This is a genomic window from Mesorhizobium sp. M1409 (genome assembly GCF_040317535.1).
Lineage (GTDB): Bacteria > Pseudomonadota > Alphaproteobacteria > Rhizobiales > Rhizobiaceae > Mesorhizobium.
Genome location: NZ_JAMYKV010000024.1, coordinates 1 through 96,680, shown reverse-complemented (window position 1 = coordinate 96,680; position 96,680 = coordinate 1). Strand labels below are relative to the sequence as shown.

Sequence of the window (96,680 nt, the reverse complement as noted above, 5' to 3'; positions counted from 1 at the left end):
CCCCCCCCCCCCCCCCCCCCCCCCCCCCTCCACCACGACCACCACACCCCCACCCCCGCCCCCCCCCCCCCCCCCCACCTCGCCCGCCCCACATCCCGCCCCGGCCCCGCCCGCGCCCGCCCCCCGCCCCCCCCCGGCTGCTCGTGAACCGCGCCCGGTCTTCTTCGGCAGGCTTCAGCGATCTTGCCCCGTTCGGCTTCGCGTCCCTGGCGCGGGGCAGCCTGTCGGCTGCTACTGGCAAGTACCCGGTCGGGTGCAGGCGGGGACCCCCACTCTTAACAACGGCTTCTTCAAGTATCCCCGACAATCGGCTGCTATGCGTTGGATGGTCATCGCATAAAGTTGATCAGAACGTGCCTCCGATTCGGAACCCCCCGCCCAAGGGTTACAAGGGCCCCCACCCCTCTAATGATCCGGGTCGACTCGCCCGTGCAGCGCCGGCGTGGAAAGGGCGCCCGAGGCGCCCTTCATCTCAGATCGGCTGTCAGCAGGCCGCCTTCGCGTTGCGTATCAGAAGCGGTAGGTGACACCTGCGCCTATCAACCACGGATCGAGCGCAGCCTTCCCCGTCAGCTTCGCGCCGTCGACCGTGACGTCGAAGTCTGGCTTGAGGAAAAGCTTCTTCACGTCGAAGTTGACGCCCCAGTGCTGATCCACCATGTAGTCGAACCCGACCTGCAGCGCGGTGCCGAACGTGTTCTTAACCTTGAGAGCGTCGGCGCTGCCGACATCCTGGTTATAGAATATCGTGTAGTTCACGCCGGCGCCGACATAGGGCTTGAAAGCGTCGAAGTTGGTAAAATGATACTGCAATGTGAGCGTAGGCGGCAGCAGCCAAACCTTGCCGATATTGCCCAGCCCGCCGATCGTTCCTTGGCCCTCGATGTTTGCATAGGTGGTGCCGAGTATGAGCTCGGCGGCGATGTTGTCCGTGAAGAAATAAGAGATATCGAGTTCCGGCGTCACCGTGTTCGAATAGGAAAGATCGGAGCCGGGCACTGCATTGACGTAGCCCGAATCCTCAGTGACGACCCCCAACGCACGCAGGCGGATCTGCCAAGGGCTCGGCGCTTCCGTGACCGAGGCTCCTGCCTGCGGGACGCTCGCGGCTTGCGCAAGCTCCGCCGCGACGGCCTGCTGTCCCACCACCATGAGCATGACGGCCGCTGTTACTCCCCGCGCCACGCCCATTCGCTTTCTCGCCATGATATTCTCTCCTTGCTCTTCAGAAATGATGTATTGAACTACGAAAAGTCTTGCTCGAATTGCGTGAGATTGACGGAGCGCTCATGCGCAGTTTGCGTGGGACCGCGCACATTCTTTGCGGCGTGCTCGCAATCATCGACCTGTACTCACTTAGAAGTAAGCGGGATAACCAAAGGCCTGCAGCTTTGCGGCCGTCTTACGCGCGTGGCCCGGGTGGACGCGGTCGTCCCGCTTCGTGGTGGCGAGCAGGATCGGCGGATAGGCGGCAAGGGTGGTCTCGGCGCCACAGTGCGCGCGGATTTCCGGCATCTTGCCAAAAATTGTAGAGGTACTGACCGCGGCGCGTGATCACGGGAACCTTGTCAGGACGGTCGAAGATCGCTGTCAGGGCGTCGTGGTCGCGATCGAACTGTGTTCCACCGAAGTGCCCCAGGGTCCTGGCCGACTGGCTGGCGGCCCAGGCAAGTGTCCGTTCTCCTTCTACATCTTCGAGCCAAAGATAGGGATCATCGTCCGGGACATTCAGCGTTGGGCGGAAATGGAATACGGTCATGTCCGGATAACGTGAAGAATGATGTCGACTGGAAAACAGCCGCAACGTCCTGTCGGCTCGGAAAGGCCGAGTTTTGGCGGCTGCGACCGCATGTTCGGCGAGCTTGATCATGGCATGATTTCTCCTCAGTCCTTGCCGCAGCGCGTTTGCGGATAGCCTTGCACGTGTCGTGCCAAACGAGAAAATCGTTTCACAACAATGATATGGCTCTGATTGCGGTGTGTCTCATGTCCGACTTTGTCGGAGACCCGACAACGAGTGCAGCCGTGACCGCCTGATAGAACCTCCTGTGCGAGCTCGGTGGGCACTGCAGAATAAGCAGCGAAGCTGACCGCGAAACTGGCCGAGCTTCGGATCGACATCGGCGACGGGGCGATCGACGACCACTACGTCGCCGGTGTCGGGCGCGGCACAGCCTGACGACTCCGCGGCGGCGATCATCGAATAACTGCGTTTACGATGGCTCCAGGCCCACCGGTGGGCGCGCAAAAGACTGCTTTGCGGCCTCACCCCTCCGCCTGGATTGAGTCGCAGGAACCGAATGGCGCACGTGCTTTTGGAACCGGCAGAGTGGTCATAACGCAATTGTCTTCCGGCTATCTTTACAGAGATTCGACAATCCAGTTGGTGAAGGTCCCATATCGCGCAATCATTGATGCGGTTAGGTCTGGGCATGCGCCCATCACGTCTCATCAAGAGCATCGATCCGACACCGACATAGAGAATTGCTTCCCCCTGAGAGAGGCCTCGCGCCGGACATGAGATTGCGTCACTCTTCATGATCGCGGCCTCCGAGGATGTCGGGATCGAGCCAATGCAAGGGCACGATAGGGCGAAGAATCTGGCAGCTCTTGCAACTGCCGACCTCGATGGGTGAGGCATATCGCGATCCGTCCGGCAGAGACACACGGTTCTGCACTGTCCGTTCTTGAAGACTTCGTGCCGGTCTCCATAAGAGAAGTATTTTTGGTGCAGAAGGTGCCCGATTAGCTATTCGGAAAAAGGCGACATCGACGTGCAAATCGAGCGCCGCCGTGAGGCGTCCCCCTCAATGTCGGATTTCATACAGGATCGCAAATCCGCCAAGCCATTGTTTAATAAAATTTTCCTTCTCTGGCACGGCCCATGCATGGGGTTCTGCGAACGCATCAGCGAGACGTCCTCCATGATCATGCGCACCGAAAATGCCGTCGCCGCGTCGAAAACCGCGCTCTCGCCTGCCATCAGGCCGCCGAAAGGCCGGCGCGTCATGGCCGAGGCGGGCGATTGCGCCGGCTTCAAACACCTTAATGGGCCTGGAAAGCGTCTCGCGTAACGGCGACGCCGGGCATCCAGACTGGGCGGAAAGGACATACGTCGTTGCCCCACGTAGCCGGTATGACCCGTCGATTGTCACCGCGCTGGAATGCTCGGGTCTACATTCGACGACCCGAACGCGCTGGACAAATTCTCGCAAACCCGGTCGGCACCGGGGCTCGAGTCGCCGCGAACAAGCCGCCTAGTGGGAAGACTCTATAGGAGGAAACAGTGGAGTTATCTTGCGTTGGGGTCGGTGCTGGGCCGTCTAATTTGAGCCTTGCGTGTCAGATACACGAGCAAGTTGGGCAAGGGGCACTGTTCCTGGATAGGCAGGCCGACTTCCGCTGGCATCCAGGCATCGCGTTCGATTCCTCGGAGCTCCAGGTCAGCCACTTCAAGGATCTGGTCACACTGGTGAATCCGAGATCAGCTTACACTTTTGTAAACTTCCTGCACGAGAACGGGCGTTTGTACCACTTCCTGAACGCACAGTTCGAGGCTGTGTTCAGAGCTGAGTTTGAGCAATACCTGAACTGGGCCTTCCACAGGAACCCACTTGTCCATGGCGGCGAGACCGTGCACGAAATCCGCTTTGAGGGCGAGTTTCGGGTGCGGACGGACAAGGCGGTGCTCGGCGCGCGAAACGTCGTGGTCGGCATTGGCAAGCAGGCGAAAATTCCGTCTCAGTTTCAGGGCTGGACTGGACGCAACCTTTTCCACTCATCTGTTTTACTGTACATCCATCCCGAGGTGCGGAGAAAGCATGTCTGCGTCGTTGGCGGAGGCCAGTCGGGAGCCGAGGTGATGTTGCACCTTGTCGGCCTGCCGAAAGAACGGCGGCCTGCCTCGATCACTTGGGTCTCGCAGCGTGAGAACTACCTGCCTCTCGACGACAGCCCGTTCACTAACGAGTTGTTCATGCCCTGCTTTTCGGATCGCTTCGCCGCGATGAGCGAGTCGCAGCGTAAGCTGCTCCTGCGGCGTTTCGTGCTTGCCTCGGACGGCATTTCGGAAAGCACGTTGCGCGCGATCTATCAGGCGCTGTACCGCCACGCATTTTTCGAGCCAAACCGATCCGACATCACACTGCGGCCGGGGTGCACCGTCTCGCATTGCATCAACGCCGGACCGGGTCACAGGCTGACCCTGCAGCACGGCATGGACGAGGTCGAAGAAGTCACGGCTGACATCGTCATCCTGGCCACCGGTTACGAGAACGCGGTGCCAGACTTCTTGGAACCCATCGCGCACCGGCTGGAGCAGATCGACAATGAATTAGCTATTCGCGAGGATTTTTCGGTGAGCTGGGACGGACCGGGTGACAGACGCATCTTCGTACAAAACGCGAGCCTCGGGCAGCGCGGCCTGGCCGATCCGAACCTAAGCCTGCTGGCCTGGCGCGCGCGCCGCATCCTCGATAGCCTTCTTGGGCGCGCGCCATGCGCGAACCCCGAGCATCCTGGCTTCATCAGCCATACCTCGATCGAGAGCTGGCCCGCCCCCGCAGCCGAAGAAATGGGCAGCGGGATATGACTCGTAGACTTTTGATCATCGGCGGTGGCATCCTAGGAATGATGTCCGCCTCCGCTGCGGCGGAGGCCGGAGGCTTCTCCGAAATCATCGTGACCGAACAAGCCCTTGGACCAAGCGGCGCATCGCATTATTCTGGGGGCGTGCATTTCCCCTACGGTTGTCAAGACCGTATCAGGTCGCTCACTCGAAAGAGCGCCGTGGTCTTGGCGGCCATGGCTGGGTCGGCGGTCAGCGGATGGTGCCGGCCTTTGGCGATGCGTGTCGTGGCTGGACCGGGTGAAGCGATTGATCCGGCCCAGTTTACGGAACCCCTGGACCCAGCTGAGCCTGACATAGGCAGTCTCGCGCCGAGCTTCTGCGGACAATATCCGCCGGAGCGGAACGCACTTAGCATTGCCGTCCCACATGACGTGAGTCCGTCTCCGTGGACCCGCAACTTGACCAGCGCCCGACTGCCCTAATTGGATGTCCGACCAACCAGTCTTTCCAACAGGAGGCTTTTCGCATGTTGACTGATGCACAAAGAGAAAAGTGGCAGAAAGACGGATACGTCAGGCTCGAAAGGTTCTTCGCTCCAGCGGCTCAGGAAGATATCTCTACTTTTGTCGAAGATATGTCACGCTGGGATGTCAGCGATGATAAATGGCTCATGTGGTTCGAGAAGACGACGGACAATCGAAAGATCATCTCCAAGATCGAGAATTTTCTCGACTTCCATGATCCATTGCGTCGTTTGCTCTTAGAAGATCAGCGCATAAAGTCAGCGGTCGAGGATTTGCTTGGCGAAGATTCGCGCAGGCTCAAGGAGTTGCTGATTTTCCACTATCCCGACAGCGGCGGCTATCTCCCGCATCAGGACATTTATCACATTCCACACAAACTCCCCGACCGGATGGTCCATGCGGTGGTTGCCATAGGCATCGACGACTCCGACCCGGAAAACGGCGGGCTTTTCTTCAGCCCCGGCAACCACAAGAAGGGGGTGTTTCCCATGGATGCCGGTGGGGTGATCGATCCTCAAGTCGCCGAAATGTTCTCCTGGGAACCCGTAGTATGGAAGGCTGGCGACATCTTCATCTTCGACGATTACGCACCGCACTACTCACGACCGAACAAAAGCAATCGTTCGCGGCGGACACTCTACTTGGTGTTCCAGCGTGCTTCAACCGGTGGACCGACCCGCGCTGAATATAACGTGCTTAAGCGCGCCCTTAACCCGCCCGAGGGCAAAGTGGCCGATCTCGACAAACTCAAGCCCCCAAATGGCATTTTCTATCGCGATTGAGCTCACGCAGCCAGGCGGAGGCATGCACACGAAACTGATCGACCGCTCAAAAATGCGCGGAGAGTATGGCGTTCTGATTTGCGGGCTCGCGGAGCATCGACCGCAGCCCGTTACGACGCTTCGGCACGTGGATTGTGGAGGTGGTCGCAGGGCGGTCGTCTATGACGCCTACAGCCCGACTGGCGCCCCCCTCGTCGCCCGCCTGGCGGCCCAGAGCCGCATTATTCTGGCCGGGGCCGCCAACGGGTTGGGCTGCCGCTTCTCTGCGCAACTTGCACAAGAGGCTGTTGCGTTGGCAGCCGAAGGTCCCACTGCTTGAACAGCTTAGGTTCATTGTCATGCGCAAATACACGTTTTCTCGAACGGAGCTGTCGCGGGCGTTCGGTATCGACACGGCCACGCTTGGAACGGGCAGCGCTCGCACGGGGTTTTCATTCGGAAAGGTTGGACCCGGCGTCACATCCGAGCCCCATCGGCACGACGAAATCGAGGCCTTCGTGGTCCTGTCTGGCGCGGGCAAGGTCAGGACCGACCTTGGGGAAATCTCGGTCGAGGCGGGCGATGTCGTTCTGTTCCACCCTTTTGAAGCGCATGTGCTGCGCAACGATGGGGACGAAGACCTAGATTTCGTCGATGTCTACTGGCGAGACGGCGAGGCCGCCCTTGATGCCGCTGCAAAGACCACGGCTCCACGCGGGCCGATCTTCGTCTTCTCCACGCCGCCAACGCCAAATGGCGATCTGCATCTGGGGCATCTTTCTGGCCCCTATTTCGGCGCCGACGTCTATACTCGTTTCCTGCGCATGAAAGGAGTCGAAGCATATCACCTCACTGGAAGCGATGACAACCAGAGCTACGTCACGATACGCGCCGATGCCGATCAATCGACGCCTGCAAACGTGGCGCGCTACTACGCCGACGAAATTCGCGCCACGCTTGCACTTCTCGATTGCGACGTCCACAGCTTCCAACCCACAATGGGCGATGACGGTTACGGCGAGTTTCAAGCCGCGTGTTTCCGGAGTCTTCTGAGCAGCACGGCGGTAGATCTGCGCCAGAGTCCTGCGCTTTTCGATGCTGTGACAGGCCACTATCTTTACGAGCCGGATGTTAGCGGCCTCTGCCCCGATTGCGGGGGCTCCGCCGCTGGCAACATCTGCGAGGAATGCGGCGCCCCAAACCTTTGCCACGACTTGGGTGCAGCCCGGTCACGGCAGTCTGCCGAGGCGCCGCTGGTCGGCTCCGTCCGCCGCCCGGAACTTGCCTTGGACCGATGCTACGACAATATCGACCGGCATCTAAGGGCGTCGGGCGTCCCGCTACGGATCTTAGATCTCTTCGCGCGCCTACGCCGACGCGGCAACTTTTCAGTGCCCATTACCCACCCCTCGGACTGGGGCCTGCCGGCCGAAGGGTTCCCGGGGCAAGTGATCTGGGTCTGGCCGGAAATGGCCTTCGGTTTTCTTTACAACATCCAGGCGCTCGGCCGCTTGCTGGGTCGCGACTGGAAGGCAGAGATGCCCAGCAACGACTGGCAGATTGTCCATTTCTTCGGCTTCGACAATTCGTTCTACCACGCGCTACTCTACCCCGCTCTTTACGCCGAGGTCTTCTCCCATTGGACGCCACGCATCCACTATCACGTCAACGAGTTCTACCTGCTCGACGGCAAGAAGTTCTCAACCAGCTGCCGCCATGCGGTCTGGGGCAAGGAGGTTCTGAGCCCAAAGACAGTCGACGTCGTGCGCCTCCATTTGGGCGTGACACGCCCGGAAGGTGAGCGGACGGATTTCACGCTGGACGCGCTGCGCCGCACCGAGAACGAGGTGTTCCAAGGGATTTGGCTGAACTGGCTTGATGCGTTGGACCAGGAAATCAAGCAGGATTTTGCCGGCCGTGTACCCGATGCAGGCGACTGGAGCCCGGTCGACCGCGCCTTCTTTGCTCGCATAGAGATCTATCGCGCGGCGATGGAGCGCGCCTATTCGGACGAAGGCTTCTCGGTCCGGCGCGCGGCCGCTCAGGTCTGCGATTTCGTGCGCGATTGCGTGATCTACCGTGGGGCGCGAGACTATGAGGCGGCGCGACGTTTCTATCCCGCCCGCAATCGGACTTCGCTAGCCCTTCAGACGACGGCCGCTGCGATCCTGGCACCGACACTCGCTCCGCTGATGCCCCGCTTCGCCAGAACGTTGGCGCGAGGCATCGATGGCGTCTCAACCGAAACATGGCCCCGGTCCGTCCAGCGCCTTGCGCCCGGGACGCGCTTTGATCTCGGACCCGTGTTGGTGTTCTACGCCAAATCCGGCAATCCTCATCTCGATGAGGAGGAAGCACTATGAGCCCAAAGGTGCACCAGTGAGCTATCCCAATCTCGACCAGATCTGCGCGGCAATCGAAGCCGATGATGCCAAATATCTTTACTCGCTGTCACTGGCGACCGAAGCCGCTATCAGACGGTAGAGACCAGATTGGCGGACCTGAACCAACGCATCGTCGACACCCTGGCCGCGCCTTCGAGGACCGCTCGGCCGATCGCTTCCCAGCCCTTGCTGTTTCGTGCCGCAAATGCCGTGTGGGCTCGACTGCGCTGACCAACCTCTTCGGCATCGCGGGATTTCCGTCCTCCAGCCGGTCAAGACTGACATGCGGTTCGAGGCGCTTGGTCAACCTGGCGCGCCCTGGATCGTGCGCCGATCACCGGAAATGTCGAATGCGAATGCCTGCCTGATGGTATCTTCGATTCTGTCCGAGCCTGTACTGGCGCGGCAGTCGGCCGAAGAACAACTGAGCTACTGACAATCGGAAGGTAGCAGGTTCAAAATTCTGCCCCAGAAACCGGATATTGCGCACAACCAGCGTTCACGATCGCGATGGTGCACAAGCTTCCAGCCAGACCCGCGCAACGACAGCCCGTCGCCTGAAGATGTCGGCGAGGGCCTCCAAATCCCTCGCAAGCGTATCCTCCGTTACATGCACGCCCTCTTCGCCGACAATGCAGACGCTTGTCTCGTCGAGAGATAAGTCCAGCCAGGGTGCTCCTTCAGGATTGCGTGTTTGCTCGGTACGGAGCCGCCCCTCAGTTCCCAATCGAGGAGCGATCCTACAATTCACATATTTGGAAATCGCTCGCTAGGTTACCCGGTCTGTGAACCCTGCAAGCCGAAAAGTCAGATGCCGCCCATGCAGAGATATTTCATTTCGAGGTAGTCCTCGAGGCCATGGCGGGATCCCTCCCGCCCGATGCCGGACTGTTTTATCCCACCGAACGGCGCCGCTTCTGAAGACATCCGGCCGGTATTTACCCCGACCATTCCATATTCCAAGGCCTCGGCCACACGCCAGACACGCTTCAGGTTGGAGGCATAAAAGTAGGCCGCGAGGCCGTAGATCGTGTCGTTGGCCTCACGCACGACCTGATCCGCATCTTTGAAGCGAATAATCGGTGCCAGCGGCCCGAATGTCTCTTCTTGCGCGACGGTCATCTCGCTGGAGACACCGGTCAGGACTGTCGGTTGGAAAAACGTGCCATTCGTGCCGATGCGTTTGCCCCCGCAGCTAATTGCGCCGCCTTTGGCGACGGCATCGGCAATATGGGATTCGATCTTGGCCAATGCGTGCTTGTCGATGAGCGGTCCGATGTCCACTCCGGGAGCGAAACCATCACCAACTTGAAGTTGGCGAGCCCGTTCCACGAATTTCTCGACGAACTCGTCGTGAACGCCCGACTGGACGTAAAGGCGGTTCGCTGAAACGCAGGTCTGGCCGGCATTGCGGTACTTCGCCTGGATCGCACCGTCAACTGCGGCATCGACATCCGCATCATCGAACACGATGAAAGGTGCATTGCCGCCGAGCTCTAGGCTGACTTTTTTGATCTGGTCCGAGCACTGGCGCATGAGTAGGCGCCCGATCTCCGTAGACCCGGTGAAGCTGATCTTGCGGACCTTGGGATTTGTGCAAAGTTCGCGGCCGACCGCGTCACCTTCGGACGCATAGATCAGGTTGACGACGCCTTCGGGGAAGCCTGCCTGATGGGCGAGGGCGAACATTGCTCCAGCCACGAGCGGCGTCTGTTCAGCGGGCTTGAGGACGATCGTGCAGCCCGCCGCCAAGGCTGGCGAGATTTTGCGCGCCACCATCGAGGCCGGGAAATTCCATGGGGTTATCGTGCCGACCACCCCGATGGGCTGCTTGATCACCAGCATTCGGCGGTCCGCCGATGGTGCGGAGATCGTCTCGCCATAGACGCGATTTGCCTCCTCGGCGTACCATTGCAGATACGCCGCAGCATGCGATAGCTCCGATTTGGCCTCTGCAAGCGGCTTGCCCATCTCCGCGGTGAGAATTGCAGCGAGATCGTCGGCGTGGTCGATGATCAACTGATACCATCGCCATAGAACGTCGCTGCGCTCACGGGCGGTAAACCCTGCCCATCCAGGCTGCGCGACATAGGCCTTGTCGATCGCAGCGCATGTCTCTTCGACACCCATGTCGGGTAGTTCTGCCAGCACTTCGCCGGTCGACGGGTTGAGAACCTCGAATGTCCGCTCGCTAATCCGCGTGCCAAGTGTCGGCAGGCGATCAATGGATCGAAACAGGTCAGGGGATCTCAGGTGACGGGTCATCGGCAGGCACAGGGGCAATACCGGATTCCTCCTCAAACGCAGCAGGGGTATATGGCAAGTGCGGTGTCTATTCCGGATGCCAAGTTCCTTATAGGGCCTCGGCCAGACAGCTAGCAGACCACGGTACCCAAGTGGAAAGGAGAATACCCTGAAATCGCTAGAAGATGCCTCGCGGTTCTACTAGTCGGGCTCGGCCGGTCAGGTGCGCGGGGGCAGGACCGGCCCGCGCGCAACCTTGCCATAGGTCTTCGCGGCCAGCGCCTTCACCGTCTCAGGCTCTGCGTCGCCGGCCACCACCAGCACGGCGTTGTTCGGGTCGGCAGCATTTGTTGTAGATCGTGAATGCGTCGGTGCCGTTCAGCTTGTCCATCTCCTGCATCCAGCCGTTGACCGGAATGCGGTAGGGCTGATCGGCCGCAACGTCGCGTTGACCTCCTCGTCCAGCAGACCTGCGGGTTCGTCTCTCTGCGCCAACGGCGCTCCTCCAGAATCACGTTTCGCTCGGTCTTGATATCGTCGTTGAGGATGAGGTTGAACATGCGATCGGCCTCGAAGCCAATCATGTCGCCCAAAGCTAGTCATAGCGTTGGGGGCGTTATTGTAGCCGCCGCTGACTGAGACGGCTCGGTCGAACTCGCTGCCGGCGCGGTTGGTGTCGCCTTGAAGATCAGACGCTCAAGGAAAGGGGCAAGTCCGGATTTGCCGGGTGGCTCGTCGGCGCTGCTGACCTTGTACCATGTGAGTGACGACTGGCGCGCGGTGATCGCGGATGTCGATCCTTCCATGCCATAGTCGAGCAGGAAATCCGCGATCTTGCCGCCGTCGGTGGCGGCCAGAGCCGGAGCGGTCGTCACCAGGGCTAGGGCGGTGGCAGTGAACGCCGTGCGCAGCCAGGGGGAGCGATCGATGGCTCCGGTTGAAAAGGCAAGGTTCGAGGCAAAGTGATTTGTTCCTCATTTTGATGAACGCGTTGCGTCTTCGCCTCCCCGTGGGGAGGATCGGCGGGCAGCGCCGAGCCAGACCAACATGCGGCCAGGCCTCACTCGAGCCTCATCTTCGGATGGACCCAGGAGACCTGCGGCGGTGTTCTTGGCGAGGTGGTCATTGGACGGATTTTCCTTGGTCCGCGACGTCTGCGGACGACCATGCATGCACCGTGCCAGATCAGAAAACCATTCGAGGCATGAAGACAAGTCGGGGCTGACATGTTGCGCATCCGACATTATGGGCCATCGAACAGGGCTGAAGGCGACGCGAGCATGGCTGAGAGTATCGTCTTCCTTCGGAAGACGATGAGGCGCGCTGCCGGGGAGGGGTACACGATGCGCTTCGAAGGCCGCTGCACTGACGGACAGAATTGAGATGTTGTCGCTCCAGCGCTCGCCGTGGGGGCATGCAGGCAACATTTGCCGCTGCAGGACAGCAGCACGGAAGCTGTCCGCGCTTGCCGTCGTCCCTGAGAACCAAACAGCAGAATTTAGCGGTCGCGATTGATTTCATGTGCGTAAAATACCGCCTGGTGCGCTCGGCTGCAAATGCATGCCTGGCGGAGTGGTCGCTTTAGGTCAAGGGCATCGGGTGAGTAACAGCCTGACCTTGCTCAATCTGATGCGCGCTAACCGCCTCGCCGGATTGTGGAACTGCTCGCGGGTGGCTTCTACCACAAACAGCAAGGTCATGAAATCAAGCAGGAAGTCGTCAATCGCTTGGGCGATTGTTTCTGACTTGCCCTTGAACTGGTCCAGCAAAACGCGCGCGCTATCGATCGCTTCCACGCTGGTCGCATCGATCAACCCCTCGACCCTCTTGAAACAATCCAAATCGAAACTCCTTCATGCGCTTGCCAAGCCGTTATGCTCGAAGGCAGTTCCGTGAACTACCCGGCCTTTGACCTGCGGCACGAGCAGCGGTCGGCCTTGCGTCCCGTGCCTCCAAACACGAGCCATCGACGTGGCGCTGAGGAGCGTTGGAAGAAATTGGGCGCTTCCGGCCACGCTCGAGCGGTAGTGCAGGACAGTGCTTGCTGGCGCTACGCCCACAATGGAGTGCGCCAGCTGATCGGGGCTTAACAATTTTTCGCTTTTTGCTGCGCCCAACTCTCGGCTATGACTCGGACAGGCCTAATGGCCTGCCCACGTTGCGTTGTAAAAGAAGGAACAAGTATATGCCGACTGGAACGGTAAAGTGGTTCAACAGCACCAAGGGGTTTGGATTTATCCAGCCCGACAATGGCGGTCCGGATGTTTTCGTCCACATTTCCGCTGTCGAACGCGCGGGCCTCTCGACCCTCGCTGACGGCCAGAAGATCAACTATGAGATCGAGCAGGATCGCCGCACTGGCAAGTCCTCCGCTGGCAGCCTCAGCAAAGCTGGTTGAAATTTTCTCCTGCGTCCTGGCAAGAGTAGGCACGTAGGTCCTCACGGCCGCTCGATGGGACCGAGCAAAAACTGAGGGCAGCAGATTGCTGCAGGCGTCGCGAATTCCTCATGAAACAAAGTTGTTTGAAAGGAAGGCGGGGTTGGCCCCGCCTTTTTATATGACGCGCAGATTAAGCCGATGGCTGCAACGCTCCAGAACGAATCTCGATTGCCGAAATCAAGCCGCGACCTTCTTGCGGGTTCGCTTCGTTGGCGCAGGCTCCGGCGCTTCCGGCGCCTTCGGTTTGCGGCCGAGCCCCATCGTCTTGGCCAATGTCGAGCGCGCCGCGGCGTAGTTCGGCGCGACCATGGGATAATCTGCCGGCAGGCCCCATTTGGCCCGATATCCATCCGGCGTCAGCCCATAGTGGGTCGACAGATGGCGCTTTAGCGATTTGAATTTCTTCCCGTCCTCAAGGGAGATGATGTAGTCCGGTGTCACCGATTTCCTGATCGGGACTGCAGGCGTAAGGGCAACCGGCTCTTGCGCAGAGACACCTCCGGCCGTCGCTCTCAGAGCCGCATGCACTTGGCCGATGAGGGCAGGGAGATCCCCCACCGGGATCGGATTGTTGGAGACATAGGCCGACACGACATCGGCGGCAAGCTCAATGAGGGTGTCGACGTTTTTTCCGGCTTCTTCTGTCATGAAACTCTCCAGGCGGTGAAACATAGTCAGCGAAGCGTCGCTTCATAGGGCCGGTTGCCGCCGAAAGCAATAATGTCTCGACAGCGCTATTGCCAATGCTCGTCCAGAAAGCGACATCGATGCGCCATATTTCCCGTGGTGACGCTGAGCCACTCGTTGTTGGCGACGCTGCCGAGGTGCGTGACGCGTCCCGGCTGTAACTTTGCGTCGAATTTGCGAGTAGTCTCGGGCCTAAGCGCGGTATTTTTGTCTCGGTATTACTTCTTTGGACTGTGAATCGAGGGATCGTGATCGCTTGCTGGTGGGCGTCAGGGACGATGGACGTTGGCAATGGCCAAATGTAAGTTCATCGCCCGGTGAGCCGCTCTTCCAAGGGGCTGGGAAGCGCCGCTGGTAACCAAGGACATCAATGTATTTCGAGGCGTTTCTTAGCCGGTCCTCGCTGCGGACGACACCTGTTCCACGATATCGAACAGCGCGGCGACACAGGCAGCTTCTCGAATCTGGAGCGGCTTCTCGCAAGTTGGCGCCGCGCCGAGAGGCCGGGCAAGGACAGTGCGTCGCCTGCTTCAATCATACGCGTCAACCAGCCAGCGACGCTGTCCCATACGAATCCCGCGACCGGCCGTGTGATCTCGCCGGTAGTCGCCCCGGCCCTCTGCACGAAGCCTCGGGATGTGCTGATGATCAACCAGGCCACAAAGGTCGACGTCCTGAAGCAGGGATCACATGAGTTTGCCACTATGCGCAGGCTTGCCATGCGCTTCCGCGGCATTTTGCGGGGCCTGTGAATTGGGCGAGCTCGACACTTCGATCGACGTGGCGTCAACTCCGGGTCCGTCGCCATCACGCGTTTCGGTCGGGTCCTACGCCGTGACGCTGACGCCGTTCGCGATGCCATTGAACTACCGTGGAGCAACGGCCAGGCGGAAGGGCTGATCAACCGCCTGAAGACGATTAAACGTACCATTGGGCAGAGCGGGCTGCGAACTCATTAGGGCACGCATGCTGCCACTCAGCCGGCCTGATCACCACACAAAGCGAGGAAGAACCTGGTCAAGTGCAAAGCGACAATTGCCTCGACAGCGGGTCCCGGAAGGTTTATGCTGCCCAATGTTACCGCAATCCGGAATGGCGATTGAGTACCTTCACGAGTGAAGGGAGTGAAACTTCTTTGTCGGCCAAATTGTTGACGGAACGCCCGGCGCCCATTGTTGCTACATGTCTAGATTCTTGGGGCGTTTTGGATGATGCAATCCACCATCTCACTCCAAAGGGCAGTGGAATCTGGAACAATGTCGCTTTTGTTCGCACGACATCCTTCGTGCCCGATTGGCATATCGTCTTTAACTCTGCTTCTCTTTTCGGGCTCCCTGTTGATATCGAGGCGAGCCCAAACAGGACAATTTTTGCAATCGGCGAACCGCCGACGAAAGCTCATCGCGCGTTTCATGAAGGGCAGGGGAAAAATACTATCGTCCTGACGTGTGACGCAGAGCTGGCTGCTCGGCAGAATGCAGCGCGCCGATTCGTTTTGTCTCCACCTATCACTCGGTCTTGGTCTGTAAACAAGACATATGACCAACTTCTGGTCAGCGAAGTCGTGGATAAGCCGCTTCGGCTCTCATGGATTACCAGTGACATCGCCCTGCTTAAAGGACATCGATATCGGCTGGCGTTTCTGGAACGGCTGAGAAAGGAGCTCGATTTTGACCTGTTCGGCCGAGGTTTTCGGCTGATTGGAGATAAATGGAACGCACTCGCACCTTACCGTTACAGTATAGCGTTCGAGAATACTCGTGCTGATTACTATTTTACAGAGAAGCTTATGGACTGCTTCGTTGCTGAAACAATGCCGATCTATTACGGCAGCCCTGCAATCACGAGGTTCTTCCCTTCGGACTCTATGGTTCTGATTGACCCAGAGGACAAGAACGTAATCCCAAAAATTCAAGAAATCATCAACTCGGACCTCTGGAAGGAACGTCGCGGCGCAATAAGAGAGGCGAAGCGGTTGGTCCTCGAGAAATACAATACGTTTGCTTATCTCGCGGGCTTCATCGAAAGCGTTCAGGATAAACCTTTACCGCCGGAAATTATACACATCGATTCGCCTGAGGTCGATTTTGCAATAGACGAATGAAGTACTCCAACGCTCGCTTCGCGTGCCCGGCGGTCGGTGGTCTGGCGAGATCGGTACGGAACGCTCGGCGGAGAATGCCTGCTGCGCAGACGGGCCGGCACGGGCGCACGAGGTCATGCGCCCCCGGCTGCCGCTGATCAGACGAACTGCGGAAGGCCAGGAACGGAATTGAGGACCTCGTCCACGAGTTCGTCGCCGGCATGTTCCTTGGCGCAGGCGATCGTCTCGTTGGCGAGGCCGGCGATATTTGCCATGCTGAGACCCTCACTCATTAATTGCTGGCCGAGCCCCATAAGGCCGCCACCCTCTGGGTCGTCGCCATGATATTTCGCTACTAATTCCGAAGCTCCCGGAATGGCCTCGATCATGCGCGCAACGGGACCGTCGGCCGCGTGGCTTTGCAGGAAACCCAGCATTAACCCAACGCCCTTCTCTGCGAGAGCCGGGCCAATGCCGGCACCAGTGGCGATGCGCGGTAAGAATTCTTCCATGCAGGGTCTCTCTCTCTCTCTCTCTCTCTCTTTAATGAGGTTTACACGGGGCCGGTCCGGCGCCCAGCGCCCTTGGCCGAACCACAATTGAACTCCACAAAAATAGGCCGGCGGAAGTGCTATTGCGCGTAAAACCGCCTCTGTCAACGCAAGCTGCGTCGGATGTGCGTGTTTCGCAAACCGAAGATCATTCCAATTCACTTCATTACGCATTGGCAACCGCACAGTTTGCGGTGGCTCGCTTATGGGCCACTGCCCCGCGTCCGTCAAATGACGACGACAACGTGGTCATCGCCTAGGATCTGTGGATCGAGGTGTGAGGCAGTTACAGCCGGTGGACCTGCTCAAGCGCCGCGCCGGCACAAGGGCTAGATTGGCGATACTGCGCGTATTGGCCATGTCTTTCCTCGCGTGATGGGATGTTCGTAGAAGCGGAACTATATGCCGGTGTGACGATCGACAAGGCGGACCGGCTATTCCGATAGGACATCCATACTGTCGCATAGACCGTCGCTGCTTAGGTATTGAAACCGCCATCGCTGGTGACATCACAATGTGCAGTCGGCGGGTGTCGATAAGGTCGATTCACGCAATCAGCCGGTCAGGAGGAACGAATGAACCCTGAGGTTTCAGAAGCTCACTTTTCGCAAGGCGTGCAGCGCACATCGTGCAAGAGATTGCCATTCTTGCGGATGCTATCGACTTTCTCAACGATGGCGGGAAGATCGCAGTGACCGAATCTACGAAGCCGCCCTCAGGGCGTGCTTTGATGCATACAAACGGTTGCCGAGCAGGGATACTCCTCCTCCCTGAAGTCCAATCGAGAAGAGCGATCACTTCCAAGAGGGTCCCAGCTCAGCCGCGAAAACAGGTGCCAGACCCCGATCCTCTCCCTCAACTGATCTAGCTCAGGGCGTTCATGAGCCGCAGATCGCATAGTGGCTGCGTGCACGACGCAGGAAGACCATTTATGAAAATCCTATTCAGAACGATGGCTGTCACCTTGCTGGCACCCACCGCCTTTGCTGCGGATTCGATCCCCACCGACCTCAGAGATACGGCATTGGCCACCTTCAGGGCTTTGCCATCCACCACGCCGACAGTCGCCAACAACCCGATCACCCCGGAAAAGATCGCTCTCGGCAAGGCACTGTTCTTCGATCCACGCGTCTCGGCGTCAGGCGTCTTGTCGTGCAACTCGTGCCACAACCTGGCCACCGGCGGCGACGACAATCACGAAACCTCGATCGGCCATGGTTGGCAGAAGGGACAGCGCAACGCGCCGACTGTACTGAACGCTGTCTTCAACATCGCTCAGTTCTGGGATGGTCGTGCCGCAGACCTGAAGGCTCAGGCGAAGGGACCGGTCCAAGCCGGCATCGAAATGGCCAATACACCGGACCAAGTCATCGCCACGCTCAAGTCCATGCCGCAATATGTCGAGTGGTTCGATGCAGCTTTTCCGGCTGAAGCCGATCGGGTCACCTTCGACAACTTCGCCAAGGCGATCGAAGCCTTCGAGGCGACACTGGTCACACCGGCCCCGTTCGACAGCTTCCTGAATGGTGATGAGCTTGCCATGACTTCCGAACAGAAACAGGGCCTGGCGCTTTTCATGGACAAAGGCTGCTCGTCCTGCCATGCCGGCATCAACGTTGGTGGGCAAGCCTATTTCCCATTCGGCCTCGTGGAACAGCCCAGCGCCGAGGTCCTGCCGGACAAAGACAAGGGCCGATTTGCGGTCACCAATGCAGCCGATGACCACTATGTTTTCCGCGTGGCGCCGCTGCGCAACGTTGCACTCACCGCGCCATACTTTCATTCGGGCAAGGTTTGGGATCTGAAACAGGCCGTCGCCATCATGGGGACCACCCAGCTTGGCGTAGTACTGGCGGACGAAGAAGTTGACCTGCTTGTTGCCTTCCTCAACTCGCTGACCGGAGAGGCACCCGAGGTCGCCTATCCCATCTTACCCTCCGAAACGGCGACAACGCCCCGGCCTGTAACGCAGATCTCAGGAAAATAAAGGGCCAACTGGCTGCGGACGTCGCAATCGAAAATGATTGCGGCTTTTACTTGGGCCACACAAATTGCCACATCCATCTCCGAATTGGCGGGAGGCTAGCAATACCCGAAACCTGCCACCGCGCCCGTAGTCTGCGCGAATCAGCTGGGGAAGCGGACAGACGCGCAGCACCATATATTGTCGCCGCCTGAGCGAACATGCCAAGCAGTCTACTTTGAGAAACGACGTGTGTACGATTTGTTCGAGGCGCGGGGCCTGTATGTTCCCAAGGACCAATACTATAGCGTAGTGTCACATTTATATTTCTGCGCGATGAGGACACGTGCCGAAGGAAAATTGCACATTTTCGCCGAGTGGCTTATTCCAAGAGTGTGATCGGGTTGGCATATTCCCGGCCGACGTCCGCCAGCCGGCAACTCCCCACACGGTGAGGAAGAGAAGCCTCACGCCTGCACTTTCTGCCGGAGCGCGCGCGCCGCAGCGACCATGTTCATGAGGGCAGGGCGGACCTCCTCCCATTTGCGTGTTTTGAGGCCACAGTCCGGGTTTATCCACAGTTGGCCGTCGGACAGTCGCTCGCGGGCAAGCATGACTAAGTCCGAAATCTCGCCGGCTTCCGGGACGCGTGGTGAGTGAATATCATAAACGCCGGGACCGATTTCGTTCGGATATTTGGAGCTCGTGAAGGCGTCCAACAGTTCCATCTTCGAGCGCGACGTCTCAATCGAAATGACATCCGCATCCATTTCAGCGATCGCGTGAATGATCTCGTTGAACTCCGAATAGCACATGTGGGTATGAATTTGAGTCGCGTCCTTTACACCCGTTGAAGCGATCCGGAAGCATTCGACAGCCCAGTCGAGATAGACTTTCCAGTCAGATTGGCGCAGTGGCAATCCTTCGCGAAACGCGGCCTCATCGATCTGGACCATCCTTGCGCCGGACCTTTCGAGATCCCTCACTTCGTCGCGGATGGCGAGCGCGATCTGGCGGCAGGCTTCGGAGCGGGGTACGTCGTCGCGAACAAAAGACCAATTGAGAATGGTGACTGGGCCTGTGAGCATTCCCTTCACGGGCTTTTCCGTAAGCGACTGGGCGAATTGCCACCAGCGCACTGTCATCGGATTGCGCCTCGATACGTCGCCGAAAATGATGGGGGGACGCACGTAGCGCGACCCATAGCTTTGTACCCAGGCATGCTGGGTGAGCGCGAAGCCGGACAACTGCTCGCCGAAATGCTGTACCATGTCGTTTCGCTCGAACTCACCGTGCACCAGCACGTCCAGCCCGATCTCTTCCTGCCAGCGAATTGCAGCCTCGATCTCCTTCTTCAGGAACGTCTCATAGTCGACATAGCTCAGCTGGCCCTTCGCATGAGCGGCCCGCGCCTTGCGTACCTGCGGCGTCTGCGGGAAGGACCCGATGGTCGTCGTCGGGAACGGCGGCAGCCCGAGTGAGCCGGCTTGGACTCTGGAGCGCTCGCCAAAAGCGCTCTCTCGTCGCTTCGCGCTGTCCTCAATGCTAGCGATCCGCCCCTGAACAAGCGGGTCATGGATCCTCGTGGATGTCACGCGCGTGGCGGCAGCCTCGGCAGACGCTTTCAACGCGCCTGCCACCGCATCCCTGCCTTGGGACAGGGCCCGGGCCAGCAAGACCAGCTCGTCGGTCTTCTGGGCCGCGAGGGCGAGCCACGACCTGATGTCGGCGTCGAGTTCCGTCTCCATGCGCAGATCAATCGGCACATGCAGCATCGAGCAAGAAGGCGCGATCTCGACGCGGTCCAAGGGCCAGCCGGCGACGATCGGTTTGATGCGGTCGAGAATGGCGGGCAGGTTCGCACGCCAGACGTTGCGGCCATCGATCAAGCCAAGCGAGAGCACCAGATCCTTCGGAGCGAGCCGACCCACCGTTTCCAGCTGCTCGGGAGCGCGCACGAGATCAATATGCAGCCCGGCCAGGGGCAGAGAAACCGCGGTTTCGAGATTGTCTCCCAGCGACCCGAAATACGTAGCCAGCATGATCTTCAGCTCGGGCGCGGCTTTCGACAGCTGGCCATAGGCGAATTCGAACGCAGCTCGTTCGTTCGGGTTCAGATCGAGGACAAGCGCTGGCTCATCGATCTGCACCCAGTCGGCTCCCGACAGCTTCAGCTTCTGCAGGACTTGCTCGTAAACGGGCAGCAGCCGCGGTAGGAGCGCGATGGGACCGAACCCCTCGGCAGGCGATTTCGCCAGCTTGAGGAAGGTGATGGGTCCAAGGATGACTGGGCGTGTGTGAATGCCGAGAGCTTTAGCCTCGAGGAAGTAATCGACCGGCTTCGATGACGAGAGGGCGAACGTCTGATCATCATCGAGTTCCGGCACAATGTAGTGGTAGTTGGTGTCAAACCACTTGGTCATTTCCATCGCGGTTACACCAGGTCCATGAGCCTCCTCCTGGTGACCAGCGTGTCCACAATCCTCCGTCTGACCCTGGTTGCCGCGCGCCATTGCGAAGTAGATGTCAAGTGGGACCTCGCCGCTATTCCAGCCGTAACGGGATGGAACGGCCCCGACCATGGCTGCGGTGTCGAGCACATGGTCGTAAAGCGAGAAGTCGTTCGACGGGATTTTCGACACGCCGCGATCGCGCTGCTCTTCCCAGCTAGCGGCACGGAGCGCCTTCGACGTCGTGAGAAGGTCGCCAGCGGACGATGTTCCGGACCAGTAGCTTTCAAGCGCGAATTTCAGTTCTCGCCGACGACCGAAGCGCGGCACGCCGAGCGTTGCTACAGGAATTTCCTGAGAGTCAGTCATGTCATACCCCGATGGTTGGGGCGCCGATGACAAGGAAGGCGCTAGCAGACCGGCACGAACGCCGGCTTGCAGCGGCCACCGAGACACCCCGCCCATGGACGTAATCCGCCGTGGCAGGTCTCCTGGCTCGCGGGGTCATAGCCTCTACCCGTCTTCCTGAGGGTATTCGCCTCAGTGACATGAGTGGGGTTGGCTCGCCGCTAACAGTTGCGGGGGCAGCGCCGGCATTGCACCGGCTTCCCTCTTAGCTCCGCTGCGGCAGCGCCGCACGCGAGAACCACGACACGCAGACAATCACAGCAGTCCGCTCTTTTGTCAATGACGCATAACGAAATGTTTATGTCGTTATGTGATTTCGCTTTTACGCTTGTCTAACATTGTGAAATATTCAGTCGCCCATTGGCGGCGCTGCTCCGCTGCCACCATAGTCCAACTAATGGATCCCTGTCGGGCTGCGACATCCCTCGCAGGTCGCCGATGAAGGATTTCGGACAAGACTTCAAGCGCGTGACAACGTCATTAGAATGCAGAAGATCGCATTGGTGGCGATGTTTAACGATGCGGCCGCAAGCCGTGCGTGCGTGGTAGAAGCGGTTTTCTCGGAGTGAGCGCCAAACCGTGGTCCGAGGGGAATTGGCACGCCAGTCGTCATCACGGGTGACTAGGCAATCGTGATGACTCCGCTCGGCGGCAAGAGACCACACTGACGGAGCCTGGCTCAAGGGTCTGATGCAAAGCCCGACTGTGGTCCCGATAAGCCGCTTAAGCCGCATTCAGGCGGTCAGGATAAGTATCTCTCTCTCCAAGCGCTCGGCATTGAGGGATGCGCAAATGCAGGCAAAGCTCGCGTGCTTCATATTCTGCATCATACGATCGGCAGGACCCAGTTTTTATCCAGTGCACGCGTCAGCGCGGTGTGCAATTCTGGCTCGGTCCGATACGAAGGCATTTGGGCCTCGCTGATCCAGCCCAAGCCAACATAGTGGAAGTGATCCGCAGGGACCGTAACCCGGCTGCTGTCCAGTTGCCGAACGAAGTCCGCTGACCAATGGTGGATCGTATACGCTTCAAGTTTGTCCATCATCCTCCGCCAGCGTTGGATGCGTTCTTCGCGCGGCATGCTGGCCGCTCTTGAGATCGCGGTAGCTATCTCGTCGGAGAGCCTCGGATTTACCAGCAGGGCGTCCTCGCCGAAGTCTTCGGCCGCGCCGGCAAACTTCGATAACACCAGAACGCCAGGGTCCATCGGATCTTGTGCAGCAATGTATTCTTTCGCCACAAGATTCATGCCATCGCGCAACGGCGTCACAACGCAAACACGCGCGGCTCTGTAAAGACCCGCTATCTCAGCTTGGGTGAACGACCTGTTCTCATAGATAATCGGCATCCACTCGTCCGTGCCATGCCGGTTGTTGACTTGATTGACGAGTCTTTCGACGTCGCGCCGATATTCGCTGTACGCTTGGATGTCGCCACGTGAGGGAGTTGCGATTTGCAAGAGCGAGACACGTTGCGGCTCGACTGCCAGCAGATCGAAAGCTTTAATCCGATTGTCGATGCCCTTGGTGTAGTCGAGCCGATCGACGCCGATAACTAGCTTTGCTCCGCCAAGTTTCAACTGCGAAATGTAGGCTTTCTGCGCCTCAAGCGAATCTGCGGCACACTGTTCGAATTGCTTCGGATCGATACCTATAGGAAAATTTTGGCATTGCGTCTGGCCATGGTCCGAGAAAACGACCCCGTTCTTGCTCTCCAGCCCCAAATGAGATTGGACACAGGCGAGGAAATTGCTCACATCACGGTCGGTCTGGAAACCGAGCAGATCATACTCGAGCATACATTTCATTAGCTCGCCAGAATTGGGCACGCGCTCCATCATGTCAGACTCGGGCCATGGCGTATGCAGGAAATGGCCGATCGGCCGGTCAATGCCGAGTCTGTGCAAATCAGCGCCGAGCGGCAGGAAATGGTAGTCATGAACCCAGTAGACTGCGTTATCTCCCAATTCGGACACCGCGCGCGCCATGAAGGCATTGACGTCGCGATAACTTTTATAATCCTCTTCCGAGCCTGAGATCCGGTCCGGCAGCGAGTGGAGCGCCGGCCACAATATTGAATTTGCAAAACCTTGATAGAGAATAGTCCGCTGCCGGCCCATCGAGCCACCCGATTTGACCTTTGCCACGCTGCACGAGGGGCACCTGTTGCTTATCCCCGTCGCCCAGATGCTCGGAAAAACCTACCCAGACCGCGCCGGAACGCTCCACGACGCACTCCAGGGCCGCCGAAAGCCCGCCTGTCTTGGGCTGATCAGAATTGACAGTCGCACCGCGGTTGGAAATTGCGATAAGACTCCTATGTGGCTGCTGGGCCGCCGTGTTGAAGCGCTGGTCTGCGGCTGAGACAACAGGACGGGACGGGCCAACTTCGGCTTGTTGTTCTCGCTCCTGTGGCAAGTCTCTCAGGGGTTGTTCAAAAGCGATTAGTTCGTGAACAGCCCCAGTTTGCCATGTGAGGTTCCGGCGCGGCGAGTTGGCGTTGTTCAATGCGTCCATTTCATGCCTCCGTTGAATATTCCCCATGATGGGAGCAACTGGCATTCCCAGATTGGCACACCCCCTGCTGACGAGAATCTGACGAGCGTCAGAGCAAATGGCGACCGATTGTCGCGTTTCGGCTTCGGCGCCCTCAAGAACCGGCTTATCGCGAAAATAGCTGGCGACCCGATCGAGCGGACCGTGCTTGCCGCATTGTTGGATTGTTCGGATAAGAGATACACCCAGTAGATGCCAGCACCTGTTGAAATGGACTGAAACTATGTCGCTGCCGCCAAGGCTGCCGGGCCCCGTGATGCGATCCTGCGTCTGCCGAAGAGTTTTGACACGGAGATCGGAGAGGGCGGGATAGTCCCTTTCCGCCCGTCAGGGTCCGTTTTTATCGCAATCCCTTCCTCGTTGCCCTCGACGATCCCAAAATCGTGGAAGCCAGACCGCGATGCCTAGGTTCGGATGTGTGAAATACCAGCTAGGCGAGCACTTCCTAATATCCGCGGAATGCCGGGCTTCATATCCGGCGCCTCGTCGAGATGACGAAGATGAAGCCTTGCTGCCAATTCCGCTGGTCCCAGACCAATGGCTAACCAGTCTGCCCGCATTCGGCATCGTGGGACGTGATCGCAAGTCAAGTGCTCCGACGGACGCCGCGAGTTCTCCGTTACCTCAGGAACCTTACTGGCCTTCCCCAAGCTGAGCTTCTGGAAAATGCCGGTGGCGATCTCGATGACGGTGAATGCCGTCAAGGCATGCCCGCCTTGCACCCCCTTCCAGCGAGCTTCACGGCAGCAGCATCGGTCAGTTCTCCGAAGCGAATGGCTGTCGTTATCAGCGAGCTTTGACACAGTTCCGCCACTGCGATGATCGCGTCGGTTGGGCAGCTGGTTAGTTGCCCGCGCATCTACAGCAACCCAGCCCGTTCCGCCTCGCGGCGCAAATTCTGCCTTGGCCTGGGGCCGATCTGCTGGATCACCAATCCGGCCGCCAGTGAGCCAAGGTCGCCGCAGGTCTGCAGGTCGCGGCCTTGCGTGTAGCCATGCAGGAACCCGGCGGCATAGAGATCGCCGGCACCTGTCGTGTCGACCAGTTCCTTGATCGCGGTCGCCTTGATGACCACGGTCTCGTCGCCGCGCACGATGACCGAGCCCTTTTCCGAGCGGGTGACGGCGGCGATCCGGCAATCCTTGCGGATCTGCGCCAGCGCTTCGTCGAACGACGATGTCTGGTAGAGCGACTTGATCTCGTGGCTGTTGGCAAAGACGATATCGACCGTGCCCGAACGCATCAGGTCGAGGAACTCGTCTCGGTAGCGGTCGACGCAGAACGAATCCGACAGTGTCATGGAGACTTCGCGGCCCGCCGCGTGCGCCAGCTTGGCCGTCTGCCGGATCGCTTCCTTGGCGCGCGGCGGATCCCACAGATAGCCTTCGAAATAGGTGACCTTGGCACCGGACGCCTTGTCGGCCTCGACATCCTCAGGGCCAAGCTCGACGCAGGCGCCGAGATAGGTGTTCATCGAGCGCTCGCCGTCGGGGGTGACGAAGATCATCGAGCGCGCTGTCGGCGGCTCGCCCTTGAGCGGCCTGGTGTCGAAGGCGACACCCTGCGCATGGATGTCGTGGGCGTAGATTTCGCCGAGCGCATCGCTGGAGACCTTGCCGAAGAAGGCGGCGCGGCCGCCGAAGCTGGCGACGCCGGCCGCCGTGTTGCCGGCGCTGCCGCCGGAGGCTTCGATCGCCGGGCCCATGCGGCTGTAGAGCAGTTCGGCGCGCTCTGTATCGATGAGGTTCATCGCGCCCTTGATGATGCCGTTGGTGTCGAGGAATTCCTCGTCGCACTGGGCGATGATGTCGACAATGGCATTGCCGATGCAAAGCACGTCATAATCCGGCATCAAAATCTCCGCCAAAAAACCCGAGCCGGCTTCTCGCCACCTGCCAGGCGCGGGTCCGCCCGGTGGGAATGGGCTTTCCGCTTGCCAATCCGTTCGCCGGCGGCTCTCACGGGGCGGCGAGTCCTGCCTCGCGACGCAATTCGTCCGCCCTGTCTGTCTTCTCCCAGGTGAAATCAGGCTCTTCACGGCCGAAATGGCCATAGGTGGCTGTATTGCGGTATATAGGGCGCAAGAGATCAAGCATCTTGATAATGCCTTTCGGTCTGAGATCGAACAACTCAAGAATGAGGCGCTCGATCCTGCTTTCCTCAACCCTGGCTGTCCCGAACGTGTTGACCATGACGGAAACCGGACTGGCCACGCCGATTGCGTAAGCAAGCTGCACCTCGCACACGTCCGCAAGTCCGCTGGCGACGATGTTCTTTGCGACATAGCGGGCCGCATAGGCAGCCGAGCGGTCAACCTTGGACGGGTCCTTGCCCGAGAAGGCGCCGCCGCCATGACGACCCATCCCGCCATAGGAATCGACGATGATCTTGCGTCCAGTGAGACCGCAGTCGCCGCGCGGCCCGCCGACTACGAACCGCCCCGTCGGGTTGACCAGAATTCTGATGCCTTCCGTCTCCAGGTGGGTCGGCAGGACAGGCTTTATGATTTCCTCAATGACGCCCTCGCGGACAGTCTCTTGCGAGACCTGCTCGTCATGTTGCGTCGACACGACGATCGTATCCAGGGCGACCGGGCGCAACCGCTCATAGCGCACTGAGACTTGGGACTTCATGTCAGGACGCAACCAGCCAAGCTGTGCCTTCCGGACATACGCCTGCCGTTTCGTCAAGCGATGAGCGAGCTGGATCGGCAAAGGCATCAGGGTATCGGTTTCGCGGCATGCGTAGCCGAACATGAGGCCCTGATCTCCCGCTCCCTGCTGGAGGTCTTGCCCTCTTCCCTCGTCAACGCCTTGGCTGATGTCGGGCGACTGCTCGGTGAGGGCATGGACGACGGAGCAACGCCGGCCGTCGAAGCCGACGGCCTCGTCGTCGTACCCAATGTCGAGAATCGTATCGCGCGCAACTTGGCTGTAATCCACCTGGGCATCGCTGGTAATCTCGCCAGCCAGAACGACTATCCCTGATTTTACCAACGCTTCACAGGCGACGCGCGCCTTGGGATCTGTGCGGAGGATGGCGTCGAGGATGGCATCCGAGATGTTGTCGGCCAACTTATCCGGGTGCCCCGCGCCAACCGATTCGGAAGAGAACACGAACTGCCTAGCCATGAATACCTCGCTTCGGGTGTTGGATGTGGTATGGGCATTTTGCTTGGCCCACCTTACTTGTCGGAGATGCCCGGGACCTCGAACGCAGCGCACAAGTCGGCAACGTCTCTTCGCACGCAGGCATGGAGATCTTCGTCGTCTGGCCGCTGGAGGACGGAGTCAATGAAGCCAGCAATTTGCTCCATTTCCACATCGCGCATGCCCATTGACGTCACTGCTGGTGCCCCCAGGCGAATTCCGCTTGTGACCGCCGGATCCCGCGGGTCGCCAGGCACCATATTGAAGTTTGTGATGATTCCTGCCTTTGCTAGTCGCTCGGCATAGGCCTTGCCCGATAGTGGCCGATTGCGAAGATCAAGGATCAGCATGTGATTGTCCGTCCCCCCGGTCACCAGGTCATGACCTCGCTCAAGCAGTGCATGTGCCAGAGCCTTGGCGTTCTTGACCGTCTGTTGGCCGTAGCTTCGGAAGGACGGGTTCGCGGCTTCGTGCAAGGCAACCGCTAGCGCAGCGATGGCATTCATGTGAGGCCCGCCTTGCAGGTGAGGGAAGACCGCCCGGTCTATTCGTCTGGCGAGATTGTATTTGCTCTTTGTATGATACAGGGCCTGATAGCGATCTTCGTTCCTTGACAAAATGAAGCCACCGCGGGGACCGCGGATCGACTTGTGGGACGTGCTGCTGACCACGTCGCAATGGCCCACGGGATTCGGGTGCGCTCCCGCGGCAATCAGGCCGCTGATGTGCGCAATGTCGGCTACGAGATAGGAGTTCGCTTCCAGGGCAATTTCTGCCATTGCCGCGTAGTCAAAGACACGCGGGTAAGCAGTTCCGCCGACCCAAATGAGCCGCGGCCGTTCCCGCTTGGCTGTCTCGCGCAAGCGGTCATAGTCAATCTGCTGTGTCGTTTCATCCAACCCATAGGGCACGCGTTGATAGTCAGTACCGGAAAAGTTGATGGCCCAACCATGAGTCAGATGGCCCCCTTCCGGAAGGGGCAAGCCCATGACTATGTCACCGGGACTCAAAAGCGCACGATAGACAGCCTGGTTGGCCGGCGAGCCGGAATAAGGCTGGACGTTGGCATGCTCGCTGCCAAATAGTGTTTTCAGGCGCTCAATGGCTAGATTCTCAAGCTCATCAACGATCTCGTTTCCAGCGTAGTAGCGCGCACCGGGGTACCCCTCGGCGTACTTGTTCGTGAAAATCGAGCCGTTCGCTTCCAGCACGGCCGAGGACGCAAAGTTCTCTGAGGCGATGAGCTTGAGGGTCGTCCGCTCCTGCCGCTCCTGTCTCAGAAGCAGCTCGTGAACGCGGCAATCAACCGCGGCCAAGGAAGACCGCCCGTGGGTGTCGGGCTGTGCGATCGCACCGTCTGCGGAGTTGTCCATGGTAGCTTCGCGCTCCAATTGGATTGACCTATTTCACGATCAAGCACGCGGTCCCCTTCGGCCGCGTGTCTCGTACCGCTTCGAGCCGCTGCAGGTCCTGTTTATGATAGCCGTCGCGATGGGGCAGGAGATCCACCAATAATTGAACCAGCCCGCCGTCGTTGGATCCTGCGTTGAGATGGTACGAGCGCCACGGAGGCTGTTCGTTGCAGCAAAGAAAGTCGGCTCTGGCGAGCAGCCGGACGTGTCGCGCAACCCGCTCTCGACACACGCCCAGAATCTCCGCTAGCTCGCAGACAGTTAGGTCCGCATGCGCACAAAGGCCCAGGATTCGAAGGCGGTCTGGATGCGCTGCCATGCGTAGGCGACTAACCAGTGTCATCATGGCTCAGGACCAAGTCCTGCCGAATTTCTCATTTCGCGTTCTCCACAGAAGCTGCAGATTTCGAAGGTTGTCCAACGACCGGACAAATCTCGGTGGCCGTGACGACCGTCGATATCCTGTGTCGAACAGACAAATGGGCGCTCTTCTTGCCTTTAGCCGAAATTGCAAGCAGTTCGGCGAGTCGAAGATAAGCGGGGCCACGGTTTGGAACCACTGACCTCAGACGTTGCAATAAGCCTACCATTCACAGCGAGCCGGAGTTGCTAAGAGTCTATGAATTTCCTTGAAGGATCTGTTGCAACGTTTGCCCAGCCTGGCCTGCTCCCGGTTTGCAGCGGTCATGGTCAGGCGATCCATCGCCTCTGCGAGCACGATCAGGAATTTGCCCTGCATCGCATCGATGATCAGCTCCTGAAGGCCGGGACGCAACAGCGACGCGCCGCAGATCGCGCGGTGGGTATTGCTGTCGACGACTGTCCAGCCTTGCTTTTCAGCACGCAAGCAGCAGAGCTGCAACTGATCCTCGATCGAGGCGTCTCGGTGATTGTCAGTTGAGTAGCGAGCGCCAAGCGCGACCTTCATGAGGCGGCCCCTTACTCCGGGACGCGGTCTCGCGTTTGGCTATCCGTTTCGGCCTGAACGAAATCCCGTGCGGCCTGTCGCGCCAGCAGCCGGACCAGATTGACGAAGCGTCGATCGGGCTTCGGCGACGCAGGCACAGCCGATTCGTGGGCCGCTCCGGCGACCACACGAGCTTTTCGGCTGTTGCACGTTTCGGTCGCGCTATGATCGCGTTCCTGTCCTGACGCGAAATACTCCGTTTCGCGACAATGATGCCAAGTCACAGTGCTTCGACAAGATGGAAATTCTTGTGATCAATAACGCGCGTCGCGCAGGAGCCAGTGCTGGCCGATGACGGGGCACCTTGTGCTCCGAAGAAGCCATGGCTATATATCCGGATAGAGAACGGAGGCACGCGATGGGCAACACTGCACAGAAGAGAGCGATCGAGAATTATCGCTCTCGCCTGGCTGAGCGCGGCATCGCGCGGTTCGAGATCCAGGCGTTCGACGCAGACCGCGATCTACTGCGAACTCTTGCCCGAAAATTAACGGAGAGCGGGCCGGATGCCCGACAGCTTCGTCGGACCATACAGCAAGCGGTGGCGGGTGAGCCACCGAAAGCGGGCAGCATTCTCGCCGCGTTGCGTCGCTCGCCTCTGGTTGGCTCCAGTCTCGACCTCAGCCGGCCGCGCGAAGAGGGGCGCAAGATCGACCTGTGACGCGCTACCTTCTTCATACCAATATCATCAGCAACGTCATAAAGCCGGAGCCTTCGGGCTCGTTGCTGGCCTGGATGGGCGCGCAGAAGGACGAAGACCTCTTCATTGCTTCGCTTACTGTCGCCGAAATTCGCCGAGGCATCCTAGAGAAGCCGAAGGGGAAAAAGCGCAGCAGCCTTGAAACTTGGTTCGAGGGCTCCGAAGGCCCGCCAGCGCTGTTCGCTGGCCGCGTGCTATCGTTCGACGAGAAAGCTGGCCTCGTGTGGGCGCGGCTGATGGCCAACGGCAAAGCCAGAGGCCGTTCGCGGAGCGCCCTAGACACAATCATTGCCGCTATAGCTGAAGCCAACGAGTGTGTCGTAGTGACTGACAATGAAAAGGACTTCGAGGACGTTCAGATAATCAACCCGCTCCGTAGCTCTGGAAGCCAAGCGGGTGATGATAGCTCCAACGGTCCGGCCGATTTAATTTGAGGATTTCAGCGGCACGGAGTCCGAACGTCTCGTGTTCGCCTACCTCTAGCGATGGCTGGATTGATCTTGCTTAGTTCGGCCAGGGACGTCTCTTCCAGTTCCGCTTTAATGCCATCCCGGTTCATCTAGTCAGCTCGATCTACCAACAGTTCGCACGCACGAGCGCCGCGGACAAGGCGCGATCGCAGGGACTGCGCGATACGCGTGTCGAGCTCGTCCATCTTACACTCGATCTTGTCTTCGAAGGCCTCTCGCCAAACGCCACTGTAGTCGATCCCGCGTGCGGCTCGGGGGCCTTCTCATCGAGGCTTTCTCGCGACTGGTCTGGCGCGCTACCAATAGCAAGTTCGCCCGCCGGGTACTCGTCGGTCTGTACTCTCTGGGCGTCCACATCAACTGCGGAGCTCTTGGCATCGCCGTGTTCTGCCTTTGGCTGGCAGCTCTCGAGCTCGACGAGCAGCCGATCAGCGACACCCGCGACCTCAAGTTCGACCCGGTTGACTCGATAACTCTATTGGCAGATTCAGTCGGGGAGGATCTGCCCACTCCGATCACAAGCCGATCTGTCGACCCCGTGGTCGGGAATTCTCCATGGACCTTCGTGAAGAAGGAATGCAGCGCCGAAAGCCGAAGCGCTTCCGATACATCGACGCCCCTTCCGAGACGGAGCCCCGATTAGGCATTCCTGCCACTCTATCTAGCCGACCCCCGTGGCCGCGTTGCCGATCGGTGCGCACTGGTCGCCTACATCGCCCCGGCACGTGAAGATCGTCTCTGCTGACGCTCGTTGAGCAATTCAGGCCGCCTCCGGCTGGCGTTTGATCAGCGTCAGCGTCAACCAGCGCGCGGTCAGCGCCGGCTTTTTCGAGCCCTCGATCTCAATCGTCACGCCCAGCGCCGTCTGCACCCAGCCCGACGGCCTGACCTTGATGTCGGCCAGTACGAAACGGGTGCGGATGCGCGATCCGGTTTTCACCGGCGCCAGGAAGCGCAGCGATTCGAAGCCATAGTTGACACCCATCTTGCAGTTTTCGAGCGGCCGCATGGTCTCGAAAGTCATCGCCGACAAAAGCGAAAGCGACAGGAAGCCATGTGCGATGGTGCCGCCGAACGGCGTCTCGCGCTTGGCGCGCTCCGGATCGCAGTGGATGAACTGGTGGTCATCGGTGGACTCGTCGAACTGGTCGATCATCCGCTGCGAGACCACCCGCCACGGCGACAGGCCGACTTCCTTGCCGACGCTGGCCAGAAGCTCGTCGAGACTGATCGGTTCCAAGCTAATGTCCTCCATTTCGAACGTCCGAAGCGCGAGCGGCTTCATTCCGTGAACAGTGTCAGCCCATGCTGCACCGACTGCCGGCCATCCATCGGCAGGATGGCCCCGGTGAGATGACTGCCGTCACAGCTGCACGAATAGAGCGTTCCGCCGGCAATCCCGCACCGATGCGGGCCGATCCGAACATGGCTGCAGACGAGCTGGCTTGTACCTCGGTCGCGGTGCGCGTCCTGCAGGCCACTGAAAACAGCTCGTCTTGCTACCGGTGATCATTCCGCCGGCGCCGCTATGCGGTATTGTCGCAGATTGATAAAATCAATTGTCTGGATAGGAACCATCCGTGTCTCGAATGGTGGAGGAGTAGTCCAGCAGACGGGATGGCTTGTGGTCCTTCTTGAAGCGCGCCGACCTCATTGGCCGCTAGCTGTGAGCCGGCAAGCAGCGCCAGTTCAATGACATTGGGTGTCGACACGGCAAGCGGCATCAGATGCTACTTCATGATGCGGGATGGCGCTTGCTTCAAGAAGCGCTCGCCTGACGTGGAAGCCAGCACCGGATCTGGACTGTCGATATGCGCCCGATATTCGCGCAGCACAGCGGCAACCGCAGCGACGATGATCTCAGCTGTTGCGAGCATGCCAACCTTGGTGCCGGCCACTCTGTTAGCCTGAAGCGCAGCGCGCATCTGATCCGCCACCAGACCGGGTTGCGTAACTTGGATTTCCAAGGCGTCTTCCTGGGTTTGCACCGTCAGCGCGCTGACAGCAAGGCAGGTGCGCACGTCAAGGCAAGCGATCGTCTCGATCTCGCGGGCAATTCCAGCCCCACCGCGGGAATCAGACCCTACAACAACGAGCACATGCGGTTCTCGCCCCAGCGCTATTGTTCTGTCTTTTGATCCATTCTCGCGTGCGCGCTTCTGGGGCGTCGTTCAGCGCAAGGTCGGTGACCACGGCTGCGCTTTCGGCGCCAGCCTCGAAAAACGCCTTCGAGCCGGTCAGGTTGAGGCCGCCGATGGAGACCAATGGGATCGGCGCGACCTGGTGCTTCCACTCGCTGATCCGCTCGAGCCCTTGCGACGCCCATTCATCTTCTTGAGGCTAGTTGGATAGACTGGGCCGAGCGCCACATACTCCGGCTCGGCCACTGGCGCAGTTCGGTGTGATCGTGGATCGAAAGGCCGAGCTTCAATCCGGCGTATTTCATCGTCAGCATCGGCGGCAGCCAAATCCTTTTGACCAAGATGGACGAGTCGCAGCCTTCCTCGATTGCCGTGCGCCAATAGTCGTTGACGCTCACTTGGCAACCATGGACCGCGCAGGCGTCGTTCGCGCAGCGGATTTCCGTCTGCAGTCCTTTCTCGTCCATATCCTTTATCCGGAGCTGCACCAGACTCACGCCGAGCGGCACCAGCCGGTCAATCCCGCCGGCACGTCCACGACTTCATGAGAAGACGGCCCTGCCGATCGTCGGTGGGTAGCGCGGTTCGAGCATTCCCGAGCTGAAAGCTTCACGACCGGCATCGACCGCTTTGCCGAACGCACGCGCCATGCCGACCGGATCGGCCGCCCTCGGGACCGCCGTGTTCAGGAGCACGGCGTCAAACCTGAGCTCCATGACGGTCGCCGCGTACGACGGCCGTCCGAGCCGTGGATCCACAATCAACGGAATGTAGGGGAAATGTCCGCGCATCAACTGGACCTCGGAGCTCAACGCTTCATCGCATTAGAATGAGCGTTCGAAACGCAGGATACCGCCGACACTGCTCTTCTTGTTGGCATTGGTCCAGTTCACTTCGGAAGCTTTCACCTTTCCGACGGCGGAGCCTCCGTAGCGGTCATAGTCGAGTTCAGCCGTAACTGTGAAATCTGGAAGAAGCGCGTAGGCGACGTTCGCAGCGACACCATAGTTCTTGAGCTGATCACCTGAGAGCTGAAGGTTCAACGAAGTTGTCTCGTTGAGCTCGTAAGCGGCGCCAGCCCAGATAGCCCAGTTCCCGCCCCAAATCTTATAGAAGCCGCGACCATGAGCGTCGATCGCGTTCATGGGGTCGTCGTTGAGCTTGCCATTGGAACCGTAGCCGAACATTCCGAACAGCAACAGTTCGTTGGTGACATTGATGTCGACACGGACCTTGGCGGCCACCGATTCGTAGTTGCTATCATAACCAGCAACGCCGGTGATCGCTCCCCAGCCATGTGTGTATTTCAAGCCGCCGACTATGTGCGGAGCGTAGTTGTCGATTGTGCCGACCACGCCTGAGCCTTCTTCGAGCGAAACCACGGCCGAAAAGCCGTTCCCGGCGTCGAAGTAGTACTGGACCACATTGGTATCCAAAGCGCCGTACGGAACCGGCGTCTGGTTGAGTACGTCACCCGCGCCGCCAATAAACATGTCGAAGGCCGACCAGTCCTTACCAACTCGGAGGCCACCAAGCTGAATCCAGGCGAAAGTCAAGATGCTGTCTCCGTTGAAGGCATAGGACCGAGAACTGTCCGAAACCGAAGTGTGGCGGTTACCGAAATTCACGCGGGTTTCGGTGTAGGTCTTCAACGTGCCGAGTTCGGTCTCCTGGCCGGTCCAAGCTTTCAGTGTGAAGCGCGTGTTGTTTTGCCATGTACCCTGATCCTCACCAGTCCTCACATCTGAGGTTCTTGCGTGGTAAAACAATCCGACATCGCCCAAGCCCACGTAGTAGCTAAGATAGCCGCCGATGCGCAGGCAGGTCTCGGTGCCTGAAATATAGACGTAGCTGGAGCCGTAGACGTCGCAGATCTTGAGGTACTCAGTGGGATCAGGCTCGGGGACGATGATCACGGCGCGAGCGTCGGAAGCGGCGATCAGTGCCGCAGTTGAGCCGAGGAGGAGGCTCCCAATGGTCATTGTTGATCTCCGTCTAAATAGTAAAAGGAATCGAGACCGGTAAATGATTTTTGCTAAGCAAACGATTGATAGCGCATCAAGCTGAATTCTAGGAGTGTTGCTGCACCTGTCGTGCTAATACTCAGGAGCTTAGAATGTGACTGAGACTTGTTGTCACATATATTAAGCAGTTATCACTCCCGGACGGTCATACAACATTTTTATACAATCACCCCTTTTCACCTCCGCGGTGGGCCTTACAAAGGGTACTACTGCAAATAACGTACCATCCTGACGACCCAGCTGCGGCTTGAAGCTCAAATGTGCGGGCGGACCTTGGTTCCCGCTTCCGTTCTTTTTGCCTTGCGGATCCACCCAAGCAGGAACGGCAAATCTTTCGGCTACGGCTCGTCTGTTCGCTTCGCGACAGTTTGGCTTAATGGCGACGGCATTGTTTGCTGTGAGCCCCGCCGTTGAGGCATCATGCGGCGGCCACCGCCCGGTACGACGCCGTCACTTTGGCGAGCTGATGGTCGATAACCACGCGCCGCAGCCTTGCACCACTGAATCAGTAGGCGCTAGCCTTGGCAGTGCGGCGGACCTGACGGTCGCGTCGAGCAGGTTCTCGTCCTGAAAGCGGCGCGCCACAGCTAATGCTTCTTGCCAGCAATTCACACAACGAGCTCATCGAGATGGCAGAGATCACTATGGGGCGGCGCTAGCTGGCGAGCAAAGTCTGGTCCCAACACCGTATTGTCTCGTCGGATGCGGCATCTGCGCTCAGAAGAATCTCCCACGCGCAGATGAAGGGAAGGTACGGTGGAACAAAACGGTGCGCGTGAGGGTTGCGGCGGGAACACCACGCTGACCGAGTGCGCTCAGACCATCGCTGTCCAGCCAAGACTGAACGGCGCCCATTGCTAAAAAATTTCGAGCCCAAAGCGGAACGGACTGACATAGCGCAAAGACGCAGGCGAGCGCAGCGGTAAGGTTGGATGTTATCAGCATGGGACGGTGACCGTTGCAGACCACGAAATTTCGAGAGGCCCGGCTGCCTTGGTACACTATCTATCCGGCTGTGTCGGAGTTCTCTGGGGCGGTCGGCGCCGAGGCTTATGAGGAATGGCTCAGGAACCTGCCGGCTGATGATCCGGTGTCACTCTATCTGCACGTTCCGTTCTGCCGATCAGCCTGCTGGTATTGCGGCTTCCCAACCACCATCACCCGCCGTGATGCGCCCATCCTCAACTATCTGGCGGCGCTGCGTGACGAGATCCGTCTGGTTTCGGTGCGAGTGCCGAAGACGTTGCCCGTGAGCGACATACATTTCGGCGGCGGAACGCCGTCTCTCATCGGACCAGCCGAGTTCCTCGCTCTGATGGAGTTCCTGCGATGCCGCTTCGCCATCTCGAAAACAGCTACGGTCGCCATCGAGATCGATCCACGCACGCTCACGCCCGAGATGGCGGAAGGCTTGGGAGCGGCCGGCGTGAACCGCGCGAGCCTGGGCGTACAGAGCTTCGATCCCATTGTTCAAAAAGCGATCAACCGGATCCAGAGCGAGGCCCAGACGTCGGCTGCCGTGGAAATGCTGCGCCGGCATGGAGTAAGCCGCATCAACTTCGACCTCATCTACGGCCTGCCGCGTCAAACGGTGGAGTCGTGCGTCGAAACAGTGAGGGCGGCGGTCGCCATGCGCCCCGACCGGCTTGCCTTGTTCGGCTACTCGCACATCCCATCCCAAATAAAGAATCAGCGCCTCATCGAGGCGGAATTTCTTCCCGACAGCGCTGCCCGCGCTGAACAGTATGCGGCTGTCACCGTGACGCTGATTGCCGCCGGCTACCGACAGATCGGGCTCGACCATTTCGCCTTGCCGGACGACGAGCTCGCGCTGGCACAGGAAACAGGTCGCCTGCGACGTAACTCGTTGGGCTACTCGGCCGATACCTGCAGAACCCTGATCGGTTTCGGCGCGTCGGCTATCGGCCGCATCGGCCAAGGATACGTTCAAAACGAAGTTACACGGGATTCCTACATCCGGCACATCGCAGCTGGCCGACTGGCGACATCGAAGGGCCATCGCCTCACAGACGACGACCGCGTGCGAGCCGCAATTATCGAGCGATTAATGTGCGATTTCGAGGCTGACGTGCCGGCAATCTGTGTCGCCCACGGATCTGATCCGATCCATCTTCGCGATTCGGCTGAGCGCTTGGCCATGCTGGCCAAGGACGGGATAGTGGACTTCGAAAACGGCTTTGTCCGCGTACGGCGGGAGCATCGCTTTGGGATTCGCGCTGTCGCTGCCGCATTCGATGTGTTTAGGGATGGCGTTACGTATATCCCGCAGCAGCTTAATGCGATGCAAAGCACAACATAGTCCGGCATCAATGTCTCCGCTTGGAACCGCCGGCCTACTTGCCACGCCGGCCGGGCGCTGGTCTGGCAAGTGGGCTTTCCGTTTGCCAATGCGTTCGTTCCCGGCCCTCACGGGGCGGCGAGTCCCTGCCGTGAGCGCCTCACCCGCGAGGCTACATGGCGGCCGTGGAGACTACCTCAGCAGCGGCGCCCGATCGGAAACCTTAGCACCTCAGCGCTTTGGCGTGGCTGCTTGAACTCTTCGACGGCAACCGCCTCAATTAGCAGGTCCAAGGCTTCGCGGCCCCTTTGACTCATCGGGTCATCCCCACAAAGGTAGTCATACGCTCGATCTAAATGCACTCGGGCGGCGGAAAAATCGCTTGTCATATCATAGAACCCTCTCTACCCGCCCGCATTGCCGTCTACGAGGTGAAGGTAGTGCAATCGTCAATATATACAGATAAATTTGAATTAAATCGGAGATGATCATGGAGGCCGAGTTCCCTGACCTGATGCCGCCATCGAGCCCGCCGACGACCACTCGCTGGCGCTCGGTCGCTTCATAAATGCCGAGCACCCCGTCCCGCGACCACCTCTGACCTCCCTCCTTCGATGCTAGACGCGTGGAAGACATGGCTGCGCCGCCGCTGCGAGAAAGGCGTGTCCCGTTGCGCGGCGGCTGCATAGTGGGCAGCCAGCGCCGGGAGCTAATCGGCAAAGCCGCGTGTGGTGATTTTGCATAGCGGGCGCAGGCGAATCGCCACGCCCGTCCAGCATGTCCGATGCCGCGTAGGCCGCCAGGATCCCTGAGCGGAGTGCATGCACGATCCCGCGTGATGACAGTGGATCGGCACAGAACAGGCAGTCGCCCGCCGCGACCCAGCGGTCACCGGCGGCGGGATCGATCGTTGCGGTTCCCGCCGCCTTGATCATGCTGGCGGTCTCGATTGCGTTGGGCGGCACGAGCGGCGCGATGGACTGCGTTGCGGCTAAAGCGCGGTACCAATGTCCGGCTTTGCGCAGTTCGCTGCCCAGATCCGGATCGGTGAGGCACGCGCAAGTCGGCGCTGTACCACCAGCCTTCGGGACGCGCCTCGACGACCATGCTGCAATCGCCCGGTGCGCGGTCGAAAAAGCGTGTGTAGGCGGCAAGATGTCCGTGCATGGTGAGCTTGGCGCCGAAACATCGCGCCGGCCTCCAACTGCGACCGGTCGCCCAAACCACGTGCGCGGGCAACGATAGCTTCATCGGCCAGCTTGAGCAGCCAGCCTTGATCGTCGCGCACTGCCGAACCCACGGCCGAGCCAAACCGCGTGTCCACACCTGCCGCCTTGGCCGCCTGCACCATCAGCCGGTCGAATCGCGTCCGGTCGAGCTGCCAGCCGGCACCTTGAGCGGAAAACATGCCGTGCCGCTCGCTGGGAACTTCATTGGCCCACACCGAAACAAGCGCACGATTTTCAACGAAGCCGGCCTCGGCGAACGGCGTCCAGACACCAAGCTGACGCAGCAGCCCATTCGCTACTGCCGGCAGCACCTCTCCCGGCTTTGGCCGATCATGCCTTCCTGCTTCCAGCAACAGCACGCTCCGCGCGGGTGCATCGTTGCCAACGCCAGTCCGGATGTGGTCGCCGCCGAACGTGATCGTCTCAGCGAGCTGGCGGGACAAAATGCCAACCTCAAGATAGCGTTGGCCCGGATCAGCGAGGCGGACTGAGGAAGACTTTAAATTCAAAAGGTGACACGCGGCAATAGTCGCGTGCCGCTGTAGCCCCAGGCTCCGCTTCACCGTCGGGACCGATCGGTCGCACTCTCAGCCTGGGGTTCTTCTCTGCCACCCATCATCGAATTTTGGTGGATTGTCCGTCTCCCGCACCGGTTTGAGCGCGATAGACAAGAATCGCGTTTTCTGTGCCGGCCGGGCTTCAATGACGGGGATGGCGAAAAGCTGAGTGCTCGGGCTTGCGGGCCGAGCTTGTCGGCCGCTCGATGGAAAGGGTCATTTGAGGTGGGGTCTCGGCCGCGTGCAGCTGAAAGACACGCTCGTCCAGTTCCTTGTCCACTTCCGTCAGACGATGATTGAGGCGAAGGTAGTCCGTCCAGGTCGGCGTGCGGAACGTTTCTGTCCAATGCATAGGCTTCTGCAGGTTCCGCTGGAGCGTCCAGTTCCGAGCACCGACGCGGCTGTGTACATGGCGCCGCTGCCGCATGAGGTCGAGGAAGGCCTCGAGATTTCTCTCGGCTATCAGATATTCGATCTTGACCACGATCGGGCCGCTCCTCGGCTTCAAGTTGAGAGAGACAGCTGGGGCATCGAATTCCTCCAAGGGATCGGGCTCGGAGTCGCGGTGCTCTCGAAGAGGAAAGAGAACGCCGGCTGCAGCGACGATCAACAGGGCTCCAGCGGAGCCCTCCAGCGCCCAGGTCAACGAATGGTTTTCGGCCACCGTGCCCCACACCCAGCTGCCGAGCGCGATGCCGCCGTCTATCAAAGCATAGTAGATCGAGATGGTGCGCCCCACGACCCAGCGCGGGCTCGCCAGCTGCACGCTCACACCAACCCCGGACCAGGCGGTCACCCAGCCCGCGCCGCCCAAGGCGAGTGCAATTGCCGCAACGGCAATCGAAGATGTCAGTGCCAGGGAGAGAGAACACGCCGCACAGGCGACGCAGGAGAGCCTCATCAGCCTTTCTTGCGACAAGCTCCGTCTGAACAGGCTGTTGGAGAGGCCGGCGAAAACGGCACCGGTCCCGAAGCCAGCCATGAGCGCGCCATAGGCAAGCGGGCCTCCTCCCAGCTGGTCGCGGACAACCACCGGCAGCAGCGCGAGTATGGCGATGCTCGCCAGGCCAAAGAGGGTTCCGCGCGCGATCGCGGCCTTGATTTCCGATGACATCGCCGTGAAGCGCAGCCCGTCATAGATCGCCGTCCTCATCGACTCGCGTGGAAGAGGGGAAGAACGAACCTTCCACTTGCAGCGCCAAATAGTGGCCAAGGGTACGAAATAGGTGAGCGTGGTCACCGCGAATGCCGCCATAAGGCCAAACGAGGCAACTACAATGCCGCCGAGCGCCGGGCCCACAGTCCGGACGGTATTGAATCCAACAGAAAGCAGGGTGACGGCAGCGGGAACATCTCGTCGATCCACAATATCGCCAACCGACGCTTGCCAGGCCGGATCATTGAGAGCACCGCCGCTTGCGATCAAGAAGCTGAAGCCGAGGATCATCCACGGACTGACAAAGCCCAGCGCCAGCGATGCGGTCAGCATCGCGGAGGCAGTCACCATAAGGCACCGACCGGCGAACATGACCCGGCGCCGGCTGAAATTGTCAGCGAGAGCCCCGGCGAAGACAGACAAGACGAAGGCGGGCAGGTTCGATGAAGCCTGAACCAACGCAACCATCAGATCGGAAGTCGAGATCGTTGCCATCAGCCAGCTGATGGCGACAGTCTGCATCAACCAGCCGAGGCTTGAAACCTGCGTGGCGAGCCAGATCGAGCGAAAGGTGGGCTGCAGAAGTGGCCCAAAGGTCGTTGGTGCAGCCAAATCTTCGTTTGATCCAGCCACCCTACTCATTTTGCGAACCTTTTCTTTCCGTTATTGTCGCTTCCCATGTAATCTAGGCTGAACCGTGGCGGCTTAAGAATAGATGGCCCATTTGCCTACGACGAATGTGGCCACAGTTCCTCCTGACCAGTTGTCAGGCGGCCGGGACGCAGACATGGGCCGGCTCACTCGCCTTCAACGACATCTTGGTGAGCCGGGATTCACATGTCATTTGAGGCATCATGCTCGATCGACGCGCGGCCGAGCGATTTTTCGCGAAACGTTACCCTGTTCTTTTGTTGGAAACTCACTCATCAGCGGCGTTCGATGCTGAGTGTGGCTTCCGAAAAGTGAGGACGCTTGCAGATCTTTGACAGGATCAGTTCCCTGATAGATGCAGACGATTGCCAGGCCGCGATCGAAGACGCGCGCGCCCTGCTCCTTCAGTTCGGACAAAAGTCTGATGCGCTCACACATGCGATCGACGAGTTTCTGCTCGACCTGATGACATTGGCTTTCATCGTCGAATGTTACGGACGCGGCTTTGAACTTTTGGCGCGAACGCTTGCCCGTAGAAGGCTGGCGAAGGTCAGACTGTTGTCGGGAGGGGTCGGCCGGGCAGAACGGGTTCCAAAGCCTGATGGCTGAACCGGCGATCGAGCCGCGTTCCATTAACGACGTGGCGACCGCCAAAAAAAGGGCATCGGAAAACCGAGGCCCTTTAGGTGTAAAGTCAAAACCTTCAGAGGGGAACAGCTGATACCATGGAATGGGAGGAAACCATCGCGTGCATCAGCTGTAAGCTTAATGGCTAAAAGTTGTGCAATGCGCAAACACATTTTGTGCAATGCAGCTATGCAGTAACGCAAAGCCTCAAGTTGCAAGATCGATTTTGGAAATGTTTGCTGCTCGTACGGTGATGGGCGAGATCCTTAAGCGTATGTACGGCGGCATGATGGACGCTTGCAAGCAGCCAGACAAGATTATCGCGAAGCTAAAATAAGAGGTTCGATCCAATCGGCGATGCTCAATACCCGCGCCATTCTGGTTCAGCCGGGCGTTACATCGCCTCGCCAAGTTGAGGATGTATTGGTCGCGAGCAGCCGTGCGCCAATTTGGAACCCACGACCATATGCAACGATTGGGGACTGTCCGAAGAAGGCCGAGAACGGTTGAAAGTGCGCTAGATGGAGATATTCTGAATTGGAACGGGGGCCTGGTTCATCGCCAAAGCGAGACATGGATGAAAAGCAGATCGCGCCCAACGCCTGATCCAACCATTGCAACGGAAGTCCCCTGGTCGGAAAGCCTAACCGCATATGATGACAAGCATTTCGAGCTCTATTTGAAGCTCATGGACGCTTGCGCCGACAGTGCCAGCGAAGAGGAGATGGCGCTGGATGTACTGGGTATCGATCCGGTCAAAGAGCCAATCCGCGCCCGTAAGGCCCTTCGCAGTCACCTCAAACGGGTGCTCTGGTTTATGCATGAGGGCCATAAGGAACTGCTTCCAAGCCGGCCGCCTCAATAACTGCGGCGCCGAACAAGGTTGCCCGAGAGATCAGGTGGCGCCCTCGGGGGATGCGAGGACACTTGAAAGCCGCAATCGGGTTATCATCTCCATACTGCGTGATCTCTCGGTGTACTACGGTCCCGACTTTACGGATGTCACCCCCGTCGGCCTGGGGCACCCCTTCAAGGTGACATTCACGTCGGCCCCGGATTTGTCTGGCACCTACGAGAACGTTGCAGGGAGCGGCTCGGTAAGCGGCTTTGAACGACCCGGTCAACTCGTAATGACCTACTCCGGAGCAGATGGGATGTCCCATGGAGTTGCCATTCTCCAAGACATTCAGACCCACCTTTCTTCCAACAACGTCGAGCATGATTACGTGGGAGCCGTTTTGGTCCACGCTTGCTATAAGGCGGACACCCAGCAGTGCGATGCCGCCAAATCACGCAATATAAATTCTGCAGGGCGATTTTGTCGAAAAACAGGGAACCCGACAAGGATCCTTCCCTCAAGGGTTACTCGACGAACCATGTTCGGCTTTTCAGAACGATCTGAAGCTGAAACTTAGCCCGACGGCACAGCTTTAGGCACGAAGGCGCTCACCAGGGTCGCAGCTCAAAGAGAACGGCGCCCTTCGCCGGGGGGCCGTCCGTTCCGCATCCCGCCTGACGGCGGCGCGTTGCTGATGCTCCTACGGCCGCCCTGTTGAGCCGGTCTCAGGGCCACGGTCTTTCTCCTGCACCGATCTGACTTGGTCCCGCTGGCGGGCATTTAGGTGCTTCCGTTTTGTACGCTCTTCTTTCTTGGGCCGCTTCGCGGCACGGCTGCGCCGACATGGATGTGCCTAGCGGCACCTCTCCTATGTAGCGGGAAGAGAGGCGCGCGGCCCTCTCTCCCCAGCAAGCCGCCGCGGGCGGGTTCCCCCATCTTCCTCCGCTTCGCTAGGTGCAGACCGGGGAGACCCCTCCGCCCCCGGGACTTGCCCCCCCCCTAGCTCCCCGCTACTCGCCGCGAGGCAGGGGTTCAGGGGACCTGAACCCATCAGGTCAATCCCTGAAATCAACACGAGCAAGTCCATGAATACCGCAGTTATCACTATCCCGCCCGCAGGTAGGGCCGAACTGGCCGCCAGCATCGAGGCCCATGGCCTCATCCATAACCTTTTGACCCGCAAGGCCCCGAAGGGAGCCAAGTTCGAAGTCGTCGCCGGAGGGCGGCGACTGGGGGCGTTGCGGTTGCTGCTGGACGAGGGCCGCACCTACAGGGCGTGGCTGTGACCAAGGATTATCCGGTCAACCGCTGGCTTGAAGACATTACGGCAGTTGCCGGCCATTATGCGTTTCTCCCTGAAGTCGACCTGCCAGATTTACTCAACGGCTTAGGCTACCGAAGCCTGGGGATGAGGATCTGGAGGGCATTGCCCAAACAGCGCGAGAGCACTGGGGAATCGGATTGCGACCGACCCCAACGTAGTTGCTCTGCTGGAGCAGATCGGCGTCGTCGTGGCGAGCGAACCAATGGAAACCACACAGTTGGATGGGCTAAGCAGGTGGGGATCTGATCGTCGCCCACACGTACTTCTAGCGCAGTCATTCGCGCGAAGACAATTTGATGCCGCGCACGAGTTGGCCCACCTCTTGCTGCACCGTGCAGTGTCCGAGGATGAGCTTGTCGAGAACTTCAAGCTGATCCAAGACCAAGCTCATCGGTTCGCTTCAGCGTTGCTTCTGCCGGCGAGTCAGTTCTCGGCTGAGGTCACTAGTGCCTCGCTTTGGGAGCTGAGAAGGTTCGCTGGCGCGTGTCCATCAAGGCTCAGATCATGCGCCTCCAACGCCTCTGCATTGTCGATGCCGAGGGAGCGACCCGCCTTTATCGTAGCTACAGCGCCAAGGGCTACTCAGGATCCGAGCCCTACGATGACGTTTGGCCGCTGCAGCAACCTACGTTACTGGCTGATGTATTTCGGACCGTGGTGGATGACGGGGGCTGTCCAAGGAAGAGCTTCGGCACGATCTGCCGTTGTTCGCTCATGATGTTGAGAGCTTGGCTGCACTTCCTCCGGGCTGGCTCTCGCAAGAGCCTGCTCGCGTCGTGAAGCTGAAGCTCGTGGCGCCGACCCGCGGTGAGGGGCCGTCCGGCCAGCTCGGCGAGGTCATACCAATGTCGCGCCGACAATAAGCGACGTCCGCCAAGAAATATGCCGCAAGCGAAACAGCGGTGGTGTGCTTACATATGGGCAAGCTGCCGTTGAGATAACCGTCTGCCTGTGCCTAGGCTGCCCTATAGCCGACAGGGAAAATGCGCTGGTGTTTCTTCTTGTAGATGCAGTAAGTGAGCAGATCGTAGGTGTTTGAGAAGCTGTGCAACCAGAATACATGGGGTTCGCCGTTCGCATCATAAAAGATGCTTTCGCCTTCGCCTACTGGACCCCGTTTGCGGTTCGTTGCGTGATCGCAGATCGCGGAATAGGCAACTGTGGTGGTGATTCCGGGAAAGTGCTCAGCTAAAGCTATCGATCTTGGAAAATATGCCACATTGTCATTCCCCGCCTTCTCGCAAATATCTCTGTGATACGGATGCCGACTGACAACGCCGAAGGCAGGAAACTCCGGGTCGCGTTCACAAACCATTTGCCAAAGTGTTGTTGTAAGTGTGTTCCCATAGCGCTTGCGAAGCTGCTCGATACTCTTCCATTCCAATGAGCAGTCCAGCGCTTCCGGTCGAAACCTTCCTCCGAGAAACAAGAGATGGCGTCCGCCATAGTTAGCTTCTGCTTCCATTGCCTGATGGAATGTTGGGTTCAGCGTGGACTCGTTGTCGCCCAGAAGCAGGGAGCGATGCCACGGTAGAAGGTCATGTGTAATTTCATGTGCGATGAGGAAGCGTCGCTTTAGCTCGGCTACCTCGTCATCGATGAAGATTCTTTTGTCGCCTTCCTTCAACATTAGGATACCACGAAGGCCATATTGCTGGACTACATCGACCATGCGCTTAGCCGTGCTGGTGATCTCGTTCCCAGCCATTCGCGCCCTGTGGGCGATCTCATCTAATAGGCTCAAGTTCGCCTTGCTATAATAGGTAAGGTCAAGCTTTTGCAGCGCGCGCACCTGCTCGAGCCTTAATGGGGGCTCTGGATTGCCGAGATCACGTAGCAAACGTGATATGTGCTCATGGATATCTCGGCGCTCAAAGTTCCCGATTATCGGCTCAATCGCAGACATGGTCATCCATTCTTCTTATCGATTGACGCCAGTACCTTAACGAAATCGTTGAGGTCGCGCCTTTCAGCCTGGCTTAGTTTCGATAGGTCGTCTGAACTCGCAGCAAAACGATGCACCGCTTCGGTGAGATTGTCATTCTGCGCGGACGCCGCCGCAGTCAGCAGTCCTACAGCACGTGCTGAAACCCCAATAAACTCGGCTAGCTGATGAACGGTACGCGGGCCTGGAACATAGTTGGGATCCTTCTCCACCTGCTCCAATTCCGCCGCATCAACACGAATTTTGGCAGCCAACTGCGCAATGCTTAAACCGTCCTTGCGTCGAAGCTGATGCACCAACTTAAACAACACAGCAGATTTCTGTTCGGGGGCAGCCGAATTAGGCTGCCCCGCAGTTGCTTGATGACGAGACTTCTCCTGCATAAGACGCTCAAGCGGAGCTGCGTCGCGGAGCGGGAGCCCCACGTCGCAATCGACATCCGGATCATGTTCGATATGGCTGCGCAGCCAATCGGCAGTGAAATGTAATTTCATGGTCGACTCCTCTTGTTAGTGTTGCACGGATAGGAAAGTCGCAGCATCCCTGCTGGAAAGCTCGAAGTATCTAAGTCCTTTATGTACTCCTTCGCTATCCGTTCCGAAATCCGTCATTCCGATCGCATCCCGGTAGAAAACTTCTGCGCCACGAAGTGAATGCAGACCAATTCGGCCACCAAATTCCTCTTCTAGGCTCAAGCTGACGGCCGTACCGATGAGCACACGGCCCGCGCCCTTGTAAGTCGGGTCAGCAACCAACTTTGGTCGGTTCCATGGAGCCGTCGCCAAAAACTCCACGTAGATCAGCGGCGCTCGCTGATGCTCGGGGTGGCGACTGAAGCAATCCTGACCGCCTTTGCGCGTCATCATGATGGCTTGGGTACTGCCACCACATTCAAGCACGAAGAAATCGAACAGGAAGGGGTCGTTCAGCGCAACCAGCGCCTTCTTGCCCCATTCCCAATGGGCGTCTTCAGCATTGACCTCTGCTAACGTCTGAAGGGAAGCCTTAGCCTCCCTCCGACGCAACTCAAAAAGAGGTCGCCAGCGTCCTTCGATATGCGCGAGATTCGTGCTGTCCAAGCCATGATACAGGTGTGCATCTTCGTACAGGCCTGTGGCACGATTTTTGAGAAAGACTCGATCGATCAGCCCTTTCATAGAACCATAAGCTCTACTTTTTCTGATTTATCCGCGCTTTCGACGAACACCTTTTCGCCCCGCGCCAGTCGATCATCGACTGATTTGTAGAGCCGCAGCGCTTGGCGAACGAGTGCGGTTTTAGACAACCCTTTTTCTTCACACATGGTTTCAAGGACGCTCATTTCTGCGTCCGACAAATTAAGCGTCATCGTACGCTTCACAGGCGCTTCTCCCTAACCAGCACTCTCCATGTAGCTATAAAGTCCATACCTGTCAATCAAAAAACAATCATTAATTAGCCAATCAATAGCTAGACATTGGCTAAAAACTCCATATATGATTTGTGCAGAATGAGAAACAAGGAGGGTTCAATGCCTGACGTAACGCACTTTACATATAAGCTGGATGGTCGCGTGATCGCCACCAATGACGCCATAATCTCAGGTCGCGAGGTCCGCACCATCGGCGGGCTCAATCCAGCTAGCGGTTATATTCTCATCCAGATTGCGGACGGGTCGACGCGTTCGATCGGGCTTGAGGAGCCGACCGACCTGCGACAGATGCCGCAGCCTGAGTTCCTTTCATTCGAAGGTGATCGGACCTTCTCCCTCACCGTCAACGAGCGCGGCTGGGAATGGGGGGCGGCCAAACTCTCCGCAGCTGACATCTACCGTTACGCCAGCATCGATGAGGAACTCGAGCTAATCCTGGACAGCGCCGGCGACGCGGTCATTCCCGCTGATGGCGAGGTGACTCTGGGCGGACAGGGAGTCGAGCGCATCCGCAGCCGCGAAGCGAAGACGGTGGTCATCAAAGTCAACGGGCGACCGCGTACGGTGCCCAAGAAAAAGCTCAGCTATCGTGAGGTTGCACTTCTCGCCTACCCTGACGCCGACTTCGAGAAATTCAAGTACACGATAACTTACCTGAAAGGTGTACACGGCGCGGAAGGTGATCTGGTGGAGGGCGAAAAGATCGAAGTCAAGAATGGGATGGTCTTCAATGTCCGCCGATCTGATAAGTCGTGATCCACATCTGAAGCAACTGCTGGACGAGGGGTTTGAGCTTGAGATGCGCGACCTCGTCCTCCTCGTTCACAGCGTGCCCTATGTGAAGCGGGACATGTCGCTTGGTCGAGGCACACTTGTCTGCACTCTGTCGCTGGATACGGAAGGCCTGACCTCGACTCCACTGACGGACCACACCATGTGGTTCGCCGGCGAGACGCCTTGCCATCGCGATGGCACGCCAATGACAAATATCATCCATAATAGTCAGGAAGCGACTGTGGGGTCGGACATCAAGGTCCACCATTATTTCTCGTCGAAGCCAGAAGGCACCGGCCAGTATGCCAACATTTACGACAAGGTTGTCACCTATGAGTCTCACCTCGGTGCTGCTGCGCGGTCTCACGACAAGACCGCCAACGCGCGTACAGGCGTCACGTTGGCCAGTGCGGAGGACGATAGTCCCTTCGCGATTCCCGATTCTGCGTCAGTCCGCTACGGAATCCTCGCCGCCAACCGCAAACTCAGGGGCAGCATCGCGATCATCGGCCTCGGCGGAACCGGTGCCTATCTGCTCGACCTCGCCGCCAAGACCCGTGTTGCCGAGATCCACATCTACGATGACGACCAGCTTCTCAACCACAATCTTTTCCGTTCGCCTGGTGCTCCTGAACTGGTGCTAGCGAAGAATTTCCCCCGCAAGGTAGATTATTACGCTGCGCTCTACGCGCGCATGCACAAGGGCGTGAAGCCGCACACCACTCGAGTGACGGCTGACAACATTGACGAATTTTCAGCCTATGACTTCGTATTTGTCTGCGTTGATAAGGGATCGTCGCGGCGCGTGATTGCCGAAGGGCTGGTTCGCCTGGGCATTGCATTCGTCGACACTGGCATAGGTATAGGGCTGGACGACAACACGCTCGACGGTTGCGCAAGGGCAACGTTTATTGCCCCTGGCATGCCGTGGGCGGAAGTGGCTACCCATCTGTCGTTCGGTGACGACGACGAAGAGGCCGATGTGTACGGAACCGAAATCCAGATCGCCGAACTCAATTCTTTGAACGCGATTATGGCGGTCATGCGCTGGAAACGCTGGCTGACCTTCTATCGTGATGAGCGCAACGAAAGGAACGCGACATACATGATCGAGGGCAACAATATCACAAACCGGGTGACATGATGGCTCGGGTGGATTGTCTTACAACGGTCTTCGTCGAAGACATTCCGGAACAACTGGAAGACGGTGTCCTTTACGTGTCGCGCGAATGCCACGTCGCGCTGCATAATTGCGCGTGTGGGTGCGGCGAGGAGGTTTCAACACCGCTCGTTCCGACTGAATATGACCTCATTATGGAAGACGAGGGAGCCTCGATATGGCCGTCGATCGGCAATCACGACTTCCCTTGTGGCTCGCACTACATCATTAAAAGCGGCCGCATCCAATGGGCCGGCAAGATGTCTCGCGCGCAGATCGAAGCGGGCCGCGTCCATGACCGTCTGCTCAAGCGCGGCGCCCAGCCGAAGGGGCTCAGGGCCATCGTCGCATGGTTCAAGCGCCTGTGGATCAAGTTCATTGGCTAATCAACGTTTGCCATGGGGTCGGCCGCAATTTGCGGTCGGGCTGGCGCCGACACGGCTGTCCTCCGATTGGCTCCAAGTAGGTCTAGGAAGCCGGTAGTCGTTGATGTTGCAAATCTGAATGAAGGGCAGGTTTCAGGGAAACGGTTACCTGGCGGCGTTGTCCAAATGAGGCGCGAAGCCCGATCTTTCATCCAGGAGCACCCGGACAACGCCGAAACTCGCTCGTCAGGGCCGGAGATCGCTTCGTTTTCTGTGAAGTCGGTCGATTAGGGATTCATTTTGGTCGGTACCCATCCAATTCTGAATGAACCGAATTTGGCGGTCTGACCGGCCGAACAGATAGGTGTCTGCTGACCCAACGACGTGTTCGTTTATTGGCCTAATGCCAAACCCAGACGCTGCCGCGCGCGGGATCATGTCTGTACCGCAATGCGGGCAAGAGCCCCCGAAACCCGCTTGCGGGCGGAATCTTCGCCCATCGACCAATGCGTTACGCATGGCACCTTTCCCGGCAATGCAGATATGTGGCAGAATTTATGGCCGGGAGCGGGAGCGAAGATATATGCGAGGGTAAAACCTTGGCATGCTTATCGTTGGGCGCGATCACTGAGAATGGCCTTTCAAACCAATCAGGAACCTGTTGCTGCCACCTACGGCATTGCCGGGACGTCGCGCCAGAACGCGACAATCGCGTCTGAGAACGTCTGGAACTGGTCATCGCTCACCTTGAGGTGCGTGTGGTTCAGCAGTTTCTCTGACCACGGCGGCCGAGTGCCTTTGAGCGGATCGTCTAGATACTCGGAGCAGGTTTTCTTCAGGTCATCCAGCGATTTTCCGGCGCCGTGCTTGTAGACGTTGACCACCAACCGGCACGCATCGAGCGTCTTGAAGTAGTCCGTGCTTCGGACTTTCCAGCCGAAACTTTCCAGGAGGTCTGCAATCTTGGCGAAATCCGCTGACCAGACCTTCGCAGCTGCCGTATCCCCTCGATGCCAGTTTCGTAATTCGCGGACCAGCCAGTCCCGCAGCTGTTTGTCCCACTCGTGGAACATCCCTGCGGTGACACTCAACCGGGTTTGGTCGCGTATGCCGCTCAGGAGCTGGTAGAACTCAATGCCGGCGTCGCGAGCAGCCTCGTAGAAATCCCCGGAATCGTCTCAAACCGGCCTTTGCTTTGCTCCAGCACTGCGGGGCCAGATCCGGCGTTCCCCGCCGCGCTGAAATGCCTCACTCCTGCGGCCTCACACTCGCCAGGAGGCACAAGTGCATCCCCATGCCTGACTGGCAGTGCGCTTCGCCGCAGGAAGAGTCCCGTTACTTTCCCGGCCTGGCAGGGCAGCTTGTCTCGGCGCCGCTGAATTCCGATCTGCAAAGCGGCCTCATTCCGTCACGCGCTGTGAAAAAAGGGCAGGAGGGCTACGGCTTCCATTTCAGCGTCAGCCGCTGAACGCTTGAGCCGTCTCTACGGCTATTCGGCTGGGGTTTTCCGAAGCTTTTCTAACACAAAGAGCTTGCCCTGGCGCACGGCGTACTCGATTGATTGCGCCTTCGCCAGATGTGCCGCAATCGAGCTGGCCAGCATGCAGCCCGTCCCGCGCATCGATGCGGCAAGACGCGGCGTGTCAAAGCGGACTGGTTCGTGATCGGGGCGCAACAGAATATCGGTTGATTGCGGTCCCGATGCATGGCCGCCCTTGATCAGCAGAGCCCGCGCGCCGGCTGCCAGCAATTCTTGGCCTTGCCACACTACGCCGTCCTCATCCACTGCCCGCTCCGAGCCAACAAGGAGTGCCAGCTCGAAGAGATTGGGGGTGACCAGACGGCAAAATGGCATCAGATCGCATTTCAGGGCGGCGATGGCGCCGGCTTCCAGGAGCGCCCGGCCTGACGTCGAGGCCAGCACCGGGTCGAGCACTGCCGGCACCTGCGGATTTTCGCGCAGCACTCCGGCAACCGCAATGACGATCTCCACCGTGGCGAGCATCCCGATCTTGATGGCCGCCACTTTGTTGGCCTGCAACCCCGCACGCATCTGACCGGCCACCAGACCGGGTTGCATAGAGTGGATTTCCATGACCGCATGGTGCGTCTGCACCGTCAGCGCGGTGACAGCAAGGCAGGTGCGCACGCCAATGGAAGAGATCGTCTCGATATCGCGTGCGATTCCAGCCCCACCGCTGGAGTCAGATCCGCCGACCACGAGCACATGCGGTTCTCGCCTCAGCGCCATGGCTTTGTCTTTTCGATCCATTCTCGCGTGCGCGCTTCGGGATTGGCATTCAACGTGATGTCGGTGACCACCGCCGCGGTGTCCGAACCAGCCGCGAAAACACCGTCGAGCCGATCGGGGTTGAGGCCGCCAATGGCGACCAATGGGATCGGCGCCACCCGATGCTTCCACTCGCTGATCCGCTCGAGCCCTTGCGGCGCCCATTTCATATGCTTCAGGACGGTGGGATAGATGGGGCCGAGCGCGATATAGTCGGGCTCGGCAGCGATGGCCGTTTCCAGTTCTAGATGATCGTGCGTGGAAAGCCCGAGCTTCAATCCGGCGTACTTAATCGCCAGCAGGTCGGCCGCAGCCAAATCCTCCTGGCCGAGATGGACGAAGTCGCAGCCTTCCTCAATTGCCGTGCGCCAATAGTCGTTGACGATCAGTTGGCAACCATGGACCGCGCAGACGCCGTTCGCGCGGCGGATTTCCGACCGCAGCGTGGTCTCGTCCCTATCCTTGATGCGCAACTGAACCAGCTTGACGCCGAGCGGGACCAGCCGCTCGACCCAGTCAGCGCTGTCGACGATCAGGTAGAAGGGATCGAGCTTCATGAAAAAACGGCCCTGCCGATGGTCGGCGTCGACGGCACGGCGACGTCGCGCGGTTCAAGCATACCCGAGCTGAAAGCTTCACGACCGGCCTCGACCGCCTTGCCGAACGCACGCGCCATGCCGACCGGATCGGCCGCCTTGGCGACCGCGGTGTTCAGGAGTACGGCGTCAAAGCCGAGCTCCATAACGGTTGCCGCGTGCGACGGCCGTCCGAGCCCCGCATCCACGATCAGCGGAACATCTGGGAAATGTCCGCGCATCGAGCGCAGCGCCGTGATGTTGATCGGTCCGAGAGCGGAACCGATCGGCGCGCACCACGGCATCAAGACCTTGCAGCCCGCCGCAAGCAGCCGCTCGGCAACGATAAGGTCGTCGGTGGTATAGGGGAATACAGCAAAACCGTCCTCGCACAGGATGCGGGCGGCTTCGACCAGACCGAAAACATCCGGCTGCAGGGTGTCATGGTTGCCGATCACTTCGAGCTTGACCCAGTTCGTACCGAAGACTTCGCGCGCCATTTGTGCGGTCGTGACCGCTTCCTTGACGGAGTGGCAGCCAGCAGTGTTGGGCAGGATTCTGACACCAAGCGAGCGGATCAACGACCAGAATTCTTCGCCAGCCCTGCCGCCTGCCATTTCACGGCGCAACGAGACGGTCACCACCGCCGTGCCCGAAGCCCTGACTGCATAGGCAAGGATGGCCGGCGAAGGATATTGAGCCGTGCCAAGAAGCAGGCGCGACGGAAGCTCGGCTTCATAAAGCTCGATCATGGCCTAGCCGCCCTGCATGGGCGAGAGGATTTCAATCCGGTCGCCGTCGTTCAACTGGAATTCCGCCCGGTTGGCTTTGTGCACGAGGTCATTGTTGACGGCGGTCGCGAGCCAATCGCCCTCATAGTCGAGCGCGGCAAGCAGCTCGGCCAGCGTGGTGGCGGCAACCTCATGCGCTTCGCCGTTGACCATCAGTTTCATGAGCAAGCTCCTTGGTTCTGTCTTGAGTGAAAACCAGGTCGGCAGCCTGGCGCGCCATGGCGGGAGCCAGGAGAAAACCGTGACGATAGAGCCCGTTGATCGCGATGATTTCACCCTTGGTTTCGACGCGCGGCAAGTTGTCGGCAAAGGCTGGGCGGACGCCGACACCGGTTTCAACGATCTCGGCCTCGCCAAAGGCCGGGTGGAGGGCATAGGCGGTACCCAGCAGCTCCATTATGGAACGCGCCGTCACCGGTCCGGCACTCTGGCTTTCAATCATCGTCGCTCCGATCATGAAACGGTGATCGGTGCGCGGCACGGCATAAAGCGGAAAGCGTGGATGAAGCAAACGGACCGGCCGCGACAGCGAGACATCAGGCGTGCGAAGAATCAGCATTTCGCCGCGAACACCGCGCAGCCTGTCATCGGCCGCTGCCATTCCCATACAGTCTATCTGACGGGCGAAACCCGAAACAGGCCGGGCGTCGCAGCCGAAGTGGAATTTGACACCCATGGTCGCAAGCTTGTCATGAAGTGCCGCCATCGCCGGGCGTGGGTCGAGGTGAGCCTCATCGGCGAACAGCAATCCGCGGCGGAAGCGGCCGGCTAAGTCGGGCTCCAGCAAGGCAATTTCATCTTCCTCGACGCGCCGATAGCCCGTCGTGCGGCTGGCGAACCGGTCGAGCTCGCCCGCATCGCGCGGCGCGGCCAAGACCAGCGTTCCCCGTCGTGCTACCAAGCCTGGCGTTGCGGCGTCCCACCAGTCGGCGGCGTCGCTTCCGAGATCCAGCACCGGCTGCTCGGCGCTTTCACGCTCGCACCACGGCGCCAACATGCCACCGGCGAACCACGACGCATTGCCCCCAAGGGCAGGCCTTGTCTCGGCAACGGTAACCGCCGCGCCGCGTGCGGCGAACTCGAAGGCGGCGGTGAGGCCAGCAACGCCCGCTCCTTTGACCAAGACCTTCATGATGGCTCACGTGGCTGAGGTATGAGCGGTGCCCCGGTCTCGTCCGCCGGCAGGTAGAGATCACCGCCCTCGCGGTATTTCGCCGCCATCGCCGCCATGCCCTCTTTCTGCGCCTCGGCACGGATGTCGTGAGAGATACGCATCGAGCAGAATTTCGGTCCGCACATCGAGCAGAAATGCGCCACCTTGTGCGCTTCCTTGGGCAAAGTCTGGTCGTGGAAGGACCGCGCCGTTTCCGGATCGAGCGACAGGTTGAACTGGTCCTCCCAGCGGAACTCGAAGCGCGCGCGGGAAAGCGCATCATCCCTGACTTTCGCTGCCGGATGGCCCTTCGCCAGGTCGGCGGCGTGGGCGGCGATCTTGTAGGTGATCACGCCGATCTTGACGTCGTTGCGATCGGGAAGGCCGAGATGCTCCTTGGGCGTGACGTAGCAGAGCATGGCGGTGCCGAACCAGCCGATCATCGCGGCGCCAATGCCTGAGGTGATGTGGTCATAGCCCGGCGCGATGTCGGTCGTCAGCGGTCCAAGCGTATAGAACGGCGCCTCGCCGCAGACGGCGAGTTGCTTGTCCATGTTCGCCTTGATTTTGTGCATCGGCACGTGGCCAGGCCCCTCGATCATCACCTGGCAATCCTTCGCCCAGGCGATCTGCGTCAGCTCGCCGAGCGTTTCCAACTCGGCGAACTGCGCCGCGTCGTTGGCATCGGCGATCGAGCCCGGACGAAGGCCGTCGCCGAGCGAGAAGGAGACGTCGTAGGCTCTGGCGATGTCGCAGATCTCCGCGAAGTGCTCGTAGAGGAAGCTCTCCCGGTGATGGTGCAGGCACCATTTGGCCATGATCGAGCCGCCGCGCGAGACGATACCCGTCACCCGGTCGACGGTCAGCGGGATGTAATGCAGCCGCACGCCGGCGTGGATGGTGAAATAGTCGACGCCTTGCTCGGCCTGTTCGATCAGCGTGTCGCGGTAGACCTCCCAGGTCAGATCCTCGGCAATGCCGCCGACCTTTTCGAGCGCCTGGTAGAGCGGCACCGTGCCGATCGGCACCGGCGCGTTGCGCACGATCCAGTCGCGGATGTTGTGGATGTTGCGGCCGGTCGACAGGTCCATCACCGTATCGGCGCCCCAGCGGATCGCCCACACCATCTTTTCGACCTCTTCCGCCATCGACGATGTGACGGCGGAGTTGCCGATATTGGCGTTGATCTTGACCAGGAAATTGCGGCCGATGATCATTGGCTCGCTTTCGGGATGGTTGATGTTGGCGGGGATGATCGCCCGTCCGCGCGCCACCTCGTCACGCACGAATTCGGGCGTGACGAAATCGGGCAGCGTCGCGCCGAAAGCCTCGCCGTCGCGCTCAAGCTTGCCGCGCAGGATCTCGCGACCAAGGTTCTCGCGGATGGCGACGAACTCCATTTCGGGTGTGATGATGCCGGCGCGCGCGTAGGCAAGCTGCGTCACCGCCTTGCCTGCTTTGGCCCTGAGCGGTCGGTGGCGGATGGGAAATTCTGGCGTCAGGCGTTCGCCCGTCGCGAATCCGTTGTCCTCCGGCCGGACATGGCGGCCGTCGCAGACCTCGACATCGCCGCGCGCCAAGATCCATTCGTGGCGAAGCCGGGCCAGGCCTTTTTCGATGCTGGTTTCGACAGCCGGATCGGTATAGGGGCCCGACGGATCGTAGACGGTGACGGGCGGTTCGCCGGCTGTCGGATGGACGGAGATTTCGCGCATCGGCACCCTGATCTGCGGGTGGATGGCACCGGGCTTGTGGATCTTACGCGAAGCAGGCAGCGGCCCCGTTGAGACGGCTGGGGTGAGGGCATTCATCTTGAGGCTCCTTTGCTCATGCATTGGAGACCCAGTTCTGTGCCGGAAGGATGAAAAGACGCTTCTGTCGACCTGCCGAAACAGGACCTCGGGCGTGAACTCCCGCAGAGCGCTTGCACCGTCCCTACGCCAGTATGAACTGGATCAGGTTCAACGGGTCACTGCGCCGCGAAAGCCAGCAGTATCTCAGCCCCTTGCCGGGACTCCCCTGGTGAATGCCTCAAGTTGAACGGGCCGGCGTTGTCTTGTCAAGCGCATGTTCGTCCTGCGGCGGCGGTGGGCGGCATTCAAATTGGGCCCAAATTGGGCCGACGGCCTCGCCATGGGTCGCGGAGAAGTTCCGCGGGAGACAAGGCAGGTGTGGCCAAAGCTGCATTTGCCTCGTCAAACTTGATGTGACATTGACGTAGACGGAACTGCTGCGTTTCAAGGATCTTAAGCCGTCAATGCCTGATCGGAACAGAACTGGTGGGCCGCCCGAACGCCCCACAAACATCGTGCTCTCGATCACCTCTTATTGTCGCCGGAAAAGGGGTGATCGACCATTCGATCAAGTCGACCGCTCGCTGAAGGGCGCCCTCGGTTTCAGCACGGCTGGGCGAAGTGGCAATGACATGTCCAATCCAGTCTCGGAAATCCCCCTTCCTGACGATCGGTGTCTTGGGTTCAACATTCAATTTGACCTCGGCCACACCTGATATAGCAGCTGCCTGAGTGTCGCCACCAATCCAGTCGAGGGTGCCATCTTGATCAGGAAGCAGGAATCGCGCGGCCGCAGTATGCGAATGCTTTTTGCGCAGATCCCATTCCTCGCCAATGACAAGCTTGATGTGCTCGGTGACGAGGTCGACACCGTAAGCTAACTGGACCAGTTGAGGGTCGGGCGCGCCACTAAGACGCGGATTGACTTCAATGACAACTGGACCGCGTTTCGTGCACCGGAGTTCAATGTTAGTTGGCCCCCAGCCAAGGCCGAGAGCCCGCAAACAGCTCAGCGAAACATCGGCGATGCGCTCACGCTCCTGATCGGTTAGCAGGGCCGGATACGTCACCTCACGTATGACGAAATGGGGGAGGGGACCAAAGTCATTGGCGCAAATCGCAACGACCTCATTCCCCATAACATTAATGCTATAGAACGGGCCCTGTGCGAATTCTTCGACGAGTATTTTCGGTGTAGACCGCCATATGTGCTTTCCGCCCAATAGATGGGTCGTATGTTCGGCTACGTCTTCGAGGCTGCGGCACAATCGGACACCCATGCTGCCGCTGCCTACTGCCGGCTTAAGAATCACGGGCAGGCCGATCTCTGCAGCCGAGCTTTCTACCGCCGCCGCATTCGCTGCCAACCGATAGGCCGGTATTGGAACGCCGGCCTGCGCGAGGAGTTGGCGTTGCTTGAATTTGTCGCAGCTTCGTTCAATCGATTCAGGGTTCGGTCCCGGTAGATCGAAATGCCGGCAAAGCTTGCCAACTGTCGCATAGATCGATTCATGGTCCCCGGCAAAGCCAGTAATGCCAGCAATGTCGTGGGTAGCACGCAGCCGCGAACTTTCGCGGACCAACGCTTCGAGATTGCCAGTGTCGACACGGATTGCCTCAACGTTTTCCGCCGAAAGATAGTCGTACCGAGGTGGATCAGCCGTCAGAGTAATTGGATGAAGACCAAGACACTGAGCCGCTTGGACGTATAGCTGACCAGTACCCCTATGGCCTTCGACCAATATGAGCGCTCTTCTTCTTACCATTGCTGTTAATCCCGATGTTGCGTGCTGGCGGCGGTCCGAGGGTACCGGTGTCACTTTTGTGGCCGTGCCGGACCTCAGACTCGGGGTGCCGTACCATTGTCAACGACTGACGGTTGTAAAAATCTTGTAAATTGATTTGAAGGATCTGTTGCAGCGTTTTTGATTAGGGCGGCGTCGGAGGCTTGCTCCGTTCAAACCAGGTTAGCTGGGGTTGGTGTGTGATCCCGTGGGCCTGGGCGTGACCTACCCCTCGGGTAGGGCACGCCAAGCCACATCAAACTCGCAGCACAAGAACATGCGCTCTGGTCATACCGGCTCATGGTGAGCCCTGAATCTGGAACCGGCCCGATGTGTAAGCAGCGAGTCGTCAAACGGCCCCATTCAATCATGGAGTCACATCATTTAAGATCGCGAAAGCTGTCATTGCGGGTTACGGAACTGCTTTCCGATGACATTCGAAGATGCGATCGGGCGTCAGAACCGGATCGCTGACCGCCGCTTCCACCTCGGCGAGCCCGGCTGATATAATCAGGTCTGAGGCTGCGCGCCCTGTCGTTCCCAGCATTTACATTAGGCAGCCTTGCCAAGATTGTCCCGCAGCAGAACCTGCCTGAGCGCATCGACGAACGTCCGAATATCTGTCGTACTATGGGCAGGCGTAACCGTCACCCTGAACCGCTCGGTTCCCACCGGAACACTCGGCGCCAGAATTGGCTGAACGTATATTCCATGCTGATCCAGAAGCTGGCGGGACGCTTCCTTGCAACGGAATGGATCACCAATAGGCACAGGAATGATGTGGCTTCGGGTCGGCATGACGGGGATGCCCGCCTCTTTCAGCAATCCGATTAAAAGTTTCGTTTTCCGGTGCAGATCAATTCGTTCTGAATCTGAATCGCGAAGATGGCGCAGCGCTGCCAGCGCACCAGCCGCTAGCGCTGGCGCAAGCGCCGTGGTGAAAATGAAACCGATCGAGAAGCTTCGTATGCTGTCAACAATGGAGGCAGGTCCGGTCACATAACCCCCCATCGAGCCGAACGCCTTACCTAGCGTCCCTTCGATGATGGTTGGACGATCCATGATGCCAAGTTCCGCGGCAATGCCGGCGCCTTTCGGACCGTACATTCCCGATGCATGAACTTCATCCAGAAACGTCATTGCGCCAAATTCGTCCGCCATGTCACAGATATCTTTGATCGGTGAAATGTCACCGTCCATTGAATATACCGATTCAAAAACAATGATCTTGGGTCTTGCAGGATTTACGCTGCGCAGAAGCTCCCGCAAATGCGCAACGTCGTTATGCTGGAAGACGCGCTTTTCGGCCCGGCTGTTGCGGCATCCACTAATAATTGAAGCGTGGTTGTGCGCGTCAGAAAATATAATTGTGTCCGGCATCAAAGATGCCAATGTACTCAATGATGAATCGTTTGAGCTGAAGCCGGAAACAAAAATCAATCCTGCTTCCTTGTTGTGGAAAGCTGCAAGCTCCCGCTCGAGCAACACGTGATAATGGTTGGTGCCACCAATGTTGCGGGATCCTCCCGATCCTGCGCCGTTGGCATCGATGGCGCGCTTCATTGCCGATAGCACTTTGGGGTGCTGCCCCATACCGAGATAATCATTAGTGCACCAAATGGTTATCTCTTTTCGGCCGTCGGGCCTATTGAGCCAGGCCTTTGGGAAGTTGCCAGACTGACGCTCCAGATCGGCAAATTCACGATACCCGCCACGGCCTTTGAGTTGCTCGATTCTTCCGGCGAAATACTGCACATAATCCAAATCAATCTCCTGTTGGGAAGCCGTTTTTCGGCGCGCTCAGTGCTGCTTCACAGCGCACCTGCGCCGGCCCATCGCGTCGCATCCCTCGACAAGCACCAGCAAGATTGGATTTCGACTACGCGCTTGATCTTGCGGGGGTTTCGGCCGCTCCAGCTAATTCGGGTAACGCGCCCCAAAGTGCAAGTGAAGAGAATGTTAAATCTATTTGTTACTGAAATGTCTGAAATTGCATGAGTGTCGCAAGCGATTTCATAATTCTGGCCAGTCGTCGTTCGATTCCTGTCGCGGCCTTGTCAGAGCTGCGCTCGGCGGGCTTTCGGGCCCGAGAGCCGCAATGCGCGAGGGCCGCGTCTTGTCGCGCAACAGCCCTTGAAGCCCTTCGGCGGCGAAACGCTCTGCAAACGCCATACGCAGCTTTTGGACGTGCTGGCCTGCCGGATCATCTTGACGGTTCCGACGTCATCGTCGGTCCAGCCGGTTCGGAGTCGCCTCAGAATCGGAAATTTCTGCCCATCAGACTGGAAATTGACATGTAAGCTTCCCGGCTCCTTCAGATGTCATCATCTCTCGCACACCAACTCATGCCACGCAGATGAGATCGCGCCTTTTTCTGTCGTCACATTCCATTGTCAGAATCGGAAAAGAAGGGTCTCCTTGTTTTTATATGAAACAAAATTTCACAAATAATTATGAAAACGGACATGTTTGCTGCAGACAATTAACGTGCACGTACTTGTCTGCCGCTGCATAACGAAATATAGGCAGCGATTATAACTTATAAACGTAGTGAAACGCGTAAATCGACATTTCCATAGAGCTGCAGCAGAGGCGAGGGGAGTCCCATGGGCCCTATGAAGATGCAGCCCGAGGAGATGGGCAGCCTGTCCGCGCGGATTTACAGCAAGGTGCGGGATGGCTTGATCATCGGCAATTTCGCGCCGGGCGATCGTCTCCTTATGCAGGATCTTGCCGGGCAGCTCGGAACCAGCATTACGCCGGTGCGCGAAGCCTGTCTGCGGCTCGTCAGCGAGCAGGCGCTCGAGTTGCGCTCCGGCAGGTTCGCCGCGGTGCCAGACCTCAGCCGCGCCCGCTACATTCAGATCAAGCTGATCCGCGTGGCACTTGAAGGGCTTGCGGCAGAACACGCTGCCGACCATTTTGCCCCCGCCGATCTCGAACAGCTTGAGACCTTCCGCGCCTCATTTGTAGAGAGCCATAAGGCCGGTAATATCAAGGAAGCGCGATCCTCCAATCGCGCTTTCCACTTCGGCGTCTACCGCCTGTCGCGTATGCCGATGCTGATCGGACAGATCGAAAGCATGTGGGCCTCGATGGGTCCAATCCTTAACGTTTACGATCGGGAAATTCCGCGCGGGTACACCGGCGCGGAAGAACATGACCATCTCATCGAGGCCTTGAGGACTGGCGACAGGAAGAGGGCCCGCGAGGCGATCGAGAACGACATCCAGCGAGGCTCACATGGTTTTCTGCGCTATTTCGACGAGCGCGGCTCCGGCTGAGCTGAATTGCCCTAAGCACCATCGATCTGCGCGACGCGCGGTGTGCGCAGGCCGGCTGTTTCCCCGCCGTCTACAGTCACCACCGTGCCGTTGACATAGCTCGATTGATTCGAAAGTAACCAAGCGACCACATCAGCGATCTCTTCAGGGGCACCGAAGCGGTTGGCAGGGATCCGCAGTTCGAGCTGCTTCTTGCGCAGTGCATCGCTTATGATGTTGCCCATCATGCGTGTTTCGATCTGGCCGGGGCAGACAGCGTTGAAGCGGATCTCCTCGCCGAACTCCAGCGCGAGGGCCTGCGTCAGCCCGATGACCGCGGCCTTTGAGGCGCAGTAGGCAGCGAGCCCTTCTTCGCCCGTCTTTCCGGCGATGCTGGCCATGTTGACGACTGAACCCCTCCCGAGCCGCAAGCCGTCCAGCGCATGACGGATGAAGAAAAAGACGCTGCGTGCATTAACCGCAAGGACCTCATCCCAATCGTCCTGGGTGGCGGTGGCGAAGGCAATGCGCTTCGACATGCCGGCATTGTTCACGAGCCCCGCGAGCCGGCCGTTGCCAAGTTCAAGCGCACGGTCGACGACACGGCGGCAATCGTCTTCACGGATAATGTCACCGGCAACGAACGTGACACCGTGATTGGCGCGTTCGAGCGCCGCGCCCGCTTCTGCATCTCGGCCGGTCGCCACCACTCTGGAACCGGCAGACGCAAGTTTCTCCACGCAGGCCCGCCCAATCCCGTGCGTGGCGCCTGTTACGATGATCATTCCAATTCACTCCATTACGTATTTGGCAACCGCACAGTTTGGGGGGCTCGCTTTTGGGCCAATCCCCGCCCCATCAAATCATGACGAACAACGTTGTCGTCACCTAGGATCAGTGGATCAATTGTGACGCAGGTTAAAGCCGGTGGACTGGCCCAAGCGCCGGGCCGTCGGCCCAACGGCTGGATTGGCGATACTGCGCATGTGGCCATGTCTTTCCTCGCGTGATGGGGTGTTCCCTAGAAGCGGAGCGATATGCGGGTGTGACGACCGATAAGGCGGACCGGCTATTCCGATAGGGACATGCATACTGTCGCATGACCGACTCGTCATCCCCGCAAGGCCAGTAATGCCAGAAGTGCTGCACAATACGCCAAGAACGCACACCGACCAATCAGTGTTTCGACTGTTCGCCGCACACGGGATCGGCCTCTCAGCTGGCAAAACCATGTCGCAATGGCTGGACGTGCATCGCGATTTGCGAGCCTGGTGACGCGGGACTTGCGCCGGCACGCCATCAAGGGAACCGGCCGCGACGGCTTGCCGGCGGAGGCTGTGCTGCCCTGCCCCTGCTCAAGCAGCACCACCCACTAAGCATCGGGAACCCGCGTTCCATTTAGAAGCCTCCACGTTGCGGGCCTTTGCCCGGCTGCCGGGAGAATGAAGTCGCAAGACAACACCCGCAATCCGGGCGCCGACCTCTAGGAAGAACTCAGGCTGGCAAGCGCCAGACGAGAGAAGTTGGAAAGCGGCACGGTCGTGCGCGGGGAACCGTCATTTCAACAATCATCCGACCGCAGCGTGTTATGGCACGCTGCGGTGCGGTTCAGCGCGGCTGTTGCAGCACGCGAATGCACTGGGCACATCTCCTCCCTAAAGACACTATGACGATTTGGTCGATAGCGAAGTGCGGCTGCTGACCAATGGCTCTGTATTCGAAGGCCACGCTGATCGCTTTGACTTATTCGCCGGCGCTTGATGTCAGGCAACTCGATCGACAAGCCGCATACCGGTCGGTCGCGAGGAAGCCCACATCGCCGCGGCCAGTTGCATGGCTGCTGTCTCCGACCTCGTCTTTCGTCAAATGGATTGTGATCCCGGTCGAGGCAGCGAAACCGCGATTGAAGACACTTTCCCGGCTGAGCACCGGCTAATGAAAACCCTATTGACTTATAACTTATAAGTAGTACGGTAGCGCTGTGAAAATGAACAACGGCGCGGATGGCCCTGAAGGCGAACTCGCCTAGACGGTACTACGATCCGCCAGCAAGCCTCTGCTCCCAAGGCAGACCGCGGAGCCGGCTAAATCGCCGGCGCCGGACCCGGGAACACACGAAAATGGGGAATCACATGACCAAGAATCACGCTTTCCGATCCATCCTCGCGGCGGCTTTCGTCACCGGCGTGGCCGTCCTGCCCAACGCCGCCCAGGCCAAGGATTGGTGGCCCTTCAAGATCAACGCGGCCAAAGGCGGCGATCTGAAAAAAGTCGAGGCACTCGACTATGTGCCGCTGGAAAAGGCCGAGAAGCCTTGGAACCTGTGCGTCTTGTTTCCGCACCTCAAGGACAGCTACTGGGTCTCGGTCGACTATGGTATCGTTGAGGAAGCAAAGCGCCTGGGTGTCAAAGTGACGGTCCTGCAGGCTGGCGGCTATGACGCGCTGCCCAAGCAGCTGTCGCAATACGACGATTGCGTCGCATCCGGTGCCCAGAGTATCCTCGTCGCCGCCATCTCGGAAGCCGGTCTGGCGGCCAAGCTGAAGGAGGGCGACGCCAAGGGCCTTGTCCAGATCGCCGTCGCCAATCCCATTCTGGAAACTCCGATCACCGCGCGCATCACTCCCGATACCTACCAGAAGGGTTTTCAGGAGGGTGAGTACCTCAAGAAGTATCTCGGCGACAAAAAGACGACCGCGATCGGCCTGCCGGGTCCGCAGGGATCGGGTTGGGCGGAGAGCTATATGGCGGGCTTTCGCGACAGCATCAAAACCGGCAACATCAAGCTCGCGGCCGAGCTCTATGGTGAGCCCGGCGTTCCGCAAAGCCTGCGCCTCATCGAGGACGCCCTGCAGACCTATCCCGATCTCAATGTCATCTGGGGCGGGGCTGCTGCGGCGGAAGCGGCCGTCAGCGCCGTCGCCGACGCTGGCCGCGACGATGTCGTGATCATGTCGTCTTACGAGAACCAGACGATGCTGAAGCTGGTCAAGGAAGGCAAGGTGCTTGGCTTTGCCGCCGAGTATCCGGTGATGATGGGCCGCATCAGCGTCGACCTCGCGGTGCGCGCCTTGGAAAAGAAGGACTATGAGAAGGTTCTGCTGGTCGCGCCGGGTATCGTGACCAAGGACAACGTCGACAAAATCGACCCGACGCAGATTTTCGCGCCCGATGGGTGGAAGCCTGAATTTTCGGTACAATAGCCACATCTTCGATGGGCGGTAGACCTCGGCCTTGGCCTGCCGCCCGTTTTGCTTCGAGTTCGGTGGTGTCAGCGATGCTTGAACTTACGCGTATGACGAAGCGTTTCGGGGGTGTGGTGGCGCTTGACGGCGTCGACTTCTCGCTGTTGAGCGGTGAGGTCCATGCCCTTCTCGGTGAAAACGGCGCCGGCAAGTCGACGCTCATCAACCTGATAGCGGGAACGTATGGCTGGACCGAAGGCTCGTGCCGTATCGACGGCCAAACCGTTTCCGCGCTGACCCCACAGAAATCCCGCGATGCCGGCGTCGCGGCAGTGTTCCAGGAATTTAGTCTCGTCCCCGACCTCACGGTCGAGGAGAACCTGTTTCTTGGACGCGAGTTGAAAGGGCGGCTTTTCCTGAACCGGCGCGCGATGCGCGCCCGCGCCGAGGAACGCTTCCGCGAAATTGGCTTTCACGTCGAGCTGGACAGCAAGATCGAAACGCTGACCCGGGCGCAAAAGCAGATGGTCGAGATTGCCAAAGGCATGCTTTCGGATGCCAAGATACTCATCCTGGACGAACCGACCGCGTCGCTCACCGACGGTGAAGCGGAAAAACTTTTCGCCGCCATCGCGGGTCTCAAGGCCCGGGGCGTCGGCATTATCTATGTGTCGCACCGCATGGCCGAGATCCGTCGGCTCGCGGATCGTGTCACGGTGCTGCGAGGAGGGCGTAAGATCGATACCGTGGCCATCGCCGCGGCATCCGATGCTGCGCTCATTGAGATGATGGTCGGCCAGCCGGTCGAGCGAATCTACCCGTCAATCAGCCAGCGCCCCGCCGAGGTCGTGCTGGCGACCAGAGGGCTGCGTGTCTCCGGTAGCGTGTCAGATGCCTCCATCACGGTCAGGGCTGGAGAAATCGTCGGCCTGGCGGGCCTGGTTGGCTGCGGTCGTAGCGAACTTTGCCGGGCCGTGTTCGGCCTGGAGCGGGTGACGTCCGGTGAGATCGAACTCCATGGCGCGGTGGTAAGAGCGCCAGTCCCGCACGGCATGTTGCGTGCTGGACTTTGTTACTATCCAGCTGATCGCGGCGCCGAGGGACTGGCGCTTGGCCGTCCGGGCCGCGAGAACGTGACCATGGCCGCGCTTGACGACCCGAGACTGTCCCACGCCGGACTGCTCAAGTCATGGCGCGAGCGCCGGGCGATAGCCGGGCCGCTGAAGACACTGGGTTTGCGACCTATGGCGCCGGAACGCGCGGCGTCGTCGTTTTCGGGAGGAAACCAGCAGAAACTCGTGCTGGCGCGCGGTCTGATGCGCCCAGTCTCGGTCCATATTTTCGATGAACCGACGGTTGGCATCGACGTCGGCGCCAAAAGCGAGGTCTACCGGCTTATGAAAAGCCTGGTGGAGAATGGCGCGGCCATTCTGCTGTCATCGTCCGAACTGCCGGAGCTCGTTCACCTGGCCAACCGCGTCTACGTCATGCGTGAAGGGCGCATAGTCGCCGAACTCAAAGCCGACGGCATCACCGAAGCCTCCGTGCTGCGTCACTATTTCGACGCCCAAACCGGCGCCACGGAGGCAGCATGAGCCCTGACATGCTGCGGCGCCGTTTTCTGGAAACAGGCGGGATCGTCATCCTGCTTCTGGTCGCGGTCGCGGCGGCGGCCGCGATCATCGAACCGCGTTTTCTGAACCGCCTGAACATCCTCAACGTCCTGCGCAATTTCTCCTTCCTGGCGGTTCCGGCGATCGGCCAGATGATCGTCATGACCACCGGTGGTTTTGATCTGTCGGTCGGCGCCACGATGGCGTTGGCGTCCGTGGTCACGGCCGCGGCGATGGCCGCGATGCCCGACGCGGATGGGCTCCAGCTGCTGGTACCGGTGGCGCTGGCCTTGGCCAGCGGCGCCTGTGTTGGCCTGGTAAACGGAACGCTGGTGGCGCGGCTTTCCCTATCACCTTTCATGGTGACGTTGGCATCGTTGTCGATCGTCGCGGGAATTACGCTCTATTACACGCAGGGTATCCCGATCTATGGCGTTTCCGACGCCTTCGTCGATGCCATCGGGCGAGGGCAGGTGCTTGGCCTGCCGCCGGTCTTGCTGCTGGCGATCGTGGTGATCGCCATCGCCATCATTCTGCAGCGTCGGACCGCGCTCGGGCGCCACTTCTACGCCGTCGGCGGCAATGTCGGCGCCGCCCGGCTGTCGGGAGTGCGCACACACCGTGTGCTGATAACCGCCTATGTGCTCTCCGGTTTTCTGGCCGCGCTCACCGGTGTGCTGATCACCGCTCGCATCGGTTCTGGCCAGTCGACGATCGGCGGGACGCTGGGACTGGAGACGATCGCAGCGGCGGTGATCGGCGGCGTTTCATTGCGCGGTGGCTCAGGCCGCGCCGAGAACGTCGCCATGGCGGCGCTGTGCCTCTCAATCATCGCCAATGCGATGAACCTCACGCAGATCGACAGCAAATTCCAGACGCTGGTTCTCGGTTCCGTGCTCATCGGCGCACTGGCTTTCGACCGAATTGTTCAGGGGAGGCGGGCCAATGTCTGATCGTCCAGACATGGCGGCTCCGGTTGTTCTTGACCGCGCTCGCCCGGACATCCGCCAGTTCGCGGCGCAGGCCAAGCTGCCGGGGCTCGTATTCCTGGCCCTGCTAGTTCTCGGTCTGCTCGACCCGCGCATCGTTTCAAGCGGCAATCTCTGGAACATCGCGATCCAGACCAGCTATCTCGCACTCTTCGCCATGGCGCAGACCATGGTGCTGCTGACGCGCGGCTTCGACCTGTCGCTTGGTTTTACTGTCTCGCTCGTCAGCGTCATATCGGCGATGGTGATGACCGGAACCGGCGATATGCCCATCCTGTGGGGAATCGCCGCCGGCCTCGGCGTCGGGCTGCTGATCGGCGGGCTGAACGGCTTCCTCATCGCCGGTATCGGCATCAATCCACTCGTGACGACGCTCGGCATGGCCAACATTGTCATGGCGCTGGCGGCAACCGTCAGCGGCGGCTTTCCCGTGCCGGGCATTCCCGAAGCCTTCACGGAGGCCTTGGCGGAGGGACGGGTGATCGGCATTCCGGTGCCCATCGTGTTCGCCGCGCTGTGTTTCGCACTGCTGTTCCTGGTCCTGCGCTTCACCGTGTTCGGCCGCGGCCTGTATCTCATCGGTGCCAACCCGCGCGCGGCGAAGGCGGCGGGCGTTCGCACCGGACGTGTCGTTGCGATCGACTACGTGGTCTGCTCGCTGCTGGCCGCGATTGGCGCCATGCTGCTCACCGCGCGCACCGGGTCGGGCGAGCCCAACCTTGGCGGCAACCTGACCCTGGAATCGATAGCGGCGGCGGTGGTCGGTGGCGTGCGGCTGACCGGCGGCGAGGGAGGCGTCACGGCGGCTCTGCTCGGTGCCCTGTTCATCACGGTCATTTCCAACGCCATGAATCTCATGCAGGTCGACGGCTATCTGCAGCAGGTTCTTTTGGGCCTCATCATTCTGGCCAGCCTGATACTGGGCCGCGATCACAAGAAACGCTAACAGCTTCGGACCTTAAATGGCTTATCAAGTCTGCATCGATATCGGCGGAACCTTCACCGATTGCCTGGTTTCCGAGCCCGGTGGGAAAATCTCGATCTTCAAATCGCCCACCACGCCCGGCGAATTCGAGAAGGGATTCATCAACGTGCTGCACGTGGCGGCGGCCGGATACGGGCTCGATCCCGCGACGTTCATGACCAAGATCGACTTGATCGTACACGGCTCGACCGTCTCGACCAACGCGCTGGTCGAGCGCAAGACCGTCAAGGTCGGATTGATCCTCAACGAAGGACATCAGGACATCCTCGTCCTGCGCGAGGGGCCGCGCAAGGGCGCCTTCCAGTGGCGGCTCGACTATCCCGAGCCCTATGTCCCGCGCCACCTGACGAAGACGGCGCGGGGCCGCGTCGATGCGCGCGGGCGGGAGCTCACGCCTCTGTCGAGATCCGATGTCGAGGCGGCGATAGCCGACTTCCGGCGCTATGGGGTCGAAGCGATAGCGGTCGGTCTGCTTTGGTCGGTCGTCAATCCCATCCATGAAACAACGGTGCGCGATATCATCGCGCAGGCATGGCCGGAGATCCCGGTCACGCTTAGCCATGAAGTCAATCCGATGTCGCGCGAGTACAAGCGCATCATCGCGGCCGCTATCGACGCGTCGATCAATCCGATCGTGCGCACCTACATCGAGGACTTGCGGCAAGCACTTTCGCAGGCGGGTTTCCAGGGCGAGCTGCTGCTCGCCAACTGCGTCGGTGGAATGATGCCTCCCGCCGAGATGCTGCGGCGGCCAATCTACAGCGTCATGTCGGGGCCGACGCTGGCGCCGATGGCCGCGCTGGCGCTGAGCGACGAAGCCAACGTCATCGTCGGTGACATGGGCGGCACCACCTTCGACGTCTCGGCTTTGCGTGACCACCAGATCATCGTCACCCCGGACAGCATGATCCACGACGACTCGCTGGGGATCGCGAAAGTCGATGTGAGATCGGTTGGCGCCGGCGGCGGGTCGATTGCCTGGGTCGACGATGGCGGCCTGCTTCGTGTCGGGCCGCAAAGCGCTGGCGCGCGGCCGGGGCCGGCATGCTACGGAGCGGGCGGCACCGCGCCGACGGTCACCGACGCCAATGTCGTGCTCGGCATCATTGACCCGGATTATTTTCTCGGCGGCCGGATCAAGATCAGCCGCGATCTGGCCGAGAAAGCGGTCGCGAGCATCGCGACGCGGCTCGGCATCCCGCTGCTCGACGCGGCTTACGCCATCCAGACCACCAGCAACCACAACATGGTCGGGGCCATCGAGGAAATCACCATTCGCGAGGGCATAAACCCACGCGACAGTTTCTTTGTCTGCGGCGGCGGCGCGACCGCCATCCACATCGCCGAGATGGCCGACATATTGGGCTTGAAACGCTACATGATCCCGCGCTTCATGGCCGGGCTGAGCGCGTTCGGCGGGTTGATCTCTGATATCACGCGCGAGGAAAGCGCGGTTTTCCTGACCTCGACCCGGCGCTTCGACGCCGCCGGCGTCTCCGACATCCTGGCGCGGTTGAAGGTGTCGGGCGAAGCATTCCTCGAACAGGCCGGCGTTGAGCCCGAGCTGCGGCGTTTCGAGTTCTCCTTTCTTGGTCGCTACGAGTACCAGTCCTGGGAGATCGAGGTCCATTTCGAGGCCAATGAGGCGCGCCTCGAAGCGGAAAAACTCCCAAGTCTCGTCGAAGCGTTTCATCAGATGCACGAACGCATCTATTCGATCAGATCCGACCGCGACATTGTCGAATTCACCAACTGGAAGCTGCGCGCGGTGGGCAAGCGGGCCAATCAGGATGCTTGGAAGGATTTCAGGCTGGCCGACCAGGCGACGGCGCCGGTCGCCAAGACCCATCGGTCAGCTTATTTGCACGAAACCCGGGGGACGAGCTCTCTGCCTGTTTACGACATGGACCAGCTGGGCGCGGGGGCGGCGCTTGATGGGCCATGCCTGGTTGAGGCGACGACGTTCACCGCCTTCCTGAAGGACGGACATCGCGGGCGCGTGGACCCGCAAGGCAACATTGTCGTGACAGTCGATTGAGACTCAAACCTTCCCGAACAAGGCATCGTAAAATGAATTCACCTGTCATTCGCCTGGAGACGCCAACGCGCCGCGTCGATCCGTTCCTGATGTCGGTTCTCAAAAGCCGGTTCGAGGCGGTGGTGCGGGAAATGACGCTGGTCGTGATGCGGGCCAGCCGCTCAGCGGTGATCAAGAACGCCCGCGACCTGAGCTGTGCGATCCTGACCTATGATCACCGCCTCGTTTCCACCGAGGACGCGCTGCCGATCCACGTCATGTCGATGGATCTGGCGACCCGTCCGATAACGGAGTTGTTCGACGATATCGCCGACGGCGACATCTTCCTCAACAACTGCCCATACACTGGCGGCACCCATCATGCCGACCTGATCATGGCGATGCCGATCTTTTTCGACGGCAAGCCGCTGTTCTGGGCCGTGGCGCTTTCCCATCACGCCGATACTGGCGCGCCGACACCTTCGACCTATCTGCCATTTGCCAAGAACGTTTATGAGGAAGGGATCCACTTTCCCTGCGTGCGTGTGGTCGAACAGCACCGGGAGAAGCAGGACATCCTGCGCATCGGCATGATGCGCAACCGTGTTCCAGACATCTGGCTGGGCGACGTGCGAGCCCAGATCGGCGCCTGCAGGACCGGTCGACGCCGTCTCTTGGAACTGCTTGAAAAATACGGCCGCGACACGCTGCTGGATTTCGTCGAGGACTGGTTCGACTACGGTGCGCGTCGCGCCATGGCCGAGATCGCCAAATTGCCGAAGGGCAAGTTCTCCTACGAGGTCCGCCATGACCCGGTCCCCGGCGTGGCGGAGGAGGGCATCCCGGTCCGGATCACCATCGATGTCGACCCTGAAGCCGGCGAGATCACGGTCGACGTGCGTGACAACATGGATAACGTCCCTGGCGGTCTCAACCTGTCGGAAAACACCTGCACGGGCTCGTGCCGCATTGGCGTCTTCAACAATCTCGACGACGGCATCCCGCACAACGAGGGCGCCAAGAGCCGGATCAAGGTGTTGATGCGGGAGGGAAGCGTGGTTGGCAAGCCCCGCTACCCAGTAGGCACCTCGGTGGCGACCACCAATGTCAACGACCGGTTGATCATCGCCGGCAATTGCGTGTTCTCGACGATGGGAGAACCCTATGGCCAGGCCGAGAGCGGCTCGCACCTGCCGGCGGGGATCGGGGTGATTTCGGGCAAGGATCCGTTCAAGGACGGGCAGCCCTACGTCAACCAGGTCTTCATTGGCTACGCCGGCGGCGGCGCGCGTCACGGCTATGACGGCTGGTTGACATATTGCGGGCCGGCGAATGGCGGCCTGATCGCGCTGGATTCCGTGGAAGTGGACGAATCCATGTATCCCATCATCATTGAATCGCGCGGCGTGGTGGCGGATACCCAAGGCATTGGCGAGTTCGAGGGCGCTCCCGCGGTGGGCGGTGTCTTCTATCCCGTCGACCACGAGATGACACTGGTCTACTCGGCCGATGGCACAACCTTTCCGCCGCGTGGCGTGCTGGGCGGCGGTGACGCCAAAGCAAGTCGCAGTGCCAAGCGCGGCACGGATGGCAAGCTGGTGGAATTGCCGGCCTTCCATGAGGAGGCGTGCCGCGCCGGCGAGCGCATCGAGTTCGTTGCCTGTGGCGGCGGCGGCTACGGCGACCCGACCAAGCGCGATGTCCGCCGTGTCGCGGCCAGCGTTGGCCGCGGCTGGCTAACAAGCGAAGCGGCTCGCAAGTCCTACAAGGTTGCCCTGGTGCTGGACGCCGAGCAGGGCGTCTGGGCCGTCGACCAGGATGCCACCGCGCGCCTTCGGGCGGCCTGAGCCAGCGCGAAGAGAGGTCGCCAGCAAATGACCGGCGGCTTCGATCACGCCCGCTTGGCGGCCGCGTCCTGCTCGTCGAAATACCGCAACAGGTTCATGCCACCGCGCACGATGTCGCGTTCGATCGCCTTACGCGCCACCTTCTTGTTGCGGGTCCGGAACGCTTCGATCAGCGTCTCGTGCTCCTCCGCGCCGATGTAATCGTTCTCGGCCTGCAGATAATACACGTTAAGGATAGGGCCCATCGAGACCCACAGGCTTTCGATCTGCGCGATCAGCATATCCATCTTGGACAGGCGGTAGACGCCGAAGTGGAATTCACGATTGGCGCGACGGGCGCGGTCAGCATCGCCGGACGTTTCGCCGGCCACGAAATCGCGATGGATCTCGACCAGTTTTGCAATGTCCTTCTCCGAAACATGCTCAACGGCGAGTTCGGCCGCTAGTCCCTCGAGCGCGATGCGAATGAGCCGGACCTGCCAGTAACGCGACCGGGTCAGCTCTGGAACGGTGATGAACCGCCCTGACCGCAGTTCCAGCGCCTGCTCGCTGACGAGCCTGAAACAGGCCTCGCGCACAGGCGTGACGCTGGTGCCCAGCCGTTGCGCCAGATCCTGCATCAACAGTCTTTCGCCGGGCCGGAAATTGCCGGCGATCAGGGCTTCGCGCAGCGAGATATAAGTTCTCGCCGACAGACTGCCTTGCTCGATTGGCTGCATCGTGCTCATGGTCCACCGCTGCAATCTTGGCCGCACCGAATCGACAACGGATAGTGCGAGACGCTCTTATATCCTATAAGTCCGTTGCGAAACATGGCTAGGAGCTGGCGGGTTTCCCAGCGGAGAGCTTGCGCAGGATTGTCTCGATGATATCCAGCGATTTCTCGACTGTCGCCCGGTCATGGCTCCCTGACAGGTAGAGACGCTTGAGCGGAAGCGGCTGGCCGATCAGCCGGTTCGCCACCATCTCTCTGCGGAATGCAAGATCGAAAACATCGTCGTTGCCCAGCAAGTCCTGGTAGTCGCGGTAAGGACCGCTGAGGAAATAGATCAGCCAGACCGAGCCAAACCCGGCGCTCTGCGCGGGCAGGCCGAGGCGATCGATAATGCCATCCAGCTGCGTGCGCATGAAAGCGCCGAGGGCAAACAGGCGGTCGTAGAAGCCTGGTTTCGACAGCTCCTCAATCGTCGCCTGCATGGCGGCGAGCGTCGACGGCGTGCCGTTGAAAGTACCGCCCATGAACACGGATCCTTCCCCGGTCCGGCCGACGAGCGCCATGAGATCGCGACGACCGGCCACCACGCCAACGGAATAGCCTGACGAGGCCGCCTTGCCGAAGGTCGCGAGATCAGGCGTGACGTCGGCGATCGACTGATAGCCGCCGAGCGCGTGGCGAAAGCCGGTGATGACCTCGTCGAAGATCAGCACGACACCATGATCGCTGGTCAGGCGACGCAGCTCGCGCAGGAAAACATCCGTCGCGATCACCGACCCCATATTGTGAGCGATTGGCTCGATGATGATCGCCGCGACATCGCCTGGATTGGCCTTGAGATAATCCTCGACGGCGCCGGCATCGTTGTAAGGCAGCACGATGGTGTGACGGGCGGCATCCTCGAGGATGCCAGCACTGATGGGATCGTACTTGCCGATCGCCTGCGCGTGCGACTGTACGTTCATGGCGACATAGTCGTGCCAGCCATGATAGCCGCCTTGGAACTTGATGATGCGCTTGCGACCGGTGGCGGCGCGGGCAAGGCGCAGGGCGTGATAGGTCGCCTCCGATCCGGAATTGCAGAAGGCGACGAGATCCGCGCAAGGGATGCAGTCGACCAGCGCCTCCGCCACCTCGATCTCCAGCCGCATCGTTCCCGCACCGACAAGATCGATATCCTGCGTGACCGCAGCGATGCGTTCGCGCACCGCCGGATGACAGTGGCCAAGCACGTTGGCGCCGAAGCCGCAATGGAAGTCGGTGTACTGGTGTCCGTCGACGTCGTAGAGAAACGCACCCTGCGCCCGGGCAAATACATGCGGCGCGCCGAGCCTGCGGCTCGGGCTGAGCAATCCGCCCGGCATCACCGCACCGGCGCGCTCAATGAGTCGGGCGGTGTTATTCTGATCGGTCATCGGAATGTCCGTGCATGGCTATGGTCCGCCGGCTCAGCCGAGGGCTTCAAGAACGGTGGCCTCGATTCCCGCCGCGTCCAGCCGGTAGTGCTTGTAGAGATGCGTTGGCGGCGCAATCAGGCTGTATTCGTCGCGGATGCCATGGCGTATCAACCGTGCCGGGCTGCCCGCCTCCGCCAGGATTTCCGCCACGGCGCCGCCCAGACCGCCCAGGATATTGTGTTCCTCGATGGTTAGAATGAAGCGGGAGTGAGCCGCGGCCGAGAGCACTGCCTTCGTATCCATTGGCTTCACCGTATGCATGTCGATCAGTCCGACGGATTTGCCCGCCGCGCGCAGCGCGCGGTAAGCCTCCCTTGAGGGATGGACCATCGAGCCACAGGCGATGATGGTCAGGTCCGATCCTTCGCCGTGAACGATCGCCTTGCCGAACTGGAAGTCGACGCCGTCGTCTTCATAGACCAGCGGTTCCTGGCCGCGGCCAATGCGGAAGTAGATTGGCTGGGCATGATTGACAGACGCCTTGACGGCGGCCGCCAGTTGCGGGCCGTCAGCCGGCGCGACGACCGTGAGGTCGGCGATGCTTCGCATGATGGCAAGATCTTCCGTCGCATGGTGGGAGGTGCCGTAGAAGCCGAGTGAAATACCGGCATGATGACCGATCAGCCGCACCGGCAGAGCCGAATAGGCGACGTCGGTTCTGATCTGTTCGCAGCACAGCAGCGCCAGGAAAGAAGCGAATGTAGCGACGAACGGCATGGCGCCTGTGCTGGCCATGCCGGCAGCAGCCGAAACCATGTTCTGCTCGGAAATGCCAAATTGCGTGAAGCGTTCGGGAAAGCGTTGCGCGAACCGCACCAGCCCGTTGGAATATTGAAGGTCGGCCGTACCGGCCACGACCGGATAACCGTCTTCGACCAGATCAATGAGCGCGTTGGCCAGATAACTCAGGCCAGGCGCACGCGCGTTGATCTGGCGGTACTGCCAGGAGTTGGTATCGATCGGGCCGTTCATTGTGTTTTGCCTCCACGCTTGATCTCTTCGGCGGCCAAGGCCTCGTCCGATGGCGCGAGATAGCCCAGATGCCAGCCGGGTTCGGTTTCCATGTAACCAACGCCCTTGCCTTTGGAGGTCTTGGCAATGATGCAGACGGGCCGGGTGCGGTCTGCCTCGGCCTTCAACTGTCGCAGCAGCGTCGCGAGAGCGACGACGTCGTGCCCATCGACCTCGTGCACCTGCCAGCCGAACGCCGCCCATTTGTCGGCCAACGGTTCGATGCCGATGATGTCGTCGACCTGCCCGTCGAGCTGGTATCCGTTGCGGTCGACGATGGCGATCAGATTGCCGGCCTTATGGTGGGCGGCGGAGAGCGCCGCTTCCCAGACCTGGCCCTCCTGCATCTCGCCGTCACCGAGCAGGACATAGACATCGAAGCGCCGGTTGGCCGCACGGCCGCCAAGCACCATGCCGAGGCCGCCGGACAGGGCATGGCCGATCGAGCCGGAGCTGAAATCGACGCCGGGCACCTTGCGCATGTCGGGATGATCGCCAAGCGGATTGCCGAGCCGGGTGTAGCCATCGAGGACGTCCTTGGAGAAGAAGCCCCAGTCGACCAGCAGCGGGTAAAGGCCGACCGCGGCATGTCCCTTGCCCATCAGGAAGCGGTCGCGATCCGGCCATTGCGGCTCGCCGCGCCTCAGCCGCATCGCATCGTAGTAGAGCGTGGCGAATATTTCCGCGCAGGAGAACACCGACGAATAGTGGCCCACCTTGGCGATCTGGATGAGGCGCAGCGTCTCGAGCCGGACGAACTCTGCCCTGTCGCGCAACAGGGCGATCCGCTCCGCGTCGGGTGGCAGGGTGTTGTTTGAAGGAGTGGGTGCGTTGGCCATTGGACGTCACTCTCAGGATCATTTTTTCTCGACAACTTATAAGTTATAAGATATTCCTCGCCGAAGCAACCGCCTATCTGGTCGCAAGGAGAATTTTGATGAACAACGAATCGCGCGTGCTGGACATGGCCAGGCACTTTCATTCCCAAACGGATCCACGCCTGCATGAGGATCATGGTCCGTTGACGATCGTGGCCGGCGAAGGCGCGACCGTCACGGATGACGCGGGCAACCGCTATATCGAGGGCATGGGCGGACTCTGGTGTGCCTCGCTCGGCTTCAGCGACAGCCGGCTGGCCGCCGCTGCTGACCGCCAGATGCGCAAGCTCGCCGTCTATCACACCTTCAATCACCGCTCGAATGAGCCCACCGTCGAACTCGTTGAACAGCTTACCGCGTTGGCGCCGTTCGACCACGCGCGCGTCTTTCTGGTCGGCTCCGGTTCGGAAGCCAATGACACGATGGTCAAGCTCGCCTGGTATTACCAGGCCGCGCGGGGACGTCCGGAGAAACGCAAGATCATCAGCAGGTTTGGCGCCTTCCACGGCAGTACGATCATGGGCGCGGCGCTGAGTGGGCTGCCGCACATGCACAAGTCCTTCAACCTGCCGCCGCTTCCCGTCATATTCGCCGCGCGGCCGTTCCACTATCTCGACGGTCTGCCGGGCGAGGCGGAGCATGACTACGCCACGCGCCTGGCCCAGGAACTCGAGGCCCTGATCCTGGCGGAGGGGCCAGAGACGATTGCCGCGATGATCGCAGAGCCAGTCATGGGCGCCGGCGGCGTGCTGGTACCGCCGGAGAATTATTTTCCAAAGGTTCAGGCGGTGCTGCGCAAATACGACATTCTGATGCTGGCCGACGAGGTGGTCTGCGGTTTCGGACGCACCGGAAATTGGTTCGGCAGCCAGACTTTTGGCATGGAACCGGACATGCTGTCGGTCGCCAAGGGGCTTTCATCCGGTCATCTGCCCATTGGCGGCGTCATTATCTCCGACAAGGTCTACCAGTGCGTCGCCGACGAGGCCCACAAGGTCGGCGTGTTCGGCCACGGTTTCACCTATTCCGGCCATCCGGTGACAGCCGCCGTCGCCGCCGAGGCGATCAGGATCTACCGCGAGATCGATCTCGTGAGCCAGGCGCGCCGTCTCGGCGATTATCTGCATGCAGCGCTCGCGGACGCGCTCAACGACCATACACTGGTCGGCGAGGTCCGCGGCCGCGGTTTTATAGCGGGGATCCAGATCGTCGAGGATCGCGCCACCCGTCGCGCCTTTGCGCCGGAGCTGCGAATTGGCACCGATGTCGAGCGGCGGTGCCGCGAGCACGGAGTCATGATCCGCAACATGGGCGACGTGCTGGCAATCTGCCCGCCCTACGTCATCGCCCCTAAAGAGATCGATTACATGGTTGATGGCATTCGCGCGGCTCTTGATGAGACCGCGGCGGCCCATGCGCGGACTGACCAGTCGGCATGAACCCGCCCGGCGTGCGGCGAGACGTCGCTGGAGGGGCCGGCCGCGCGAAAGGCGCTTGGGCAAGCGCGAGCCGCAGCCAGCATACAGGATCCTGATTGTCTTATCCGAACGGAGGCCAGACCATGCTTCAGAAAACCAGCCATTTCATGCGCCAGGCCAATCTCATCAACGGCGAATGGGTGCAGGCCGACAGCGGCCAGACGGTCGACGTCAACAACCCGGCCACCGGTCTCAAGATCGGCACCGTGCCGAAGTCGGGCAAAGCCGAGACCCGCCGCGCCATCGAAGCCGCCGCGGAAGCTTTCAAGACCTGGCGCAAGACGACCGCGCTCGAGCGCTCGAAGCTGCTGCGCAAGCTGCACGACGCGATGATGGACAATCAGGACGTGCTGGCCGAACTGCTGACCATCGAGCAGGGCAAGTCGCTGTTCGAATCGAAGGGCGAGATTGGCTCTGCCGCGGCCTACATATTGTGGTTCGCCGAGGAAGGCCGCCGCACCTATGGCGACGTGGTGCCGTCGCCGTGGGCGGATCGCCGTATCCTGGTGACCAAGGAACCGGTCGGCGTCATCGCCGCCATCACGCCGTGGAATTTCCCGTCCTCGATGCTGGCCCGCAAGCTCGGCCCGGCGCTCGCCGCCGGCTGCACCGCAGTGGTCAAGCCGGCCTCGCAGACGCCATATTCGGGCCTCGCCTGGGGTGCGCTCGCAGAGGAGGTCGGCTTCCCCAAGGGCGTCGTCAACATCCTGACCGGTTCGGCAAGCGAGATCGGCGACGAGATCTGCGCCAATCCGCTGGTGTCGAAGATCACCTTCACCGGATCGACGGAAGTCGGCAAGCTTCTCATCCAGAAGTCGTCGGTCACCGTCAAGAAAGTGTCGATGGAACTCGGTGGCAACGCGCCGTTCATTGTCTTCGATGACACCGACCTCGAGCGTGCGGTCGCCGGTGCGATCACCGCCAAGTATCGCAATTCCGGCCAGACCTGCGTCTGCACCAACCGCTTCCTTGTCCAGGCTGGTGTCTATGACAAGTTCGTCGAGAAGCTCGCTGCCGCCAGCAATGGGCTGAAGGTCGGCTCCGGCCTCGAGGACGGCGTGCAGCAGGGGCCGCTGATCGACGAGAAGGCGGTCGAGAAGGTCGAAGAACTGATCGCCGACGCCACATCCAAGGGCGGCAAGATCGTTGCCGGCGGCAAGCGCCATGCGCTCGGCGGCTCGTTCTTCCAGCCGACCGTCATCGCCAACGCGACACCCAATATGCGCTTCATGAAGGAAGAGATCTTTGGGCCGGTCGCCCCGGTGTTCAAGTTCGAGACCGAAGAGGAAGCGATAGCGCTCGCCAACGACACCGAATTCGGCCTCGCCTGCTATTTCTACACCGGCGATCTCGGCCGCGCCTTCCGCGTCATGGAAGGGCTGAAATACGGCATGGTCGGCGTCAATGAAGGCCTCATCACCACGCCGGAGGCACCCTTCGGCGGCGTCAAGGAATCCGGCCTCGGCAAGGAAGGCGGACATCAGGGCATCGAGGATTACCTCGACACCAAATATGTCTGCATCGGCGGCCTCGGCTCTAGTGGGCCGGCTTTTCCCGCGTCTCAGAACGCGGAATGACGAACCCGCGGGTGATCCGGTGAAAATCTTTCCGGTTCCGAGGAGAAGTGACCTAAGATCGTGAGCGCCCTATGCTCTTACGTTTCCGGAAAAAGCTTCGGAAACAGCGCGTCCAGAGCGTCCGCCGGAAAGCGTAGGGACACTGGGCCCTTTGGCGTTTCCGACGCCAATAGTCCGAGCGCGATTACGTCATTGAACACTCGACGCGCCGTACGTTCGGGTAGTCCGCTAATACGGGATGCCTCGCCGCGGTCAAACTCACCGCGCGTGAGCGCTTCCTCCACGAGGCGGCCGGCTTCGGGCTTCAGACCACTGCGCTCCACATGCCGATACAGCCGCTTGGCCAACGTGTCGAGATCGAACAGTCCGGTCATGAAGCTCACCTGATCGATACACGCCTGCAGGAACCATAAGGTAAAATCGCCGAGTGCGCGTTCGGAGAGGTTGCCACGTCCGTCGAGATCACCCTGGCGGGGCATATCGGCATGATCCATCATGCTCTTGTAATCCGTTCGGCTTTTCACGCCACGTGCCAAGCCTCGTGAGATCGACCACAGCCCGTGCGCGGCGACCCCGGCCTGAGGGCCATGGCGTGGCTCATCAATCGGCTGACGCGTCCGTTGCCGTCCGGAAACGGGTGAATGTAGTTGAAGCGGTGATGCGCGGCAGGAATGGTCAGGATGCGTCCGGCCTTGCCCAGCTTATCGAAGCGATAACGCATGGCAAAGTATTGCATGAAATCGTTGACGCGATCGCTCGAAGGCGGTTCATGCCGGCCGATGGCGACGTCATGCTCTGGCTTCGATCGCCACTCACCTGGCGCCATGACGAACTCACGGCCGGAACCCTTGATGGTCAGCATGGGCGATTCCGCATCGCGGTAGAATTCCGCATGCAGCCATCGAAGAAAACCTACCGATGCCGGTTCCGGCAACTGCCCATCGGCAGCCAGGCGGTCGATCTCGGCTTGCACGCGAACGTGCGCGGCCGCCTCGAGCTGCAGATTGCGGCGGTTCTCGTCTCGATCGAAATTCCGACCAGCGCCCGTTCGATGTCGCGCGGGCGCGTATCGTGGCCTTCGATCAGGTTGCTGTAGTAGGTGTTCATGTTGCGCACGAGATGGGGCGAGGTTGGCTGCGGTACGCGAGTGCAGGCTTTTGCCCAAAACAGCCGACGTCGCCAGGCTTGGACACAAATCGATGCTGCCGATGATGATCATGGCCGATGTTCGGCAGGCCTATCGTACTGACAACTACGCACAAACCGTAATTGGGGGAGCCATCTGGCCGATGCTTTGGCCGATCTATGACGATCGGCCGGACTCAGACAGGTTCGAGGTGGAAAACAGGCAGCTTTAAACATGGTTCTGCCTCGGCCAGCGCAAGATTCGCCTGGAGCTTCGCTTATGCTGTGTGAGCTTGTTCTCTCGCGCCCGAATTCCCCATGGATGGCCCAAAAGCAGGCGATCCATTTGTCATTTTTAAGTGCGTCGGACTGCCAGTTGATCGCGTTCTGACCCGACTGGGAGTTCAAGTTTGACCTGAAACTGACCGGGTGCTGGATGGCAGGCTTCATCCCCACCGGTCTGATATGAAACAACGTCCGGCCCCGAGGCTAGGCTGCAATCTCGGATGGCTTGTATGCGCCGTTTTTTTAGAGCGTGTTGCGGGCTTGGTCTGCTCAACCTCGGAGCTCTACGCTTCACGGCGTTAGGATGAGCGTTCGAGGCGCAGGATTACTGCCGACACTGCTCTTCTTGTTCGCATTGGGCAGTTCCCGTTGGAAGCTTCCATCTTGCCGACTGCTGAGTTTGGAGTCGCCGTAGCTGTGAAATCGAAAAGAAGCCCATAGGCAACGTTTGCCGCGACGCTACTGAGAGCTGGTCACCGGGAGAGCCGAAGGTAGAACGAAGTTGTCTCGTTGAGCTTGTATGTGGCGCCAGCATAGAAGGCCCAGTTCCCACCCCAAGGCTTATACAAACCGCCACCGTTAGCGCCGATCGCGTTCATGGCCTCGTCCTTTTGGCAGAGATCACCACGGTCGCTAGCTGGCGAGCAAAGTCCGTCCCAGCGCTGCATTATCTCGTCGGATCCGGCAAGCTGGCAGAATTTCCCAGGCGGAGCTGACGGGGAGGGATGGTGGGAATAAAACGGTGCGCGTGAGGTCTCGGCGGGAACAGCCAAGACATCTAAGCGGAACGGACTGGCATAACGCAAAGACACAGGCGAGCTCAGCGGCAAGGTGGTTTGTTATCACCATGGGACGCCTGCCGCGTCAAACGGTGGTGTCGTGGGTCGAGACGGCGAGGGCAGCGGTCGCCATGCGCCCCGACCGGCTTGCCTTGTTCGGCTACTCGCATATCCCATCCCAAATAAAGAACCAGCGCCTCCCATCGAGGCGGAATTTCTTCCCGACAGCGCTGCCCGCGCTGAACAGTATGCGGCTGTCGCCGTGAGGCTGATTGCCGCCGGCTACCGACAGATCGGGCTCGACCATTTCGCCTTTCCGGACGACGAGCTCGCGCTGGCACAGGAAACAGGTCGCCTGCGACGTAACTCGTTGGGCTACTCGGCTGACACCTGCAGAACCCTGATCGGTTTCGGCGCGTCGGCTATCGGCCGCACCGGCCAGGGATACGTTCAAAACGAAGTTACACGGGATTCCTACATCCAGCACATCGCAGCTGGCCGACTGGCTACATCGAAGGGCCATCGCCTCACAGACGACGACCGCGTGCGAGCCGCAATTATCGAGCGATTAATGTGCGATTTCGAGGCTGACGTGCCGGCAATCTGTGTCGCCCACGGATCTGATCCGATCCGTCTTCGCGGTTCAGATGAGCGTTTGGCGATGCTGGCCAAGGACGGAATAGTGGACTTCGAAAACGGTTTTGTCCGCGTACGGCGGGAGCATCGCTTTGGGATTCGCGCTGTCGCTGCCGCATTCGATGCTTTTAGGGATGGCGTTACGTATCCCGCAGGTGAGGGCAAGCAGACACACGGAAGCTAACACAGGGGGTATCTTTTGCCGGAGAGAACGAGCTGCCATCGTGCGGTGCCCGGTTAGTAGTGAAGCGCCGTAAAATGTCGACATAGGCGTTGGTGAACTGGACCGAACGACGAGAACAGCCTATCCAGTGTGTTGTCGGCAGTTAGTTCGAAAGTCCTGCTACACCCGATCCGATGCCTCTCAACGCCGAGGCCGCACCTCCGTGCCGAAGCCGGCCTTCCCAATGGTGGGTCGAGCCGTCGCTTACCCCGTGCTTGCCTCACAGATCCGCGACCGAGAACCCAGCCTCATGCTCCCGCCCTGCCGGGGCCTAGGTCAATCTAGCATGAAAGGAACACGTCGGAACCTGGGATATCGCTTGCCCGGCCGGGCGGCGATAGCCTTGTCGGGGCAGCGAGGAGCCGTAGCCGATGATGAACGCACAGGAGAAGTCTGGCGTGAATGGGGCGATGATTGTCAAGCTTTGCTCTCGAGTCATTTCGTCAACCATCTTGCGTGACCGATTGGCGACCATCTCCTCGTCCCGACCTTATATTACCCGTTGCCTGTCGCCGCCAGCGCGCAGTGACTTGTCAAGGATGGAGGCCCGCAGACCCCATCGCGCGGCGACTTGTCCTTGACGGTCACGAGCACGGCGGCAGGTTTGCCGTGGTCGGGGAGCCCTTCCTTGGGCGGAGCCGACGACGGTGTTCGAGGGGAACTCGCCATGAGCCGGGTGCGCAGAGATCGTCCGACGCTCTTGTATTTGCTGGATCCCAGCCGGCTCCGCCTCCGACTGCCTCGGTAGCTCGGTATCCTGAGCGCGTCGGCGGCATCATGCCATTATCATCCTACGAATTGCATGCTCCATCGTCCTGGACGAGACCGGTTTGGCTAGCCAAAGGACGAAGGTCTGATTACCAGATGTGATCGGCATGGGGTCGCTTCCACCAACGACGATGATGGGCACCGTCATCAGGGTGGTACGTAGAGCTTCGGGCTGTCCTGGCCCGAGGAAAGTCGCTTTATCGAAAATTAGGAGGTCGGCTGCCTTCCCGCTCTCGATCCAGTCGCAAAGACTCTCGAAGGTCGCGAAGCCGACCGGCTTATAACCCAGCGCGGCGATCTTATCCTTGTAGATCTCCAACGCTGCTGGATCGGGGTCAACGACTGCAATGATTTCTCCGTTGCCAAGTGATCCATCGCATGGGCCGAAAGCGCTATCAGCTCTGACCTGCTCCTCAGCGCAGGCCGGTAAGTAGAGATCGAAGCGTGTACCTCGGCCAACAGCCGAGGTGACGTCAAGGCATCCTGCGAGCGCGCTCACATGGCGGTCCACTGCAGCAAGACCCAGTCCGGTCCCGCCGACGCGAGAGCGCGTGGTAAAAAAGGGCTCAAAGATATGCGGAAGCACCGAACTTGCGATTCCTTGGCCATCGTCGCTGATGGAGAGGAGAACGTAATCTCCCGGTTTCAAGGTGCCCTTAGCCACGGGCTTCGTTTGACAGACGTGAGCGCGAGAAACGCTAATCTCGACACGGCCCTCATTCAAGAGAGCCTCCGACGCGTTCTTGCATAGATTCATAAGGATCTGCTGTATCTCGGTCGGGCTGCCCTCGATCACCGTTTGCCACTCGTTGATCTTGAAGTTCAACTGAACATCCGCACGAAGTGTAACCCGCAGCAATGGCGCGAGATCCATTACACTCTCCGAGACGTCGAAAGGCATCGTCACGCGCTTCCGATTTCGGCTTAGTGACAAAATTTGATCAATAATCAGTTTGGCTCGGTTGCTGGCCAAGATAATTTGGCCGATGTGGCCCCGAATTCTCGAGGGGCGACGCACAAGACCTTTAGCCATCTCTGCGTAGCCGACTATTGCTCCTAGAACATTATTGAATTCATGTGTAACGCCGCTTGCGATTGTGCCGACAGCCGTCAGCCTTTCCGCATGCTCCCATCGACTCTCAAAAAGGTTACGTTCCGTGTGTACACGTTGCATTTCAAGATGGTTGCCTAAACGCACAGTAGCGCTCGCCAGAACCAGGAGGTCGTCTGTGGAGGGTGGTGAGCGATCTCCTTCAAAAACAAGGATACAAACCGCAGCCTGCTGATCGGAGGCCCGGCAACCAACAATTTGACAAACACCGGTAGTGCCTACGGCAGTCCGAACCACTTCCGACGCCGGAACGACGCGAAACACTGGCTGTTCCGGGTGTACAAGTGAGACGACTTCATGGATTAGCGTGGCGTTGCAGACGCGCATGCGCTTGTTCGCGACAAAGTACTCGGTATTCCTGCTGATACTCGGATCCACCAGAGCAAGCGCGCATTGATCCGCATCGAAAACGCATTGAATGAGTCTAAGCGCCGCTTCGGTGGAGAAGCGCCGCGAAGCCTTCGTTGCTTGACTGTCGATGAAACAAGCTTCGATCTCACTCATCGCCGCTTCAAGCTCTAACCGCCTTTCCAACCGGTTCGTCCGCACATGCAGCGTGGAGGCTCGAATGGTCGCAAACAAGCAGAGGCATATGGACACCAAGCCAAAGAAAAGCCGTGTACGCTGCGCTTGCGCGCTGGCGAAGCTGTAGGCTTTCAGATGTTCTCGCTCCAATTCGGCAGCCTTGGCGAACGTGTCGAAGGATGGGATCCGATTGACAGCGCGGTCCAACCTCAACATTGAGGACAGGATAGCGCGGCCCTCGCGGGCAACATCCTCCGTGACTTGGTCCTGGCTAGGAGGAAGTCGGCGGAGAGACTGATCGATTTGTAATGCGAGGCTGAATCCCGGTCTGGCCGAAAATTGAAGGATCAGATTGGAAAATTCAGGCCTGTTCGACACTCCCCCCCAAAGGCGATTAGCCGAGCGAGCAAAGCGTACGAGAGAGCTTTGCAGAAGCTCATTTTGCGCGGCCGAGTTCGAGATGGCAGCTTCTGTGTTTTCGAGGGACTTTTTGAGCTGTGCAACCAACCTGGAGTGCACCCCGGAGCTCTCATTGGGCGAAATCTCAACAAGGCGTTGGTAGTTTTGAAGGTTCCTTTTTAATGCTTGCCCGGTAGAAGCAACGGAACGGAAGTCCAATACCATGTCGGCGCGGGCGACGTCTCGCTGGAGCAATGCGTAGTTGATCTGAATCGTCCGCAGTTCGCTTAGGACCGCCTCGTTGATCTGGGGGTCTTGCCACTGTATCGCGACCAAGAGCGCAACCGAGGCCACGAGGGCCATTACAGAAGCTTTGTCGGTACTGAGCCATTTTTCCCAAACGAACGGCGTTTGAGCCGCGGTGCGTGCCTTGCGAAGGTCCGAGTTGAATTCTAGCTCCCCATCGCGTCGGTGTGCGGCCGGATGCTGCTGGAACAGGAAAGCCAAGTGTACCTCTCCCCTCAAACAGGCGGTGTAGACACCGTTGCACTCTGCCCCCATGGCCCGCTGACCTTCCATTGATTCGCGGGCGTTTCGACCTCGACGGCGAGGCGGCAGCACAAGGCGGGCAACTGATCGCAGTTTTCGGAACTGGTCTTCCGAGAGATCATCGAAGGGGCATACAAGCGCACGCCTGCAGCAGCCGAGGATGATACCGGCCGGTCAAACGCAACTGGCGAGGGCCGGATCTGCTGTTGGCTGGCAGCTAACACTGGCGGGGCGGCGGCCTCAACTACGGCGTGCCTAGAGCCGGCTGCTGCGAAAGCGTCCGACACGCTTCCCTTGGGGTCATCCCGTCCAGCGGGCATTCTTGGATCGCTGAAAAAAGACGAGGCGGCTTGATGATCCTGCCCTCGCTGAAGCACCTCGCGAAACCCCTTTTCCAGTCGCAGAAGCTCCTCTGGACCGGTAGGCGGCTCGTCAGCTCGACCATCGAACAGCGGCCGGAGCGCCTCGGACACGTGCTGCTCAAAGCCCACTCGCCGGGCCTGGACCGCTTGCCCGTCTTCCAAGCCGGCGTCCTGCACCTGCGACAAAGCTGTTACACGGGATGGATTACTATTTCGCGGGTTCATACTAGCCTCACATCAAACTGTATCGTCAAAGTCCTGCGCCAATTCACACAGCGGGTCATCGAGTTGAGATTCTGCGGAGAGCGCCTCCTCTGCTCCCGTCAAGGGCGCCGGCTCCGGGAGGGCGCCTGTCTGGCTTTCAAAGATGCGTTTCAGAATGCGATCCGAAAAATATCGCACCTTCCTCAATTTTAATGGTGGCAGACCTTTGATGAGAACAATCTCGTAGTCGTCATCGAGCAGCCGAACCTGTTCGGGACGCAATAGCGGTGCACCTTGATGTGAATTCTGAATGTTCCAATCGAACGTTCGCGCCTGGCTGTAGGAAATCGATTGGGCTTGAAATGTGAATCCACCGATAGCTTTGGAAATGTAGTTCGGAGTCTCGTCATCTACCTCGATGTTCCTAGAAGCGCGCCGGCAGCCCGGGCGGGGGGCTTGGGGTTAGACTGCCAGCGCACGCCACTCATAAAGAGCGGCCTCTTTTCGCGGTTCGGACACCCATAGTCAACCCGGCAACGTCTGGATGCCCGCTGTGCTTTTTGCAGAGCGGCGATGCCGGGCATATCGGCCGATCCTGTCTAGGATGGTGTGGCCACTCTCGTCGGCCGAGTTGATGCTCCAGCCAGTATCGCCTTGCCGACCAGCATGAGTTCGCCGTTAGCAATCCATTGTTGCGGGCGTTCCAGTCACGGCCTTCCATTCGGCGATGGCTTGCAAGCGATGAACATGTATAGCGAGAGCAGAACGTTTGGGGCGGGGGACGAAGAGGTTGCGGAGGGCTGACAAGGTCGAGACGAAGCGTTGCAGGCCTCCCGGCGATCGGACCCCTGCATCATCCGCTCCCGTTTTCGCGGCGGCACATGGGAATTCTCCGCTCTGTTGTTCAACCCCTTGTGCGACCGGTGCTCGACGTCCGGCATCATCTGTCGCTTTGCCGCTCCATACGAGCGAAGCTAGTCGGTGATCATGCGCTTCGGCGCGAGCCCCTGCTTCTTCCACAGCCGCGTCAGCAAGCGCAACCTCTCGCAGGGTGCGCTCTCAGAGTTCGTTCCTGCGCAGCGGCCTTGTTATCTCGATACTGGATAAGCGTCTACGAACCTACGCGCCGCATAACGAGCTTTGTTGCGCTGGTCGGTTGCGAAGGGTGGCTCTATGCATCGCAGTGGCGGACGCGAAATCCTCACCATCCTTCTGCATCGCGCTATTTGGCTTGCCGAACACCCAATTTCGCCGGCACGCTGCCGCTGAATACGATGATCATCTCGCATTCTTGCTATGGAGACTGTCGTCCTTCCTGGGCACGCGGCTGACGGCGACGAAAGCGGGTTTATTCATGCAACACCCCTTTTTGGCAGGCAAGCTGGTGGACTTCGGGATGTCGGGGGCGAATATAGCGAAGACTCCCGCCGCTCGCTGATGCATTCTGGACGCAACCGCATCGAGCCGATGTGTTCGAGACGCTTCGCGGCTGCAGTCGCCGAACGATGGCGTGGTTATGCGACCTGTTCGGCATGGCTACCCCCGTCCAGTCAGGCGTTCACGAAGGTGTTTGTCGAGAGTTCGTGGAGAAAGTCCGCCACTTATCGTTGGCGAGGGCTTTGCTCCGGAGTGGCGATCGGTGCGCTGATCGACAGGCAGGCTCTGGCCAAAATCGAATCCCATGCCGTCGCGAAAGGCCGCAGAATCGATGCGGGGGCAAACGCATCGCGCGAATGGCACGTCAAACTATCGGTCCGGTCTCCAGCGAGATGACCATCGCGCAAGAAAGAGACATTCGGGCGGCTGGCGCCTGTGATTGCTTCGACGATGCGGATAGGTCGTGCATGAGGCCAACGACACGATCTACGGCCTTCCCCCACATTTGTGCCTCAAACGGAAGCGTGTTTGGCGTGTCGCCGAGGCCTTGGAATATGGCATAGTGGTATGAACACGGGACGCATGTCGTCGGAAGCCGCGCCTTTCGGCCGAGTGAAGCAGTCCGGCATCGGGCGGGAGGGTTCCCGCCATTGCCTCGAGGACTACCTCGAAATGAAATACCTCTGCACGGGCGGCATCTGAAGCATGGGCTTGCAGGGCTCGCAGACCGGTAAACCAGCGAGCCATCTCCAAATATGTGAATTGTGGATTGCTCCTCGACGGGAGCTGAGGGGCGGCTCCGCAAGCCTTACGACGCTCTTTGCGAGCCGTAGCTGCCGAGCTGGCAAAAGGCCGGGCTACGTCGCGCCAGCGCAATCGGCGCGCAGAAAATTAGGCCTACCCGCTCCGGGACCGCGGACCTCGTCAGCTTCTCGTAAGTATGCCCGAGTAGGTTGCTCAGCTGATCTGTGGACGTGAGGCTAACGTGAACCGGCACAAATTTGACCTATCCAATGTAACAGGTTGGCGGCAGGTGCAGCCCCCGGCATCTCAAGAGCAAGCGGCACAGGCCGGGCAAGAGGGCTTTGAGCAGCGCTCGGGCGAGGCGCGCCAAGCCGCTGCCCAAATTCCCGCCCCCGGCGTTCCGGCTCTGCCAGACCCGTTCCATCCTCATCCGTCTCACGGAGACCTGAGCCTCATCGAAGGCGCGGCCCCATGGGAAGCGCAGCCCATGATGCAAGGGAGCGGACAAGAACACGCCGCGGCGCCGTACGCCGGAGGCAGTGGGTCGATGCTAGGTGCCTCGGTGCTGCAGCCGGGTCACTCAACGGCGCGCCATCATCATGCGCCGGATTCGTCAGTGGGTGATCTGAATCCTTCCGCACCGTTCGAGTTGCGTGACCATGCTCGTTCCCCCGTGCCGGCGGCGGTGCAGCCAGATCCTCCAGTAGTGGTCTCCGACGGTCGCGGCTGCAAGCGTCCTCTTTATTCCAACGATGCGACCGTTGTCGAAGGGCTGAGGTCACTCTACGCGGGTAAGGCCAAGGAGGAAACGGTCAAGCGCCATGTAAATTCTCTTTACGGCTTTGGTCGTTGGCTCTTTAAAAATAACAAGCCGGGATTTGCTGCTCGGCTTCACGAGGAGTCGCTGGATGAAGATCTCAAGGAGTACGAGAGCAGTGGTGGCTCCTCGACTGTGGCTGTGGCACTGCGTCGTCTCAGAGAGTCGGCGGGCGGAGTGCCAATGGTGGGCCGCGCTGTCCTGAATCCCGACCCTGCCGACGCCGTGCTCATCAAAGAGTACAAAGCGGCTCTCATCAAAGAGTACAAGGGAGCGCCTGCGACCGGGCCGAATCGCCAAACCATTCACGACTATGGAGCTACTCTTAGACGTTTCAGTGAATACCTGGTTGAAAACAACAAGCCGGGGATTGCGGCTCGGCTTCACGAGGAGTCGCTGGATGAAGATGCCAAGCGCTATAAGGCCTCCAGTGGTGACCGGAGGATCATTGCACTAGCTCAACTCCGGAAGTTCCTGCCGTCCGCCGCACTCGGGCGCGAAATTGCCCTTGCTGCTCGTCCGGAAGACGCACTCGGCATGGAGGCTCGTGCCATTGGGGACGCCGCTGCGCAGCACAGCGGGCCGCAGAAGGCATTGGGTCGGCCAGAGAAGCTCCCTGGGGAAGCTAATGAAGACGCCGCTGTTCTGCCATCGTCTTTCGTACCAACTGGGCACCATCACCAAGCCTCGGATCCCGCAGAGTCCTTTCGTCCCCTGATCTGGCGCGACGGCGACCAGCGCGCGCCGGACGAGCGGATCGCTGCACAGGACAGGAGCAACCTGCTACCAAGCGAGGAGGTGCCACTGAGGCCACCGGAATTCGCTCCTCCCAGCTTGCGGGCGGGGAATTCCGCCTCGCCAGAGCTCTTTCCTGAGGGGATGTCCCCCGCGGTCGAAGGGTTTTTTGGTGTTTTCGGCGACCCCAGCGGGCGGGTGCTCGGCGCATTGCAATTGCTAGGCGACGAACATATCCACAGGGATTACCAGCTCCTGGAGCAGGAGTTGCAGGGGAACAATCCAGAACTCGCCGCCCGGACGCGGTTCGTGGATCCCCTCGTAGCCAATTATCATCTGCGCTTGGGCTCCGAGAGCGACAAGCTAAGCGCATTCCAGCGCATCGTCCATAATCAGAACGGTAACGACACAGCCGACTTCCTGTTCGTGCCAGTGAGCGATGGCGGTAAGACTCTTGCGGAGCGCGGCAAACATTGGTCGCTGCTGTTCGTTGATCGCAGCGACCGGGAACGGCCGGTTGCCTATCATTATGACTCCGTCAGCGGATGGCATGACAAGCTTGCAAAACACCTCGCAGAAAGGCTGGGCGCCAGCCTGGAGACCCGCGTGGACTTACCCCGCATCGCCCAGCAGAGCAACGAGTGGGATTGCGGAGTCTACGTGGTGGACGGCACGCGGGCGCTGGTTGGGCGATTGCAAAGATGGCAGCCAGACCTGCCAGACCTGAACCTCAACAACCTCGTCGTCAATCGGCAGGCACTACAAACCCGACTCATGGGTGACGATACATCTGGAACGGCAAATTATCTCACGAACTTTGAACTCATGGACCGACAGGCGCGAGACGCGGTTAAGGAAAGCCCCGTTGGGACGTTTCACCAGCGGATCAAGCGGCTCGGCCAGTCAGCGCGAGCGTTGCACGACAGAGCCCTGGCTCCAGTCGCGCCGGACCAAGGCAACCCAGACTCGGTGTTCGTACGGGACGTTGTTCCCGGGGAAACACGCCATCATCATGCGCCGGATTCGTCAGTGGTTGATCTGAATCCCCCCGCACCGTTCGAGTTGCGTGACCATGCTCGTTCTATGCCGGCGGCGGTGCAGCCAGATCCTCCAGTAGTGGTCTCCGGTCGCGACAAGCGTCCTCTTTATTCCAACGATGCGACCGTTGTCGAAGGGCTGCGGTCAGCACTCTATGCCGGTAAGGTCGGGGAGCGCACGGTCACGGACCATGTAAATTCTCTTCTCGGCTTTGGTCGTTGGCTCTTTGATAATAACAAGCCGGGATTTGCTACTCGGCTTGACGATCCGTTGCTGGATCAGGATCTCAAGGAGTACCAGCGCGAGAGTGGCTCCTCGAACGTGGCTAGAGCACTGGGTCGTCTCAAAGAGTCGGCGGGCGGAGCGCCAATGGTGGGCCGCGCTGCCCTGAATCCCGACCCTGCCGACGCCGTGCTCATCAAAGAGTACAAAGCGGCTCTCATCAAAGAGTACAAGGGAGCGCCTGCGACCGGGCCGAATCCCAAAACCACTCAGGACTATGCGGCTACTCTTAGACGTTTCAGTCAATACCTGCATGAAAACAACAGGCCCGGGATTGCGGCTCGGCTTTACGAGGGGTCGCTGGATGAAGATGCCAGGCGTTATTTGGACTCCAGTGGTAACCGGTGGATCAGTGCACTAGCTCATCTCCGGAAGTTCCCGCCGTACGCCGCACTCGGGCGCGAAATTGCCCTTGCTGCTCGTCCGGAAGACGCAGTCGGCATGGAGGCTCGTGCCATTGGGGACGCCGCTGCGCAGCACAGCGGGCCGCAGAAGGCATTGGGTCGGCCAGAGAAGCCCCCTGGGAAAGCTAAGCAGCTGAGCGAGATCGGCAATTCAGGCGCTCGCGTGCTGATGCAGGCCCCCACCCATCAAGTGGGTGCATTGGCATGGGAGGCGCAGCCCATGATGCTGGGGGACGAGCACCTGGCACCGCATACCGGAGGCAGTGGGTCGATGCTGGGTGCCTCGGTGCTGCAGCCGGGTCACTCAACGGCGCGCGATTCGTCAGTGGTTGATCTGAATCCCCCCGCACCGTTCGAGTTGCGTGACCATGCTCGTTCTGTGCCGGCGGCGCCTGCCGGGCCAGCGTTCGCCAGGGCTGAGGAGACGCCCTCCGCGGTTGGCGAGGCCGCGGAGGCCGCAAGGTGGGCTCGGTTGCAAAAGCAAATGGACGAACCAGTGCATGATCCCGGCCCTCAAGTGGATACATCGCCATGGGAGGCGCAACTCATGGTGCAAGGGAGCGGACAAGAACACGCCGCGGCGCCCTACGCCGGAGGCAGTGGGTCGATGCTGGGGGCCTCGGTGCTGCAGCCGGATCACTCAACGGCGCGCCATCATCATGCGCCGGATTCGTCAGTGGTTGATCTGAATCCCCCCTCACCGTCCGAGTTGCGTGACCCTGCTCGTTCTGTGCCGCCGGCGCCTGCCGGGCCAGCGTTCGCCAGGGCTGAGGAGACGTCCTCCGCGGTTGGCGAGGCCGCGGTGGCCGAAAGGTGGGCTCGGTTGCAAAAGCAGAAGGTCGACGCTGATTTGTCGGGATATTTCGACTCGATTCCGCACGCGGACCTTCTACGATCGCCATGGGAGGCGCAACTCATGACGCAAGGGAGCGGACAAGAACACGCCGCGGCGCCCTACGCCGGAGGCAGTGGGTCGATGCTGGGTGCCTCGGTGCTGCAGCCGGGTCACTCAACGGCGCGCGATTCGTCAGTGGTTGATCTGAATCCCCCCGCACCGTTCGAGTTGCGTGACCATGCTCGTTCTGTGCCGGCGGCGCCTGCCGGGCCAGCGTTCGCCAGGGCTGAGGAGACGCCCTCCGCGGTTGGCGAGGCCGCGGTGGCCGAAAGGTGGGCTCGGTTGCAAAAGCAAATGGACGAACCAGTGCATGATCCCGGCCCTCAAGTGGATACATCGCCATGGGAGGCGCAACTCATGGTGCAAGGGAGCGGACAAGAACACGCCGCGGCGCCCTACGCCGGAGACAGTGGGTCGAGGCTAGGTGCCTCGGTGCTGCAGCCGGGTCACTCAACGGCGCGCCATCATGATGCGCCGGATTCGTCAGTGGTTGATCTGAATCCCCCCGCACCGTCCGAGTTGCGTGACCCTGCTCGTTCTGTGCCGCCGGCGGTGCAGCCAGATCCTCCAATAGGGGTCTCCGGTCGCGACAAGGGTCCTCTCTATTCCAACGATGCGACCATTGTCGAAGGGCTGAGGTCAGCATTGGAGAGCACGGTCAAGCGCCATGTAAATTCTCTTCTCGGCTTTGGTCGTTGGCTCTTTGATAATAACAGGCCGGGATTTGCTGCTCGGCTTCACGAGGAGTCGCTGGATCCGGATCTCAAGGAGTACGAGAGCAAGAGTGGCTCCTCGGACGTGGCTAGAGCAGTGGGTCATCTCAAGACGTGGGCGGGCGGAGCGCCAGTGCTGGACCGCGCCGCTGTCCTGAATAATCCCGACCCTGCCGACGCCGCGCTCATCAGAGATTACACAGCGGCTCCCATCAAAGAGTACAAGGCAGCGCCGACCGGGCCGAATCCCGCTACCATTCAGACCTATGGATCTGCTCCTAGACGTTTCAGTGAATACCTGGTTGAAAACAAAAAGCCGGGGATTGCGGCTCGGCTTCACGAGGGGTCGCTGGATGAAGATGCCAAGCGCTATAACAACTCCGGTGGGATCAGTGCACTAGCTCATCTCCGGAAGTCCGAACTCGGGCGCGAGCTCCCTGGGAAAGCTAATGAAGACGACGCTGTTCTGCCATTGCCTTTCGTGCCAACTGGGCCCCATCACCAAGCCTCGGATCCCGCAGGGTCCTTTCGTCCCCTGATCTGGCGCGACGGCGACCAGCGCGCGCCGGACGAGCGGATCGCAGCACAGGACAGGAGCAACCAGCTACCAAGCGAGGAGGTCCTCATCAACCGTGAGCATGATACAGCGGAGTTGAGACCAGCGAAGAGGCAAAGGACCCCGAACAGTCGTCTGCAGGACGTTGCCACTGAGCCGCAGCTGAGCGAGATCGGCAATTCAGGCGCTCGCGTGCTGATGCAGGCCCCCACCCATCAAGTGGGTGCATTGCCATGGGAAGCGCAGCCCATGATGCAAGGGAGCGGACAAGAACACGCCGCGGCGCCGTACGCCGGAGGCAGTGGGTCGATGCTGGGTGCCTCGGTGCTGCAGCCGGGTCACTCAACGGCGCGCCATCATCATGCGCCGGATTCGTCAGTGGTTGATCTGAATCCCCCCGCACCGTCCGAGTTGCGTGACCATGCTCGTTCTGTGCCGGCGGCGGTGCAGCCAGATCCTCCAATAGGGGTCTCCGGTCGCGACAAGGGTCCCCTCTATTCCAACGATGCGACCGTTGTCGAAGGGCTGAGGTCAGCTTACGCGGGTAAGGTCAAGGAGAGCACGGTCAAGCGCCATGTAAATTCTCTTCTCGGCTTTGGTCGTTGGCTCTTTGACAATAACAGGCCGGGATTTGCTGCTCGGCTTGACGAATCGTCGCTGGATCAGGATCGCAAGGAGTACGAGAGCAGGGGTGGCCCCTCGGAGTACGAGAGCAGGGGTGGCCCCTCGATCGTGGCTAGAGCACTGGGTCGTCTCAAGACGTTGGCGGGCGGAGCGCCAGTGGTCGACCGCCCTGTCCGGAATCCCTACCCTGCCGACGCCGCGCTCATCAGAGATTACACAGCGGCTCTCATCAAAGAGTACAAAGAAGCGCCTGCGACCGGGCCGAATCGCGGTACCATTCAGGTCTATGGATCTACTCTTATACGTTTCAGTGAATACCTGCATGAAAACAAAAAGCCGGGGATTGCGGATCGGCTTCACGAGGGGTCGCTGGATGAAGATGCCAAGCGCTATGTGAACTCCGGTGGTAACCGGAGGATCAGTGCACTAGCTCATCTCCGGAAGTTCGCACCCGGGCGCGAAATTGCCCTTGCTGCTCGTCCGGAAGACGCAGTCGGCATGGAGGCTCGTGCCATTGGGGACGCCGCTGCGCAGCGCAGCGGGCCGCAGGAGGCATTGGGTCGGCCAGAGAGGCCCCCTGGGAAAGCTAAAGACGGGCGGGTGCTCGGCGCATTGGAATGGCTAGGCGACGAACATATCCAGAGGGATTACCAACTCCTGGAGCAGGAGTTGCAGGGGAACAATCCAGATCTCGCCGCCCGGACGCGGTTCGTGGATCCCCTCGTAGCCAATTATCATCTGCGCTTGGGCTCCGAGAGCGTCATGCTAAGCGCATTCCAGCGCATCGTCCATCAGAACGGTAACGACACAGCCGACTTCCTGTTCGTGCCAGTGAGCGATGGCGGTAAGACTCTTGCGGAGCGCGGCACCCATTGGTCGCTGCTGTTCGTTGATCGCAGCGACCGGGAACGGCCGGTTGCCTATCATTATGACTCCTACAACGGATGCAATGACACGCTTGCAAAAGAGCTCGCAGAAAATCTGGGCGCCAGCCTGGAGACCCGCGTGGGCGTATCCCGCATCGCCCAGCAGAGCAACGTGGTGGATTGCGGAGTCTACGTGGTGGACGGCACGCGGGCGCTGGTTGGGCGATTGCAATCGCAGCCAGATAACCTGAACCTCAACAACCTCGTCGTCAATCGGCAGGCACTACAAACCCGCCTCAGGGGTGACAATACATTCGGAACGGCAAATAATCTTACGAACTTTGAACTCATGGACCGACAGGCCCGAGACGCGGTTAAGGAAAGCCCCGTTGGGACGTTTCACCAGCAGATCAAGCGGCTCGGCCAGTCAGCGCCAGACGTTGCTCCCGGGGACCCATTTAAATTTCAAAGTCTTGAGAGCAAGGGGGACGCCGCTGCGCAGCGCAGCGGGCCGCAGGAGGAATACAGTTGGCCAGAGTATCTCCCCCCTGGGAAAGCTAATGAAGACGACGCTGTTCTGGCATCGTCTTTCGTGCCAACTGGGCCCCATCACCAAGCCTCGGATCCCGCAGGGTCCTTTCGTCCCCTGAGCTGGCGCGACGGCGACCAGCGCGCGCCGGACGAGCGGATCGCTGCACAGGACAGGAGCAACCAGCTACCAAGCGAGGAGGTCCTCATCAACCGTGAGCATGATACAGCGGAGTTGAGACCAGCGAAGAGGCAAAGGACCCCGAACAGTCGTCTGCAGGACGTTGCCACTGAGCCGCAGCTGAGCGAGATCGGCAATTCAGGCGCTCGCGTGCTGATGCAGGCCCCCACCCATCAAGTGGGTGCATTGCCATGGGAAGCGCAGCCCATGATGCAAGGGAGCGGACAAGAACACGCCGCGGCGCCGTACGCCGGAGGCAGTGGGTCGATGCTGGGTGCCTCGGTGCTGCAGCCGGGTCACTCAACGGCGCGCCATCATCATGCGCCGGATTCGTCAGTGGTTGATCTGAATCCCCCCGCACCGTCCGAGTTGCGTGACCATGCTCGTTCTGTGCCGGCGGCGGTGCAGCCAGATCGCCCAAAAGTGGTCTCCGGTCCCGACAAGGGTCCTCTTTATTCCAACGATGCGACCCTTGTCGAAGGGCTGAGGTCAGCACTCTATGCCGGTAAGGTCGGGGAGATCACGGTCAAGCGCCATGTAGATATTCTTTTCGGCTTTGGTCATTGGCTCGTTGAAAATAACAAGCCGGGGATTGCGGATCGGCTTCACGAGGAGTCGCTGGATCGGGATCGCAAGGAGTACGAGATCTGGGGTGGCGGCCCCTCGGCCGTGGCTGGGTCACTGGGTCGTCTCAAGACGTGGGCGGGCGGAGCGCCAGTGGTGGGCCGCCCGGCCCTGAATCCCCACCCTGCCGACGCCGTGCTCATCAGAGAGTACACAGCGGCTCTCATCAAAGCGTACGAGGCAGCGCCGACCGGGCCGAAACCCCGTACCGTTGAGGTCTATGGGTCTGCTCTTAGACGTTTCAGTCAATGCCTGGTTGAAAACAAAAAGCCGGGGATTGCGGATCGGCTTCACGAGCGGTCGCTGGATGAAGATGCCAAGCGCTATATGAAAACCGCTGAAATCAGTGCACTAACTCATGTCCGGAAGTTCGCACTCGGGCGCGAAATTGCCCTTGCTGCTCGTCCGGAAGACGCAGTCGGCATGGAGGCTCGTGCCATTGGGGACGCCGCTGCGCAGACCGCGGCACAAGCTCATGGCCACGCAGGAGAGCAGGGACCCATCTCTCGAGCTCAACAAGTCGCGCCAGCGCCGTTTGAACGGCACTTGGGCAAGAAGCGCGAGGCCCAGGACGGACTGACGAGTACACTTGACAGGAGCAACCTCGTGAACAGCGGGGGCGTCATCATAAACAATGAACATTCCACAGCGCTGTTGAGACCGGCGAAGAGGCAGAGGACTGATAATCCGCAAAGCCGCGCCATGGGGCGGCAACTGAGCGAAGCAACCACGACGTCCATCAGCCAAGCCTCCGATCAAGCCCGAGCGGACCTAGTGGCTTCCTTCAGAAGCAGGGAGCGCTCCGACGCGGGGCGTTGAGCTCCATGGCTGGGGTCAAGCAGAACAGCTCTCTTGACGACAGAGGCGCTGATGCGATCTCCGGACCGGTAGCTCTCGCCGTAATTGATCAGGCTGGTACTGTTGGAAGGCTTGATCAGCCTCGTCACCCCAATCTCCAGCATAGCTCACTGTCACGCGGCCAACGTGCCTCCGTAGCTAACATCTACGTCAGCGTTGAAGAAGTAGCCTGCGCCACGGGATGTTTTGACCAGGCGAGGGTTGGCCGCATCAGCCTCCAGCTTTCGGCGCAAGCGCATGATTAGGACATCGA

General features: G+C 59.9%; 72 protein-coding genes, 8 pseudogenes and 2 riboswitches. Of the genes and pseudogenes, 33 read left to right on the top strand and 47 right to left on the bottom strand.

The genetic code is table 11. From position 1 onward, the window contains the following. Positions 1-510 precede the first annotated feature (510 nt). Positions 511-1,206 carry an OmpW/AlkL family protein gene (locus NKG99_RS19360; protein WP_502913091.1) on the bottom strand — a complete coding sequence of 232 codons (696 nt, stop codon included), beginning with the start codon at positions 1,204-1,206 and terminating at the stop codon, positions 511-513. A 153-nt stretch (positions 1,207-1,359) separates the two neighbouring features. Further along, a pseudogene (locus tag NKG99_RS19355) lies at positions 1,360-1,759 on the bottom strand (hypothetical protein); the annotation flags it as partial. A 1,015-nt stretch (positions 1,760-2,774) separates the two neighbouring features. Here NKG99_RS19355 and NKG99_RS19350 point away from each other — a divergent pair. The 5 genes from NKG99_RS19350 (at position 2,775) to NKG99_RS19330 (ending at position 8,675) form a co-directional block, all read left to right on the top strand. Continuing rightward, a complete protein-coding gene (locus tag NKG99_RS19350; RefSeq protein WP_352870235.1) occupies positions 2,775-3,074 on the top strand; it encodes an iron-sulfur cluster assembly accessory protein in 300 nt (99 codons plus the stop codon). A 254-nt stretch (positions 3,075-3,328) separates the two neighbouring features. Beyond that, positions 3,329-4,591, top strand: coding sequence for a lysine N(6)-hydroxylase/L-ornithine N(5)-oxygenase family protein (locus tag NKG99_RS19345; protein WP_502913092.1), 1,263 nt, complete (start codon positions 3,329-3,331; stop codon positions 4,589-4,591). A 505-nt stretch (positions 4,592-5,096) separates the two neighbouring features. Next, positions 5,097-5,876 (top strand): phytanoyl-CoA dioxygenase family protein, encoded by a 780-nt coding sequence (locus tag NKG99_RS19340; protein WP_352621179.1) that lies wholly within the window; start codon positions 5,097-5,099, stop codon positions 5,874-5,876. Between the two features lie 338 nt (positions 5,877-6,214). After that, the gene (locus NKG99_RS19335) at positions 6,215-8,218 is read left to right on the top strand and encodes a class I tRNA ligase family protein (RefSeq protein ID WP_352870233.1); all 2,004 of its coding nucleotides are present in this window, start codon (positions 6,215-6,217) and stop codon (positions 8,216-8,218) included. A 304-nt stretch (positions 8,219-8,522) separates the two neighbouring features. Continuing rightward, complete coding sequence (locus tag NKG99_RS19330) at positions 8,523-8,675, top strand: hypothetical protein (RefSeq protein ID WP_023721441.1); 153 nt, start codon at positions 8,523-8,525, stop codon at positions 8,673-8,675. Between the two features lie 371 nt (positions 8,676-9,046). Here the strand turns inward: NKG99_RS19330 and NKG99_RS19325 are convergent, their stop codons facing one another. The 3 genes from NKG99_RS19325 to NKG99_RS19315 form a co-directional block, all read right to left on the bottom strand. Then, positions 9,047-10,504 carry an NAD-dependent succinate-semialdehyde dehydrogenase gene (locus NKG99_RS19325; RefSeq protein ID WP_352870236.1) on the bottom strand — a complete coding sequence of 486 codons (1,458 nt, stop codon included), beginning with the start codon at positions 10,502-10,504 and terminating at the stop codon, positions 9,047-9,049. 578 nt (positions 10,505-11,082) lie between these two features. Beyond that, the gene (locus tag NKG99_RS35980) at positions 11,083-11,358 is read right to left on the bottom strand and encodes a hypothetical protein (RefSeq protein ID WP_502913701.1); all 276 of its coding nucleotides are present in this window, start codon (positions 11,356-11,358) and stop codon (positions 11,083-11,085) included. Between the two features lie 711 nt (positions 11,359-12,069). After that, complete coding sequence (locus NKG99_RS19315; RefSeq protein ID WP_352442315.1) at positions 12,070-12,324, bottom strand: hypothetical protein; 255 nt, start codon at positions 12,322-12,324, stop codon at positions 12,070-12,072. Positions 12,325-12,668: 344 nt separating this feature from the next. Between NKG99_RS19315 and NKG99_RS19310 the strand changes: the two genes are divergently transcribed. Further along, positions 12,669-12,881, top strand: a complete 213-nt coding sequence (locus NKG99_RS19310; protein WP_023679670.1) for a cold-shock protein — start codon at positions 12,669-12,671, stop codon at positions 12,879-12,881. 219 nt (positions 12,882-13,100) lie between these two features. On the opposite strand, the gene NKG99_RS19305 is transcribed toward NKG99_RS19310, so the two are convergent. After that, a complete protein-coding gene (locus NKG99_RS19305; protein ID WP_023783325.1) occupies positions 13,101-13,571 on the bottom strand; it encodes a Ros/MucR family transcriptional regulator in 471 nt (156 codons plus the stop codon). A gap of 397 nt (positions 13,572-13,968) precedes the next feature. Here NKG99_RS19305 and NKG99_RS35975 point away from each other — a divergent pair. Continuing rightward, a pseudogene (locus tag NKG99_RS35975) lies at positions 13,969-14,612 on the top strand (transposase); the annotation flags it as partial. A 97-nt stretch (positions 14,613-14,709) separates the two neighbouring features. Next, positions 14,710-15,714, top strand: a complete 1,005-nt coding sequence (locus tag NKG99_RS19300) for a glycosyltransferase family 10 domain-containing protein (RefSeq protein WP_352870232.1) — start codon at positions 14,710-14,712, stop codon at positions 15,712-15,714. A gap of 137 nt (positions 15,715-15,851) precedes the next feature. Here NKG99_RS19300 and NKG99_RS19295 read toward each other — a convergent pair whose 3' ends face one another. After that, the gene (locus tag NKG99_RS19295; protein WP_352663974.1) at positions 15,852-16,205 is read right to left on the bottom strand and encodes a hypothetical protein; all 354 of its coding nucleotides are present in this window, start codon (positions 16,203-16,205) and stop codon (positions 15,852-15,854) included. Between the two features lie 970 nt (positions 16,206-17,175). On the opposite strand from NKG99_RS19295, the gene NKG99_RS19290 reads away from it, so the two are divergent. Next, positions 17,176-18,231 (top strand): cytochrome-c peroxidase, encoded by a 1,056-nt coding sequence (locus tag NKG99_RS19290; protein WP_352555220.1) that lies wholly within the window; start codon positions 17,176-17,178, stop codon positions 18,229-18,231. 443 nt (positions 18,232-18,674) lie between these two features. Here the strand turns inward: NKG99_RS19290 and metE are convergent, their stop codons facing one another. The 7 genes from metE to NKG99_RS19255 all read right to left on the bottom strand — a co-directional run bounded on the left by metE (position 18,675) and on the right by NKG99_RS19255 (position 29,109). Next, complete coding sequence (gene metE, locus NKG99_RS19285) at positions 18,675-21,026, bottom strand: 5-methyltetrahydropteroyltriglutamate--homocysteine S-methyltransferase (RefSeq protein ID WP_352870231.1); 2,352 nt, start codon at positions 21,024-21,026, stop codon at positions 18,675-18,677. Positions 21,027-21,121: 95 nt separating this feature from the next. Continuing rightward, positions 21,122-21,323: riboswitch (cobalamin riboswitch) on the bottom strand. A 568-nt stretch (positions 21,324-21,891) separates the two neighbouring features. After that, complete coding sequence (locus tag NKG99_RS19280) at positions 21,892-23,211, bottom strand: alpha,alpha-trehalose-phosphate synthase (UDP-forming) (protein WP_352870230.1); 1,320 nt, start codon at positions 23,209-23,211, stop codon at positions 21,892-21,894. A gap of 1,268 nt (positions 23,212-24,479) precedes the next feature. Next, a complete protein-coding gene (locus NKG99_RS19275; protein ID WP_352870229.1) occupies positions 24,480-25,472 on the bottom strand; it encodes an adenosine kinase in 993 nt (330 codons plus the stop codon). A 106-nt stretch (positions 25,473-25,578) separates the two neighbouring features. Continuing rightward, positions 25,579-26,751, bottom strand: a complete 1,173-nt coding sequence (gene metK, locus NKG99_RS19270; protein WP_352870228.1) for a methionine adenosyltransferase — start codon at positions 26,749-26,751, stop codon at positions 25,579-25,581. A gap of 53 nt (positions 26,752-26,804) precedes the next feature. Next, a complete protein-coding gene (gene glyA / locus NKG99_RS19265; RefSeq protein ID WP_352870227.1) occupies positions 26,805-28,142 on the bottom strand; it encodes a serine hydroxymethyltransferase in 1,338 nt (445 codons plus the stop codon). Positions 28,143-28,170: 28 nt separating this feature from the next. Next, a complete protein-coding gene (locus NKG99_RS19260) occupies positions 28,171-28,500 on the bottom strand; it encodes an ArsR/SmtB family transcription factor (protein WP_245260337.1) in 330 nt (109 codons plus the stop codon). A 264-nt stretch (positions 28,501-28,764) separates the two neighbouring features. Continuing rightward, entirely contained in the window at positions 28,765-29,109 is a 345-nt protein-coding gene (locus NKG99_RS19255; RefSeq protein WP_352870226.1) for a recombinase family protein, read from the bottom strand. Between the two features lie 397 nt (positions 29,110-29,506). Between NKG99_RS19255 and NKG99_RS19250 the strand changes: the two genes are divergently transcribed. Together NKG99_RS19250 and NKG99_RS19245 are read left to right on the top strand one after the other, a co-directional pair. Beyond that, positions 29,507-29,809: a hypothetical protein gene (locus NKG99_RS19250; RefSeq protein ID WP_023737099.1), complete on the top strand. Its 303-nt coding sequence runs from the start codon at positions 29,507-29,509 to the stop codon at positions 29,807-29,809. Then, positions 29,806-30,282 carry a type II toxin-antitoxin system VapC family toxin gene (locus NKG99_RS19245; RefSeq protein WP_352555193.1) on the top strand — a complete coding sequence of 159 codons (477 nt, stop codon included), beginning with the start codon at positions 29,806-29,808 and terminating at the stop codon, positions 30,280-30,282. The genes NKG99_RS19250 and NKG99_RS19245 overlap by 4 nt, the downstream gene beginning before the upstream one ends. Before the next feature lie 796 nt (positions 30,283-31,078). Here the strand turns inward: NKG99_RS19245 and NKG99_RS19240 are convergent. From NKG99_RS19240 to NKG99_RS19215, 6 genes and pseudogenes are all read right to left on the bottom strand, one after another. Further along, positions 31,079-31,573, bottom strand: coding sequence for a MaoC family dehydratase (locus NKG99_RS19240; protein WP_352870225.1), 495 nt, complete (start codon positions 31,571-31,573; stop codon positions 31,079-31,081). Between the two features lie 475 nt (positions 31,574-32,048). After that, positions 32,049-32,417, bottom strand: a complete 369-nt coding sequence (locus NKG99_RS19235; protein WP_245271027.1) for a bifunctional hydroxymethylpyrimidine kinase/phosphomethylpyrimidine kinase — start codon at positions 32,415-32,417, stop codon at positions 32,049-32,051. Further along, positions 32,395-32,589 carry a hypothetical protein gene (locus tag NKG99_RS19230; RefSeq protein ID WP_502913702.1) on the bottom strand — a complete coding sequence of 65 codons (195 nt, stop codon included), beginning with the start codon at positions 32,587-32,589 and terminating at the stop codon, positions 32,395-32,397. The genes NKG99_RS19235 and NKG99_RS19230 overlap by 23 nt, the downstream gene beginning before the upstream one ends. A gap of 55 nt (positions 32,590-32,644) precedes the next feature. Next, on the bottom strand, positions 32,645-32,926 hold the full coding sequence (locus NKG99_RS19225) for a beta/alpha barrel domain-containing protein (protein WP_352555197.1): 282 nt from the start codon (positions 32,924-32,926) through the stop codon (positions 32,645-32,647). 75 nt (positions 32,927-33,001) lie between these two features. Continuing rightward, positions 33,002-33,265: pseudogene (locus NKG99_RS19220) on the bottom strand (thiazole synthase); the annotation flags it as partial. Between the two features lie 18 nt (positions 33,266-33,283). Further along, positions 33,284-34,441 (bottom strand): porin, encoded by a 1,158-nt coding sequence (locus NKG99_RS19215; RefSeq protein ID WP_352870223.1) that lies wholly within the window; start codon positions 34,439-34,441, stop codon positions 33,284-33,286. 1,000 nt (positions 34,442-35,441) lie between these two features. Between NKG99_RS19215 and hemN the strand changes: the two genes are divergently transcribed. Then, positions 35,442-36,803, top strand: coding sequence for an oxygen-independent coproporphyrinogen III oxidase (gene hemN, locus NKG99_RS19210; RefSeq protein WP_352538824.1), 1,362 nt, complete (start codon positions 35,442-35,444; stop codon positions 36,801-36,803). 176 nt (positions 36,804-36,979) lie between these two features. On the opposite strand, the gene NKG99_RS19205 is transcribed toward hemN, so the two are convergent. Next, positions 36,980-37,171 carry a hypothetical protein gene (locus NKG99_RS19205; protein ID WP_023727257.1) on the bottom strand — a complete coding sequence of 64 codons (192 nt, stop codon included), beginning with the start codon at positions 37,169-37,171 and terminating at the stop codon, positions 36,980-36,982. A gap of 776 nt (positions 37,172-37,947) precedes the next feature. Between NKG99_RS19205 and NKG99_RS19200 the strand changes: the two genes are divergently transcribed. After that, positions 37,948-38,502 carry a hypothetical protein gene (locus NKG99_RS19200; RefSeq protein ID WP_352870222.1) on the top strand — a complete coding sequence of 185 codons (555 nt, stop codon included), beginning with the start codon at positions 37,948-37,950 and terminating at the stop codon, positions 38,500-38,502. Positions 38,503-38,710: 208 nt separating this feature from the next. Here NKG99_RS19200 and NKG99_RS19195 read toward each other — a convergent pair whose 3' ends face one another. Together NKG99_RS19195 and NKG99_RS19190 are read right to left on the bottom strand one after the other, a co-directional pair. Then, a complete protein-coding gene (locus NKG99_RS19195; RefSeq protein WP_352558844.1) occupies positions 38,711-40,366 on the bottom strand; it encodes an MFS transporter in 1,656 nt (551 codons plus the stop codon). A gap of 210 nt (positions 40,367-40,576) precedes the next feature. Further along, complete coding sequence (locus NKG99_RS19190; RefSeq protein WP_352870221.1) at positions 40,577-41,029, bottom strand: hypothetical protein; 453 nt, start codon at positions 41,027-41,029, stop codon at positions 40,577-40,579. A gap of 550 nt (positions 41,030-41,579) precedes the next feature. Between NKG99_RS19190 and NKG99_RS19185 the strand changes: the two genes are divergently transcribed. From NKG99_RS19185 to NKG99_RS19175, 3 genes are all read left to right on the top strand, one after another. Continuing rightward, entirely contained in the window at positions 41,580-41,867 is a 288-nt protein-coding gene (locus NKG99_RS19185) for a hypothetical protein (RefSeq protein WP_081726247.1), read from the top strand. A 1,058-nt stretch (positions 41,868-42,925) separates the two neighbouring features. Continuing rightward, positions 42,926-43,126, top strand: coding sequence for a ParB N-terminal domain-containing protein (locus tag NKG99_RS19180; protein WP_352538820.1), 201 nt, complete (start codon positions 42,926-42,928; stop codon positions 43,124-43,126). A 240-nt stretch (positions 43,127-43,366) separates the two neighbouring features. Then, positions 43,367-43,882 carry an ImmA/IrrE family metallo-endopeptidase gene (locus NKG99_RS19175; protein WP_352870220.1) on the top strand — a complete coding sequence of 172 codons (516 nt, stop codon included), beginning with the start codon at positions 43,367-43,369 and terminating at the stop codon, positions 43,880-43,882. A 237-nt stretch (positions 43,883-44,119) separates the two neighbouring features. Here NKG99_RS19175 and NKG99_RS19170 read toward each other — a convergent pair whose 3' ends face one another. From NKG99_RS19170 to NKG99_RS19155, 4 genes are read right to left on the bottom strand one after another with little or no spacing between them, the layout of a single operon-like run. Continuing rightward, a complete protein-coding gene (locus NKG99_RS19170) occupies positions 44,120-45,076 on the bottom strand; it encodes an ImmA/IrrE family metallo-endopeptidase (RefSeq protein WP_352538818.1) in 957 nt (318 codons plus the stop codon). Next, positions 45,073-45,603, bottom strand: coding sequence for a helix-turn-helix domain-containing protein (locus tag NKG99_RS19165; RefSeq protein WP_023830723.1), 531 nt, complete (start codon positions 45,601-45,603; stop codon positions 45,073-45,075). The genes NKG99_RS19170 and NKG99_RS19165 overlap by 4 nt, the downstream gene beginning before the upstream one ends. A 15-nt stretch (positions 45,604-45,618) precedes the next feature. Next, on the bottom strand, positions 45,619-46,266 hold the full coding sequence (locus NKG99_RS19160; protein ID WP_023697175.1) for a hypothetical protein: 648 nt from the start codon (positions 46,264-46,266) through the stop codon (positions 45,619-45,621). Then, the gene (locus NKG99_RS19155) at positions 46,263-46,469 is read right to left on the bottom strand and encodes a ribbon-helix-helix protein, CopG family (RefSeq protein ID WP_010913797.1); all 207 of its coding nucleotides are present in this window, start codon (positions 46,467-46,469) and stop codon (positions 46,263-46,265) included. Before NKG99_RS19155 ends, NKG99_RS19160 begins: the two co-directional genes overlap by 4 nt. Before the next feature lie 150 nt (positions 46,470-46,619). On the opposite strand from NKG99_RS19155, the gene NKG99_RS19150 reads away from it, so the two are divergent. The 3 genes from NKG99_RS19150 to NKG99_RS19140 are packed head-to-tail and all read left to right on the top strand — an operon-like array spanning position 46,620 to position 48,839. After that, positions 46,620-47,276 carry a multiubiquitin domain-containing protein gene (locus NKG99_RS19150; protein WP_352538817.1) on the top strand — a complete coding sequence of 219 codons (657 nt, stop codon included), beginning with the start codon at positions 46,620-46,622 and terminating at the stop codon, positions 47,274-47,276. Continuing rightward, positions 47,251-48,438 (top strand): ThiF family adenylyltransferase, encoded by a 1,188-nt coding sequence (locus tag NKG99_RS19145; RefSeq protein WP_023697173.1) that lies wholly within the window; start codon positions 47,251-47,253, stop codon positions 48,436-48,438. The genes NKG99_RS19150 and NKG99_RS19145 overlap by 26 nt, the downstream gene beginning before the upstream one ends. After that, on the top strand, positions 48,435-48,839 hold the full coding sequence (locus NKG99_RS19140) for a ubiquitination-like system serine protease family protein (RefSeq protein ID WP_023697172.1): 405 nt from the start codon (positions 48,435-48,437) through the stop codon (positions 48,837-48,839). The genes NKG99_RS19145 and NKG99_RS19140 overlap by 4 nt, the downstream gene beginning before the upstream one ends. A 650-nt stretch (positions 48,840-49,489) precedes the next feature. Here the strand turns inward: NKG99_RS19140 and NKG99_RS19135 are convergent. Then, on the bottom strand, positions 49,490-49,909 hold the full coding sequence (locus tag NKG99_RS19135) for a hypothetical protein (protein WP_245272726.1): 420 nt from the start codon (positions 49,907-49,909) through the stop codon (positions 49,490-49,492). 203 nt (positions 49,910-50,112) lie between these two features. Here NKG99_RS19135 and NKG99_RS19130 point away from each other — a divergent pair, with 203 nt between their 5' ends. After that, the gene (locus NKG99_RS19130; RefSeq protein WP_352538816.1) at positions 50,113-50,286 is read left to right on the top strand and encodes a hypothetical protein; all 174 of its coding nucleotides are present in this window, start codon (positions 50,113-50,115) and stop codon (positions 50,284-50,286) included. Between the two features lie 21 nt (positions 50,287-50,307). On the opposite strand, the gene NKG99_RS19125 is transcribed toward NKG99_RS19130, so the two are convergent. The 8 genes from NKG99_RS19125 to hemA all read right to left on the bottom strand — a co-directional run bounded on the left by NKG99_RS19125 (position 50,308) and on the right by hemA (position 58,968). After that, positions 50,308-51,069 carry a hydroxymethylpyrimidine/phosphomethylpyrimidine kinase gene (locus NKG99_RS19125; protein ID WP_352538849.1) on the bottom strand — a complete coding sequence of 254 codons (762 nt, stop codon included), beginning with the start codon at positions 51,067-51,069 and terminating at the stop codon, positions 50,308-50,310. Continuing rightward, complete coding sequence (locus NKG99_RS19120; RefSeq protein WP_352870219.1) at positions 51,060-51,665, bottom strand: thiamine phosphate synthase; 606 nt, start codon at positions 51,663-51,665, stop codon at positions 51,060-51,062. The genes NKG99_RS19125 and NKG99_RS19120 overlap by 10 nt, the downstream gene beginning before the upstream one ends. Next, positions 51,662-52,435, bottom strand: a complete 774-nt coding sequence (locus tag NKG99_RS19115) for a thiazole synthase (protein WP_352538814.1) — start codon at positions 52,433-52,435, stop codon at positions 51,662-51,664. The genes NKG99_RS19120 and NKG99_RS19115 overlap by 4 nt, the downstream gene beginning before the upstream one ends. Before the next feature lie 3 nt (positions 52,436-52,438). Then, positions 52,439-52,636 carry a sulfur carrier protein ThiS gene (gene thiS, locus NKG99_RS19110; RefSeq protein ID WP_023685606.1) on the bottom strand — a complete coding sequence of 66 codons (198 nt, stop codon included), beginning with the start codon at positions 52,634-52,636 and terminating at the stop codon, positions 52,439-52,441. Then, positions 52,605-53,606, bottom strand: a complete 1,002-nt coding sequence (thiO, locus tag NKG99_RS19105) for a glycine oxidase ThiO (RefSeq protein ID WP_352538813.1) — start codon at positions 53,604-53,606, stop codon at positions 52,605-52,607. The genes thiS and thiO overlap by 32 nt, the downstream gene beginning before the upstream one ends. Next, positions 53,603-55,438: a phosphomethylpyrimidine synthase ThiC gene (gene thiC / locus NKG99_RS19100; RefSeq protein WP_352558838.1), complete on the bottom strand. Its 1,836-nt coding sequence runs from the start codon at positions 55,436-55,438 to the stop codon at positions 53,603-53,605. The genes thiO and thiC overlap by 4 nt, the downstream gene beginning before the upstream one ends. 103 nt (positions 55,439-55,541) lie before the next feature. Then, positions 55,542-55,658: riboswitch (TPP riboswitch) on the bottom strand. A 223-nt stretch (positions 55,659-55,881) separates the two neighbouring features. After that, complete coding sequence (locus tag NKG99_RS19095; protein ID WP_352870218.1) at positions 55,882-57,186, bottom strand: ATP-grasp domain-containing protein; 1,305 nt, start codon at positions 57,184-57,186, stop codon at positions 55,882-55,884. Positions 57,187-57,756: 570 nt separating this feature from the next. Continuing rightward, entirely contained in the window at positions 57,757-58,968 is a 1,212-nt protein-coding gene (gene hemA / locus NKG99_RS19090; protein WP_352760692.1) for a 5-aminolevulinate synthase, read from the bottom strand. Between the two features lie 842 nt (positions 58,969-59,810). Between hemA and NKG99_RS19085 the strand changes: the two genes are divergently transcribed. Beyond that, positions 59,811-60,488, top strand: coding sequence for a GntR family transcriptional regulator (locus NKG99_RS19085; RefSeq protein WP_352837615.1), 678 nt, complete (start codon positions 59,811-59,813; stop codon positions 60,486-60,488). Between the two features lie 11 nt (positions 60,489-60,499). Here NKG99_RS19085 and NKG99_RS19080 read toward each other — a convergent pair whose 3' ends face one another. Continuing rightward, positions 60,500-61,252, bottom strand: a complete 753-nt coding sequence (locus NKG99_RS19080; protein ID WP_286461381.1) for an SDR family NAD(P)-dependent oxidoreductase — start codon at positions 61,250-61,252, stop codon at positions 60,500-60,502. Between the two features lie 365 nt (positions 61,253-61,617). Between NKG99_RS19080 and NKG99_RS19075 the strand changes: the two are divergent. The 7 genes and pseudogenes from NKG99_RS19075 to NKG99_RS19045 form a co-directional block, all read left to right on the top strand. After that, a pseudogene (locus tag NKG99_RS19075) lies at positions 61,618-62,123 on the top strand (ISNCY family transposase); the annotation flags it as partial. Positions 62,124-62,599: 476 nt separating this feature from the next. Then, positions 62,600-63,670, top strand: coding sequence for a TMAO reductase system periplasmic protein TorT (gene torT, locus NKG99_RS19070; protein WP_352538809.1), 1,071 nt, complete (start codon positions 62,600-62,602; stop codon positions 63,668-63,670). 11 nt (positions 63,671-63,681) lie between these two features. Continuing rightward, a complete protein-coding gene (locus tag NKG99_RS19065) occupies positions 63,682-65,247 on the top strand; it encodes a sugar ABC transporter ATP-binding protein (protein WP_352870217.1) in 1,566 nt (521 codons plus the stop codon). After that, a complete protein-coding gene (locus tag NKG99_RS19060; protein WP_352443110.1) occupies positions 65,244-66,218 on the top strand; it encodes an ABC transporter permease in 975 nt (324 codons plus the stop codon). Before NKG99_RS19065 ends, NKG99_RS19060 begins: the two co-directional genes overlap by 4 nt. Beyond that, complete coding sequence (locus tag NKG99_RS19055) at positions 66,211-67,200, top strand: ABC transporter permease (protein ID WP_352443109.1); 990 nt, start codon at positions 66,211-66,213, stop codon at positions 67,198-67,200. The genes NKG99_RS19060 and NKG99_RS19055 overlap by 8 nt, the downstream gene beginning before the upstream one ends. Before the next feature lie 16 nt (positions 67,201-67,216). Further along, positions 67,217-69,277 carry a hydantoinase/oxoprolinase family protein gene (locus NKG99_RS19050; protein ID WP_352538807.1) on the top strand — a complete coding sequence of 687 codons (2,061 nt, stop codon included), beginning with the start codon at positions 67,217-67,219 and terminating at the stop codon, positions 69,275-69,277. 32 nt (positions 69,278-69,309) lie between these two features. Next, positions 69,310-71,103, top strand: a complete 1,794-nt coding sequence (locus tag NKG99_RS19045; RefSeq protein ID WP_023768620.1) for a hydantoinase B/oxoprolinase family protein — start codon at positions 69,310-69,312, stop codon at positions 71,101-71,103. Between the two features lie 44 nt (positions 71,104-71,147). Here NKG99_RS19045 and NKG99_RS19040 read toward each other — a convergent pair whose 3' ends face one another. The 4 genes from NKG99_RS19040 to NKG99_RS19025 all read right to left on the bottom strand — a co-directional run bounded on the left by NKG99_RS19040 (position 71,148) and on the right by NKG99_RS19025 (position 75,125). Further along, positions 71,148-71,831 carry a GntR family transcriptional regulator gene (locus NKG99_RS19040; RefSeq protein ID WP_023737066.1) on the bottom strand — a complete coding sequence of 228 codons (684 nt, stop codon included), beginning with the start codon at positions 71,829-71,831 and terminating at the stop codon, positions 71,148-71,150. A gap of 88 nt (positions 71,832-71,919) precedes the next feature. Next, a complete protein-coding gene (locus NKG99_RS19035; protein ID WP_352870216.1) occupies positions 71,920-73,233 on the bottom strand; it encodes an aspartate aminotransferase family protein in 1,314 nt (437 codons plus the stop codon). A 33-nt stretch (positions 73,234-73,266) separates the two neighbouring features. Further along, positions 73,267-74,247 (bottom strand): transketolase family protein, encoded by a 981-nt coding sequence (locus NKG99_RS19030; protein WP_023747620.1) that lies wholly within the window; start codon positions 74,245-74,247, stop codon positions 73,267-73,269. Beyond that, complete coding sequence (locus tag NKG99_RS19025) at positions 74,244-75,125, bottom strand: transketolase (protein WP_023768618.1); 882 nt, start codon at positions 75,123-75,125, stop codon at positions 74,244-74,246. Before NKG99_RS19025 ends, NKG99_RS19030 begins: the two co-directional genes overlap by 4 nt. Before the next feature lie 98 nt (positions 75,126-75,223). Here NKG99_RS19025 and NKG99_RS19020 point away from each other — a divergent pair, with 98 nt between their 5' ends. Together NKG99_RS19020 and NKG99_RS19015 are read left to right on the top strand one after the other, a co-directional pair. Beyond that, positions 75,224-76,603 (top strand): aminotransferase, encoded by a 1,380-nt coding sequence (locus NKG99_RS19020; RefSeq protein WP_352793957.1) that lies wholly within the window; start codon positions 75,224-75,226, stop codon positions 76,601-76,603. A gap of 122 nt (positions 76,604-76,725) precedes the next feature. Further along, the gene (locus tag NKG99_RS19015) at positions 76,726-78,219 is read left to right on the top strand and encodes an NAD-dependent succinate-semialdehyde dehydrogenase (RefSeq protein ID WP_352870215.1); all 1,494 of its coding nucleotides are present in this window, start codon (positions 76,726-76,728) and stop codon (positions 78,217-78,219) included. Positions 78,220-78,296: 77 nt separating this feature from the next. Here the strand turns inward: NKG99_RS19015 and NKG99_RS19010 are convergent, their stop codons facing one another. Both NKG99_RS19010 and NKG99_RS19005 read right to left on the bottom strand, forming a co-directional pair. Further along, positions 78,297-78,716 (bottom strand): Fic family protein, encoded by a 420-nt coding sequence (locus NKG99_RS19010; protein ID WP_023737287.1) that lies wholly within the window; start codon positions 78,714-78,716, stop codon positions 78,297-78,299. 23 nt (positions 78,717-78,739) lie between these two features. Further along, positions 78,740-79,438: a Fic family protein gene (locus tag NKG99_RS19005; RefSeq protein ID WP_352793953.1), complete on the bottom strand. Its 699-nt coding sequence runs from the start codon at positions 79,436-79,438 to the stop codon at positions 78,740-78,742. Between the two features lie 1,047 nt (positions 79,439-80,485). Between NKG99_RS19005 and NKG99_RS19000 the strand changes: the two are divergent. After that, positions 80,486-81,228, top strand: a pseudogene (locus tag NKG99_RS19000) (oxygen-independent coproporphyrinogen III oxidase); the annotation flags it as partial. Between the two features lie 814 nt (positions 81,229-82,042). Here NKG99_RS19000 and NKG99_RS18995 read toward each other — a convergent pair. From NKG99_RS18995 to NKG99_RS18985, 3 genes and pseudogenes are all read right to left on the bottom strand, one after another. Beyond that, the gene (locus NKG99_RS18995; RefSeq protein ID WP_352793951.1) at positions 82,043-84,577 is read right to left on the bottom strand and encodes a two-component system VirA-like sensor kinase; all 2,535 of its coding nucleotides are present in this window, start codon (positions 84,575-84,577) and stop codon (positions 82,043-82,045) included. A gap of 641 nt (positions 84,578-85,218) precedes the next feature. Further along, positions 85,219-85,596, bottom strand: a pseudogene (locus NKG99_RS18990) (type IV secretory system conjugative DNA transfer family protein); the annotation flags it as partial. 267 nt (positions 85,597-85,863) lie between these two features. Further along, positions 85,864-86,222, bottom strand: a pseudogene (locus NKG99_RS18985) (DDE-type integrase/transposase/recombinase); the annotation flags it as partial. Between the two features lie 507 nt (positions 86,223-86,729). Here NKG99_RS18985 and NKG99_RS35970 point away from each other — a divergent pair. Further along, positions 86,730-87,264 (top strand): annotated as a pseudogene (locus NKG99_RS35970) (aldehyde dehydrogenase family protein); the annotation flags it as partial. A 283-nt stretch (positions 87,265-87,547) separates the two neighbouring features. Next, positions 87,548-96,388 (top strand): Ulp1 family isopeptidase, encoded by an 8,841-nt coding sequence (locus NKG99_RS18975; RefSeq protein ID WP_352870214.1) that lies wholly within the window; start codon positions 87,548-87,550, stop codon positions 96,386-96,388. A 152-nt stretch (positions 96,389-96,540) separates the two neighbouring features. Here NKG99_RS18975 and NKG99_RS18970 read toward each other — a convergent pair. After that, positions 96,541-96,680: winged helix-turn-helix domain-containing protein (locus NKG99_RS18970; protein ID WP_352546282.1), on the bottom strand; the 140-nt coding region annotated here is incomplete at its 5' end.

What these genes read in the sequence shown, in the direction of transcription:
- NKG99_RS19360 (WP_502913091.1), bottom strand. Translation starts at nt 1,206, where the DNA reads ATGGCGAGAAAGCGAATGGGCGTGGCGCGGGGAGTAACAGCGGCCGTC.
- NKG99_RS19340 (WP_352621179.1), top strand. Translation starts at nt 5,097, where the DNA reads ATGTTGACTGATGCACAAAGAGAAAAGTGGCAGAAAGACGGATACGTC.
- NKG99_RS19335 (WP_352870233.1), top strand. Translation starts at nt 6,215, where the DNA reads ATGCGCAAATACACGTTTTCTCGAACGGAGCTGTCGCGGGCGTTCGGT.
- NKG99_RS19330 (WP_023721441.1), top strand. Translation starts at nt 8,523, where the DNA reads ATGCGGTTCGAGGCGCTTGGTCAACCTGGCGCGCCCTGGATCGTGCGC.
- NKG99_RS19325 (WP_352870236.1), bottom strand. Translation starts at nt 10,504, where the DNA reads ATGACCCGTCACCTGAGATCCCCTGACCTGTTTCGATCCATTGATCGC.
- NKG99_RS19310 (WP_023679670.1), top strand. Translation starts at nt 12,669, where the DNA reads ATGCCGACTGGAACGGTAAAGTGGTTCAACAGCACCAAGGGGTTTGGA.
- NKG99_RS19305 (WP_023783325.1), bottom strand. Translation starts at nt 13,571, where the DNA reads ATGACAGAAGAAGCCGGAAAAAACGTCGACACCCTCATTGAGCTTGCC.
- NKG99_RS19295 (WP_352663974.1), bottom strand. Translation starts at nt 16,205, where the DNA reads ATGGAAGAATTCTTACCGCGCATCGCCACTGGTGCCGGCATTGGCCCG.
- NKG99_RS19290 (WP_352555220.1), top strand. Translation starts at nt 17,176, where the DNA reads ATGAAAATCCTATTCAGAACGATGGCTGTCACCTTGCTGGCACCCACC.
- metE (WP_352870231.1), bottom strand. Translation starts at nt 21,026, where the DNA reads ATGACTGACTCTCAGGAAATTCCTGTAGCAACGCTCGGCGTGCCGCGC.
- NKG99_RS19275 (WP_352870229.1), bottom strand. Translation starts at nt 25,472, where the DNA reads ATGCCGGATTATGACGTGCTTTGCATCGGCAATGCCATTGTCGACATC.
- metK (WP_352870228.1), bottom strand. Translation starts at nt 26,751, where the DNA reads ATGGCTAGGCAGTTCGTGTTCTCTTCCGAATCGGTTGGCGCGGGGCAC.
- glyA (WP_352870227.1), bottom strand. Translation starts at nt 28,142, where the DNA reads ATGGACAACTCCGCAGACGGTGCGATCGCACAGCCCGACACCCACGGG.
- NKG99_RS19260 (WP_245260337.1), bottom strand. Translation starts at nt 28,500, where the DNA reads ATGGCAGCGCATCCAGACCGCCTTCGAATCCTGGGCCTTTGTGCGCAT.
- NKG99_RS19255 (WP_352870226.1), bottom strand. Translation starts at nt 29,109, where the DNA reads ATGAAGGTCGCGCTTGGCGCTCGCTACTCAACTGACAATCACCGAGAC.
- NKG99_RS19250 (WP_023737099.1), top strand. Translation starts at nt 29,507, where the DNA reads ATGGGCAACACTGCACAGAAGAGAGCGATCGAGAATTATCGCTCTCGC.
- NKG99_RS19240 (WP_352870225.1), bottom strand. Translation starts at nt 31,573, where the DNA reads ATGGAGGACATTAGCTTGGAACCGATCAGTCTCGACGAGCTTCTGGCC.
- NKG99_RS19225 (WP_352555197.1), bottom strand. Translation starts at nt 32,926, where the DNA reads ATGGACGAGAAAGGACTGCAGACGGAAATCCGCTGCGCGAACGACGCC.
- NKG99_RS19215 (WP_352870223.1), bottom strand. Translation starts at nt 34,441, where the DNA reads ATGACCATTGGGAGCCTCCTCCTCGGCTCAACTGCGGCACTGATCGCC.
- NKG99_RS19205 (WP_023727257.1), bottom strand. Translation starts at nt 37,171, where the DNA reads ATGACAAGCGATTTTTCCGCCGCCCGAGTGCATTTAGATCGAGCGTAT.
- NKG99_RS19200 (WP_352870222.1), top strand. Translation starts at nt 37,948, where the DNA reads ATGGTGAGCTTGGCGCCGAAACATCGCGCCGGCCTCCAACTGCGACCG.
- NKG99_RS19195 (WP_352558844.1), bottom strand. Translation starts at nt 40,366, where the DNA reads ATGAGTAGGGTGGCTGGATCAAACGAAGATTTGGCTGCACCAACGACC.
- NKG99_RS19185 (WP_081726247.1), top strand. Translation starts at nt 41,580, where the DNA reads ATGAAAAGCAGATCGCGCCCAACGCCTGATCCAACCATTGCAACGGAA.
- NKG99_RS19180 (WP_352538820.1), top strand. Translation starts at nt 42,926, where the DNA reads ATGAATACCGCAGTTATCACTATCCCGCCCGCAGGTAGGGCCGAACTG.
- NKG99_RS19175 (WP_352870220.1), top strand. Translation starts at nt 43,367, where the DNA reads ATGGAAACCACACAGTTGGATGGGCTAAGCAGGTGGGGATCTGATCGT.
- NKG99_RS19170 (WP_352538818.1), bottom strand. Translation starts at nt 45,076, where the DNA reads ATGACCATGTCTGCGATTGAGCCGATAATCGGGAACTTTGAGCGCCGA.
- NKG99_RS19165 (WP_023830723.1), bottom strand. Translation starts at nt 45,603, where the DNA reads ATGAAATTACATTTCACTGCCGATTGGCTGCGCAGCCATATCGAACAT.
- NKG99_RS19160 (WP_023697175.1), bottom strand. Translation starts at nt 46,266, where the DNA reads ATGAAAGGGCTGATCGATCGAGTCTTTCTCAAAAATCGTGCCACAGGC.
- NKG99_RS19150 (WP_352538817.1), top strand. Translation starts at nt 46,620, where the DNA reads ATGCCTGACGTAACGCACTTTACATATAAGCTGGATGGTCGCGTGATC.
- NKG99_RS19145 (WP_023697173.1), top strand. Translation starts at nt 47,251, where the DNA reads ATGTCCGCCGATCTGATAAGTCGTGATCCACATCTGAAGCAACTGCTG.
- NKG99_RS19140 (WP_023697172.1), top strand. Translation starts at nt 48,435, where the DNA reads ATGATGGCTCGGGTGGATTGTCTTACAACGGTCTTCGTCGAAGACATT.
- NKG99_RS19130 (WP_352538816.1), top strand. Translation starts at nt 50,113, where the DNA reads ATGCCTGACTGGCAGTGCGCTTCGCCGCAGGAAGAGTCCCGTTACTTT.
- NKG99_RS19125 (WP_352538849.1), bottom strand. Translation starts at nt 51,069, where the DNA reads ATGGCGCTGAGGCGAGAACCGCATGTGCTCGTGGTCGGCGGATCTGAC.
- NKG99_RS19120 (WP_352870219.1), bottom strand. Translation starts at nt 51,665, where the DNA reads ATGAAGCTCGATCCCTTCTACCTGATCGTCGACAGCGCTGACTGGGTC.
- NKG99_RS19115 (WP_352538814.1), bottom strand. Translation starts at nt 52,435, where the DNA reads ATGATCGAGCTTTATGAAGCCGAGCTTCCGTCGCGCCTGCTTCTTGGC.
- thiS (WP_023685606.1), bottom strand. Translation starts at nt 52,636, where the DNA reads ATGAAACTGATGGTCAACGGCGAAGCGCATGAGGTTGCCGCCACCACG.
- thiO (WP_352538813.1), bottom strand. Translation starts at nt 53,606, where the DNA reads ATGAAGGTCTTGGTCAAAGGAGCGGGCGTTGCTGGCCTCACCGCCGCC.
- thiC (WP_352558838.1), bottom strand. Translation starts at nt 55,438, where the DNA reads ATGAATGCCCTCACCCCAGCCGTCTCAACGGGGCCGCTGCCTGCTTCG.
- NKG99_RS19095 (WP_352870218.1), bottom strand. Translation starts at nt 57,186, where the DNA reads ATGGTAAGAAGAAGAGCGCTCATATTGGTCGAAGGCCATAGGGGTACT.
- NKG99_RS19085 (WP_352837615.1), top strand. Translation starts at nt 59,811, where the DNA reads ATGGGCCCTATGAAGATGCAGCCCGAGGAGATGGGCAGCCTGTCCGCG.
- NKG99_RS19080 (WP_286461381.1), bottom strand. Translation starts at nt 61,252, where the DNA reads ATGATCATCGTAACAGGCGCCACGCACGGGATTGGGCGGGCCTGCGTG.
- torT (WP_352538809.1), top strand. Translation starts at nt 62,600, where the DNA reads ATGACCAAGAATCACGCTTTCCGATCCATCCTCGCGGCGGCTTTCGTC.
- NKG99_RS19065 (WP_352870217.1), top strand. Translation starts at nt 63,682, where the DNA reads ATGGGCGGTAGACCTCGGCCTTGGCCTGCCGCCCGTTTTGCTTCGAGT.
- NKG99_RS19060 (WP_352443110.1), top strand. Translation starts at nt 65,244, where the DNA reads ATGAGCCCTGACATGCTGCGGCGCCGTTTTCTGGAAACAGGCGGGATC.
- NKG99_RS19055 (WP_352443109.1), top strand. Translation starts at nt 66,211, where the DNA reads ATGTCTGATCGTCCAGACATGGCGGCTCCGGTTGTTCTTGACCGCGCT.
- NKG99_RS19050 (WP_352538807.1), top strand. Translation starts at nt 67,217, where the DNA reads ATGGCTTATCAAGTCTGCATCGATATCGGCGGAACCTTCACCGATTGC.
- NKG99_RS19045 (WP_023768620.1), top strand. Translation starts at nt 69,310, where the DNA reads ATGAATTCACCTGTCATTCGCCTGGAGACGCCAACGCGCCGCGTCGAT.
- NKG99_RS19040 (WP_023737066.1), bottom strand. Translation starts at nt 71,831, where the DNA reads ATGAGCACGATGCAGCCAATCGAGCAAGGCAGTCTGTCGGCGAGAACT.
- NKG99_RS19035 (WP_352870216.1), bottom strand. Translation starts at nt 73,233, where the DNA reads ATGACCGATCAGAATAACACCGCCCGACTCATTGAGCGCGCCGGTGCG.
- NKG99_RS19030 (WP_023747620.1), bottom strand. Translation starts at nt 74,247, where the DNA reads ATGAACGGCCCGATCGATACCAACTCCTGGCAGTACCGCCAGATCAAC.
- NKG99_RS19025 (WP_023768618.1), bottom strand. Translation starts at nt 75,125, where the DNA reads ATGGCCAACGCACCCACTCCTTCAAACAACACCCTGCCACCCGACGCG.
- NKG99_RS19020 (WP_352793957.1), top strand. Translation starts at nt 75,224, where the DNA reads ATGAACAACGAATCGCGCGTGCTGGACATGGCCAGGCACTTTCATTCC.
- NKG99_RS19015 (WP_352870215.1), top strand. Translation starts at nt 76,726, where the DNA reads ATGCTTCAGAAAACCAGCCATTTCATGCGCCAGGCCAATCTCATCAAC.
- NKG99_RS19010 (WP_023737287.1), bottom strand. Translation starts at nt 78,716, where the DNA reads ATGATGGATCATGCCGATATGCCCCGCCAGGGTGATCTCGACGGACGT.
- NKG99_RS19005 (WP_352793953.1), bottom strand. Translation starts at nt 79,438, where the DNA reads ATGATCATCATCGGCAGCATCGATTTGTGTCCAAGCCTGGCGACGTCG.